The sequence below is a fragment of the Nevskia sp. genome (genome assembly GCF_051860985.1).
In the GTDB taxonomy this organism is placed as follows: domain Bacteria; phylum Pseudomonadota; class Gammaproteobacteria; order Nevskiales; family Nevskiaceae; genus Nevskia.
In genome coordinates, this window is the sequence record NZ_JBIMKV010000018.1 from 1 (window position 1) to 83,454 (window position 83,454).

The window sequence follows — 83,454 nt, forward strand, 5'->3', positions numbered from 1 at the left end:
TCGATCGACGGCGTCACCTGTGAGATGGACGATGGCACAGCTTCCGGCTCAGCCGTCACCACCGGCAGCAGCCGCGGTGACCCCGCCTGTCGCGCCAACCGGACGCTGGTGCCCTGATAGCGCCGAATCCACTTCCGCAACAGATTCGAATTCAACCCGTGGTCCAGCGCCAGACGCGACACCGACACACCAGGCGCAAGCGCCCGCTCGACCAGCGCACGCTTGTCCGACTCGCTGTACACCCGCCGGCCGTCCGCATCCGTCGAAGAAACCAGACCCGCTACCAGTACTCCTTCCGCTCCCTTCATCGGTGTCCACTCCCGAACCCAGTGGACACCATCTTTCTGACCTTCAGACCTCAGCGATAGCGGCCTTTACCGGACGCTTACGCATTCAGTGAGTCGATCGTCCAACAAAAAGCCCGGCGGATGCCGGGCTTTTTGTTGACCGCGACCGGCAAGCTCAGGCCACGGCTTCTTCGACCTCGATCGCCTTGCGGAGCTTCTTCATCGCGGCGACCTCGATCTGGCGGATGCGCTCGGCGGACACGCCGTACTCGTCACCCAGTTCCTGCAGGCCGGCTTTCGATTCGTCGGCCAGCCAGCGGCGCTGCAGGATGTCGCGCGAACGCGGATCCAGCGAGACCAGGGCCTGCTTCATGCGCTCCTCGCGGGCGTCCTGCCATTCGGCTTCCTCGATCGCCGCGAACTGGTCGCTGCGGTCGGCCAGATAGTCTTCCGGCACGAACGATTCCTCGCCGTCTTCCGGCGTCGCGCTGAACGACACGTCGGCGCCGCCGAGCCGCGATTCCATCTGCAGCACGTCTTCCGGCTTCACCTTCAGATCGCGGGCCACGGCCTCGACTTCCGACTGCGTCATCCAGCCGAGATGGGTCTTGGACTTGCGCAGGTTGAAGAACAGCTTGCGCTGCGCCTTGGTGGTGGCGATCTTCACGATCCGCCAGTTCTTCAGGATGTATTCGTGGATCTCGGCCTTGATCCAGTGCACGGCGAAGCTGATCAGCCGCACGCCGACACCCGGATCGAAGCGCTTCACGGCCTTCATCAGACCGATGTTGCCTTCCTGGATCAGGTCCGACAGCGGCAGGCCGTAGCCCTGATAGCCGCGGGCGATGTGGACGACGAAACGAAGGTTGGACAGCACCAGTTTCTGCGCCGAGGCGAGGTTGCCTTCGTCGTGCAGTTCATGGGCGAGCTTCTGTTCCGCCTCCGGCGTCAGCAACGGAATCTGGCTGACCGACCGGATGTAGGTATCGAGGCTGCCGGCCAGCGGCACCGGCAGCGCTGAAGAGCGTTGCGAAAGCGCAAGAGCAGTCATCGTGTATCCCCCGAAAAGTGGTCGAGATGTTAGCACTCGCATTTTTGGAGTGCTAAGCCGCCAAGAAGTTCAATCGACATTCGGTCTGTCGATAGTCTTTCTGCATCGCGGCGCGGGCCAGGATGGCCGTTTCCCATCCTGTATGCCTTGGGGCGCGAACCGCCGGATGCAAGGGCTCAGCGCGGCTCGATCGCGCCGAGGTGCCGGCTGACCGTCCACAGCGCCGCCAGCCAGCCGAGCGCGGCGCCGGCGCCGAACACGGCAAACACCGTGTCCGCGCCAAGCGTGCCTGCTCCCGTGCCGATGCCGTACAGCCCGGACAGCGTCTGGGCCGGCCCGGCCAGCGCCAGTCCCGCGCCGAACACCATCAGGCAGGCCAGCAGCGCGCCGCTCAGGCCGTACCAGAGGCCGGTGTACAGGAACGGCCGGCGGATGAAGGCGTCCGAGGCGCCGATCAGCTTCAGCACCAGGATTTCCTCGCGCCGCGAGGCGATGTCGAGGCGGATGGTGTTGGCGACCACCACCAGCACCGCCAGCGCCAGCGCCCCGGCGATCAGCAGGATCAGCCGCTCGATGACGGCCAGGATCGCGTACAGCCGCTCCAGCCATTCACGGTCCAGCCGTGCGCTGTCGACTTCCGGCAGCCGGGTCAGCGCGTCGAGCAGGGCCTCGGCCTGCGCCTTCGGCAGTGCTGCATCCGGCGTCGCCACGATGGTCGCCGGCAGCGGGTTGTCGCTGAGCATGTCGAGCGCTTCACCGAAGCCGGAGTGGGCCTTGAACTCGGCCAGCGCGGCATCGCGGGAGATGTATTTCGCTTCGCCGATCCCCGGCTTGCGCGCGATGGTGGCCTGCAGCTGGCGGCCGGCGGCCTCATCGACGGTGTCCTTCAGGAACAGCGACACGCGCAGCGAGCCCTTGAGGCCCGACGACGCTGCGTCGAGCCCGCCGAGCACGGCGTACAGCCCGGCCGGCAGCGCCAGGGTGATGCCGATCACCAGCGCCGTCAGCAAGGTGCCGAACGGACGGCGCACCAGCTGATCGAGGGTCGCGGAGATCGCCCGCGTGTGGTCGAGCAGCCAGCGCGAGCCGGCGGCCGGCGCGGTGCGGACCCGCTTGGCGCCGCTCACGACGCGCTCCCGGCATCGCCGTCGTCGTCGACCAGCTGGCCATCCTGCAGGCTCAGGATCCGGTACGGCAGGCGGCGGATCAGCCCCAGTGCATGGGTGGCCACCAGGACGCTGACGCCGACCTCGTTGAAGCGGCCGAACAGCTGCATGATCTCGGCGGCCATCGCCGGGTCGAGATTGCCGGTCGGTTCATCGGCGATCAGCAGCCGCGGCCGCGCGACGACCGCCCGGGCGATGCCGACCCGCTGCTGCTCGCCGCCGGACAGCGTCACCGGCCAGTCGCGTTCGCGGCCGCGCAGGCCGACCGCGTCGAGCGCGGCGCGCACGCGGCGGCCGATGTCGTCGCCGGAATGGCCGCGGATGATCAGCGGCATCGCCACGTTGTCGAACACGCTGCGATCCGGCAGCAGCGCGAAGTTCTGGAAAATCATGCCGAACTGCCGGCGATAGGCCGCAACCGCGCGCGGCCTCAACGCCGACAGCGTCTGCCCGTCGACGGTGATCTCGCCGCTGAACGGCCGCTCCAGCAGCGCGATCAGCTTCAGCACGGTCGACTTGCCGGCACCGCTCGGGCCTGTGAGGAAGGCCATCTCGCCGTGACCGAGCGTGAAGTCGGCGTCGCGCAGGATCTCGCGGCCGCCGTCGCGATAGCGATGGCTGACCTGCGCGAAGCGGATCAGCGCCTCGCTCAACGTCCGTCTCCGAGCGCGGCGCCGCCGACCAGCGCCTCGGCGTAGGCATCGGCGTCGAACACTTCGAGATCGTCGATCGCTTCGCCGAGGCCGACGAAGCGCACCGGCAGCGCCATCCGCTTGGCGATCGCCAGCAGCACGCCGCCCTTGGCGGTGCCATCGAGCTTGGTGATGGTCAGGCCGGTCAGGCCGATCGCCTCGTGGAACTGCACCGCCTGGTTCAGCGCATTGCCGCCGGCGGTGCCATCGACCACCAGCATCACCTCGTGCGGGGCGTAGGTGTCGAGCTTCTGGACCACGCGGCGGATCTTGCGCAGCTCGTCCATCAGGTGGCTCTGGGTGTGCAGGCGCCCGGCGGTATCGGCGATCACCACGTCGATGCCGCGCGCCTTGGCGGCCTGCACGGCGTCGAAGATCACCGAGGCCGAATCGGCCCCGGCGCCCTGCGACAGGATCGGCACGCCGGCGCGCTCCGACCAGGTGGTCAGCTGCTCGACGGCCGCCGCGCGGAAGGTGTCGCCCGCGGCCAGCAGCACGCTCTTGCCGTCCTTCTTGAACTTCGCCGCCATCTTGCCGATGGTCGTGGTCTTGCCGGCGCCATTGATGCCGGCGACGAAGATCACGTACGGCTTGATGTAGCTCGGCACCACCAGCGGTTTGGCGCAGGGGCCGATGATGTCGAGCAGCGCCTTCTTCAGCTCCTTGCGCAGCTGTGCCTCGGTCTTGATGCGGCCGGCCATCACCTCGTTGCGCAAGGTCTGGGTCAGCTGCATCGTCGCCTCGACGCCGGCATCGGCGATCAGCAGGCGCTCCTCGATGATCTCGATCGCGTCATCGTTGAGCTTGTCGTCGGTGAACAGGCGGCCGAGATCGTAGGTCAGCCACGAATCGCCCTTGTTGATCTTCTTCCGAAGCTTCGCGATGAAGCCGAGATTGTCTTCGCTCATGCCGCTTTCAGCTCCGCGAAGGCTTCGCGCGCGGCGGCGAGGGTCAGCTCGACTTCGCGCGGGCCGTGGGCTGCCGACACGAAGCCGGCCTCGTAGGCGCTCGGCGCGAGATAGATGCCGCGCGCCAGCATCGCGTGGAAGAAGCGCTTGAACTGCTCCAGGTTGCACTGCGTCACCTCGGCGAAGCTGGTGATCGCCGGCTTGTCGGTGAAGAACAGGCCGAACATCGAGCCGAGTTGCACGGTGGTGAACGGAATGCCGGCGGCCTTCGCTGCCGCGTTCAGGCCCGCCAGGATCGCGGCGGTGGTCGCTTCTAGCTTTGCGTAGATCGCGGCGTCGTCGAGCGTCTTCAGCAATGCGATGCCGGCGGCCATCGCCAGCGGATTGCCCGACAGCGTGCCGGCCTGATAGACCGGGCCGGCGGGCGAGAGCTTCTGCATGATCTCGCGCCGGCCGCCGAACGCTCCGACCGGCAGGCCGCCGCCGATGATCTTGCCGAGCGTGACCATGTCCGGCGTGATGCCGTAGACGCCGGCCGCGCCCTTCGGGCCGACCCGGAAGCCGGTCATCACTTCATCGAAGATCAGCACCGCACCGTCATCGCGGCAAAGCTTCTGGAGGCCTTCGAGAAAGCCCGGCTTCGGCAGGATGCAGTTCATGTTGCCGGCCACCGGCTCGACGATCACGCAGGCGATCTGACCGGCATTGGCCTTGAACAGCGCTTCGACCGAGGCGAGATCGTTGTAGTCGGCGGTCAGCGTGTGCTGGGCGAAATCGGCCGGCACGCCGGGCGACGTCGGCACGCCGAACGTCAGCGCGCCGGAGCCGGCCTTGACCAGCAGCGAGTCGGAATGGCCGTGGTAGCAGCCCTCGAACTTCAGGATCTTGTCGCGACCGGTGTAGCCGCGCGCCAGCCGTAGCGCGCTCATCGTCGCTTCGGTGCCCGACGAGCACAGCCGCACCTGTTCCAGTCCCGGCACCCGGGCGCAGAGCAGTTCGGCCATGGTGATTTCGGCTTCGGTCGGGGCGCCGTAGGACACGCCGATCTGCGCTTGGGCCACGATCGCATCGCGGACCGCCGGATGCTGGTGGCCGAGGATCATCGGGCCCCAGCTGCCGATGTAGTCGACGTAGGCGCGGCCGTCGGCATCGGTGATGTAGGCGCCGTTGGCCGAGGCGATGAAGCGCGGCGTGCCGCCGACCGCGCGAAATGCGCGCACCGGCGAATTGACGCCGCCGGGGATCGAGGCCTGGGCACGTTCGAACAGCGCTTCGGAGCGGGTCATGCGGTCGTTTCCAGTCCTGGTCGTGGATCAGCGGGGCGCTGCTGCGAACAGCGCGCAGTAGGCGCGGGCGCGGCGTTCGATGGCGGCCGGGTCGCCGGCCCCGAACAGGCCATCGACGGCGGCCAGCCAGTCGGCACCGGCAGCGAGCAGCAGCGCGCCATTATCCGGCGTCACGCCGCCGATTGCGCAGATCGGCGCGCCGATTCGCCGCCGCGCCGCGCCAAGCACGGCGGGATCGGCCGGTGGGGCGTCCGGCTTGGTGGTCGAGGCGAAGAAGCGGCCGAAGGCGACGTAGCTGGCGCCGGCGGCCAGCGCGTTGTCGGCATGGTCGAGATCGGAGGCGCAGCTGGCGCCGATCAGGGCCGCCGGCCCGAGACGGGCGCGCGCCGCTTCCAGCCTGCCATCGGACCGGCCCAGGTGGGCGCCATCGGCACCGATGGCGGCGGCCAGCGCCGCATCGTCATTGACGATGAAGCGCGCGCCGCCCGCGCGGCACAGCGCCAGCAGCGCCTCGGCATTGCGCTGCCGGCGGTCGGGGGCGCTGGCCTTGTCGCGGTACTGCAGCAGCCGCGCGCCGCCGGCGATGGCGGCGGCACAGGCCTCGAGCAGCCGCGCCGGATCGGCGGCGAGCGTGTCCGGCGTCACGGCATAGAGCAGGCGTTCGGTCATTGCGGAAGGCGTCCGGGAATACGGCGGCCCTGACCGAGGGCGACCGCGCGCGCCAGCGCCGCCTGGGTCCAGCGCTGGCCGGCAGCGATCGCCTCGTCCGCCGTGTCGCCCAGCGCCAGCCGGGCCACGATGGCGCTGGCCAGCGTGCAGCCGGCGCCGTGAAAGGTTTCCGGCAGGCGCGGCCAGTCGTGGACCCGCACGGGCGGAGTACCGCCGTAGGCGCGATTGACGACGGTCGGGGCGGCTTCGTCGCCGCCGGTGATCAGCACGCGCTGACAGCCATCGGCCAGCAGCGCCGCCGCGCAGGCGGCCAGATCACTGGCCACGTCCGGCACCAGCCGGCGCGCCTCGGCGGCGTTCGGCGTCAGCACCGTGACCTGCGGCAGCAGCAGCGCCCGCAGGGCGGCCGGGAACCCGGCGGCGACCAGATCGGTGCCGCCACCGGCGCGCAGCACCGGATCGCAGACCACCGGCACCGCGAGCCGGGCCAGGTGCCGGACGATCACCGGCAGCTGCGCCGGGTCGCCGAGCAGGCCGAGTTTGACGGCATCCGGCCGGACATCGGCCAGCAGCACGGTCAGCTGCTCGTCGAGCAGCGCGGGATCGGTGGCGATCACCCGGCGCACGTCGCGGCTGTCCTGCACGGTCAGCGCGGTGATCGCGCCGAGCGCATGAACGCCGTGCGCGGCCAGGGTTTCGATGTCGGCCTGCAGTCCGGCGCCACCACCCGGATCGTGGCCGGACAGGCACAGCACGGTGCGGGGGCGGCTCATCGGCGGCGGTCCGGAAAAGTGACGGTGAAAAAAGCTTGACAAGACGCGGTTCGCGACTGCGGCGGGCGGCAGTTATGCACATCGAAATGGCGATATCGCCGCAAAGCCCCGTAGCTGCGACACAAATCCGTCAAAAAGCCTGAAAAACTCATCAACACTTTGAATTCATTAAACAAAGTGGCATGGTCATAAATTAGCCGCAACGCGGAAAATCCATGTTGGGACCGTCACTTACGCGGCCTCCCCAAGGCTTGTTCACAAGCTTATCCACAGAAACTGTGTGTGAACTGATCTTTTCCATAGATTTCAGTGATTAAGCGCCGATTCTTGAGGTAACGACGAGTTCTGCCCTCAATCAGTGCATATCGTTCAGGTAACTGCTGCCAAGTGCGCCCATCTGGTTTTCGATGTGGCTGGCCCGGCCCAGCACGTAGGCCGATGGCCGATCCAGCCGGAGCCGCACCGGGTTCGGCAGCACGGCGGCCAGCAGGGCGCATTCGTGGCGCGTCAGCCGGGCGGCCGGCTTGCGGAAGTAGGTCTGCGCGGCCGCTTCCACGCCATAGACGCCGGGGCCGAACTGGGCGACGTTGAGATACACCTCCAGCACCCGCCGCTTCGGCCACAGCAGCTCGATCAGGACCGTGTAGCCGACTTCCAGGCCCTTGCGCAGATAGCTGCGCCCGGACCACAGGAACAGGTTCTTGGCGGTCTGCTGGCTGATGGTCGACGCGCCTCGGACCCGCCGCGAGCGCTTGTTGTGGTCGAGCGCCTTGTCGATCGCCTCGAAATCGAAGCCCCAATGCTCGGGAAACTTCTGGTCTTCGGCGGCCACCATCGCCAGCGCCGCCGCCGGCGCGATCCGTTCCCACGGCACCCAGTCGTAGCGGACCTCGGGCGCGTCGGAGGCCAGCATGAAGGCGCTGGTGAACGGCGGGACCACGCGCAGGATCAGCACCTGCAGCACCGCCAGCGCCGCGAACAGCAGCGGCGAAACGGCCAGCCAGAACAGCGGGCTGCGGCGGCGCAGGGACAGGCGGCGCATCAGTCCGGGCTCCGGTCGGCGGCGTCGGGCAGCGAATACACCGGCAGCGACCAGTTCCAGACGATCGCCGCGAAGCGGATCGCCGCCACGGCCAGCATGCCGGTCAGCGTTGCCGGCCAGCGGCTGATGCCGAGATCGAGCAGCAGCACGTAGACCGACGCGCCGACGATCACCGCCACCGCGTACAGCTGGCCCTTGCGCAGGATCATCGGGATCTCGTTGCAAAGCACGTCGCGCAGCAGGCCGCCGAAGGCCCCGGTGATGGTCGCCATGATCACCGCGATCAAGCCCGGATGGCCGGCGCCGAGCGCCACCTGGGCGCCGGCGATCGAGAAGAACGCCAGCCCCAGCGCGTCGGCGATCTGCAGGCTCTGCAGCGGCGGACGCCGCCAGCGGGTGTAGGGAATGGTGGCCAGCGCCGCCAGCACGATCACCACGACATAGGTCGGCTCGCCGATCCAGAACACCGGATTGCGGTCGAGCAGGATGTCGCGGATGGTGCCGCCGCCGGTCGCGGTGACCAGCGCGATCACCACCACGCCCAGCACGTCGAGGCTCTTGCGGCCGGCCGCCAGCGCGCCGCTGATCGCGAACACGGCGACGCCGGCATAGTCGAGAAGATGCAGGATCATGCGGCGCTGAGCTTAAGCCGATCGCGGCGGATCACGCTCGGCAACAGCGGCCCCGGGGCGGCGCTTCGGCCGATACCGCTCCGGCTGACCTCAGGCCGGCAGGCCGAGCTGCTTCCACAGCCGCAGCGTCGGTTCGACCTGGTTGAGCGTGTAGAAGTGGATGCCCGGCGCGCCGCCCTTCAGCACGGTCTCGCACAGGCGGCTGACGACATCCAGGCCGAAATCCTGCAGCGCCGCCTTGTCGTCCTGCAGCTGTTCCAGCCGCAGCCGGACCCAGCGCGGGATGTCCGCCCCGCAGGCGGCCGAGAAGCGCGTCAGCTGGGCGTGGTTGGTGATCGGCATGATGCCGGCGATCACCGGAATGGTGATGTGCGCTTTCGCGCAGCGTTCAAGGAAATCGAAGTAGGCGTCGGCGACGTAGAAATACTGCGTGATCGCAGCATCGGCGCCGGCGTCGACCTTGCGCCGGAAGGCTTCGAAATCGGCCTCCGGGCTGCGGGCCTGCGGATGCATTTCCGGGTAGGCGGCCACTTCCAGCTGGAAGCTGTCGCCGTGCGTCTGGCGGATGAACGACAGCAGCTCGCTGGCGTAGTGGAAATCGCCCGGCGCGCCGGTGCCGATGGCGGTGGCCGGCAGGTCACCGCGCAGCGCCACGATGCGCTTCACGCCGGCCGCCTTGTAGCGGTCGAGCAGGGCGGCGATCCGGGCCCGCGAGGAGCCGACGCAGGTCAGGTGCGGCGCCGCCTCGATGCCGGTGCTCTCGACGACCTTGACCACGGTGTCGTAGGTGCCGTCCTGGTCCGAGCCGCCGGCGCCGTAGGTGACCGAAAAATATTTCGGCTTCAGCGCCGCCAGCGCCGCCGCGATGCCGGGCAGCTTGGCTACACCTTCCGGCGTGCGTGGCGGGAACAGCTCAAACGAAAACTGTGCGGGATGTGCTGCCATGAAAAGCATCCTGTCGAGCTGCCGGCAGAGGCGGACAGCAAAAAGGGGCAGTCGCCCGCCCCCTGAAGGCTGACCGGCCCGGACCCGCGCGCCAAGGCCTGCGCGCGAATCCGGCCGGCGGGTTCCGGCGCCGCAGCGCCGGGCACCGCGCTCAGTAGCGGTAGTGGTCCGGCTTGTACGGACCGTCGACCGGCACGCCGAGGTAGTCGGCCTGGGCCGGCGTGAGCTTGGTCAGCTTGACGCCGATCTGCTCCAGATGCAGCGCCGCCACTTCCTCATCGAGCTTCTTCGGCAGGCGGTAGACCTGCTTGGCGTAGACGTCCTTGTTCTTCCAGAGGTCGATCGCCGCCAGCGTCTGGTTGGAGAACGAGTTCGACATCACGAACGCCGGGTGGCCGTGGGCGCAGCCGAGGTTGATCAGGCGGCCTTCGGCCAGGATGTAGATGCTGCGGCCGGTGTCGCTGAAGGTGTAGCGATCGACCTGCGGCTTGATCTGGTCGCGCGCAGCGCTCGCGTCCTGGTTCAGGCGATCCATCTGGATCTCGTTGTCGAAGTGGCCGATGTTGCAGACCAGCGCGTTGTTCTTCATCGCCTTCATGTGCTCAAGGCTGATGATGTCCTTGTTGCCGGTGGCCGAGACATAGATGTCGGCAAACGGCAGCACGTCTTCGATGGTCTTCACTTCGAAGCCTTCCATCGCGGCCTGCAGCGCATTGATCGGATCGACTTCCGAAACGATCACGCGGGCGCCCAGGCCCCGCAGGCTGTGCGCCGAGCCCTTGCCGACATCGCCATAGCCGGCGACGAAGGCGACCTTGCCGGCGATCATCAGATCGGTGGCGCGCTTGATGCCGTCGGCCAGCGATTCGCGGCAGCCGTAGAGGTTGTCGAACTTCGACTTGGTGACCGAGTCGTTGACGTTGATCGCCGGCACCAGCAGCTTGCCCGCTTCGAACATCTGGTACAGGCGGTGCACGCCGGTGGTGGTTTCTTCGGCGACACCGCGCCAGGCGGCGGCGACCTTGGTCCAGTAGCCCGGGCGCTCGGTCTTGGTCCGGCGCAGCAGGTCCTTGATCACCTGCTCCTCATGGTTGCCGGACAGCGTGTCGATCCAGTCCGAGCCGGCTTCCATCTCGACACCCTTGTGGATCAGCAAGGTCACGTCGCCGCCATCGTCGATGACCAGTTCCGGGCCGCCGAGCGAGCCGTCCGGCAGCACGTGGGTCACGCAGTCCAAGGTGCAGTCCCAGTATTCCTCCAGCGTCTCGCCCTTCCAGGCGAACACCGGCGTGCCGGCGGCGGCCACAGCCGCCGCAGCGTCATCCTGGGTCGAGAAGATGTTGCAGGACGCCCAGCGCACGTCGCCGCCGATCGCCTTCAGCGTCTCCAGCAGCACGGCGGTTTCCTTGGTCATGTGCAGCGAGCCGGTGACGCGAACCCCCTTCAGCGGCTGCAGCGGCGCGTACTTCTTGCGGATCGCCATCAGGCCGGGCATTTCTTCCTCGGCCATGCGGATGCGCTTGCGGCCGAATTCGGCCAGCGACAGGTCGCGGACCTTGAAGTCGGCGACGCCGTTCTTGTGCGGGGTGTTGACGGGGTTCAGTACAGCGCTCATGTCGTATCGCTCCAGTGTTGTGTTCGGTGGGACGCTTGTCCGACTGGGCGCCGTTGCTGCCAGCGGTCCGGTGAGCCTGGCCGTTCACGCAGGGTGACGGTCGCAGCGCCCCTCACCGGTCATGCGCCGAGTATATCCGCCTATGCGGATAAAGGGATACAAGCCGGCGAGCCGTCCGCGCTGCGGCGAATCGGCGTCCAGTGCCCGGTTCCGGCACTGCTCTTGCTGGAGATCCACGCATGGACGACCTCACTGCTGACGCACGCCCGGATTCCCGCACTGCCCGCAACGCCGCCGATGCGCCCCTGCGCGAGAACGTGCGCCGCATCGGTGCCACGGTCGGCGAAATGCTGGCCGAGCAGCAGGGGCCGGCGTTTCTCGATGGCGTCGAAACCGTGCGCACCACGGCGATCCGCCGCCGCGAAGGCAGCGCCAGCGCCGAGGAGCTGTCGCGGCTGCTGTCCGGCCTGCCGGTGGTGCAGGCCGAATGGCTGACGCGGGCGTTCTCCACCTACTTCCAGGGCGTCAACATCGCCGAGCGCGTGCACCGCATCCGCCGCCGTCGCGACTACGAACGCGCCGGGGCCGGCGCGCAGCCGGATTCGCTGCTCGATGCGCTGGGCCAGCTGAAGGCGGCCGGCGTCAGCGCCCGCGAGCTGCTGCTGTGGCTGAACCGGCTCGATGTCGAGCCGGTGTTCACGGCGCATCCGACTGAAGCGGTGCGCGGCTCGATCCTGGAAAAGGAGCAGCAGATCGTCCGCTGCCTGATCAACGAGTTCGACCCGAGCCTGACGCCGCCGGAACGCGCGGCCGACTGGGGCCGACTGCGGATGTCGCTGACCGCCAGCTGGCAGACCCGCGAAACCGCCGCCGCGCGGCCGACCGTGCAGGACGAATGCGATCACGTCGGCTTCTATCTGGGTGGCGCGATCTACAACATCGTGCCGGCCTTCTTCGAAGCCTTCGAGGATGCGATCCGCGCCGTCTACGGCACGGAAGTGGAGATGCCACGCATCCTGCGCTTCGGCAGCTGGGTCGGCGGCGACATGGACGGCAATCCGAACGTCGGCGCCGATACCATCGCCGACACCTTGAAGAGCCAGCGCGCCCGCATTCTCGAACGCTACGCAGCGGAAGTCGGCGAGCTGTCCGACACCCTGAGCCAGACGCTGGATCGGGTCGAAGTGGCCGGCGAACTGCTGCGCCGCACGGCGGCTTATCGCGAGCTGCTGCCGGACGCCGCTGCGGCGCTGAAGCCGCGCCACGCCGACATGCCGTACCGGCTGTTCCTGAGCCTGGTCCGCGCCCGGCTGCGGGCGACCAGTCGCGACGAGCCCGGTGGTTACGAAAACGCCGACGCGTTCCGCGCCGACATCGAGCTGGTGGCCGAAAGCCTGCTCGCCGGCAAGGGCCTGAACGCCGGCTGGTACGCCGTGCGCCGGCTGCTGTGGCGGGTGCGTACCTTCGGCTTTCATCTGGCGCGGCTCGACTGCCGGCAGGATTCGCGCGTCCACGCCAAAGCCGTCGCAGCGCTGACCGGCGATGCCGACTGGGCCGAGCGGGACGGCGCCACCCAGGCCGATCGCCTGCGCGCCTACGCCGGCGGCAGCACGGCGTTCGCCGCTTCCGACGACGCTGTCGCCGTGCGCTGCGCCGCCGTGTTCACCACCTTGGCCGCGTCGATCGCCCGCTACGGCGTCGAAGCCATCGGGCTTTACATCATCTCGATGGCGCAGCGCGCCGCCGACGTGCTGGCGGTGCTGGCGCTGGCCCGCCACGGCGGCATGGTTGATGTGGCTGGACAGGTGCCGCTCGACATCGCGCCGCTGTTCGAGACCGTCGACGACCTGAAGGCCGGCCCGGACACCTTGCGCGCGCTGTTCAGCGATCCGGTGTACCGCGCCCACCTCGCCGCGCGCGGCGATCGCCAGGCGGTGATGCTCGGCTATTCCGACAGCGGCAAGGACGGCGGCACGGTGGCTTCCCGATGGGGCCTGCAGCGCGCCCAGGTCGAACTGCTGGAAGCGGCACAGGCGTTCGGCATCAAGCTCAAGTTCTTCCACGGCCGCGGCGGCTCGGCCAGCCGAGGCGGCGGCAAGATCGTGCCGGCGCTGATGGCCAGCCCGCGAGGCTCGGTGGCCGGGTCCTTGCGCGTCACCGAGCAGGGCGAGGTCATCCACCGCAAGTACGGCATCCGCGCGCTGGCGCTGCGCAGCCTCGAACAGATGGTCGGCGCCACCCTGCGGGCGTCCTTGCGGCCGCGCGTGCCGGAAGCCCGCGAAGGCGCCTGGCGCGAAGCGATGACGGCGATCTCCGCGCACTCGCGCAGCGCCTATCGCGCCTTCGTCGATGCGCCGGAGTTCGTCGACTACTTCCGCACCGCCACGCCGATCGACGTGATCGAAAAGATGACGCTCGGCAGCCGGCCCAGCCGGCGCGGCACGATGGTCGGCGTCGAAAGCTTGCGCGCCATTCCCTGGGTGTTCGCGTGGACCCAGTGCCGTTCCGGCATCACCGCCTGGTACGGCCTGGGTGCCGGGCTGGAACGCGCCGCCCAGGAAATCGGCGAGGCGCGGCTGTTCGAGATGGCGCAAGACTGGGCGTTCTTCCGGGTGATGCTCGACGACACCGACATGGTGCTGGCCAAGTGTGACCTCGACATCGCCGAACGCTTCTCGCGGCTGTCCGGCGGTCTGCACGCCCGCTTCTTCCCGATGATCGCTGCCGAATTCGAACGCACCCGCCACTGGGTGCTGAAGCTCAGAGGCCAGGACACGCTGCTGGCCAAGGACGCCCGGCTCGCCGAATCGATCCGCGTCCGCAACCCGTACATCGACCCGATCAGCTTCCTGCAGGTGGATCTGCTCGCCCGCTGGCGCGCCTCGGGCTCGACGGATGAGGCGCTGATGAACGCGCTGGTGGCCACCGTCAACGGCGTCGCCCAAGGCCTGCAGAACACGGGGTGAAGCCTGACACGCTTGCGGCGCATGCGCCGCGTCGGGCTGAACGCCATTCCTGCCGGAGGCGGGAATGGCCGGGGTCTCTCCAGTTTGACGATCCTGATTCACACGCTTGCGGCGCATGCGCCGCGTCGGGCTGAACGCCATTCCTGCCGGAGGCGGGAATGGCCGGGGTCTTGCCAGTTTGACGATCCTGATTCACACGCTTGCGGCGCATGCGCCGCGTCGGGCTGAACGCCCTTTCCACCGGCAGGTGGAAAGGGCCGGGGTCTCGCCGGTTCGACGCCCCTGATTCACCAGCTTGCGGCGCATGCGCCGCGTCGGGCTGAACGCCATTCCTGCCGGAGGCGCGAATGGCCCGGCGGTGGAACCGGGGCCGCACTTGCGCCGTGCCGGCACGGCAAGCGGCAGCCGGCACCAGGAACGCTCGAGCTGTCGCCAACAAAAAGGGACGCCGAAGCGTCCCTTTCTTGTCGCAAGCCTTGCGGCTTACTTCAGCTTCTTCGCCGCATCCTTCAGCAGCTCGGCCTTGTCGGTCTTCTCCCACGAGAAGGCGGTGAAGGTTTCGCCGTTCAGCGTCACTTCGTAGGGCTTGCGGCCGAAGTGGCCGTAGCTGGCGGTGGCCTGGTACATCGGGTGGATCAGGTCGAGCATCTTGATGATGCCGCCCGGGCGCAGGTCGAAGTGGGTGCGGACCAGCTTTTCCAGCGCTTCGTCGCTGACCTTGCCGGTGCCGAAGCTGGTCACGAAGATCGAGGTCGGTTCGGCCACGCCGATGGCGTACGACACCTGCACTTCGACCTTCGAGGCGAGGCCGGCGGCGACCAGGTTCTTGGCGACGTAGCGGGCGGCGTAGGCGGCCGAGCGGTCGACCTTCGACGGGTCCTTGCCGGAGAACGCGCCGCCGCCATGACGGGCCCAGCCGCCGTAGCTGTCGACGATGATCTTGCGACCGGTCAGGCCGCAGTCGCCCACGGGTCCGCCGATCACGAAGTTGCCGGTCGGGTTGATGTGGAACTTGGTGGCCTTCGAGATCCACTTCTCCGGGATCACCGGCTTGATGATCGACTCCATGACCGCTTCACGCAGGTCCTTGAGCTTGATGTCCGGGCTGTGCTGGGTCGACAGCACCACGGCATCGACACCGACAGCGACGCCGTTCTCGTAGCGCAGCGTGACCTGCGACTTGGCGTCCGGGCGCAGCCAGGCGAGGCCGCCCTTCTTGGCCTTGCGGACCTTCGACTGCTGCTCGACCAGGCGATGGCTGTAGTAGATCGGCGCCGGCATCAGTTCCTTGGTTTCGTCGCAGGCGTAGCCGAACATCAGGCCCTGGTCGCCGGCGCCGATGTCTTCCGGAGCCTTTTCCTTCTTTTTGGTGCCGTCGACGCCCATCGCGATGTCGGGCGACTGCTTGCCGATGATGTTCAGGATGCCGCAGGTGGCGCCGTCGAAGCCGACGTCGGAGGAGTTGTAGCCGACATCGCTGATGACCTTGCGGACCAGCGCTTCGAGATCGACCCAGGCCGAGGTGGTGACTTCGCCGGCGACGATCGCGACGCCGGTCTTGACCAGCGTTTCGCAGGCGACGCGGGCGCGCTTGTCCTGCGCGAGGATGGCGTCAAGCACGGCATCCGAGATCTGGTCGGCCAGCTTGTCCGGGTGGCCTTCGGACACCGATTCGGAAGTGAAGAGATAGCTGCTCGTGGCTTGAGTCACTGCGGGTTCCTCGTGTGATCGGGTCATGCGGATAGGCAGATAGCGTAAAGCAAGCCCCAAGGGGCTGCACCTGACGGCCTGCGGGGGATCGCTGGCTACAATGCGGCGCGGTGGGCCGGGCTGCACGCCCCTGGCCGGCCGGCCCGCCTGCCTGAATCCGGAGAGTTCCGATGGTCCAGACCCCGTCGACGATGCTGCCGCTCGGTACCCGCGCTCCCGCGTTCGAGCTGCCGGACCCGGCCGCCGGCCTGCGGCGCTCGCTGTCGTCGCTGCGCGGTGGCAGCGGCACGGTGGTGATGTTCATCTGCAATCACTGCCCGTACGTGATCCATGTGAAGGCGGAACTGGCGCGGCTGGCGCAGGACTACCAGCCGCGGGGTTTCGGTTTCGTGGCGATCTCCAGCAACGACGTCGAGCACTACCCGCAGGATGCGCCGGCGCTGATGCGCGACTTCGCCGCCGCCGCCGGGTTCAGCTTCCCGTATCTGTATGACGAAACGCAGGACGTGGCCCGCGCCTACCAGGCTGCGTGCACGCCGGACTTCTTCGTCTTCGATGCCGACCTGCAGCTGGTCTATCGAGGCCAGCTCGACGATTCGCGGCCCGGCAATGGCAAGCCGGTGACCGGCCACGCGATGCGAGCGGCGTTCGACGCGCTGCTGGCCGGGCAGGCGATCGCCGCCGACCAGCAGCCGAGCGTCGGCTGCAATATCAAATGGAAGCGCGCCTGAAGCACGCCACCCGAAACGCCGCGATGCGCCCGAGGCGTGCCCGGCTTCGACTGCGCGATCTACGCCTTGACGCCGGTCGACGCGGTCACCGCCAAGACTGACGCCCCTACCCGCAGGAGCTGCCGATGACCGATACGACGCCGACCCTGCAATGCGACTACGCCGTGCTCGGCGGCGGCAGCGGCGGCATTGCCTCGGCGCGCCGCGCCGCCCAGTACGGCGCGAAGGTCGTGCTGATCGAGCCGGACCGCCTCGGCGGCACCTGCGTCAATGTCGGCTGCGTGCCGAAGAAGCTGATGTGGCATGCCGCGCAGATCGCCGGCGTGCTGGCCGACGCGGCGGGTTACGGCTTTTCGGTCGGGCCGCATCGCCACGACTGGGCGGCGCTGGTGGCGCGCCGCGAGGCCTACGTCCGCCGTCTCAACGGCATCTATCGCGACGGCCTGAACAAGGACGGCGTGCAGCTGCTGAACGGCTATGGCCGGCTGCTGCCGGATGGTCGCGTGGCCTGCGGCGACGTGCGGATCGCGGCCCGCCATGTGCTGATTGCCACCGGTGGCCGGCCGCGGGTGCCGACCGTGCCCGGCGCCGAGCTTGGCATCGACTCCAACGGCTTCTTCGCACTGAGCGAACGGCCGGCGTCGGTGGTGGTGGCCGGCGGCGGCTACATCGCGGTGGAACTGGCCGGCCTGCTCCAGGCGCTGGGCGCGGAGGTGACGCTGGTGGTGCGCGGAGAGCGTCTGCTGAATGCCTTCGACGCGATGCTGGGCGACGAGCTGCGGGCGGCCTGCAGCCACCACGGCATCACGCTGCGTTTCGGCCGCCAGGTCGCCTCGGTCACGAAGCCGGACGAGGCGCTGCGGATCGCGCTCGATGACGGCCAGGTGCTGCGCAGCGAGGCGCTGATCTGGGCCACCGGCCGCCAGGCCAATACCGAGGGGTTGGGGCTGGCCGAGGCTGGGGTCGCCGTCGACGCCACGGGGCATGTGATCGTCGACGAATGGCAGGACACCGGCCGGGCCGGGGTGCACGCGGTCGGCGATGTCTGTGGCCGGGTGCCGCTGACGCCGGTCGCGATCGCCGCCGGCCGGCGGCTGTCCGATCGCCTGTTCGGCGGCCAGAGCGATCGGCGCCTCGATTACCGCAACATCCCCAGCGTCGTGTTCAGCCATCCGCCGATCGGCACCGTCGGGCTCAGCGAGGCCGAGGCGATCGACTGTCACGGAACTGCAGCAGTCAAGGTTTACCGTACGCGATTCAAGGCCTTGTACTACGGTCTGCTCGAGGTGAAGCAGGACAGCGCGATGAAGCTGGTCTGCGTCGGCCCGGAAGAGCGGGTGGTGGGCGTCCACGTCATCGGTGTCGGCGCCGACGAGATGGTGCAGGGCTTCGCCGTCGCGGTCCGGATGGGGGCTACCAAGCGTGACTTCGACGACACGGTGGCGATCCATCCGAGCAGTGCGGAGGAGCTGGTGACGATGCGCTGAAGCGGGTCCGTCACCGCTGGCGGGGCCTTCGACGGGCCCGGTCAGAATGAAAAAAACTGACGTTAAACAAATGCTTCATGAGGGTTTGATGACCGGACGGGCTTGCTTGCTTATGGCGTCGGCACCTCAGTAGTATTCGCGCTTCCCCAGTTCGCCGCTCGCGTTGGTGCATCTTTTGCTGGCACCGCGCAGACGTTTCCGGCGTATCAGAAATCAATTTACGGAGTACCTCCCGTGGCAGCCAGTCTCATCAATTTTGCGGCCGAGGCCGCCGGTGCGATCAACCCGGCCGACCTGTCGATCATGACGCTCGTGTCGCACGCAGACCCGGTGGTCAAGGGCGTGCTGATCATCCTGGTGTTCTTCTCGTTCTGGTGCTGGACGGTGATGTTCGACAAGTTCATCGCCATGGCCAAGGCCAACGGCGCGATCGGCCGTCTCGAAGACAAGATCGAGACCGGCACGCTGGAAGACATCATCAATTACGAAGACGAGAAGAAGCACCCGCTGGCGCTGGTCGTCGAAGCCGGCAACAGCGAGTGGCGCGAAGGCTCGGGCGAGCACGCCCACGAAGCGCTGCACGAAGTGCGTGATCGCATCGAACACGCGATGCGCCTGGAGCTCTCCAACGAGATCCGCCGCCTGAACAAGGGCCTGCCGTTCCTGGCGACCGTGGGTTCGGCCGCGCCGTTCATCGGCTTGTTCGGCACCGTGTGGGGCATCATGAACACCTTCACCAGCATCGGCGCCAACCGCGACACCTCGCTGGCCACCGTTGCGCCGGGCATTGCCGAAGCGCTGATCGCCACCGGCATCGGTCTGGCGGCGGCGATCCCCGCGATCATGGCCTACAACAAGCTGTCGACCGACATGGGCCGCTACTCCGGCCGCGTCGGTACCGTCGTCGGCATCTATGCAGGCCGTCTCGCCAAGCGTTTCGCCCCGGCCGGCAAGGGCTGATCCCGTGGGCCTGAACGTCAAGGTCTCATCCGGGGACGGTGACGAAGGCGAAATGCCGCCTGTCGCGGAGATCAACATCACGCCGATGGTCGACGTGATGCTGGTGCTCCTGATCATCTTCATGGTCACCGCGCCGCTGATGCTGCCGCAATTGCCGATCACGCTGCCGAAGGCCTCTCTCGACGAGATGGGCAAGCCGCGTGATCCCCTCATCATCTCGATCGATACCGCGAGCGAGTACTTCATCAACAACGGCCCGCTGACCCAGCAGGTGCCCTACGAACAGCTTGGTCAGGCCTTGCGCGCGATTTCCGTGAAGCAGGCCGACAATCTCGTCTACATCCGCTCCGACAAGGGCGTGGAATACGGCAAGGTCGTCGAATTGATCAGTCTTGTCGGGGCATCCGGGTTCTACAAGGTCTCGTTGATGGCCGAAGCCCAGCAATAGGGCTGGAGCTATCCCCAGTGAGCAATCCGTCCAAGAAGGGCAAGAAATCGCTGAGCACGGCGATGGTCTTTTCGATCATCTTCCATGCGACGCTGATCCTGTACCTGATCAACCTAGTGCGCCCGACGGTGAACGTTGCGCCGACACCGAAGAAGCAGGTGATCGTCGAACTGGCACCGCCGCCTCCTCCGCCACCCCCACCACCGCCGCCTCCGCCCCCACCGGACAAGCCGCCTCCGCCGAAGCAGATCACGCCTCCGACGCCAACTCCGACGCCGCCGCCACCCGAGGTGGTGACGACGACGGCCGGGCCGGATACGCCGGTCACCGCGCCGCCGCCGGCACCGCCGGCGCCGCCAGCACCACCGGCTCCGCCGGCGCCCAGCGGTCCGAAGGTCGGCGTGCCGACCTCGTACTACAACACGCTGCAGGGCGTGATCCAGCAGAATGTGCAGTACCCGGCGAAGTCCCTGCGCAACGAGGAAGAAGGTGTCTGCAAGCTGCGGGTCCGGATCGACCGCGACGGCAACATCCTCGATGTCGTGCTCATCGACAAGTCGGGCTACACCGAGCTCGACAAGGAAGCACGGAACGTGTTCACCCGGATCGGCAAGTTCCCGCCGGTGCCGCCGTCGGTGAGCCCGGAGTACACCGAGTTCCTCGTCGAACTGCCGATCAACTTCACGCTTTCTGGCGGTTAAAAGCCGGCAGCTGTCGTCATTGGGTCCTAAAAAGCGGGGTTGGCGTCGCCAATCCCGCTTTTTGCGTGATCGGCCCCGGAGGCTGGCGGTAGAATGTCGAGATATCTCCCGGCCGAGAGTGCCGCGCCGGGCGGCCGATGCTCCGCTGTCCGCCCGGCAGTGCGTCGTCAACCCCAGCAAGGCGATCACCGACTCGAGAGGAAGATCATGGCTGTCAAAGTGGGTATCAACGGTTTTGGCCGCATTGGCCGCAACGTGCTGCGCGCTGCGGTGCAGAACTTCAGCGACATCGAAATCGTCGCGATCAACGATCTGCTCGAGCCGGACTACCTCGCCTACATGCTCCGCTACGACTCGGTGCACGGCCGCTTCAAGGGTGAAGTGTCGATCGATGGCGGCCACCTGGTCGTCAACGGCAAGAAGATCCGCCTGACCCAGGAACGCGATCCGGCCAACCTGAAGTGGAACGAAGTCGGCGCCGACGTCGTCATCGAGTCGACCGGCCTGTTCCTCGACAAGGTCACCGCCCAGAAGCACCTCGACGCCGGTGCGCCGAAGGTGGTGCTGTCGGCCCCGAGCAAGGACGACACGCCGATGTTCGTCTACGGCGTCAACCACAAGACCTACGCCGGCCAGGCGGTGATCTCCAACGCCTCGTGCACCACCAACTGCCTGGCGCCGCTGGCCAAGGTGATCAACGACAAGTGGGGCATCAAGCGCGGCCTGATGACCACGGTGCACGCGGCCACGGCGACCCAGAAGACGGTCGACGGTCCGAGCAACAAGGACTGGCGCGGTGGCCGCGGCATCCTGGAAAACATCATTCCGTCGTCGACCGGTGCGGCCAAGGCCGTCGGCGTGGTGATTCCGGAACTGAACAAGAAGCTGACCGGCATGGCCTTCCGCGTGCCGACTTCGGACGTTTCGGTCGTCGATCTGACCGCTGAACTCAGCACCCCGGCGACGATGGCCGAGATCTGTGCCGAACTGAAGGCGCAGAGCGAAGGCGCGCTGAAGGGCATCCTCGGCTACACCGAAGACAAGGTGGTGGCGACCGATTTCCGCGGTGACGCCCGCACCTCGATCTTCGACGCCGAGGCCAGCATCGCCCTCGACCCGACCTTCGTGAAGCTGGTCAGCTGGTACGACAACGAGTGGGGCTACTCCAACAAGTGCCTCGAAATGGCCCGCGTGGTCGCTGGCAAGTAAGCCAGCCCTCGCGCCCAGCACGGCAGGCCGAACGGGGAACCGGGAATCGTCACGCGATTTCCGGTTCCCTTTTCTTTTGCCCGACGATTCCTGCTTTCCCGCTGCTGAACCCCGGATTCCGATCATGAAATTCAAGAAGCTCGCCGATCTCGACCTCAAGAACCAGCGCGTGTTCATCCGCGCCGATCTCAACGTGCCGCAGGACGATGCCGGCAACATCACCGAGGACACCCGCGTCCGCGCGTCGATTCCCGGCATCCAGCTGGCGCTGGCCAAGGGCGCGGCGGTGATGGTCACCTCGCACCTGGGCCGTCCGACCGAAGGCGAATTCAAGCCGGCCGACACGCTGGCGCCGATCGCCGCGCGGATGGGCGAGCTGCTGGGCCAGCCGGTCAAGCTGGTGCAGAACTGGGTCGACGGCGGCTTCACCGTTGCCCCGGGCGAGGTCGTGCTGCTCGAGAACTGCCGCGTCAACAAGGGCGAGAAGAAGAACAGTGACGAGCTGGCCACCAAGATGGCCGCGCTCTGCGATGTCTATGTCAACGATGCCTTCGGCACCGCGCATCGCGCCGAAGCCACCACCCATGCGCTGGCGCTGAAGGCCAAGGTGGCCTGCGCCGGGCCGCTGGTGGCGGCGGAACTGGAAGCGCTCGGCGCCGCGCTCGGCAATCCGAAGCGGCCGCTGGTGGCGATCGTCGGCGGCTCCAAGGTGTCGACCAAACTGACCATCCTCGATGCGCTCGCCGACAAGGTCGACCAGCTGGTGGTCGGTGGCGGCATCGCCAACACCTTCATGCTGGCGGCCGGGCTGTCGATCGGCAAATCGCTGGCCGAAGCCGATCTGGTGCCGGAAGCCAAGCGGATCATCGACAAGCTGAAGGCGCGCGGCGCCTCGGTGCCGATTCCGACCGATGTGGTGACGGCCAAGGCGTTCTCGCCGACCGCCGAAGCCACGGTCAAGAAGGCGACCGAGGTGGCGGCCGATGACCTGATCCTGGACATCGGACCGGATACCGCCAAGCAGCTGGCCGACATCATGGTCAGCGCCGGCACCATCGTCTGGAACGGCCCGCTCGGCGTGTTCGAGTTCGACCAGTTCGCGAACGGCACGAAGCTGCTGTCGGAAGCGATCGCGAAGTCCTCGGCCCTGTCGATCGCCGGCGGCGGCGACACGGTGGCGGCGATCGCCAAGTTCGGCATCGGCGAGCAGGTCGGCTACATCTCGACCGCAGGCGGCGCCTTCCTCGAGTTCCTCGAAGGCAAGACCTTGCCGGCGGTGGCGGCGCTCGAAGCGCGCGCCGAGGGCTGAAGCCCCCGCGCAACGAATAGGCGGCGACCGGACATCCCGGTCGCCGCCTATTCGTTGTAGCCGGTGCTACTGCTTGTTGGTCGACGAGAACTTTGAATTGATCTCGGCGATGTAGGCATTGGCTTCGGCCACTGCCTTGTTGGCGGCCTCGGCGTGGGCGTTGGCGGCCGCCGTGTTGACGGTGACGTAGTTCTTCACGCAGGCCTGATAGTTGTTCAGCGCGGCGTTGAAGGCATCGGCTTCCTTCTGCGACGCGAAGGCCTTGGCCACCGGCGGTTGCACGCAGGCATGGGCCGGCGGCGCCGGGAACGGTTGCAGCTCGGTGAACGGGGTGAAAGTCACCAGGTTCGCCGGTGCCGAATCGGCCGGCTTCTCGCGCGGCTTGATGCGCGAGGCGCTGTCGCCGGACTGCGCGAAGGCAAGGGCAGGCGTCAGCAGCAGCGCGAACATCAGCTTGTTCATGTCGGGTTTCCTCAGCCGCAGCGCGGCTTGTCTGGGGGTCAGCCACGATCCTAGCAAAGCCTTCGTCGGGGCGGCCGCGCAGGTCGTTCGGCTAAACTTCCAACACACTTTTCCCTTATTCCGGATGGGCTTCCATGCGCTTCGAAGGTACGCAGGATTACGTTTCGACCGATGACCTGACGCTTGCCGTCAACGCCGCAGTGACGCTGCAGCGGCCGCTGCTGGTGAAGGGCGAGCCGGGCACCGGCAAGACCCGGCTGGCGATCGAGGTCGCGAAGTCGCTGGGCATGCCGTACTTCGAGTGGCATGTGAAATCGACCACCAAGGCCCAGCAGGGCCTGTACGAATACGACGCGGTGTCGCGCCTGCGCGATTCCCAGCTGGGCGATTCGCGGGTCAAGGACATCGCCAACTACATCGTCAAGGGCAAGCTCTGGGAGTGCTTCGAGTCCGAGACGACGCCGGTGCTGCTGATCGACGAGATCGACAAGGCCGACATCGAATTCCCGAACGACCTGCTCCGCGAGCTGGACCAGATGGAGTTCTACGTCTACGAGACCAAACAGCTCGTCAAGGCGAAGAACCGGCCGGTGATCATCATCACCTCGAACAACGAGAAGGAACTGCCGGACGCCTTCCTGCGCCGCTGCTTCTTCCACTACATCCGCTTCCCGGACAAGGACACGATGCAGAAGATCGTCGATGTCCATCACCCGGACATCAAGAAGAACCTGCTCAAGGAAGCGATGGAAGCCTTCTTCGGCCTGCGCGAGCTGCCGGGGCTGAAGAAGAAGCCGAGCACGTCCGAGCTGCTTGACTGGCTGAAGCTGCTGATGGCCGAGGACATCGACCCGGCCGCGCTGCGCGAGACCAGCGTCAAGAAGAGCCTGCCACCGCTGTATGGCGCGCTGCTGAAGAACGAGCAGGACGTGCACCTGTTCGAGCGCATCGCCTTCATGGCCCGGCGTTCCAGCTGAACAAGCCGACGGGGCGGCCTGAAGCTTCAGGCCGTTTCCGGCTCCAGCAGCTGTTCGAGCCGTAGCAGCGTCGGGCCGCGTACCACGTCGGCGACGCTGTATTTCTTCAGCCCGTCGATGAACGCGCGCTCGGCGCGGTCGAGCACGCCTTTCAGCAGGCAGGCGCCGTTCAGCGCGCAGGGGCCGCGTGCGCAGTCGGCCATGTGGCCGCTGCCTTCCATCGCTTCGACGATCTCGCCGATCGACAGCGACTCCGGCGGCCGCGCCAGACGCAGGCCGCCGCTGCGGCCGCTGATCGATTCGATGTAGCCGAACTTGCGCAGTCCTTGCGCCACCTTGTGCATGTGATGCATCGAGACCTCGTACTTCTTGGCGATGCTCGACACGCTGACCGGCTTGCCGTCGCGGGTGCCAGCGAGATAGACGAGCAGCCGCAGGGAGTAGTCGGTATAGAGAGAGAGTCTCACGCAAGGCTCCATTCGATTGCGGCGAAGCTTAGCGCCAAAGAAAGCGACGACAAGGGTGCTCCTGATTTCTCCTAAACATGGCATTTGATTTGCTATCTTTAAATCGAAAGTCGCCGCCAGGAGCTGCTCATGACCTCACGAAAACCGGCCGCGCGCATCGCCGTGATGCACGACGCTTCGAAGCCCCTGCAGGCGCTGACCGATGCGCTGCAGGCAGACGCCCATTGCGTGGTCGGCTGCCTGCCGATGAGCGACGAGGCGCCCGCTTCGCTGTCGATGCTGCGCCCGGATCTGGTGATGGTCTGCGTCGACGTGCCCACCGACGACACGCTGGCGGTGATCGGCCGCTCGCAGTGCGCGCACCCGCGGCCAATGGCGCTGATTGCCGAACGCAACGACCCACGCCTGACGCGCCGGGTGATCTGCAGCGGCGTCAGCGACTACGTGGTCGGCGCGCTCGACCGGGTCTCGCTCGGTGCCGTGTTCGAGGTCGCGGTCACCCGGTTCGAGTGGCAGCAGCAGTTGCAGAAATCCCTGCACGACGCCCGTACCCGGCTTGCCGACCAGCGCGACATCGGCCGCGCCAAGGGCCTGCTGATGAAGCGTCGCGAACTCGACGAGGAGCAGGCCTACCAGCTGCTGCGCTCGATGGCGATGCGGCGCAAGCAGCCGATCGGCGAGCTGTCGCGTCAGCTGCTCGAAGCGGCGCTGGCGATCTGAAGCGGCCGACCGGCGTGTCGACCGGCGGCTTGACTGGCTGCAGGGCGTCCCCAAATTCAGAAAATCGGCAGCTGATGCCGATCGCCCACGCGTCCGTCCAAGTCTCCGTCCACGTTTCCGGGAGAGCCGCATGCTGAACCGCCTTTCCGCACTGCTGATGATCGCCGCCACGCTGGTGCTGTCCGGCTGTGGCTACAACACGCTGCAATCGCAGGATGAGCAGATCAAGTCGGCCTGGGCCGAAGTGCTGAACCAGTACCAGCGACGCGCCGATCTGGTGCCCAACCTGGTGTCGACGGTGAAGGGCTTCGCCGCGCAGGAAAAGGATGTGCTGCTCGGCGTCACCGAGGCGCGCGCCAAGGTGGGCGGCATCAACGCGACGCCGGAACTGCTGAACGATCCGGCGGCGTTCCAGAAATTCACCCAGGCGCAGGGCGAACTGAGCGGCGCGCTGTCGCGACTGCTAGTGGTCACCGAGAACTATCCGCAGCTTAAGTCCGACGGTCTGTTCCGCGATCTTCAGGCGCAGCTCGAAGGCACCGAGAACCGCATCACCGTGGCCCGCAAGCGCTACATCGATGCGGTGGCCGCCTACAACATCACCGTGCGCAGCTTCCCGACCAACCTGACCGCGATGGCCACGGGAGCGAAGACCAAGCCGAGCTTCGAGGTCGAGAACGAGAAAGCGATTTCCAGCGCGCCGAAGGTTGATTTCGGCGCCAGCCCGGCGCCGGCGCCGGCACCCTGATCGGCGCGCTCGCCATCGCCAGCTGCGCGCTGCCGATGATCATCTGGACCGGGTGGAGGCCGCTGCTGGCCGCTGCGCTGCTGTTGGTCGGCGGCGCGGCGCGGGCCCAGGCTCCGGTGCCGCCGCTGACGGCGCGGGTCATCGACCAGACCGGCACCTTGGCGCCCGCCGATGCGGCGGCGCTGACGGCGAAGCTCGCCGCGCTTGAAGCGGAGAAGGGCAGCCAGATCGCCGTGCTGATCGTCGCCAGCACCGAGCCGGAGACCATCGAGCAGTACGGCATCCGCGTGGCCGAGGCCTGGAAGCTGGGCCGCAAGGGCGTCGATGACGGCGCCATCCTGATCGTTGCCAAGGACGACCGGAAGCTGCGCATCGAGGTCGGCTACGGGCTCGAAGGCGCACTGCCGGATGCCATCGCCAAGCGCATCGTCCGCGAGGACATCGCCCCGCAATTCCGCAGCGGCGACTACGCCGGCGGCATCAATGCCGGCATCGACCGGATGATCGCCGTGGTCAACGGCGAAGCGCTGCCGGCGCCGAAACCCGGCCGTGGCGCCTCGGGGTCATCAAAGCATCCGCCGCTGGAACTGCTGTTCGTCGCCTTCATCATCGTCTGGGGGCTGATGAGTGCGGTCCGTCGCGTGCTCGGCACTGGCATCGCCTCGTTGGGCGTCGGCGGCATCCTCGGCTTCATCGGCACGCTGGTGCTGGCCTCGCTGGCGGCCGGTGTGGTGATCGCCATCGTGGCCGCCATCTTCGCGGCCATCGCCTGGAGCAGTGGTGGCCGCCGCGGTGGTGGCGGTTTCTACGGCGGCGGCTTCGGGGGCGGCGGGGGCTTGGGCGGCGGTGGCGGTTTCAGCGGTGGTGGCGGCGGTTTCGGCGGCGGCGGTGCTTCGGGAGACTGGTGAGATGCCCTCTACATCCCATCCGCTGGTCCGCTGGTTCCGGCATCTGTCGACCGGCACGCTGACGGTGCGTCGCGCCTTCCCGCCGACGGTGATGGCGCGCATCACCGAGGCCGTCCGCAGCTGCGAACGTCGCCATGCCGGCGAGATCCGCTTCGTCATCGAGGCAGCGCTCGAACCGCGCGAGCTGTGGTCCGGCCTGACGCCGCGTGAACGGGCACTCGAGGTGTTCTCGCGCCTGCGGGTCTGGGACACCGAACACAACAACGGCGTGCTGATCTACCTGCTGTACGCCGACCACGCGGTCGAGATCGTCGCCGATCGCGGCGTCGGCGATGGCCGCGTCGATCCGGCCGAATGGCAGCTCGCCTGCCGGCGCATGCGCGAGCACTTCCGCGCCGGCCGCTACGCCGACGGCGCGATCGCCGGCATCGAAACGGTGGCCGACGTGCTGGCCCGCCACGAATCCGGCCGGCCGGACGCTGGCAACGAACTGCCGGATGCGCCGCTGATCCTGCGGTAGCGGCTACGGCACTACGACATCGGCCTCCAGCACCCGCCACAGATACCAGCTGCCGACCGAGCGATACGGCGCCCAGCAGGCGACGCGCGCCAGGGATTCGGCGTCGTCGAGCTTGGCTCCGCTGTTGTGCAGGCGGTTCAGGCCATTGCGCAGGCCGACATCGCCGAGCGAAAAGATGTCGAGCCGGTCGAGCGCGAAGATCAGGAACATCTCGGCCGTCCAGCGGCCGATGCCGGGCAGGGCGTCGAGCACCTCGATCGCCGCCTCGTCATCAAGCTTCTTCAGCGTCGCGAAATCGAGCCGCCCGTCGGACTTGGCTTCGGCCAGCGCCCGCAGCCATTTGGCCTTGGCGTTCGACAGCCCGCAGCTGCGCAGTGCGTCGTGATCGGCGGCCAGGAAGTGATCCGGCAGGAAGCGCTTGCCGGCGCCGGTCAGCGCCGCGACCCGGGCCTGGATGGTGTCGGCGGCCTTGATCGATAGCTGCTGGCCGATGATCGAGCTGCACAGCACGTGGAACGGATCGCGACGGCGACTGCCGATGGTGCATGGGCCGTGACGGTCGATCAGCCGGGCGAGGCGGGGATCGGCGGCGCGCAGATGCGCTTCGGCGGCGCGCATCGTGTCGGGTTTGATCATGGTGGCGGCAGGGCAGGCGAGTGGTGACGGTAGAATGCCGCAGAACCCTTTTCGCCCCGACTGCCATGCTTTTCGGATTCTTCCTGACCCTGCGTGCCGCCGGCCTCAAGCCGGGCCTCGGCGAGTTCCTGACCCTGCTCGAAGCGCTGAAGAAGCACGTCGTCGTCTATTCGATCGACGACTTCTACCTGTTGGCGCGGATGACGCTGGTCAAGGACGAAAGCCAGTACGACCGCTACGACCGTGCCTTCGCCGCCTACTTCAAGGGCGTGGAATCGATGTTCGACCTGCTCGGCGGCGCGATTCCGGACGAATGGCTGCGGCGCGAGATGGAAAAGCTGCTGAGCGACGAGGAGAAGGCCAAGATCGCCTCGCTCGGCGGTTTCGAGGAATTGATGGAAACGCTGAAGAAGCGGCTTGAGGAACAGAAGGAGCGCCACCAGGGCGGCAACAAGTGGATCGGTACCGGCGGGACCTCGCCGTTCGGCAATTCCGGCTTCAATCCGGAAGGTGTGCGGATCGGCGGCGAAGGCGGCCAGAAGCGCGCCGCCAAGGTTTGGGAGAAGCGCGAGTTCAAGAATCTCGACGATCAGGTCGAACTCGGCACCCGCAACATCAAGGTGGCGCTGCGCAAGCTGCGCAAGTTCGCGCGCCAGGGTTCGCCGGACGTGCTCGACATCGATGACACCATTTCCTCGACCGCCCGCAACGCCGGCTGGCTCGACATCAAGATGGTGCCGGAGCGCCACAATGCGGTGAAGGTGCTGCTGTTCCTCGACGTCGGCGGCTCGATGGACCCGCATGTGAAGGTCTGCGAGGAACTGTTCTCGGCCGCCAAGACCGAGTTCAAGCACCTGGAGTACTACTACTTCCACAACTTCATCTACGAATCGGTCTGGAAGGACAACCGCCGCCGCCACGCCGAGCGCATCCCGCTGTTCGACGTGCTGCGCAAGTACACGCCGGACTACAAGGTGATCTTCGTCGGCGACGCGACGATGAGCCCGTACGAGATTCTCTATCCGGGTGGCAGCGTCGAACACTGGAACGAGGAAGCTGGCGCGGTCTGGTTCAAGCGGCTGCTCGATGCCTATCCGCGCACCGTCTGGCTGAACCCCGAGCACGAGGAGCGCTGGCAGTACACGCCGTCGATCACCGCCGCGCTGGAACTGATGGGGCAGGACCGGATGTTCTCGCTGACGCTGTCTGGGCTCGACAAGGCGATCAAGCGGCTGAGCCATTGAGCGGTCGATCTGCTGCGCTGAAGATCGGCGGCCGAAATTCAACGGTTTCCGAGTCTTCCGTCGCCACCTATAGTCGCTGCTCGCTGCATCCTCGCAGCGCATAAAACGGGAGAACAAGAATGACCGTCTCAGTGCATGCATTGCTGCTGTTCACCGGCTGGGCCTTCCTGCTGGTGCTGACCGTGTTCGCCTACCGAGGCGTGGCGCTGCTGACCGGCACGCCGATCACTTCGTGGCCGCGCGGGTCGAAGAACCCGAATGATCCGGGCTTCATCCAGCGCGTTGCCGATGCTCATGCCAACACGCTGGAAAACCTGCCGATCTTCGCCGTGCTGGTGCTCGCTGCCGCTGCGGTCGGCAAGCCGGAGGCGACCGCTGGGCTCGCGATGTATGTCGTCTATGCCCGTGTCGGCCAGAGCCTGGTGCACATCCTCGGCGTCAACACGCCGCTGGTGCTGGCCCGCGCGACGTTCTGGGCCGTGCAGCTGGTCTGCTTCGGCCTGATGTTCTACGGGCTGCTGGCTTGAAGCTGAAGGCTTCCACGCGTCGACGCCTGCGCCGCGGCCTGATCTGGGTCGCGGCGCTGGCGGCCGGGCTGATGCTGTTGATCAACAACTGGGTGGTCAACAACTCCGAGGCCTACGTCTATTCGAACTGGTCGCTGCTGCCGGACAACGAGGTCGGCCTCGTGCTCGGCTGCAGCCCCTACGCCCGCAACGGCCGGCCGAACCCGCAGTTCTACGGTCGCATCGAGGCGGCGGTGCAGCTCTACCAGCTCGGAAAGATCAAGAAGATCATTGTCAGCGGCGCCAATCCGGATTCCACCTACAACGAGCCACGCCAGATGTGGCGCGAGCTGACCAAGGCCGGTATCCCGTCGCAGGCGATCACGATGGATTTCGCCGGCGTCCGCACCTTCGATTCGGTCAGCCGGGCACAGGCGGTGTTCAACCTGGAGCGGATGACCATCATCACCCAGGAGTACCACGCCTACCGCGCGGTGTTCATCGCCAAGAAGCTGGGCATCCGCGTGGTCGGGTACTCGGCCACCAGCGACAGCATCGGCGTGTTCAGCCGCACCTACCTGCGCGAGGTCTTCGCCCGCGTGAAGGCGGTGCTCGATCTCTACGTGCTGTCGACGGAACCCAAGTTCCTCGGCGGTCCGGAAGCCGTCAACGCCGTGCCGGACGAGCCGCCACCGCCGCTGCCCTGAACCGCCCACCGCGTCCGGTCTTGCAATAAAGGAAAGAGAGGTTCACGATTCTTTCCATGGAAACACGAGAACCTGCGCTTACCTACCGCGCTGCCGTACCGGCGCCGGAGGCGGCGGACGTGCTTTCGAAGGCCGTGGTCCGGGCCGCCGAGCGGCTCCGGCTGTCGCAGGCCCAGCTGGCGCGCACCCTGGGCCTGAGTCCGGCGACGGCGTCGCGGCTGCACGCCGGCAGCTGGCGCCTGAGCCCGGACACCAAGCCTTGGGAACTGGCAGCCCTGCTGGTCCGCGTCTATCGCTCGCTCGATGCGATCACCGGCGGCAAGACCGATGCGATGCAGGCCTGGCTGCATTCCGGCAACGCCGCGCTCGGCGGCGAGCCGGCCAAGCTGCTCGGCAACTGCGAGGGGCTGATCGATGTCCTCCACTACCTGGACGCCTCGCGCTCTCGCATCTGAGGCCACGGTCGCCGAACTGGCGCTGTGGCGGGCGGTGGAAGCGCAGCATGTGGTGGCCACCCGGGCGCTGGTCGATTCGAGTGCCGAGCAGGCGCTGCTCGAAGACCTGCTCGAAGCCGCCAAGCCGGCGATTCCGGAGGCCTGCCGCGCGCTCGACTACCTGCTGTTCACGCCGTTCCGCTATCCGTCCGGCCGCTATGGCTCGCGCTTCCGCGACCGCACCGATCCCGGTGTCTGGTACGGGGCCGACACGGTGGCGGCGGCCTGCGCCGAAGTCGGCTACTGGCGCTGCCGCTTCGTCGCCGACAGCGACGGGCTGCAGGCGCTGGCCGGCATTGCCCACACGCTGTTCCGCGCTGCCGCCAGCGGACTGGCGCTCGATCTCACCGCCGCGCCGCTGGCCGCCGACACGGCGCTCTGGATGCACCCGGACGACTACCAGCCGTGCCGCCAGCTGGCGCGCAGCGCGCGGGCCGCCGACATCCGCCTGATCCGGTATCGCTCGGTGCGCGACCCGGACCACGCGCCCTGCGCCGCCGTACTCGATTGCCGGGCCTTCGCCGCCGGTCGCGGCATCGGCACGCGGCAGACCTGGTTCCTCAGCGTCGACGCCCGGCGCGCCTCGTGGATCCGCGCCGGCAGCCGGCCTGGCCGGGCGGAAGCGCTGGAGTTCGACTACGCCTGACGGGCTGCGACCGGCGCGCCCGCCTCAGCCATCAGCGCCGCTACGGTCGCCCGCCAGCCGGGAGCATCGGGCACGATCAGGCTCAGCGGCATCCGGCGGCGCACCACGTCGTCCGGCCGGCGCGCCATCTCGTCGCGAACCGCCAGCACCACTTCGGCGCGCAGGTACGGAGCATCCGGGTGGATGCGCGCGCACCAGGCGGGGTTTTCATCGAGCAGCGCCTCGACCCTGCGGATGCCGGTGCCGTGGCGCAAGGTCAGGGCCTGGGCGGTGTCGACGTCGAGGCCGCGACGGGCGAGGCCGCTGATCGCTTCCTGCTGCCAGCCGGTGAAGTCGCCCAGCTCGCGGACCTCCTGCGGCGTGCCGGGCAGCGGCGTCCGATCGCTGCGCGATTCGACGGCTGCCAAGCCCAGGCTGTCGAACACCCGGTCGACGATCTCCACGGCGTCGCAGCGCGCCGTCGTGTACTTGCCACCGAGCGGCCAGACCAGCCCCGGACGTGGCGTCAGCACGGTGAATTCGCGGCTGACGGCGGCCAGGCTGTCGGCGTCCTCGGCCTGCAGGCTGCGCACGCCGGCGAAGCGGGCGATAACCTGGTCCGGCGTCCAGCCGAGACCCGGCATCAGCGCGTTGACGGCGTCGAGCAGATAGCGCGCCTCGGCGTCCTCGACCGCGATGCCGGTGGCGTCCTCGACCTGCGATTCGGTGGTGCCGACCAGCGTCCTGCCGTTCCACGGAATCACGAAGAACACTCGGCCGTCGCTGGGCGCGGTCAGCAGGAAGGCGTCTTCCAGGCCTGGAATCGCCGGCAGCACCAGATGCACGCCCTTGACCAGCTTGACGGCCGGCGGCGCGGCGCCGGGCAGCCGGTGCGCCCACGGCCCGCCGGCGTTGACCACGCAGGCCGCGCGCAGCGCGAAGCGCTCGCCGGTTTCGGTGTCGCGCAGCTGCGCGCCGACGCAGCGGTCGCGATCGAACAGCAGTTCGTCGGCGGCCACCGCATTGGCGCAGACCGCGCCGGCAGCCTGGGCGGCGGCGACCACGAACAGCGTCATCCGGGCGTCGTCCTCCTGGCAGTCGCCGTAGCGCAGGCCGCCTTTCAGGCCGGCTTCGTCCAGGTAGGGATGGGCGGCCAGCAACTTCTTGCGCGAGAACGACTTGAAGCGCGGCACCGGCTGCTTGCCGGTGGCCAGGAAGTCATACAGCGTCAGCCCGGCCAGCAGCTGCATGCGGCCGACGCGGGCGCCTTTCCAGACCGGCACCACGAAGTTCAGCGGCCGCACCAGGTGCGGCGCCAGCCGCGACAGCACGCGACGCTCGGCCAGCGCATGGCGGACCAGCGCGAATTCGTAGTGCTCCAGGTAGCGCAGGCCGCCGTGGATCAGCTTCGACGACGACTGCGAAGTGCCCGCGCCCCAGTCGTCGCGCTCGATCAGCGCCACCTTCAGGCCGCGCTGGGCGGCGTCGGCTGCGGTCCACGCGCCGTAGATGCCACCGCCGATCACCAGCAGGTCGAACGGGCCGTCCTGCAATGCGGTGAGGTTGCGGATCAGCGGAAAGGCGGCGCGAGTCGGGGCAGGCATGGCGGAACGTCGGGTTTTAGCGGGGCGGGTGAATCCGGCGCGCGGCCAGCAGCCAGTCCTGCAGCTGCCGGGCTTGCTGTTCGTCGATCAGGCCATCGCGCTGCGCGTCGCGGATCCGGGTCGGCAGATGCCGTGGTGGCCGGCTGGCGGCCTGCCGGGCCAGCTGCTCCTCGGCGCCGGCGGCGTCGGCCTGCAGCCGCAGCGCCTCGTCGATCAGCGGCCAGGCGCTGGCATCGGCCGGCAGGCCGACGCCTTCGGACAGGCGTTCACGCAGCCGGCTGTCGCCCTGCAGCTGCGCGGCGACGTTGCGCTGGGTGACTTCACGCGGCGCACGGCGGCTGGCGCCGAGCGGCATCACGATCAGCCGGGTCAGCGTCGCCAGCAGCGGCGATGACAGGTGGCGGATCAGCCGGTCCAGCGCTTCCTCGCAGGCGGCGAAGGCCTCGGTGCAGATCAGTTCCAGCACGGCGCGCTCGTCGGCATGCGCGCCGCCCTCGTCGAACTGGCGCAGCGCCGCGCTGGCCAGATAGAGCTGGGCCAGCGCGTCGCCGAGCCAGGTGGTCAGGCTGCGCCGGGAAGCCTCGCGCATCGCCCGCAGCGCCGTGTACGGCCGCCGCGAGCCCAGCTCGCGGGCCAGCAGGCTCAGCGCGACATCGGCGGCGAACGCCAGCGCCGCGCTGTAGCGGTTGATCCGGCGCAGATGCTGGGCTTCGGTGGTGCTGCTGCCGAACAGGCTGCTGCCGGCGGTCAGGCCGAGCGCGAAGGCCTGGGTGGCAGTACCGAACAGGTGGCCGACGTGGGTCCACAGCGCGTCGTCGAAGCGCGTCAGCGCCGTGGCCGGGTTCGGGTCCTGGGCGGCCGCCAGCGCCGCCATGAAGGCCGCGTGGCTGCGCAGCACGCAGGCGCTATAGACGTCCGGACGCGCCAGCAGCGTCGGCTCGCCGCCGTCGTCCGGCTCGGCGTCGACGTCCTCGACCCGGGGCGCGAGCAGCGTCCGGTCGATGCCGAGATCGCGCGCCGCCGCAGCGCATTCGCGCGCCTGCAGCAGGCCCAGGGTGCGGGCGAACGCGGCGGCGGCGTAGGGCTTTTCGCCGCGATCGACGGCGCGCGCCGTGGCGGTGGCCAGCGCCTGTGCGGACCAGGCGCGGGCGGCCAGCGTGGCCAGCGCTTCCTCGGCGATCACCCGGCTGCCCAGCGGTTCGCCGAACGGCAGGCGCAGGCGGGCGATGCTGCCGCTGGCCAGCGCCAGCGCGGTGGCGCAGCCGGCGTGGATCGCGACCGGCGCGACGGCATCGGCGACGGCGATGCTTTCCGCTGCATGGCGGGCGGCTGCGCCGATCCGCTCGCCGCCGCCGATCACCGCGTCGAAGCCGACCCGCAGTCGGTTCGGCGCCGCGCGCAGCGTGGCCGCGTCGATCAGCAGCCAGGTTGGGCCGATCGCGGCATCGCGGCCGAGCCGGCCGTCCGGATCGCGCAGGTCGACGCACAGGCCGACGATGTCGGCGTCCGCGTCGACCTCGATGTTCAGCTCCAGCTGCAGCAGCGGGCCGTCGGGGCCGGCTTCGACGCGCGCATCGCCGACCACGTCGCCGGCTTCGGCGGTCTGCAGGTGGGCGCCGGCCGCCAGCATCGGCAGCCACTGGCTTTGCTGGGCGGCGGTGCCATGTCGTTGCAGCGCGTCGATCCAGGCCAGCCGCGCGGTGGCGCCGACCCGCTGCGCCAGCCGCCGGCTGATGCTGGCGCTGAGGCGGGTCAGCGCGGCGGCGTGGGCCAGCGCCGACAGGCCGCGCCCGCCGTGCAGGCTGTCGATCGCCAGTCCGTGCAGGCCGTAGGCGCGCAGCCGCGCCTGGGTGGCCGGGCCGGCCTCGGGATCGCGGGTGTAGCGGCTGCAGAACTCGGCCAGCGGGCCGTCCAGCAGGCTGCGCTCGTCCGGCGTCAGCTGGGCGCTGTAGTGCTCGTGGAATCGGCTCCAGTCCGGCGTGCCGTTGAACAGCTGCGCTTCCCAGCCGCTGCCGGATGACGACAGCGCCGCCAGCTGGCGTTCGTCGAGACGCGACAGCATTCGCTTGAAGCGCAGGAACAGCGGCCGCGACAGCCATTCCTGGCGCAGCACCGGCAGGTTCAGCGGCAGCAGCACCACGACGCCGGCCAGCAGCATCAGCAGGAAGGCCAGCAGCGAATCGCCGAACACGCCGTAGAACAGCACCACGGCCGCCAGCACCGCGCTGGTGGTGCGGATGCCGGCGCGGGCGTAGGCCAGCGCCACGATGGCGATCAGGAAGAACAGCAGCCAGTAGGTCATGCGCGCAGCGGGCTCGGCGTCACGGGGTGCGTTCGCTCTTCAGTCGGGTGGCTTCGAATTCGTCGCCGGGCAGCCAGGCGATCGGCGTGCTGGCGCCGAGCGCCTGCCAACCCAGCGCCAGGCCGAAACGGGCGATCTCGGCGCTGGAAGTGAAATCCATGTCCGGGCGGTATTCGTCGCTCGGCTGATGGTAGTGCCGGGCGGTGTACTCGCGGGCCCGTTCCTGGCCCCATTCGCGGGTCTGGCCGGCGAACTTGTCGCCGAGGCTGACCGAGAACGCCGGCACCCCGACGCGCGCCATGCTGAAGTGATCGGAGCGGTAATAGCTGCCGGCCAGCGGCCGGGAATCCGCCTCGATCGCCAGCCGGAAGGCCTTGGCGGTCTTTTCCACGGCCGGGAAGAAGTTCAGCCGTTCGGAGCCGAGCAGCTTCACGCTTTCCGGCACGCCGAACGGCGCGAAGCTGTCGAAGTTCAGGTTCAGGCCGATCTGGCTGACCGGCAGTGGCGGGTGCTCGCCAAGGTACTTCGAGCCGAGCAGGCCCTTTTCCTCGGCGGTGACCGCCGCGAACAGCACCGGATGCGGCGGCAGCGTGCCGGTGCTGGCCTTCATCGAGGCATAGGCGCGCGCCAGCTCCAGCAGCACGGCGCAGCCGGTGGCGTTGTCGATCGCGCCGTTGTAGATGTTGTCGCCGGCCTGGTCCGGCACCATGCCCAGATGGTCGTAGTGGGCGCTGTACAGCAGCGCCTGGCGGCCCGCGCCCTTGTCGGCACCGGGCAGCATCGCGATGACATTGCTGGACTCGAAGCGGCGCACCCGGCTGTTGATCGTGGCGTTCATCCGCACCGGCAGCTCGAAGGCCTTGAAGTCGCGCGTGCCGGCCTGGCGGATCGCCTCGTCGAGGTCGCGGCCGGACAGCGACAGCAGCAGCCGCGCCACTTCCAGCTGCAGCCAGGCGGCGGCCTGCAGTTTCTGGCGCGGGTCGTCGGCCAGTGCCACCGACTCGTTGCTCCACGAGCTCTTGACCACCGACCACGGGTAGCTGGCCAGATCGTCGCGATGCACGATCACCGCGCCGATCGCGCCCTTGCGCGCCGCCTGTTCGAACTTGTAGGTCCAGCGGCCGTAGTAGGTCAGCGCCTCGCCCTTGAAGAACTTCGGATCGGTCGACGGCGGCTCGTTGACCACCACCAGCACCACCTTGCCGCGAACGTCGACGCCCTTGTAGTCGTCCCACTGGTACTCGGGCGCCTCGATGCCGTAGCCGACGAACACCAGCGGTGCGTCGATCCGGGCGGTCTCGGTCAGCGACTGGTTCGACACCACGTAGTCGTCCATCAGCTTCAGCGGCAGCGCCTCGCCGCCGCCGGGCACGAACGACAGGCTGGTGCTGTCGAGCGTCTGGCTGCCGGCGAAGCGGACCTTCTGCAGGAAGCTGCCGTCATCGCCGGCCGGCTTCAGGCCGGCCAGCGCGAACTGGGTGGCCAGGTATTCGGCGGCGATGTCGCCACCGCGGCTGCCGGTGCCGCGGCCTTCGAGCAGATCGTGCGACAGGAAGCGCACATGGCTGCGGATGCGTTCGGCATCGATGCCGGCGGCGGCGCTGGCGACGGCCGGTGGCAGGCCGGCGGCGGAGTACGAGGCGGCGGGAACCGGTTCGGCGAGTGCGGCAGTCGATACCAGCACCGCCAGCACCGGCGTCAGCCGGTCAAGCAGTGGAAATTTCATGGCGGGTTCCGAAAGAGGGGGTGGCCACGGAGGCGCACCAGAACCGGTGGCGAGTGGCGTATGACCCCCGCAGAATAGGAAAAACCTTGGAGCGCCACAAATGGCAACGACGTTACACACGGCAGCCGATGCCGACACCGGACGTGACTACACCCCCGCCGACCGCCTGCTGATGCAGGTCGGCAAGGGCCTGAAATGGTGGTTGCGCGGACCGCTGGCCGGCACCCGCAGCGATGCCGCTCCGCCGGCCCGCTATCCGGCCGAGCGGGTTGCCGAAGCCCCGCTCGATGATCGCGAGCGCCGCCATGCGGCGGGCCTGATGCGCGTCAACCATGCCGGCGAGGTCGCCGCCCAGGCGCTGTACCACGGTCAGGCCCTGGTGGCCCGCGACGGCGCCGTGCGCGAACACCTGCTGCGTGCCGCCAGCGAGGAGCGCAACCACCTGCAGTGGTGCGATGCCCGGCTGCGCGAACTCGGCGAGCAGCCGAGCGCGCTGAGCCCGCTGTGGTACGCCGGTTCGTTCGTGATCGGCGCGGCGGCCGGGCTGGTCGGCGACCGGGCCAGTCTCGGCTTCGTCGAGGAAACCGAGCGCCAGGTCGTCGAGCATCTCAACGAGCATCTCGGCAAGCTGCCGCGCCAGGATCGCCGCTCGCGGGCGATCGTCGAGGCGATGCGGGTCGACGAGGCACGCCACGGCGAGGAAGCGGCCGAAGCCGGCGCCAGTGCGGTGCCGGCGCCGGTCAAGGCGATCATGGCCGGCGTCTCGCAGGTGATGAAGTTCGGCGCCTACCGGCTGTGAACCGCTGCGGTCGCGCGCCGGCCTGAGATCAGCCGCCGGCGTCGCTGAGCCGGCGTTCCAGTGCGGCCAGCTGCGCTTCCAGCGTCAGCACCCGCGCTTCCAGCTGCGCCAGCCGTTCCATGCCGTTGCCGGACGGCGCGGCGGTGGCCGCACGCGGCGTCGGGGCAGTTGCGGCCGCGCTGTCGGCGGCCGGCAGTTCCGGCTTGCCGGAGAGCAGATGCGCGTAGCGGGCGGCGGCCTGACCGGGCAGGCGCGGCAGCAGCATCACCATCGGCTGGGCCCGGTCGGCGAGATCGTCTAGCGCGGCCTGCACGCCCTCGGCATCGGCCGGGCCGTTGAGCACGCTGGCATTGGCACGCAGCTCGGCCGGCGTCTGCGGGCCCCTGAGCATCAGGGTCACCAGCACGGCCATGGTCGGGGCTTTCAGCAGCAGCTGGTGCTGGAAGCGGTGCCGCCACTTCGGGACCCGGCCGGCGTGGTCGTCGCGTGTCGCGAATTTTTCCGTCTCGAGCTGGTTCAGCGCGGCGCCGGCCTCGCCCTCGGTCAGGTTCATGACCGGATGGCGCGAGTTCTTCTGGTTGGCCGCCATCATCACGGCGTTGACGGTCATCGGGTAGTACTGCGGCGTGGTGATCGATTTCTCGACCAGCACCGCGAGCACGCGGGCTTCATTCGGGGATAGCAGGATCGGAGCGCTCATGCCGGCATTATCGCCGGCTGTCGACGCATCGGCAGCCGCCGCCGCTCAAGCCGGGCGGTCGGCGGCCGATAGCCCGCAGGCTGGGCGGGGTCCTGCCATCGGGGCCGGACGCCGTGCCCGGCCTGCCGGAGCCGGGTGTGCGGATCGTCAGCCTGCCAACTGTCCTGCTGTCACCGCCGGCTGCGCCGTCGCCGGCCGGTGCGCTGGCGGCCGGCCTGCGCACGGCGAGTGTCGATCCAGCCGTGGTGCTGCAGGCGGCGGCGGTGGCCGCCGCCACGCCGTGGACGGCGCTCGATCACCTCGCGGCCGACCGCGCGCCGATGTCGGTGCCTTCGTCACCGATCGCGCCGCCGGCAGTCCCACCGCAGTCGCCGGTGGCGCCGGCCGCCGCTGCAGCGGCGGCGGCGCTGCTGGCTCCGTCGTTATCGGCAACAGCATCGGCAACCGGCGCAGTGCCGGTGGTCCCGGGTGCTGCGGGGCTGGCCGTGGGATGGAGCGCCGGATGGGGCGCGGCACGGCCGGCGGCGGATCGCCTGACCTTGTCGCCAGCGACCGTCGCCCTGCCGCCCGACCCGTTTGCAGCGGGCCGTCCGGCTGCCGCGCTGATGCTCGACCTGTTGGGCGGACTGACCGGCGAGCCGGCCAGTCGCCTGCATCTGCTGGCCGCCGGCGGGCCGGACCTGGCCGCTGCGGCCGCCGCCGCGATGCCGGCGGCGCGCGGTCCGGGCGAATGGCTGCAGGTGCTGGTGCGCGGCATCGTCCACGGCCTCGACGAGCGCCAGGTCGACGTCACGCTGGGCCTGAGCCTGCAGCGCCAGACCGGCCCGGTGCCGGTCGATGCGGCGCGGCTCGAGCTGATCCGGGCGACGCTGGAACAGCTGGCGCAGGCGACCATCGATCTCGATTATCCCGGCTCGGCGGCAGCGCTGGCCGGGCACAGCCTGCGCTTCCAGGCGGTGCTCGATCCGGCCGGGCTGTGGCCAATGCAGAGCTTCCTGCTGTCCGGGCTGCTGCTCCTCGGGCCGGCGCGCGAGGCTGCCGCGCCGACCGACGCGCCCGATGTCGCCGAGGCCTGCGACGCGGATGAAGGCAGCGATCACCAGGCGTCGGAGGACGACGAGGCGGCGGAACCGGAGGACCCGGCGCGCGATGAAGGGGCTCTGGCCGCGCCGGCGGCGTCTGAACTGCCGGCCGATGGCGGCCCGCCGCTGATCAGCGCCCGTCAGTGGCTGGATCTGGAACTGCGGCACTGGCGTCGCCAGCTGCGGTCCTGGATGCAGCTGCCGCTGGCGCCGCCGCTGGGATCGATGGCGCAGCGGGGCCGATAACGCAACAGGCCCGCACGTGGCGGGCCTGTTGGGACGCAGTGCTGCGCAGCGATCAGCGCGGCAGGTCGGAACTGCCCATCAGGAACTGATCGACCTCGCGGGCCGCCTGGCGGCCTTCGCGGATCGCCCAGACCACCAGCGACTGACCGCGACGCATGTCACCGGCGGCGAACACCTTGTCGACGTTGGTCTTGTAGCAGCCTTCACCGTCGGTGGTCGCCTTGGCGTTGCCGCGCGCGTCCTTCTCGACGCCGAAGGCCTCGACCACCGAGCCGACCGGCGACACGAAGCCCATCGCCAGCAGCACGAGATCGGCTTTCATCTCGAACTCGGAGCCGGGGATTTCCTGCATCTTGCCGTCCTTCCATTCGAGGCGGCAGGCGATCAGCTTCTCGACCTTGCCGCCCGTGCCCTCGAAGCGCTTGGTGGCGACCGACCAGTCACGCTTGCAGCCTTCCTCGTGGGACGAGGAGGTGCGCAGCTTGGTCGGCCAGTACGGCCACACCAGCGGCTTGTTCTCGGTTTCCGGCGGCTGCGGCAGCAGTTCGAACTGGGCCACGCTTTCCGCGCCGTGGCGGTTGGAGGTGCCGACGCAGTCGGAGCCGGTATCACCGCCGCCGATCACGACGACGTGCTTGCCATCGGCCCGCAGCTGGTTCTTGACCTTGTCGCCAGCGTCGACGCGGTTCTGCTGCGGCAGAAATTCCATCGCGAAGTGGATGCCCTTCAGCTCGCGGCCCGGCACCGGCAGATCGCGCGGCAGCTCGGAGCCGCCGGTCAGCAGCACGGCGTCGAACTGCGCCTTCAGCTCGTCCGGACTGATCGTGTCCTTGGCCAGATTGGTGACCGTGGTGCCCTTGGTGTTGGCGACACAGACGCCGGTGCGGAACTCGACACCTTCGGCCTTCAGCTGTTCCAGGCGGCGATCGACCACTTCCTTGTTCAGCTTGAAACCGGGGATGCCGTAGCGCAGCAGGCCGCCCGGGCGATCGTTCTTCTCGAACACGGTCACGTCATGGCCGGCGCGCGCCAGCTGCTGCGCGGCAGCAAGCCCGGCCGGACCGGAACCGACGATGGCGACCTTCTTGCCGGTCTTCACGGCAGCCGGCTGCGCGACGATCCAGCCGTTGGCCCAGCCCTTCTCGACGATGAAGTTCTCGATCGACTTGATGCCGACCGGATCGTTGTTGACGTTCAGGGTGCAGGCCGCTTCGCAGGGCGCCGGGCAAACGCGACCGGTGAACTCCGGGAAGTTGTTGGTGGAGTGCAGCGTGTCGAGCGCGTTCCGGTAGTCGGCCGTGTAAACGAGGTCGTTCCAGTCCGGAATGATGTTGTTGACCGGGCAGCCGGTCATGCAAAACGGCGTACCGCAGTTCATGCAGCGGGCGGACTGGGTCTTGGCTTTCTCGTCTTCGAGAACCAGGACGAATTCCTTGTAGTTCTTCACACGCTCGGGAACCGGGAGGTAGGCCTCCTTCTGGCGGGTGTACTCGATGAAGCCGGTGGTCTTGCCCATCTGTTGTTGCCTCGGTGAAAAGTGCGAATTCGGGTGTTTCGGGCGCCGTCGGCCGGCGTCAGTCGAAGCTCAGACTCTTGAACAGCGCCGCGATGCGGTCCTTCTCGGCGTCGTCGAGTGCGCCCTGGTAGTGGTTCAGCGCCACCTTGACGATGCGGTTGCGCTGGATCGCCACCAGCGAGCTTTCCTGCGTCACCTTGCCGCCGCCGTCGATCAGCGCGACGTACTGGAATACGTCGAGCCCGCCGACCTTGGCCTTGCTGACGGTTGCGATCTCGATGTCGACGTCTTCGCCGACCTCGATCTCTTCCGGCAGGCTGGCTTCGACCATCAGCTCGGCGAACTGCTTCTGCGCATCGGCGGTGTCGAGCCGCGCCAGGAAAGCCTTGTTGCCGCCCTTGGCGGCATCGCCGGTGCGCTCGGGCGAGTAGTCGATCTGCACCTGCACCGGCGTCTTGCAGTCATGACAGCGCAGGATCAGCGCGCCATCCTGGCCTGGCTGCAGGTCCCAGCCCTCGGCATCGATCGAGTACAGCCCCGGTCGTTTGTAGATCTCGGCCGCCACGGCGCTGCCCGCCGTGGTGACGGCGAGCAGGCTTGAGATCAGTACGGCCTTGAGCGGTCGGTTCATGTGGCGTGCGTTTCCGTGAGGTGGCGCCGCCCGGTGGCGGCAGCGCAGCCTGCCACGACCGGGCACCGCCGTTCACGTCGTTCAGGCGGGCAGGGCGTCCTTCTTCGCCGCCGGTGCTGCCGACATCTCGCCGAGCGCGCGCTTGTACTCGTGCGGGAACACCTTCACGAAGGCGCGGCGGGCGTTCTGCCAGTCGTCCAGCAGGTTGCGGGCGCGGGTCGAGCCGGTGTGCTTGAAGTGCCGCTCCAGCAGGTAGCGGACGATCGCTTCATCGGTCTGCTTCTTGCCGTTGCGCTCCAGGCTGTGCCACAGCGCGCGGTCGACATTGGCTTCCTGCTCGCTCTTCACCATCAGCGGCTCGATGGCGACCATCGCCATGTTGCACTTGGTGTTGAAGCTGCCGTCCGGGTCGTAGACATAGGCGATGCCGCCGGACATGCCGGCGCCGAAGTTGCGGCCGGTCGCACCCAGTACCAATACCGTGCCGCCGGTCATGTATTCGCAGCCGTGGTCGCCGGTGCCTTCGATGACCGCCACCGCGCCGGAGTTGCGCACCGCGAAGCGCTCGCCGGCCACGCCGTTGATGAAGGCTTCGCCGGCGATTGCGCCATACAGCACGGTGTTGCCGACGATGATGTTGTCGACCGCCCAGCCGCGGAACTCGGTGTTCGGACGCACGATGATGCGGCCGCCCGACAAGCCCTTGCCGACGTAGTCGTTGCCGGCACCGACCAGATCCAGCGTGATGCCGTGCGCCAGGAAGGCGCCGCAGGACTGACCCGCCGTGCCCTGCAGCTGGATGTGGATGGTGTTGTCCGGCAGGCCCTCGTGGCCGTAGCGGCGCGCCACTTCAGCCGACAGCATGGTGCCGACCGTACGGTTCAGGTTCTTCACCGGCGAGATGAACTGCACCTGCTCGCCGCTGTCCAGCGCCGCCTTGGCCTTCTCGATCAGCTTGACGTCGAGCGCCTTGTCGAGGCCGTGGTCCTGCTCCATCACATGGAACACCGGCTCGCTGCTCGGCGCCTGGTAGAACAGCCGGCTGAAGTCCAGCCCCTGCGCCTTCCAGTGGCTGATCGCCTTGGACTTGTCGAGCAGGTCGCTGCGGCCGATCAGTTCGTCGAACGTGCGGATGCCGAGCTGCGCCATGATCTGGCGGACTTCTTCGGCGACGAAGAAGAAGTAGTTGACGACGTATTCCGGCTTGCCAGCGAACTTCTTGCGCAGCACCGGGTCCTGCGTCGCGACACCGACCGAGCAGGTGTTCAGGTGGCACTTGCGCAGCATGATGCAGCCTTCGACGACCAGCGGCGCGGTCGCGAAGCCGACTTCGTCGGCGCCGAGCATCGCGGCGATCGCGACGTCGCGGCCGGTCTTCATCTGGCCATCGGCCTGCACGCGGATGCGTGAACGCAGGCCGTTCAGCACCAGCGTCTGCTGGGTTTCGGCCATGCCGAGTTCCCACGGCGCACCGGCATGCTTCACCGACGACAGCGGCGAAGCGCCGGTGCCGCCGTCATGGCCGGCGATCACCAGGTGATCAGCCTTGGCCTTGGTGACACCCGCCGACACGGTACCGACGCCGCTTTCGGCCACCAGCTTCACCGAGATCGACGCCCGGTTGTTGGCGTTCTTCAGGTCGTGGATCAGCTGGGCCAGATCCTCGATCGAATAGATGTCGTGATGCGGCGGCGGCGAAATCAGGCCGACGCCCGGCACCGAGAAGCGCAGGCGGGCGATGTACTCGCTGACCTTGCCGCCCGGCAGCTGGCCGCCTTCGCCGGGCTTGGCACCCTGCGCCATCTTGATCTGGATCTGGTCGGCCGAATTCAGGTATTCGGCGGTCACGCCGAAGCGGCCTGCCGCGACCTGCTTGATCTTCGAACGCAGCGAATCTCCTTCCTGAAGCTTGATGTCGGCTTCGACCTGGTCCTCGCCGATCACCGAGGCCATCGTCGCGCCTTCTTTGATGACGATGCCCTGCTTTTCCAGCCGGTAGCGGACGGGATCTTCGCCGCCTTCGCCGGTGTTCGACTTGCCGCCGATGCGGTTCATCGCCACTGCCAGCGTGGCGTGGGCTTCGGTGGAGATCGAGCCGAGCGACATCGCACCGGTGGCGAAGCGCTTGACGATTTCCTTGGCCGGCTCGACTTCGTCGATCGAGATCGCCTTGGCCGGGTCGACCTTGAACTCGAACAGGCCGCGAAGCGTCATGTGGCGCTTCGACTGGTCGTTGATGATCTGGGCGTATTCCTTGTACGTCGAGAAGCTGTTGGCCTTGGTCGCGTGCTGCAGCTTGGCGATCGCGTCCGGCGTCCACATGTGCTCTTCGCCGCGCACGCGGAAGGCGTACTCGCCGCCGGCGTCGAGCGCGTTGGCCAGCACCTTGTCGTTGCCGAAGGCGAGCTTGTGCAGGCGCACGGCTTCCTCGGCGACCTCGAAGATGCCGATGCCTTCGATCGACGACGCGGTACCGGTGAAGTACTTGTCGATCAGCGCGCGGTTCAGGCCGATGGCCTCGAAGATCTGCGCGCCGCAGTAGGACATCCAGGTGGAGATGCCCATCTTCGACATGACCTTCATCAGGCCCTTCGACACCGCCTTCTTGTAGTTGTAGATCGCCTTGTCCGGGCTCAGCTCGCCGGGCAGGCCCTGCGACATCGCAGCCAGCGTTTCCATCGCCAGATACGGATGGATCGCTTCGGCGCCGTAGCCGCCGAGCAGCGCGAAGTGGTGCACCTCACGCGCCGAGCCAGTTTCGACGACCAGGCCGGTCGAGGTGCGCAGGCCCTTGTTGACCAGGTGCAGATGGATCGTCGAGGTGGCCAGCAGCGCCGGGATCGCGACGTGATCGGCGTCCATCTTGCGGTCCGTCAGGATCAGGATGTTGTAGCCATCCTTCACGGCATCGACCGCGTTCGCGCACAGGCTGGCCAGACGCGCTTCCACGCCCTCCTTGCCCCAGGCGACCGGATAGCAGATGTCGATCTCGAAGCTCTTGAACTTGCCGCGCGTGTGGGCGGCGATGTCGCGCAGCTTGGCCATGTCGGCCACGTCGAGCACCGGCTGCGTCACTTCCAGACGCATCTGCGGGTTCAGGTTCGCGGTGTCGAGCAGGTTCGGCTTAGGGCCGATGAACGACACCAGCGACATCACCATCGCTTCGCGGATCGGGTCGATCGGCGGGTTGGTGACCTGCGCGAACAGCTGCTTGAAGTAGCTGTACAGCGGCTTGAGCTTGTTCGACATCACCGGCAGCGGCGAGTCGTTGCCCATCGAGCCGGTGGCTTCCTCGGCCTGCACGGCCATCGGCGACATCAGCACGCGGATGTCTTCCTGCGTGTAGCCGAAGGCCTGCTGGCGGTCGAGCAGCGAAGCCGGCGGTTCCGGCAGTGCCACTTCGCGGCCGGCGAGCGGCTTCAGTTCATCGAGCTTGATGCGGATGCGGTTGATCCAGGCCTTGTACGGCTCGGCCGAGGCGTAGGTGTCCTTGATTTCCTCGTCGTCGATGATCCGGCCTTCTTCGAGGTCGATCAGGAACATGCGGCCCGGCTGCAGGCGCCACTTCTTGGTGATCCGCGATTCCTCGATCGGCAGTACGCCGGATTCCGAGGCCATGACCACCAGATCGTCGTCGGTCTCGATGAAGCGGCACGGCCGCAGGCCGTTGCGGTCGAGCGTGCCGCCGATGTAGCGGCCGTCGGTGAAGCAGATCGCCGCCGGGCCATCCCAGGGCTCCATCATCGCCGCGTGGTACTCGTAGAACGCACGGCGGTCGTCGTCCATCAGCGTGTGGTTCTCCCACGCCTCCGGAATCATCATCATCACCGCCTGGGCGATCGGGTAGCCGGCCATCACCAGCAGCTCGAGCGCGTTGTCGAAGCAGGCGGTGTCGGACTGGCCCTCGTAGATCAGCGGATACAGCTTCTTCAGGTCATCGCCGAGTTCGGCGGACTTCATCACGCCCTCGCGGGCGCGCATCCAGTTGAAGTTGCCCTTGACCGTGTTGATCTCGCCGTTGTGCGCGACCAGCCGGTACGGGTGGGCCAGCGGCCATTCCGGGAAGGTGTTGGTCGAGAAGCGCTGGTGGACCAGCGCCAGCGCGGAGACGCAGCGCTCGTCCTGGAGGTCGAGGTAATAGACGCCGACCTGGTCAGCCAGCAGCAGGCCCTTGTAGACCACGGTCTTGGCCGACATCGACGGCACGAAGAACTCCTTGCCGTGGATCAGGTTCAGCGCGCGGATCGCATGTCCCGAGGACTTGCGGATCACGTACAGCTTGCGTTCCAGCGCGTCGGTCACGGTGATGTCGGCGCCGCGGCCGATGAAGATCTGCCGGATTACCGGCTCCTTGGCGCGCACGGTCGGCGACATCGGCATGGTCAGATCGACCGGCACGTCGCGCCAGCCGAGCACCACCTGGCCTTCGTCGACGACGGCGCGCTCGATTTCCTGCTCGCAGGCGATCCGCGACGCGGTTTCCTTGGGCAGGAACACCATGCCGACGCCGTACTCGCCGAGTGGCGGCAGTTCGATGCCCTGCTTGGCCATTTCCTCGCGATACAGCTGGTCCGGCATCTGGATCATGATGCCGGCGCCGTCGCCCATCAGCGGATCGGCACCGACCGCGCCGCGATGCTCGAGGTTCTTCAGGATCAACAGGCCCTGCTCGACGATCGAGTGCGCCTTCTCGCCCTTGATGTTGGCGATGAAGCCGATGCCGCAGGCGTCATGCTCGTTGGATTGGCGGTACAGGCCGTGGGTTTCGGCGTGCTGGCGTTCGGCGGCGGATGCTGGCTCGTGCGACATGGCTAACCTTTCACAGGTCTTCGGGGAACGGGAGCGTACTGCGCCGCAACATCAATGCCAAGCCACTTCCCACCAAAATAATTGGGGTCAGATACACATTAAGGCACGCCCCATTCTGGTCTGCTAAAAATTGGGGACAGAACAAAAACGGACGCAAGCATGCGATTGGCTTGAGGATTCTCGGTCAATCAACGCTGCGGATCGGCCGATTTTCGCGAGATGGGCCGCCCGGGACGGGCGCGCGCCGTCCGACGACCGGCCTTTGTTTCCAGTTCGCCGAGAAAGTCGCCGTCGCCCAGCGCCCAGCCTTTCAGCGTGGCATCGGTCAGCGCCCGCTGCTGGTCGACGGCGATGCCCTGCTGCACCAGATCGGCATAGGCGGCCTCGCGGGCGAACGGGGTGTTGCCGAGCCCCCAGCACAGCGGATGCGGCGTCACCAGGCGGTCCTGGGTCTGTCCGATGTAGTGCCGATGGCTCGACCAGCGGTAATCGGCCGGCCGCTGCACCATTCCGGCGCGCACCGGATTGAGATCGATGTAGGCCATGCAGGCAAGCAGATAGCGGTCGGTCTGCACCAGGGTTGCGCGGTAGCGGCCTTCCCAGAGCGTGCCGGTGCGCTGGTGGCGGCGATTGAACAGCTGCACGTAACGGCGTCCGAGTGCCTGCATCATCTGCGGCAGGCCGCGGTCGGTGGTCGGCGTGGCCAGCAGATGGAAATGGTTGTCCATCAGCACCCAGGCGTGGATCGCCACCTTGTGCCGCGCCGCCGACTCGGCCATCAGTCCGAGCAGCGTTTCGCGGTCTTCGTCGTCGACGACCACCGGCTGCCGGTTGTTGCCCCGCTGGATGACGTGGTGCGGATAGTCCGGAACCGTGAGGCGCGGCAGGCGGGCCATGGGCGTGGCCGTTCAGCGCGGTTGCTGAAGGTTGTGGAGGCGAGCGTGTTCGTCTGCCGCGTGCCGGTGGCGGCGAGAACCCGGGAGCGGGACCCGCGCGCTGTTTGCGGGTGCGACCGAGGCGAGTCGACGACCGACCGCAATTGCCAGGCGAGCACGTGTACTCATCGCAGTTGCCGCAGGTCGTAAAGCCGCGCGTGCTCGTCGGCGGCGTAGCGGTCGGTCATGCCGGCGATGTAGTCGGCGACGACCCGGGCGCGACCGGCATCGCCGTCGGCCTTCAGGGCGGCGGCCTGGAACTCCGGCGGCAGCAGCCGAAGATCGCCGAACAGCGCCTCGAACAGCTCGCGCACGATGCGGCGCGCCTTGTACATCACCCGGTAGACGGCGTGGTGCTTGTACAGGTGCTCGAACAGAAAGCGCTTCAGCTCGCGGTTGTCGCGCTCCATGCCCTCGCTGAACGACACCAGCGTGTCCGGCCAGGCGCGCACGGCGTCGACGTCCGGCAGCTTGGCCGAGGCCAGTCGCCGCGCCGTCTCGCCGTGCAGGTCGATGACCAGGGCATTGATCATCCGGCGGATCGTCTCGTGCCGCAGCTGGCGCGGCGTCAGTGCCGTGTAGCGGGCGGTGACTTCGCCGTGGAAGCGCGCGAACAGCGGCACGTCGAGCAGTTGCTCGATGCGCAGGATGCCGGCGCGCAGGCCGTCGTCGACGTCGTGGTTGTTGTAGGCGATCTGGTCGGCGATGTTGGTCAGCTGCGCTTCAAGGCTTGGCTGCTGGCGGCGCAGGAAGCGTTCGCCGACATCGCCGAGCGTCGCCGCCCGGGTCAGCGAGCAGTGCTTGAGGATGCCTTCGCGGGTTTCGAAGCTCAGGTTCAGGCCGGTGAACTCGGCGTACTTGTCTTCCAGTTCGTCGACCACGCGCAGGCTCTGCGCGTTGTGCTCGAAGCCGCCGTAGGGCTTCATGCAGTCGTCCAGCGCGTCCTGCCCGGCATGGCCGAACGGCGTGTGGCCGAGGTCATGGGCCAGCGCGATCGCTTCGCTCAGGTCTTCGTTCAGCGCCAGGCCGCGCGCCAGGCTGCGAACGATCTGCGCGACTTCCAGCGAATGGGTCAGCCGGTTGCGGTACAGGTCGCCTTCGTGGCTGACGAAGACCTGGGTCTTGTATTCCAGCCGACGGAACGCCGAGGAATGGACGATGCGGTCGCGGTCGCGCTGGAACTCGCTGCGTCCCTGCGGCGGCGCTTCCGGATGGCGCCGGCCGCGCGAACGGTCTTCCCGTGCGGCGTACGGCGCGAGCGTCATGCGACCGGCAAGGCGGCGGCGCAGAAATGATCGAGCGTGGCGTCGAGCGCTGTGGCGTCGAAATCGGCGGTCGTCACCGCTTCGCCGAGCGAGCGCATCAGCACCAGCCGCAGCTTGCCGGCGGCCACTTTCTTGTCGCGCGCCATCAGGCTGCGGAAGTCGTCCGGCGTCATGCCGGCCGGCGGCCGGATCGGCAACCGCGCGCGTTCGACCAGACGGATGCAGCGCTCGGCGTCGTCGGCCTTCAACCAGCCGAGGCGCATCGACAGATCGGCCGCCATTGCCAGCCCCAGGCCGACGGCTTCGCCGTGCAGCCAGGTTTCGTACTTCGTGTAGGTCTCCACCGCATGCCCGAAGGTGTGGCCAAGATTCAGCAGGGTGCGCGGGCCGCCGGCCAGCGACTCGCGTTCGTCGAGCGCGACGATCCGCGCTTTCAGCGCGCAGCAGCGTTCGATGGCTTCGGCGAGTGCGACGGCATCAAGCGCCAGCAGCGCGTCGATGTCGCGTTCCAGCCGCGCGAACAGGCCGGCATCGCCGAGCATCGCGCACTTGATCACCTCGGCCAGCCCGGCTGACAGCTCGCGCGGCGGCAGGCTGTTGAGCGTGTCGGTGTCGGCGAACACCGCGATCGGCTGGTGGAACGCGCCGATCAGGTTCTTGCCGCGGGCGTGGTTGACGCCGGTCTTGCCGCCGACGCTGGAATCGACCTGGCTCAGCAGCGTGGTCGGCATCTGCACGAAGGCGATGCCGCGCTGGTAGATCGAGGCGACGAAGCCGGTCAGATCGCCGATCACGCCGCCACCGAGCGCGATCAGCACGCCGTCGCGGGCGATGCGCTGCGCCAGCAGCCAGTCGAGCACTTCCTCTGCATTGGCCCAGGTCTTCTGCAGTTCTCCCGCCGGCAGCACGCAGGCGTGCTCGCGGGTCAGTCCGAGCGCGTCGAGCACCGGGTCCAGATAGCAGGCGGCGACATTGACGTCGGTGACCACGCGCAAGGTGCGGCCGCGCAGTTCGGCGTAGGAGGCCGGGTCGGACAGCAGGCCGGCGCCGATGTTGAGGTCGTAGCTGCGCTCTCCCAGCTCAACCCGCAGCCGCCGGCGCGTGGCCTCAGGATGCCGGCGTGGCGACCGGACGGACGAAGTGGTCTTCGATCTCGCGGGCGAGAGCTCGGGCATTGCGTCCATCGGTGTGGACGACGAGGTCGGCGATTTCACGATAAAGAGGATCGCGGAGCGTGAAGAGGCGGAGGAGGGTGTCACGGCGATCCCCGACCTGCAACAGCGGCCGGTTGTCGGTGCGTTCGGTGCGCGCCAGCTGGTGATCGACGCTGGCGTGCAGGTAGACGACGAAGCCGTGGGCCGCCAGCAGGGCGCGGGAATCGGGATCCATCACGGCGCCGCCGCCGGTCGACAGCACCACGCCTTCGCGCTGTACCAGCTCGGCGATCGCGGCCCGCTCGCGTCGGCGGAAGCCGGCCTCGCCTTCCTTCTCGAAGATGAAGGCGATGTTGACGCCGGTGCGCGCCTCGACTTCCAGATCGGAGTCGATGAACTCCATGCGCCGCGCTTCGGCCAGCCGCCGGCCGACCGTGGTCTTGCCGGCGCCCATCGGGCCGACGAGGTAGATGTTGCGCTTGTTGCTCACCGGCCCGGACACCACGCCATGAGGGATGTCGGGGCTCGGGCGAGCCCCGACGGGGCGCTCAGTTTACCTTCAGGCCTTCGCTGAGGATTTTCGGCGTGATGAAGATCAGCAGCTCGGTCTTGTTCTGCACCTTGCTCTTGGTACGGAACAGCGCGCCGAGCAGCGGCACATCGCCCAGCAGCGGCACCTTGGTGACGCTGTCGTTCGAGGTCTGCTCGTAGATGCCGCCCAGGACCACGGTCTGGCCGTTGTCGACCAGCACCTGGGTCGTCACCTTGCGGGTGTCGATCGCCGGGGCACTCCCGGTTCCGACGTTGACGTTGCTGCCTTGAGAATCGTTGGTCACCGCCAGGTCCATGATCACCCGGTTGTCCGGGGTGATCTGCGGCGTGACGTTCAGGCTCAGCACCGCTTTCTTGAACTGCACGGCGGTGGCACCGGACGACGTCGCGTTCTGGAACGGAATCTCGCGGCCCTGCTCGATCGCCGCCTGCTTGCCATTGGCGGTGATCACCCTCGGTGAGGAAATCACTTCGCCCTTGCCTTCCGACTGCAGCGCGGAGAGTTCGAGATCGACCAGCGAATTGCGGCCGAGGATGGCCAGCGCGATCGATCCGGCCGGGTTCAGCACCGGCAGGTTGACGTTGTAGCGGTCGCCGATCGCGCCCGCCGTGACCGGCAGGCCGCCGGCGCCGCCGATGGTCGGCTGCCCGCTGCCCGAGCCGCCAGTGCCCGGCAAGGTGGCATTGGTGCCTTCGCCCGAGCCGCCAACGGAGATCAGCCCGCCGTTGCCGCCGTCGCGGCTGCGCACGCCGTTGACGCCGAGACGGGCGCCGAAGTCGCGCTGGAAATTCGAGCGGGCGACGACGATGCGCGATTCGATCAGCACCTGCCGCACCGGAATGTCGAGCCGCTGCACCAGCGCCCGGATCTCGGCCAGCTTCTCGCGGGTTTCCAGCACCAGCAGCGTGTTGGTGCGCTCGTCGACGGTGACGCTGCCGCGCTCCGACAGCACCGAGTTGTCCTTCGACTTGACCAGCGTCGCCAGCTCGCTGGCCTTGGCGTAGTTGACCTGGATGATCTCCGAGCGCAGCGCGGTCAGCTGCACCTTCTGCTTCTCGTTCTCCAGCTCGGCCTTCTCGCGCTGGGCCAGTTCGTCGAGCGGGGCGACCAGGATCACGTTGCCGCTGGTGCGGCTGCCCAGGCCCTTGGTGCGCAGGATGATGTCCAGCGCCTGGTCCCAGGGCACGTTCTGCAGCCGCATCGCGATCTGGCCGGTGACCGAATCCGACACCACCATGTTGGTCTGGGCGACGTCGGCGATGATCTGAAGAAGCGAGCGGATGTCGATGCTCTGGAAGCTCAGGGAAATGCGTTCGCCGGTGTACTTCGGCTCCTGCCGGCGCCGTTCTTCGAGCTTTTCCGGCGCCACCGGCTGCAGTTCCAGCGTGAACACGTTGGCCGACTGGTAGGCGACCTGCTCGAAGTCGCCGGCGGCGATCGGCGTGACGGTGATCAGGCTGCCGATGCCGTCGCGGGCGGCGTCGATGAACTTCACCGGGGTGGCGAAGTCGAGCACGTCGAGACGGCGGGCCAGCCGCTCCGGCAGCGAGGTGTCCTTGAAGCGGACCAGGATCTTGCCGCCTTCCTCGCGGACATCCACGGCGTTACGAGCGTCGGCGAGGGTGATCAGCACCCGGCCTTCGCCTTTTTCGCCCCGGCGGAAATCGATGTCGGAAATCAGCCCCTGGCGCGGCGGCGCCACCGGCGCCACGGCAGCGGCCGCCGCCGGGGCCGGCGTGGCCGCCACTGGGCCAGCGGCCAGCGAGGCGCCCTGGCCGGCCAGTTCGATGAACACCTTGTTGCCGTCAACCCGCACCCGATGCGCGGTCAGCGCCGCCATCTCGACCACCACCCGCGAGCGGCCGCGCGCCTCGGCGGCCGAGATCGAGCGAACCTGGCCGATGTTGACCTTGCGGTAGCGCTCGGCCAGCGACAGCGCGGTGTCCGGCAGGTCGATCGACAGCCGGGCCGGCTTGTCGATGCTGAACACCACCGGCTCCGGCGATGGTGCCGACAGGGTCAGGGTCAGCAGCACGCGGTCGCCGTCGAGTGCGACGAAATCCATGGTCTGCAGCGCACGCACCGGCTCGGCCCGCGCCGGCAGCGCGGCAACCGCCAACAACAGCAGCGCGACCAGCCAGCCGGCGACAGCCAGCAGCCCGCGCCGGCCCGGCAGTCCGGCATTCGGCTGCGGTCCCCGGCCCGCGACGGTTCGAGTCGACATCGTAGTGCTCCAGGGCAACGCGCTTCGGAAGAAGAGGGCGGGACGGCAGGTCATGACAGGTTCATTCCGTTGTGGCCAGCGCCGCCGGGCGCTCGAGATAGCCGCCGAACCCGTCGGGAATGATCTCGGTAAGCCGGACTTCGGCTTCGCTGACCTTGTTGATCCGGCCGTAGTTCTGGCCCAGGTGATCGCCGATGGTGACCCGGTGGATCACCGAATCCGGGGCGCGGACCATCGCGTAGGTGCGGGCATTGAAGGTGACGACGCCGACCAGCCGCAGCGCGTCAAGCGGAAATTCCTCGAGCGGCTCGCGGCTGCGGTTCAGGTCCGGACGCAGTGCCGTCAGCTCGCCGGCGGCATTCGGCCGGCCTTCGCCGGACGAGGCCGCGAAGGGGTCACGGCGGTTCTCGCCGACGTAGGCGTAGGCCTCGTACGGTTTCATCTGCGGAATCGGGTCGATCTGCGTGCTCTTGCGCGCCTTGACTTCGGCGACCCAGGTTTCCAGATCGCGCATGTCGCGGCTGCAGCCGGACAGCAGCAAGGCCAGGCCCGCTGCGGCGAATGGCAGCCGCCGGCGGATCATGGCCGGCCCCGGCTGCGCGAGGCGCTGCGGCGCACCGGCTTGCCGTCCGCGCCGACCGCCGGCTGGGCGGCGATCTCGCTGTCGTCGAGGTAGCGATAGGTCTTGGCCAGCGCGCTCATCCGCAGGCTGCCGCGCGGCAGGCCCTGGCTGCCCTGGCCGGTCGCCGGCCGGATCTCCACCTCGTCGATGGTGACGATGCGCGGCAGCGCCGCGACACCACCGGCGAACGCGCCCATCTCGTGATAGCTGCCGGTGACGACGATCCGGTTCGGCACCTCCGCATAGAACTCGCGCGGAATCTCCGCCAGCGGCTGGAACAGCTCTTCTTCAAGACTGGAGGCGACGCGGGTCTGGGAGATGTCGTTGAGCAGGTTCTCGACTTCGGTCTTCGACGGCAGCTGGCGCAGCATCGCGCCGAAGTCTCGCTCCATGGTGTCCAGCTGCGCCTTGTAGGCGTCGAGCGCGGCGACCTTCTTCTGCTTGTTCTCGAACTCGCCGCGCAGCGTGGTTTCCCGGCCTTCCGCAGCTTGCAGGCTGTCGTACTCCGGCACGACCAGCGTCCAGATGCCGAGGCCGAGCAGCAGCAGGAAAGCGAGCACCGAGGCCGCCACGTGCACCCAGCGCGGCCAGGCGCCCGGATTCTTGGCATCCAGCGATTGCAGCTCCGCATAGGCCTGCGCCAGCGTCATGGCGCACCTCCGGCACTGCCGCCGTCACCGTCGGCCGTGGCCTTGGTCAGGTTGGTGACCTGCAGCGTGAACTCGCTGTTGCGCTGCTTGTTCTTTTCGCCGGTCTTGATCACCACCAGCTTCGGGTTGCGGAACCACGGGCTGGCATCGAGATTCTTGATGTAGGCGGAAATGCGGCCGGAGGATTCCGCCGTGCCCTCGATGGTGACGTTCTGGCCACTCTGCTTGATCGATTCGAGGTTCACGCCATCCGGCAGCGTGTTGACGATCTCGTCGAAGAAATGGACGGTCGCCGAGCGGCTTTCCTGCAACTGCTGGATCACGTTCATCCGCGACACGAGGTTCGCCTTGACCTTCTCCAGCTCCTCGATTTCCTTGATCTGCTTGTCCAGATCGCGGATCTGCGCCGTCAGGTAGGCGTTGCGCTGGTTCTGGTGGTCGACCGCGCCGGTCATCGTCACGTAGCCGAGGCCCAGCAGCGCCACGCCGGCGCCGATGCCGAGGCCGAGCATGGTCAGGAATTCCTTGCGCCGGCGCGCGCGCCGGGCGGCGCGCCAGTCGAGCAGGTTGATCCGGGTTGCCATTGGCGTGCGGCCCTAGTTGTCGAGATCGAAGGCGCGCAGCGCCAGGCCAGCGGCAATCAGCATCGACGCCTGGTCCTGCCCGAGCTGTGCCGGCTTGGCGCGGGCACCGATGCTCATCTTCGCGAACGGCTGGGCGATCACGCAGGGAATCTGCAGGCGCTTCTGCATCGCCACGTCGATGCCCGGAATGTGCGCGCAGCCGCCGCCGAGGATCAGCTGGTCGATCACGTTGTGGCGCGAAGCGGCGGCGAAGAAGAACTGCAGCGAGCGGTCGATCTGCTGCGCCATGTCGGCGATGAAATGGCTCAGCACCTCGGTTTCGTAGTTCGGCGGCAGGTTGCCGAGCCGCTTGGCCTTGCCGGCTTCCTCGTAGCTCATGCCGTAGAACCGCATGATGTCCTCGGTCAGCTGCCGGCCACCGTAGGCCTGGTCGCGGGTGTAGACGCTCTGCAGGTCGTGCAGCACCAGCAGCGAAGTGGTCGAGGCGCCGACGTCGACCACCGCCACTGTCTTGCCGACGCCGTTGGCCGGCATCTGGTGGGTCAGCAGCTCGCAGGCGTTTTCCAGCGCATAGGCCTCGATGTCGACCACCTTCGGCGTCAGCCCGGCGATTTCCAGCGCGGCGATCCGCGATTCCACCTGCTCCTTGCGGCAGGCGGCCAGCAGCACCTCGACGTTGTCGCGGTCGCGCGCCGCCGGGCCCAGCACCTGGAAATCGAGGTTCACTTCGTCGATCGGATACGGGATGTACTGATCGGCCTCGGCCTTGATCTGTTCCTCCCGGTCGTTGTCGCTCAGCGCCGCCGGCATGGCGATCACCTTGGTGATTACCGAGGAGCCGGCGACGGCGACCGCCGCCTGCCGGTTGCGGGTGCCGGCCCGGCTGACCGCGCGGCTGATCACTTCGCCGACCGCACGGGGATCGGTGATCTGGCGATCGGTCACGGCACCGTGCGGCAGCGCTTCGACGGCAAACGATTCGACGCTGTAGCGATCGCCGCGACGGGCAAGCTCCAGCAGCTTGACGGCGCTGGACGAGATGTCGAGGCCGATCAGTTCGCGGCTGGCACCCCCGAACAGCGCCTGTTTGATCGACATGAGCCGCGTCCCCCGGTGATTCCTTGCTGAACAGCCCTTATCGGCGTGGCCTTGTCTTGCTTTAACCGTGTCGCGAGCCGGCTGGATGACGGCATCCGGGGCAGGACTTAATATAGCCCACGTGGTGTACGGCGCAACGACAGCAACCGTCTCTAAGTGTCTGATCGAAGTCCTAAAGCAGGCGATGAACGGCGGCTGGCAACGCCCGGCGCCGAAGCCTGCAAGGCCTGTCCCGCAGCCTGCGCCGACGCGCGATCGCGTTCGCGCTCCGGCCTTCCAACCGAGACTCCCGATTGAATCCTGAAACCCGCAGTCGCGGCAGCCTGCTTGGCCGGATCGCGCTGATCGGCGCGGCCCTCGTGGTGGTCCTGTCGATCGGCGGCTTCTTCGCCATCAAGGCCTGGGTGACGCCGCAGCTGCCGTCGGTGGAAAGCCTGCACGAGATCCGCCTCGGCGTGCCGCTGCGGGTCTACACTCGGGACGGCAAGCTGATTGGCGAATTCGGCGCCGAACGGCGCGAACCGCTGCGCTACGACCAGCTGCCGAAGCCGCTGGTGCAGGCCTTCCTGGCGGCCGAGGACGACCGCTTCTTCGAGCATTCCGGCGTCGATGTCGCCGGCCTGGCCCGCGCGGCGGTGATCCTGGCGTCGACCGGCGAGAAGCGGCAGGGCGGCTCGACCATCACCATGCAGCTGGCCCGCAACGTGTTCCTGAGCAACGAGCGGAGCTTCTCGCGCAAGTTCAAGGAAATCTTCCTGGCCCAGAAGATCGAGGCCGAGCTGACGAAGGAAGCAATCCTCGAGCTGTACCTGAACCGCATCTTCCTCGGCAATCGCGCCTATGGCGTCGGTGCGGCGGCGTCCGTCTACTACGGGCGCGAGGTCGCCAAGCTCAGCCTGGGCGAGATGGCGCTGATCGCCGGCCTGCCGAAGGCGCCGTCGCGCGACAACCCGCTGAGCAACCCGGTACGCGCCAAGAACCGCCGCGACTATGTGCTGCGACGGATGCACGATCTCGGCTACATCGACGACGGTGCCTGGAAGACGGCGGTCGCCGAGCCGATCACCGCGTTCGAGCATGCCACCCAGGTCGACGTCGAAGGCCGCTACGTGGCCGAGATGGTGCGCGCGGAGCTGTTCGCCAAGCATGGCGAGGCGACCTACACCGACGGCTTCGTGGTCACCACCACGCTCGACAGCGTTCGCCAGCAGGCGGCGACGGCAGCGCTCAGGGGCGGCCTGCTGGCCTACGAGGAACGCCACGGCTACAACGGCGCGGAGGCAAAGCTGCCGGATGCGGTCCGCGCGCGGCTTGCGGGCAATCCGGCGGCGCCGGACGTGCTGGCCCAGCTGGCCGCGCGGCCACCGGTGGCCGGGCTGCTGCCGGGTGCGGTGCTCGGCTACACGCCGGAACTGCTGCGGGTGATCACCGAGAACGGCATCGTCGAACTGCCGAAGAAGGCGTTTGCCTGGGCCGGCTTCAGCGACAAGCGCCAGCCCGCGGTCGGCGACATCGTCCGTGTCGCCAAGATCGGCAGCGACTGGCGGCTCACCCAGGTGCCGGCCGTGCAGGGCGCGCTGGTGGCGCTCGATCCGCGTGACGGCAGCGTGCAGTCGCTGGTCGGCGGGTATGACTTCTTCCTCGGCAACTTCAACCGCGTGACCCAGGCGCGCCGCCAGGTCGGCTCCGGTTTCAAGCCGTTCCTGTATACCGCCGCGCTGTCGAAGGGCTTCACGCCGGCCTCGGTGTTCCTTGACGCGCCGGTGGTGTTCACCTCCAGCGTCAATCCGGACGATGACTGGCGACCCGGCAATTACGAAGGCAAGTTCCGCGGCCCGATGCGGCTGCGCGAAGCGCTGGCGCTGTCGCGCAATCTGGTGTCGGTGCGCGTCGCGCAGGCCGTCGGCATCGAATACACGCGGCAGTTCGCGACCCGCTTCGGCTTCGAGAAATCGCGGCTGCCGGCCGATCTGACGGTGGCGCTCGGCAGTGCGTCGATGACGCCGATGGAGCAGGCACGCGCCTACGCGGTGCTGGCCAATGGCGGCTTCCTGGTCGACCCGTACTTCATCGACGTGATCCGCGACGGCAGCGGCCGGGAGATTTTCCGCGCCCGTCCGAAGCGCGCCTGCCCGGCCTGCGACGCCCCGCCGCCGGCCGCGCCGGAGCCGCTGAGCGATCCTGCGACGGGCGCCGTGATCGCGGCTGCGCCGGCGCCGGCACCATCGGCAGAGCCGCCCGAACCGCTGGTGCCGGAGGAAGACCGCGCGCCGCGCGTGCTGTCGGCCGATCTCGACTACCTGATTACCAGCATGCTGCATGACGTGGTCACGCGCGGCACGGCGCCGCAGGTGAAAGCGCTCGGCCGTGACGACCTGGCCGGCAAGACCGGCACCTCCAACGACGAGACCGACGCCTGGTTCAACGGCTATTCGGCCTCGCTGGTCGGCGTCGCCTGGGTCGGCTTCGACCAGCCGAAGCCGCTCGGCAAGGGCGAGGTCGGCGGCCGTGCGGCGGTGCCGATGTGGATCGATTACATGCGGACGGCGCTCAAGGGCGTGCCGCAGGAAAAGCAGCCGAAGCCGCCCGGCCTGACCGAGATCGCGATCAATCCGGCCACCGGCAAGCTGGTGTCCGGCGACACCCCGGGCGCCCTGTACGAAGTGGTGCAGAGCGATCACGTGCCGCCGGCGGATGACGGCGTCAATCCGTATGGCAATGCCGACGATGCCAGCGGCGACATCTTCTGATGAAGGCCCGCAGCGGTGGCGGTAGCAGCGGCGAGGCGAGCCGCGAGCTGATCGCGGAGTGCGCGCGCATCGTCTGCGAGGAAGATGTGCTCGACTACCGCGCCGCCAAGCACAAGGCGATGCAGCGGCTGGGGCTGTCGCCGCGCAGCGCGATGCCGGACAACGCCAGCATCCAGGCGGCCGTGATCGAGTACCAGCGCATCTTCGGCGGCAGCGACTACGCCGAGCGGCTGATCGCGTTGCGCCGTACCGCCGTGCAGGCGATGAAGCTGCTGCAGCCGTTTGATCCGCGCATGGTCGGCGCGGCGGTCAGCGGTGCGATCACCGCCGCCCACCGCGTGCAGATCCACGGCTTCGCCGATCGCCCGGAAGCGCTCGACCTGTTCCTGGCCGAACGCAACATTCCGTTCGAGCAGGACGAGCGCGACTACCGCTACCCCGATGGCCGCGAGGACGCCGTGCCGCTGGCACGCTTCGAGGCCGGCGAGATCGGCGTCGACGTCGCCATGTTCGGTCTCGATGACCTGCGCCGCACGCCGCTGTCGCCGAGCGACGGCCTGCCGATGAAGCGGCTGAAGCTCGCCGAGGCCGAAGCGCTGGCGGCGCTCGACGCAACGGCGATCCTCGGCCACGGCTGAACTGCAGCCGGCTTGGATCGGTGAAGCGGGCTCAGAAGTCGAACGTGTACTTCAGGCCCAGATAGACCTTCGGATCATCGTCGCGGCCGTTTTGCAGATCGGCCGCGCCGAGCGTGGTGTCGACGGCGGTCAGCGAGAACACCAGCCCCGGCAGGATGGTCTTGGCAATCGACAGGCTGTAGTCGACGTACTGGTCGCCGAAGGCCAGCGCCGCGCCACGGCCGTGGGTGTAGCCGGCCTGTGCGGTGATCGCCACGGTCGGCGTCAGCGCGTGGGTGTAGGCGGCCGAGTAGTAGTAGCTCGGCTTGCCGGTGGCGACGAAGTCCGGCGAGTAATAGAACTGCGCCTTGACCGGGCCGGCGAGCAGCGTGGTGCCGAACTCGGCGGTGTCGAGATCGCGGGTGTCCGGCGCGAACGGCGGGTTTTCCTGATCTTCCGGCAGCACGTAGTACAGCGCGAACACGTCGACCGACACGGTGTCGCTGAAGCGGTGCAGGTAGCCGGCGTAGACATCCAGCTCGGAGCCGCCGAACAGCGCCGTGTTGCTGGCCCAGATGCCGGCCAGCGCGCCGCTGTCGTGGAAGTAGTCGATGCCGCCCTGCACGGCCGCGCCGCCCTCGGCGGCCACGCCGCGGAACACGTATTCGCTGAAGGCGCCGACATTGCCGCGGAACGCGGCTTCCGCTGGCGCGCTGAAGGCACCGAGGCCAAGCAGCGCACACAGCGCCGCAGCTGCCACCGGATGGGCATTTTTCTGGATCACGTCAGTCTCTCTCCCTGCTGGCCGCGCTCGCGCCGCCGATGGCGGCTGCGGCAGACGGCTCGTCTGTTGTGGATGGTCTCGATCAAGGGCGGCGAACCGCCGGCGAAGCCTCGCAAGCAGGCGATGGCCCGGTCAATCGGCGAAGACGCTGCGGGCCTTTCGTATCATCCGCCGCCATGAGCCTGACGCCCCCGCCTGCCGGCACGCCGCCCGCGTTCGCTGGCCATGCCCTGCTGCCGCTGCCCGACCGCGCGCTGCTCTGGCCGGCCGCGCGCACGCTGATCGTCGCCGACGTGCACCTGGGCAAGGGGGCCGCGTTCCGGCGCGCCGGCGTGCCGGTGCCGAGCGGCGCCACGTCCGATGATCTGGCCCGTCTCGATGCGCTGATCGCCGCGCACCGGCCCGATCGGCTGCTGGTGCTCGGTGACCTGTTCCACACGCGGCTGTCGCAGGACGAGCCGGCGATGGCCGCGATCGACGCTTTTCGCGTCCGTCACGCCGCGCTGCACTGGCTGGCGATTCGCGGCAACCATGACCGGCAGGTCGAGCGCCTGCCGGCAGACTGGCGCATCGACTGGGTCAGCGGTGCGCTGCACCAGCCGCCGTTCGTGTTCGCGCACGAGCCGCAGGCCGATCCGCGCGGGCTGGTGCTGGCCGGGCACCTGCACCCGGTGCTGCTGCTGAAATCGCGGCGCGACGCCGCGCGGCTGCCGGTGTTCTGGTTCCGTCACGCGCAGCGAATCGGCGTGCTGCCGTCGTTCGGCAGCTTCACCGGCGGCTACCCGGTGCAGCCTGAAGCGGCGGACGCGGTGATCGCCGTGACGCCGGACGGACTGGTTCCGATACAGTCCGGCAAACCTTTCGAACCCTCTGTGCCATGCATGTCCTGATCACCGGCGGTACCGGATTCATCGGTCGCGAACTGGCCGCCAGCCTGCTGGCCGATGGCCATGCCGTGACGGTGCTGACCCGCGAGATCACCTCGTCCGGCAACCGGGTGCCGAACGGCGCCAAGGCGATCCGCGACCTGGCCCGCGCCGATGCCGTCGACGCCGTGGTCAATCTGGCCGGCGCCAACCTCGGCGGCACGCGCTGGAATCCGGTCACCAAGATGGGCTTCCGCACTTCGCGGATCGACACCACGCGGCGGCTGGTCGACTGGATGAGCCGGCTGGGCACGCGGCCGAAGGTGCTGGTATCCGGCTCGGCGATCGGCTGGTACGGCCCGCAGGGCGACGAGGTGCTGACCGAAAGCGCGCCGGCCGGCGGCGATTTCTCCGCCACGCTGTGCCGTGACTGGGAAGCCGAGGCGCTGAAGGCGGCGGCACTCGGCGTGCGCGTCTGCACCGTGCGCACCGGCATCGTGCTCGGGCCGAGCGGCCCGGCCGGCGGCGGCGCGCTGGCGCAGATGCTGCCGGCGTTCCGGTTGGGCGGCGGCGGCCCGATGGGCTCCGGCCGGCAGTGGATGAGCTGGGTCCATCGCGCCGATCTGGTGGCGCTGATCCGCTTCCTGATCGAGCGCGAGACCGCGTCCGGCCCGTTCAATGGCACCGCGCCGGAACCGGTCACCAACGCCGAATTCGCGAAGACGCTGGGCCGGGTGCTGAAGCGGCCGGCGATCCTGCCGATGCCGGGCTTCGCGCTGAAGCTGATCGTCGGCGAGATGGCCGAGATCCTGCTGAGCGGCCAGCGGGTGGTGCCGCAGGCGGCGCTCGATCAGGGCTTCCGATTCCGCTTCCCGACGCTGGAAGCGGCGCTGCGCGACGTGCTCGGCGGCTGAAGTCGCGCGGTTCCGCCGTCAGCGCTGCCGCAACTGGCGGGCTGCGGCCAGCCCGAGCAGTGCCAGCGCGATGATCGTGAATGGAATGGTGCTGGCGCCGATCAGGTAGCCGGCGACGCCGGCGAGGTCGGCTTCGCCCAGCCGGGTGCTGCCGGCCGACAGCGCGCGGTTGCTGGAGGCGTTGGCCAGATGGAAGAACACCGTGTTGCCCCAGCCGGTCCAGACCAGTCCGCCGACGATCCAGCGCTGCGCGGTGGGGCCGGGCGCGGTCGGCACCAGCGCCAGCCCGCCGAGCATCATCAGCATGCCGTTGAGCACGCCGGCCACGTGGGCGACGCGCCAGCCGTGTTCGCTGCCGGGCACCGGCAGCGTGATCGGCAGGGTCACCGGCCAGACGTGCCAGGCGTCGAGGATCGCGAACACCAGCCCGAAGCCGGAGACCAGGCCGATCACGCCGATCGCCGCGCCGTGCATCAGCAGCGTCAGCCGGCCGCGCTCGGTGCGACTGGGCGGGCTGCTCATGTGGACCGGGGCTCCGGCCGCAGCGAACGCCAGGCGATCAGCGCCAGGATCGCCATCACCACCAGGATGCCGACGTAGAACAGGCCGAAGGCGATGTTGTTCGTCAGCACCGCGTTGGCGGCGAGGCCTCGGCTGTCCGGGAACAGCGCGTCGCACATCGAGCCGGCGACCAGCGTCCAGCCGGTGAAGATGATCCCCCAGGTGATGCGCCGCAGGCCGGTGACAGTGAACGGCAGCTGCGGCAGCAGGGCGGCGATCAGCCAGATGATCGAGCCGTTCAGCAGCGCTTCCAGATGCGACATGCGCCAGGCCTTGTAGCTGCCGGGCATCTGGAATTCGATGACGCCAGGGAACGGCCACAGCTTGATCGCGCCGATCAGATGGAATAGGAAGCCGAAGCCGATCACGCCGCCGGTGAAGATCAGCAGGGCGCCGTGGCCGATCAGCAGGCGGCGCAGCGGCCGAAGTGGGTCGGTCGGCGTCATGCAGGCAGACCAGCTGGCGCGGCTGCGGAGGCGGGCGCGAACGGCACCGGAATGTCCGGGTGCTGGGTGTCGAGCAGCGGTGGTTCGTCCTGCGCGGCGGTGGCGTGGCCAGCGATCCAGTCATCGACCCAGCGCGGATTGGTTTCCTGCCGGGGGTCATGTCCGGGCAGCATCGCCCGCAGCAGGTAGGGGCCGACGTGGCGGACGAAGCTGCCGAGGCGACGCGCCAGCCGCAGCCGCGACGACAGCCGATACCACAGGCCTTCCTTCTTCAGGATCGCGCGATAGCCGCGCATCGAGTACCACATGACGTCCAGCGAACCGTGCAGCACGCCGGCGGCGCGGACCAGGTAGTTGACCAGGCCGCCGCCGTACAGCGCGTGGTAGACATCGTGCGCCACGCACTTGTGTTCGCATTCCTCGACGAAGTGCCAGAGGATGAACGAGGCCACGCGGCTGTCGGCGCCGCCGAACAGCGGCTGCCGGTAGTCGACCAGCCAGCGGGTGACGCCGAGCGTCATCGCCTCGAAACCGGCCGTGTAGGCCATCCGCGTGCGCAGCGAGCGCCGGGACAGCCGCGCGTACGACGCTGTCATGTCGGCCTCGATCTGCGCCAGCTCCGGATAGCGGCTGCGCTTCAGCAGCTCGTTGAACCGGCGGTGCGCCTGGTAGTGGTGCTGCTCCTGGGTGTTGAAGGCGCGCCCGCTGTCCGCGACGGCCGGGTCCGCCACCTGCGGCAGCGCCTCGCGGATCGTGCGGATCAGGAACGGTTCCAGGTACGGCATCACCAGCGAGGCGCCGTTGACCATCGCGGTGAATTCCGGATCACCCGGCTTCCACTGCGGATTCAGGTCATCGGGGAACGCGAACGGGATGCGCCGGGGAATCGGGATCATCACCGGCAGCGACGTGGGTTGCGACATGGCGTATCTCCTCGGAAGCAGTGGTGCGCCGTGATGCCGGCGTCTCGTCGAAATGTTCCAGCCCGGCGCGCAGGCAGCGGATCAGCGTCGGCACCAGCGCCGGCAGGTCCCGGCCCATCACGAACTGGCCAGCCACCTGCAGCGACACCAGCCCGTGGGCACCGATCCAGAACAGGTGGGCGGCGGTCAGCGGGTCGACCCGATCCGGCAGGTGGCCGCTGGCCTGGCCGGCCGCGATCACGCGCCGGCAGACGTCCAGCGCGTCGCGACGCGCGGCCTTCAGCTCGATCGAGCGACGTGCCACGTCGGTGTCGTCGAGCTTGAAGAACATCAGGGCGTAGCGGTCCGGCCGTTCGATGCCGCTGCGGATGTAGGCCGCTGCCAGCGCTTCCAGCTGCGCCTCCGGATCGTCGAGCCCGGCGATCGCCGTGAGCATGGCCTGCTCGATCCAGCGGAACGCCCGCGCCCGCAGCGCGTTGACCAGTTCGTCCTTGCTCGCGAAGTAGCGGTACGGCGCCGAATAGCTCAGCTCCATCTCGGTCGCCAGCCGCCGGAAGCTCAGCGCTTCAAGCCCGCCGTGCTTCTCGAACACCGCCATGGCGGCTTCCAGGATGTCATCGCGCTTCTTCGCGCGAACGTCGTCGGGTTGTCGGTTACGAGCCATGGACGACATGCTGCCGCCATTAACGTAACAGTGTCAACACTAAAAGCCGACCCGCGGTTGGCCGTCGTCGTGCGTCGCTGCTCGCCGCCGTCAGGCTTGCGGTGCCGGGCGGTCGGCGGCCAGGCGCGCGCGCAGCAGCGCGGCCTCGTCACGGATCGCCTCGAGCGCCGCCGGCTTCATCCTGTCCAGGTTGCGCAGCTGCATCACCAGCCGCGGATGGCCGGCGAAGCGTTGCCGGTGGCGGTCGAGAAAATCCCAGTACAGGGTCGTGAACGGGCAGGCCTTCGGGCCGGTGCTCTGGCCCGGATCGAAGCGGCAGCCACGGCAGTAGTTGCTCATCTTGTCGATGTACTTGCCGCTGGCGATATACGGCTTGGAGCCCATCAGGCCGCCGTCGGCGAACTGGCTCATGCCGATGGTGTTCGGCACCTCCACCCATTCCACCGCGTCGACATAGACCGCCAGGTACCAGGCATGCACCTCGCGCGGCCGCACGCCGAGCAGCAGCGCGAACAGGCCGGTCACCATCAGCCGCTGGATGTGGTGTGCATAGCCGTGGCGCAGCGTGTCGCCGACAGCGCTGCTGAGGCAGCGCATCTCGGTTTTGCCGGTCCAGTAGAACGCCGGCAGCGGCTGATCGGCGCCCAGCGCGTTGTCGTCCAGATAGGCCGGCATGTGCCAGAAGTACAGGCCGCGCACGTATTCGCGCCAGCCGATGATCTGGCGCACGAAGCCTTCGACACTGGCGATCGGCGCCCGCTTCGCGCGATAGGCGGCGATCGCCGCGTCGATCACCTCGCGCGGGTTCAGCAGCTTCAGGTTCATCGCCGCCGACAGGCGCGAGTGGTACAGCAGCGGCTCGCTGTCCCAGATCGCGTCCTCGAACGGCCCGAAGGCCGCCAGCCGGTGTTCGATGAAATCGTCGAGCGCCAGCAGCGCATCGGCGCGCGTCACCGGCCAGTCGAAGTGCTGCAGCTCCCCCGGATGATCGGCGTAGCGCGTCCCGACCATCGCGATCACCTCGGCGGTGATGGCATCGGGCAGGAAGCGGCGTGGCTTCGGCACGAAGCCCGGGCCGGCCTTGCCGAAGGCCTCGCGGTTGTCGTGGTCGTAATTCCATTCGCCGCCTTCGGGCTGGCCGTCGGCGTCCATCAGCACGCCGGTGCGGCTGCGCACGGCGCGATAGAAATGCTCCATGCGCGGCTGCTTGCGGGCGCCCATCCAGCTGCGGAACTCGGCGACCGTGGTGATGAAATGGCGATCGACGCGGATGTCCAGCGGCACCCCGGCCGCCGCGCAGACCTGTTCGATGTCCCGCGCCAGCCGCCATTCGCCCGGCTCGACGACGATCAGCCGGGCCGGCTTCAGCGAGGCGAGCGAGGCCGCCAGCGCTGCGGCCAGCGTGGCGTGCGGGTGGGCGTCGGTCGCGAGGTAGGTGACGGGCCAGCCCCGGGCGTCCAGCGTGGCGTGGAAATGCCGCATCGCCGACAGGAAGATCGCGATCCGGGTCTTGTGGCTCCAGACGTAGTTCGCCTCGGCCGGGGCCTCGCACATCCAGACCCGGTCCTGCGCCGGGTCGAAGCCGTCAAGGGCTGCGGAATGTTCGTCCAGTTGATCGCCGAGCACGGCGATGAGATTGCGCATGGGAAAGGTTCATGTGGGAAGGGAATTCAGGGCCGGCGCGGCGTCCCGGCCGGTACCCGCAGCCCTGGCGTCGGCGAGGCCGACGCGGCGCTGGACCCGGCTGCGGCACCTGCCGACGACCGTCGGCTGCGGCAGGCATCGGAGCAGTAGCGCACCTCGTCCCAGACCTTCTCCCACTTCTTCCGCCAGGCGAATGGACGCTGGCAGACGGCGCAGGTCTTCTCGGGCAGATGGGGCTTGCGGTGGGGCACGGGTGCGGCTTTCGGCGGCGTGATGGCCGGATTGTGCACGAGGTCTGGCGCGCGCTTGGCAAGGCCTGGCAGCGCTCGGCGACAAGGCCGGGCGGAGGGTTGTTGCGCTCCGGAGCGCGCGCCCGAAGCCTTCAGGCCGTGGCGGTGGCCGAGGGCAGGGCCTGCCCGATGCGGCGTGACCGGATATCGTCCAGCGTCCGGCCGATCGCCGACTGCAGCCGCACCATTTCCAGCTGCTGCCAGGTGGCGCGTTCGCCGCTGCGGATCAGCGCCAGCACTTCGGCTTCGCTGCGCAGGCGCATCAGCTTGCGGGGATCGACCAGGCGGTAGTCGGGGAAGATGTTGATGTCGCCGGTATAGCGCTGGTTGATCACCGAGCGGGTCATCGTGACCCAGCGTTCGAGCGCCGGATGGCGCTGCGCCGGGCCTTGCAGCGCGGCGAGGTTGGCGTCGACCACTTCCAGGGTGATCCGCCGCAGCGCCTTGCGGTAGCGGCCCAGCGCGCCGCTGCCGCCGCCGGTGGCGGCACGCAGGAACGGCAGCACCAGCGGATTGGTCTGGCTGACGACGAAGTGGTTGACCGCGTAGAGCCGGCCGATGCGCTTGGTCGGCAGGTCGTCGCTGACCGAGCCGTCGACCCAGCGGCGGCTTTCCAGGTACGGCAGCCGTTCGCCCTGCGGGCCCTTGGCCATCAGCATCACCGGCGGCAGGATGCCGGGCACGGCCATGGTCGCCAGCAGCGCCTCGCGCAGGCAGACCGATGGCGAGGCGATGGCGTTCAGCAGCCGCGAGGTCTGGTGGCGCTCGGCCGGGGCGATGGAGATATTGATGCGCCGGCCGGTCAGGGCCTGCGCCTGCTGGAAGCTCAGGTCGGGCACCAGGCGTTCGACCATGTCGCGAACGCCGGCGGGGGAAATCGACGACGGCCGCAGCGCCGACATCCGCTGCCACAGGCTGGTTTCGCGGCGTACTTCGGCCAGCAGGAAGCCGGGCTCGAACATCCGCACCAGTTCGTCGTCGGTATGGGTGCCGGCGATCGACGCCACCAGCGCGCCACCGCTGGAACCGCACATGACGTTCGGCAGCAGCTGCTGTTCCCACAGCGCCTTGACCACGCCGACATGGAAGTAGAACAGCGAGCCGGAGCCGCTGAGCATCAGCGCCGAGCGGCCGTAGCAGGCGCTGGCGCGCTCGAAGAAATCGTGGCGGACCGGCCACGGCAGGTCGTCCGCCGCCGGGCTGGCCAGATGCTCCAGCACCGCGATCACTTCGGCGACGTAGTCGTGGATCAGCTGCTTGGTGCCGTAGCGGGCTCGCCGGTACAGCGCCGAATTGCCCATGCCGTCAAGGTTGCCGTGCACGCCTTCGTTCAGCGTGTACAGCAGGCCGGCGTTGTCGCCGGCTTCGCGCAGCGCGCGCAGCTGGGTCAGGCGCTTGCGGACCGAGCGGAAGTCATAGCGGGCGGAGGCGTCGCGCTGCTGCCAGCCGGCGGCGCCGGAGTGGCGGTCGTGGGCTTCGGCTGCTTCGCGCCATTCGGCGTGGCTGCAGGCCTGGGCCATCTGCTGCTCGTAGCGGGCAAGGCGGGTCAGCGGGGGCATGGTCAGGCATCGAACGGAGGCGGGTGCCGGCGCCGGAGCGGCATCGGTCTGAAACCCGCAGGCTGCGCAGGATAACGGGGGCGACGGGCCGTCGGCACCTCGAACCGGCGGCGGGCCGCTGCCTGCCTGGCAACGGTGGCGGCGGGACGGCGATGAACCTTCATCGCCGCCCCGCCGCTGGCCGGGGCTCAGGCCAGCTCGAAGCCGGCGTAGCCCTTGCGCTGTACCTCGCTGCAGGCCTCGCGATACGCCGGCAGGCCGCCGATGTAGCTCAGCAGGCGGCTCGGCTTGCCTTCGATGTTGGCCCCCGTGTACCAGGAGCGGGTCTTGGCGACCAGCGTCTGCGCGGCCAGTTCGTCGTGGTGGGCCAGCCAGCTGGCTTCGGTTTCGGCCGCCGGCTCCATGCGCGTGCGGCCTTCCTTGACCAGATGCTCGATGCATTCGGTGATCCACTGCACCTGGTGCTGCAGGCAGGTCGGCGCGTTGCAGAACGCGGCCGCCGGCGCGTACGGCGCGCTGGTGGTGAACAGGTTCGGATAGCCGTGGATCTGCAGGCCCATCGTGGTGCGGACCTCGCCTTTCCACTCGCTGCGCAGGCTGCGGCCGCCGGTGCCGCGGATGTCGATGGCGGTGAGGCCGCCGGTGCCGGCGTCGAAGCCGGTGGCCAGGATGATCACGTCCAGCGCGATCTCGCCGGCGGAGGTGCGGATGCCGGTTTCGGTGATCTCGACGATCGGCGTTTCGCGCAGGTCGACCAGCGACACGTTGTCGCGGTTGTAGACATCGAAATAGCCGTTCTCCAGCGGTACCCGGCGCGTGCCGAAGCCGTGGTCGGCCGGCACCAGCTTGGCGGCGAGCTTCGGATCGCGGATGCGGGCGCGGATCTTCTCGCGCACGAATTCGGAGATTTCCTCGCTGACGGCGGCATCGGTCAGCAGTTCCATGAAGCCGGCCACCCAGATGCGCAGCGAGCCGTCGGCCCACAGCCGTTCCAGCGTGGCGCGGCGCTGTTCGGGCGTCAGGCTGAAGTACGGGCTGCTTTCGGCCGCTTCGTCGAAGCCGACGAAGGTGGTCCAGATCGCTTCGCGGGTCTGCGGATAGCGGGCGCGCATCGCGGCGCGCTCGGCTTCGCCGTAGGTCGGGTTGATCATCGGTACCGCGTAGTTGGCGGTGCGCTGGAACACCGTGAGGCTTGCGACTTCTGGGGCGATCGTCTGGATCACCTGGATGCCGGTGGCGCCGGTGCCGATCACGCCGACCCGCTTGCCCTTCAGGTCCACGCCTTCGCGCGGCCAGCGGGCGGTGTGCACCAGCCGGCCCTTGAAGCGGTCATGGCCCTTGAACGGCGGCACCACCGGCGCCGACAGCGGCCCGAGGGCGGTGATCAGGAAGCGCGCGGCAATGGTTTCGCCGGTGCTGGTCGTCACCTGCCAGCGGCGTGCCGACTCGTCCCAGCGGGCGCTGTCAACCCGGCTGTTGAAGGTGATGTCGCGACGCAGGTCGAAGCGGTCGGCCACGTGGCGGAAGTACGCCGACGACTCGGTGTGGTCGACATAGCGCTGCTTCCAGTCCCAGTCCGCCAGCAGCTCGTCGGAGAACCAGTACTGGTAGATGTGCGACGGCGAATCGGTACGGGCGCCGGGATAGCAGTTCCAGTACCAGGTACCGCCGACGTCCGATGCGGCGTCGACCACCCGCACGTTGAGCCCCAGCTTGCGCAGGGACCAGAGCTGGTAGAGGCCGGTGAAGCCGGCGCCGATGATCAGGGCATCGACGGTGGCACTGCGGTTGACTGCGGGGCTGCCGTGGCCTGGGGCTGTGGCCGGAACTGCGCTCATGCTGATCTCCTCCTCGTGGGTGCGGACCGGTGGTCCTTCGCGTCTGCCGGCATCGGCGGTGCAGCCGCAATGCAGGGACAGCCGGATCATGCGCCGCCCGGCCGTCATCCAGTTGGCAGAACGCGCAACACTGTTGGCATCATGCGCAAGCCCGGTCCCCGTCTGGTTCGCCCTAGGTCATGCCCGGTTACCTGATTCGCAGCGTGATTCTTGAAGGCGCCGATGCGCTCTTGCGCAGCCACGGCCAGCGACCGGCCGTGCTGGCCCGCCGCGCCGGCCTGCCGCCGGCGGCGCTCGGCGATCCCGACCAGCGGGTGCCTGCGGCGGCGGTGCTCCGCTTCTTCGCGCTGGCCTCGGATGCCGCCGGCCTGCCGGATTTCGGCTTGCGGCTGGCCCGCAACGCGCGGCTGGCGGCGCTGATCGGCCCGCTCTGGGTGCTGCTGCGCAACGCCCGCAACGTGCGCCAGCTGTGCGACGAGCTGGTCGACAACTTCGATCTCTACAGCGATGCCGCGCTGGTCGGCCTGACGCCGCTGCCCGGTGGCCGCGCCGCGCTGCTGTCCTGGTCCACCACCCAGGGTCAGGAACTGCAGGAACTGCAAATGGCCGAGTTCTCGCTGGCCGTGCTGGCGGCCGAACTGCGCGTGCGCCTCGGCCGCGACTGGCAACCGCAGGCCGTGCTGTTCCGCCACGCCCGGCCCGCAGGCACGCTGCACCTGCACCGCGCGGTGTTCGGCGACGACCTGCGCTTCAACCAGGACGTCAACGCGCTGCTGCTCGATGGCGACACCCTCGACACCCCGCTGACCCCGCGCAGCGCCGCCGCCCGCGCGCTGGCCAGCCGGCTGGTGCGGATCGAGGAACAGCGCGAGAGCCCGCACGCCGTCGCCCACAACGCCGAGGCCGTGATCCGCGCGCTGATGCCGTATGCGCCGTGCACGCTCGCCGCCGTCGCCGAGGCGCTCGGCGTCGCCCCGCGCACCTTGCAGCTGCACCTGCAGCGCGAGGGCACCGCCTTCGCGCGCCTGCGCGACGCCGTACGCGCCGACCTGGCCGGCAAGTTCCTGCACGACTCCCGGCTCGGCGCAGCGGAAATCGGCGAAATCCTCGGCTACGCCGACCCCACCTCGTTCAGCCGCGCCTTCCGCCGCTGGAACGGCAATGCCCTGCGGCGAATGCGCCGCCCCGGCACAAAACCCTGACACCGTTCACCGCTTTCCGGCGCGCACCTGCGTGCTAAACTTCCACCCGTCGCGCTCGTAGCTCAGCTGGATAGAGTGCTTCCCTCCGAAGGAAGAAGTCAGAGGTTCGAATCCTCTCGAGCGCACCAAATTCAGGAACTTGAAGGCCTGTCGCCCGAACCGCGACAGGCCTTTTTGCTATGCGCCGCTGCAAGCCGTGCAAGCGCTGCACCGGCGTCCGCACGATGGCAGACGTTCGTCGCGCGGCCCGGACGCGCTGTTCCGCAGGCCGCCCACATTGCCAAGCGCATCGGCGCACAGCTGCGCGCATGCCGGGCATCTTCAGGGCATCGTCATCGCAGCAACGGCCGTGGTAAAGGTCCGTTCGAGATAACTGCAGCAGTGCGGCGGAGCTGAAAAATGGACTTGCCAGCGTCATCCGATTTGAAATCGATCCTGCATTCCAGCCGGGCCAACATCTACTACCTGCAGCACTGTCGGGTGCTCGTCAACGGCGGCCGGGTGGAGTATGTGACCGACGAGGGACGACAGTCCCGCTACTGGAACATTCCGATCGCCAATACGACGACGGTGCTGCTCGGTACGGGAACCTCGGTCACCCAGGCCGCCATGCGGGAGTTGGCTAAAGCCGGGGTGCTGGTGGGCTTCTGCGGTGGCGGAGGAACGCCGCTGTACTCCGCGAACGAGGTGGATATCGACGTCGCCTGGTTTTCGCCGCAGAGCGAGTATCGACCGACGGAGTACTTGCAACGTTGGATGCGATTCTGGTTCGACGATGCACGGCGGCTGGCTGCTGCCCGGGCGTTCCAGAAAGCGCGGCTGGAGAGGATTGGACAGGCGTGGTCGAGCCGTCCGTTGGTCGAGGCCGGGTTCGAGGTGGATGTCGATAGTCTCCAGCGTGCGATCCAGGCATCCAAGGCTCATCTGGATGCGGCCCCTGACACCGTCTGTTTGCTGACCGAGGAAGCCCGCCTGAGCAAGCAGTTGTACCTGTTCGCGGCGCGTGCGAGCCGTTACGGCGAATTCACTCGTGCCAAACGGGGCAGTGGCACCGATCCGGCCAATCGCTTCCTCGATCACGGCAACTACCTCGCTTATGGCCTCGCAGCGACCGCCACCTGGGTGCTCGGTCTGCCACACGGCTTGGCGGTCTTGCACGGCAAGACTCGCCGGGGCGGGCTGGTGTTCGATGTCGCCGATCTGGTCAAGGATGCGGCGATCCTGCCGCAGGCGTTCCTGTCTGCGGTTCGTGGTGATGACGAGCAGGAGTTCCGTAGCGGCTGCATCGACAGCCTGACGCGCAGCGAATCGCTTGATTTCATGATCGACACGGTCAAGGCCGTGGCGGACGAGATCGGAGCCGAACCAGCGTGAACGTGCTGCTGGTCTGCCAGTGCGACAAGCGTGCGTTGGTTGAGTCGCGCCGGATCCTCGACCAGTTCGCCGAGCGGCGCGGCACTCGAACCTGGCAGACGCCCATCACCCAGGCCGGGCTCGATACCTTGCGACGGCTGCTGCGCAAGACCGCGCGCAAGAACACAGCGGTGGCCTGCCATTGGCTGCGCGGTCGCGACCAGAGCGAGTTGCTGTGGATCGTCGGCGATGCCCGGCGATTCAATGCGGAAGGTGCGGTGCCCACCAACACAACGACGCGGGACGTGTTGCGCAGCCGTGATGAGAACGACTGGCACAGCCTGCGGCTCATCCACCTGCTGGCGGCGCTTGCCGCTCTGCTCCACGACCTCGGCAAGGCCAGCCGGGCGTTTCAGGAACGACTGGCCGGCAAACGCGTGGAGCGCAACGAGTATCGGCACGAATGGACTTCGTTGCGCCTGTTCCAGGCCTTTGTCGGCCCCGATGCGACGGATGAAGGCTGGCTCAAGCGGCTGATCGAACCGTCTGCCGACGATGACCGGACCTGGACCGAACGTCTGCAGTGCGATGGTCTGGACGCGGTTGTCGACAAGCCGCTGGCCAGCCTGCCGCCGCTGGCCCGGGTCGTGGGCTGGCTGGTGGTCACGCACCATCGGTTGCCCATGAAGCCAGCGAGCGATTCCACCGGCAAGGCGTTGTGGCTCGGTGCGCGTGATGCCAGCTTCCGGGCCGGCCAGCTCGACGACCTGCTACGCAAGATCGCAGCGGACTGGAATGAGCGGCCTGCGGGCGACGACCGCAAGCGGGTCGAGGCCTACTGGCATTTTCCGAAGGGCTTGCCGGTGACCTCGGCACCGTGGCGCAAGCGCGCCGCCCGGGTGGCCCAGCGACTACTGCCGCTGGCCAGCCGAGCGGACACCGAAAACTGGCTCGACGATCCGTATCTCATGCACCTGTCGCGCCTGAGCCTGATGCTCGCAGATCATCACTACTCCGGGCTGACCGCGCCGGCGGAACGCGAGAAGGGCGAAGAGGGCCATGCGTTGTACGCCAATACCGATCGCAGCACGGGCCAGTACAACCAGCCGCTGGATGAACACCTGATCGGCGTCGAGAAGCATGCCGGCATCGTCGTCCATGCCTTGCCGGGCTTCGAGCGCGAGTTGCCGCGCCTGGCGCGGCACAAGGGCCTGCGCAAGCGGAGCCTGGACGAGCGCTTCCGCTGGCAGGATCGTGCCAGCGACACCGCCGCAGCGATTCGAGAACGCGCCGCCCGGCAGGGCGCATTCATCGTCAACATGGCCTCCACCGGTTGCGGCAAGACCCTGGCCAATGCCCGGATCATGTACGCGCTCGCCGACCCGGATCACGGCCTGCGCTGCGCCTTCGCGCTCGGTCTGCGCACCCTGACCCTGCAGACCGGTCAGGCCTTTCGGGCGCTGCTGCAAGCCTCCGAAGACGAGCTGGCGATTCGCGTCGGTGGTGCTGCAGGGCGCGAACTGTTCGAGCATTTCGAGTCCCTGGCCGAACGTTCCGGCTCGGCTTCGTCCCAGGCCCTGCTGCCGGAGGACGGTCGGGTGCTCTATGAGGGCAACCTCGACCAGCCGCTACTGCAGCGGGCGATGAAGGACCCGCAGGTGCGCGCGCTGCTGGCGGCGCCGATGCTGGTTTGTACCGTCGACCATCTGGTGCCGGCCACCGAGAATACGCGCGGCGGCCGGCAGATCGCGCCGATGCTGCGGTTGATGAGCAGCGATCTGGTGCTCGACGAGCTGGATGATTTCGATCTCGACGACCTGCCGGCGCTGACCCGTCTGGTCTACTGGTCCGGCCTGCTGGGCACGCGGGTGCTGGTGTCCTCGGCAACGCTGCCACCGTCACTGGTCAAGGGCATGTACGAGGCCTATCGCGCCGGGCGCGCGATCTACCAGCGGCATCGCGGCGAACCGTACGGCGCGCCGGTCGACATCTGCTGCGCCTGGTTCGACGAATTCCACCAGCAGGCGCAGGACTGCGCTGATGACGCTGTATTCGAAGCGGCTCACCTCGCGTTCGCGGAGAAGCGTCATGCCCGCCTGGGGCAGGATCTTGTCCGTCGTCGCGCGCGACTGGAAGCGCTCGACCTGGCTGGCCTGAAGAAGGAAGCGATGCGCGAGCAGCTGGCGCTGAAGGCGCGCGACGCTGCGCTGGCGCTGCACGTCGCGCATCACACAGTCGATCCGGGGAGTGGCAAACGGGTCAGCTTCGGACTGATCCGCATGGCCAACATCAGCCCGCTGGTCGATGTCGCGCTGGCGCTGTACCGGCTCGGCGTGCCGGCAGGCTTTCGCATACACCTGTGCGTCTATCACTCGCAGTTCCCGCTGCTGATGCGCTCGGCGATCGAGCGGCGTCTGGATCAGGCGCTCGACCGCCGCAAACCCGATGCGGTATTCGCACTGCCGGATATTCGCTCCAGGCTCGACGCGGCAGCAGAAGCCGACCAGCTGTTCATCGTGCTCGGCTCGCCGGTGACCGAAGTCGGTCGGGACCACGACTACGACTGGGCGGTGGTCGAACCCTCGTCGATGCGCTCGCTGATCCAGCTCGCGGGTCGCGTGCGCCGCCATCGACTGTCGGCCTGCGACACACCGAATCTGGCGATCTTCGATCACAACCTGAAGTGCTTCGAGGACACGGGGAAAGCGGCGTACTGCCAGCCGGGCTTCGAGGGCGATGAGGAATTCAGACTCAGCACGCACAGCCTGCAGACCCTCCTGCGTGAAGACGAGCGCGACGTGATCGACGCTCGGCCGCGCATCGTCGAGCGGCCCGAGGCCGAGCGTCGTCGCTACAACGCCAAGCTGGTCGATCTGGAACACGAGCGCCTTCGCCGGGCGATGCAGCGACAGCAGGCATGGCTCAATGCCAGCAGCTTCTGGGCGCAGCCGTTACTGCACCTGACCGGCGTGGCCGCGCAGCAGCAACCGTTCCGCCAGCAGACTCTTCAGCAGGTCGAGGTGTGCCTGCTGCCGAACGACGATGAGGACGACTGCCTGCTGCATCGGCTGCACGAGGAGAAGGACCGGCGCGATGATCTCTGGGTCGATGTCGACGAGGCGCGGCATCATCGCGTTGCAGACCATCGCGTGCGTGGCATCGGCATCGATGCCTGGGCGGGCACCGATTACCTCACGGAACTGGCGCAGCTAGCTGAAGTGATGGAAATGCCGCTACTTGCCTGCGCCGAACGCTATGGCGGCGTGACACTACCCAGGTCCGATGAAGGTTGGTGGTTTCACCCGGCGCTAGGGTTTTCAAGAAAGCGCTGACGCCCGATCAGTTCTGGATCGCGATCAACTGCGCGCGCAGTTTCGGCAACTTGTCGAGCACCGTATCCCAGACCATCTGCAGGTTGATCTCGAAGTAACCATGCGCAACGGATTGCGCATGCCCTTCATCCCGGTCCAGGGCACATCGGGATGCGCCGCGACGAACTCGGCTTCAACACTCATCAATCGGCTTGCCGCTTCGCCGACGATGATCAGATTCATCAACACCGCCTGCTGCGTGCGCTTGTCATCGAGGAAATCCTCGAAGGCCATGCCTTCGGTGTAGCTCGAAGCCAGACCGATGCCTTCGATCATCTGCGCCAGCAGGGTTCCGATCCGGTCCACGCTCAGATCGGGCGTGCTTCCGCCAGCACCTGATCCCGGAATGCTGGCGGCAGGTCGCCCGGCGTCAGCAGATCCACTTTCACACCGAGCAGCGCTTCCAGTTCGACCTAAAGTGCCCCGAGATCCAGCAGCGTGGCCCCGGGCAAGGCGTCGACCAGCAGATCCAGATCGCTGTGCTCGGTGGCGCGACCGGTGGCGGTCGAACCGAACACCCTCGGATTCGTCGTCCTGTGAAGATTCGCAAGCCTTTGAATCGTTTGGCTATGCAGCTCGAGTGCGGATGATGGGTTCACGGGATTCCGACCCTGTTGGAACTGCTTTTCTGCCTACGCGGCAGTGAAAAGTCGCTTCAGCCGCCAGCAACTATTTCTGAGCTGCCTCTACGGCAGTGATTGCAAAAACCCCTTCGAGGTGTAGATTCGGCATCGCGGCATAGTTTCGTCGCTTCAACTGGCAGTAACTAGGAAAAAAACTCTAAAGCTTCCGGACGAGACTGGCATCTCATCCGGAACAGCAACGTCGAGCTTGTGAGGCCGACCCCTAACCCCGAGGGACTGTCGCGGTATGGAGGATAGAGATATGGCTGACCATCACATGACGAGAAGATAAGGATCGTCATCGGTGCTTTTGTCATATCCCCGGAGCAACGTTGCTCTGGGGATTCTAAGCAGTTTCATATGTGTCTGAAACGGAGTTCCTGTCATGAACGACATGACCGGGGACCGTCGCTCAGCTTTCTACTCGGCTATCCAGCGCTTTCTGCAAGAACGCCGCGACGCCAAACTCGAAAAGCTGACGCCTGACGATCCCAAGCGTGATGAACTGATCGCGCAATTCATCCCTGAAACCTGGCTCGACGATGCCGCCCGGCGCGTCGGCCAGATCCAGGCGGTGACCCACTCGCTGAAAGCCATCCATCCGGATGCGCGCGGTACCAGTCTTTACAGGCCGCCGGATCAGTTGCCAGTTCGGGACGAAATCGGCAGCCACTCGCTAGGGCCGGATTTCGCCGGTGACGTGGTCGGCAACGCGGCGGCGCTCGACGTCTACAAGTTCCTGCGGGTGACGGTCGATGGCCGCAGCCTGCTGGACTGGATGCTGGCCGGTGATGCCGATCTGAAAGCGGCCATGAGCTCGAAGCCAGCGCTGGCCGAGGGCTGGATCGAGGCATTCATTGGCCTGGTCCAGCCGCGCGGTGTGGCGGCCTCCCACACGCGGGCCAAGCAACTGTTCTGGCTGACCGGCAGCGATGCGGCCGACGATGCGGATTACCACCTCCTGGCGCCGCTGTATGCCAGCTCATTGGCGCAAGCGGTCTACTTCAGCATCCAGGAAAGCCGGTTCAGCGAAGCCGCAAAGACGGCCCGCCAGGCCAAACGCGAGCAGCGCCAGCACGATAGTGGCTACGCCGACTACCCGAACCTTGCCATCCAGAAGCTCGGCGGCACCAAGCCGCAGAACATCAGCCAGCTGAACAGCGAGCGGCGCGGCGACAACTACCTGTTGGCGTCCTTGCCACCGCACTGGAAGTCGGAGCCGGTCAAGGCTCCGTTTGGGGTCGAATCGGCATTTCCTCTATTTGCCCGGCGCAAACTCGTGCGGCAGTCAGTGCGGGCCTTGAAGCGCTTCCTCGAAAGCGATCCCGATCCGACGATGGAAACCCGCGATCGCGTTGAGGACTTGCTTACCGAGATCATCGACGAACTGGTGGGCTTCGCCGCCGAGCTTCATCAAGCGTTGGAACCGGGCTGGAGCGCCGACCACCGCTGCGAGCTGACGGAGGAAGAACAGCTCTGGCTCGATCCCGATCGCGCCGAAACCGATACTGATTTCGCTGCTGACTGGCAACGGATGGATTGGCCTGCTCGGCTGGGCAAGCGCTTCGGCAATTGGCTGAACGGTGCGCTGGAAGGGAAATTGCCGGTCGGCAGCATCGAACAACGGCATTGGGCGAAGGAACTGCTGCTCGATGCGCAATGGGCGGGCAAGCTTTACGAGCAGCGAACCCGGCTGGAGGCGCCGCACTACATCCCGACGCGAGGTGCGTCGTGAGCCGGCTTCCCGACAGCAGCGGCCTGCTGATCCTGCCGCGCCTGCGTATCCAGAACGCCAACGCGATCTCCAGCCCGCTCACCCACGGCTTCCCGGCGATGTCCGCGTTCGTCGGCCTGATGTGGGCCTTGCAGCGCAAATTGACACCGGTCCTCGGGCCCAGGCTGCGTCTGAGCAGTGTCGGCGTGATCTGCCATGACCATGACGAGCAGGTGACGGAAGACGGCTACACGCGCGCGTTTCGCCTGACGCGCAATCCGGTCGACAAGGACGGCAGCACGGCGGCGATTGTCGAGGAAGGCCGAATCCATCTCGACATCACGCTGGTGTTCGGCGTCGACGGCGGGCTCGTCGACGAGGGTGATGCCGAGCGGGCTGCCGTCGCCAGGCAGATCGCCGACATCCTGTCGCAGATGCGGGTGGCCGGCGGCACGGTGCTGCCGGCGGCACGGACGTGGCGCTGGTCTCAGCCTCAGCTGTTGCCGATCCCGGAAGACCCGTCCGATCGCGGTCCATGGTTCCGATCGCTGCGTCGCCGTTGGCTGCCCGGCTTTGCACTGGTCAGCCGTGACGACCTGCTGGCAGAGGCGGTGGCCGGTAGCACCCTGCCGGGCAGCGCAATCGAAGCCTGGCTGAAGTTGTCACGCCTGAACTGGTCGCCACCAGCCGAAGCGGACCCGCAGTCTGGCCGGCACGAATGGCAGCACGACCGTACACGCGGCTGGATCGTGCCGATCCCGGTCGGCTACGGCGTGCTCGTCGAGCATCCGGCGGACGCCGTCGCCAACGCCCGTGACCCGACCGTGCCGTTCCGCTTCGTCGAAAGCCTGTATTCGATCGGCCAGTGGATCGGCCCGCACCGCCTGCAGTCCTGGCACGAGCTGCTCTGGTACCCCGAACACGATCCTGCATCCGGCCTTTACCGCGTACGCAACGGCTATGCCGTCGCCACTTCCTTCAACTGAATTCTGGAGTCATTCCATGTCTGACAACACGCTCAAGACTGCTTCCGTGCTGGCGTTCGAACGCAAGCTGGATCCTTCCGATGCTCTTTTCTTCTCCGGCAACTGGAGCGAACGCGCCGGTGACCACGCATGGCCCGGCGTGACGCTGCGTGAAAAGTCCGTGCGCGGCACGATTTCCAATCGTCTCAAGACCAAGGATCAGGATTCGGCGAAGCTGGATGCCGCGATCGAAAATCCCAACCTGCAAAAGGTCCATGTGGCCGCGCTTCCAGCCGAGGCCGATACGCTGAAGGTGCGCTTCACCTTGCGGGTGCTGGCCGGCACCGGCACCCCTTCGGCGTGCAACGATGCGGCGTACCGGCACAAGCTGGTCGCCACTGCAGCGAGCTACGTGAAGACGCACGGCTTCACCGAACTGGCGCGGCGTTATGCCATCAATCTCGCCAATGGCCGCTTCCTGTGGCGCAACCGCATCGGCGCCGAGCAGGTGGAAGTGCAGATTGCGCAACGGGTCGACGGCAAGGCCGCCCGGACCTGGACTTTCGACGCACTGGCCCTGTCGCTGCGTGGGTTCACCGTCGAAGCTGCGGCCGCCACCGGGCTGAACGAGCTTGCCGCGCTGATCGCCGGCGCGCTGGCGGGCGAGCATCACCTATTGCTGGAGATTTCTGCTTTCGTCCGCGTGGGTGCGGGTCAGGAAGTGTTCCCATCGCAGGAATTGATCCTTGATCGCGGCCGCAGCGACAGGAGCAGGACGCTCTACGACATCAATGGCGTGGCGGGTATCCACTCACAGAAGCTCGGCAACGCCATTCGCACCATCGACACCTGGTATCCGGAGGCCGAAGAGCTGGGGCCGATCGCCGTCGAGCCTTACGGTTCGGTGACCACGCTGGGCAAGGCCTACCGGCAGCCGAAGGCCAAGGTGGATTTCTACACGCTGCTCGACAACTGGATGCTCAAGGACAAGGTGCCGGATGAAGGCAACCAGCACTACGTGATGGCGGTACTGGTACGCGGTGGCGTATTCGGCGATGCAGGCTGAGCCATGGATCACTACCTCGACCTGCGGCTCCGGGCGGATCCGGAGCTTCCCCCTCACCAGCTGATGGATGCCCTGTTTGCGCGGCTGCATCGGGCGCTGGTGCACGGCAGCCATCGTGACATCGGCCTGAGTTTTCCCGATGCCCGGCAAGGCCCGCGCGTCAGCCTGGGCAGCCGGCTGCGGCTTCACGGAACAGCAACGGCACTGGCACGGCTGGATCCGCCGTCCTGGCTGGTCGGCATGAAGGACCACGTCGACGCCGCCGGGGCGCTCGCCGTGCCCGAAGCAGCCAGCGCCATCGCTGTCCGGCGCGTTCAAGCCAAGAGCAATGTCGACCGCCTGCGCCGCCGGCAGATGAAGCGCAAGGGCTGGACGTCCGCCGAAGCCACCGCCGCGATTCCGGACTCGGCCGCCGAAAACCTCGACCTGCCGTTCCTGACCGTCCGCAGCCAAAGCACCGGCCAGACCTTCCGCCTGTTCGTTCGGCAATACCCGATGCCATCGGTCGCCACAGGGGAGTTCAACGGCTATGGCCTGAGCACCGAAGCGACGCTGCCCCTTTTCTGACCCAAATTCCGGAACGGGTAGGCAAGCCAATGAATTCAAAGGCTTGGCGACCCGTTCCGGCAAAGGGTCAGACGAAGGCTTGCGATGACTTCGGTTTGTAGATCAAAACGTTAGGTATGCAATGCTGTAGTTCACTGCCGCGTAGGCAGCTCAGAAATCAGCGCCATCAGGCGCGCTTGGGGCCTTGGCGTTCACTGCCGCGTAGGCAGCTCAGAAAAAGAACCTGAGCCGTCGCAGATGGCGCACGACGTTCACTGCCGCGTAGGCAGCTCAGAAAGTCGTGCGCAGCATTGACGTGCGCGCCGCTGCGTTCACTGCCGCGTAGGCAGCTCAGAAAACGGCGCGGCCCACGGCGGGCGTGGGTGGCGAGTTCACTGCCGCGTAGGCAGCTCAGAAATGCACGATTACGCGCGCCAGCCGGTAGCGCCCGTTCACTGCCGCGTAGGCAGCTCAGAAAAACCGCTGGCTGCACGACTACTGCGGAATGCCGTTCACTGCCGCGTAGGCAGCTCAGAAAGATGAAGACCTATCTGTTTTCCTACCCGTATGGTTCACTGCCGCGTAGGCAGCTCAGAAAGCCAGGTGCTGGCGGATGCGCAGCGGTCTCCGTGTTCACTGCCGCGTAGGCAGCTCAGAAAATCGAGGGCGCGCAACCGGCGCTGCGCCGCTCGTTCACTGCCGCGTAGGCAGCTCAGAAAGCTGAACGAATCGGCCTCCGGGGAGCGAATCGGTTCACTGCCGCGTAGGCAGCTCAGAAAAGGACTCGCCGAGGCCGGTCAGACCGGTGGCGGTTCACTGCCGCGTAGGCAGCTCAGAAAGTCACAGACGGCGGCGAGGTTCGACGGCAAGGGTTCACTGCCGCGTAGGCAGCTCAGAAACGTGTCCGAGTCCCCAAAGCCAGCGTATCCGCGTTCACTGCCGCGTAGGCAGCTCAGAAAATGCCGCCGAGCTGGCCGAGGTTCGCGAGCGGTGTTCACTGCCGCGTAGGCAGCTCAGAAAAGTGACGCCGCGCGTAACAGATGGCATCGCGCGTTCACTGCCGCGTAGGCAGCTCAGAAACCTCGGAAAACCAATTACCGTTCGTCGGATTTGTTCACTGCCGCGTAGGCAGCTCAGAAAGTGAAGCGCGTCGAGGCCTGGTGGAGGGACCGGTTCGCTGCCGCGTAGGCAGCTCAGAAAGAGCGTGACCGCGCCGACCGCCGCAAACTCTGGTTCACTGCCGCGTAGGCAGCTCAGAAAGTGGCCGGCTTCGATCCCGCCACTGCCACCGCGTTCACTGCCGCGTAGGCAGCTCAGAAATTCGGGGCAAGCGTTAATCGGAGTAGTTCAATGTTCACTGCCGCGTAGGCAGCTCAGAAAAGCCGCGAGGGTTGTTTCGCCGCCCTTCTCGTGTTCACTGCCGCGTAGGCAGCTCAGAAAATCACGCCACGGGTGACGCCAACAACGTGCATGTTCACTGCCGCGTAGGCAGCTCAGAAAAGCGAAAATAAGTATCAAACCAGCACGCCGGGGTTCACTGCCGCGTAGGCAGCTCAGAAACGGACGGACACCTCCGCGCGCCATGCTTCAGCGTTCACTGCCGCGTAGGCAGCTCAGAAAGAGCGGTAGCAGCGAACGAGCCAATACGAAATGTTCACTGCCGCGTAGGCAGCTCAGAAATGTAACAACCCGAACAAAGTCCGATATTCCGGGTTCACTGCCGCGTAGGCAGCTCAGAAAAGCGTCGAGGGCATCCGGCAGCGACACGAACCGTTCACTGCCGCGTAGGCAGCTCAGAAAAAAGTGGCAGGCGGTCACCTCAAGGTGTCGACGTTCACTGCCGCGTAGGCAGCTCAGAAATTGCCGGCGCTGGTGATGTCGCTGCCCAGCTTGTTCACTGCCGCGTAGGCAGCTCAGAAAGGTCACGTCCGGCACCGGCATCACTTTCGTGAGTTCACTGCCGCGTAGGCAGCTCAGAAAACGGCATCGCCGTACACGGCTGCGAACGTGGTGTTCACTGCCGCGTAGGCAGCTCAGAAAGGCCGCGCCGGAGCTGTACGTGCAGAAGTATCGTTCACTGCCGCGTAGGCAGCTCAGAAAACTGGGCCGATGTAGCGGCCCCGGCCCTCGAAGTTCACTGCCGCGTAGGCAGCTCAGAAAACGGTGCCGCTGCCGGTGCCGATGTCCAGAAAGTTCACTGCCGCGTAGGCAGCTCAGAAAGGGTACTTCTGAACGTACTGCAAATAGCCAACCAGCTGCGCATCCATTGCCAGCCAAACTGCGCACCGCTGCCATAGATGCTGATCACCTGCTGCCAGCAAGTTGAGCAATTGAGTTAAGGCACATCGATCGGAGCAGCGGACGAAAGCCCGGTTCGGGATTCTGCGATTAGTCGCACCGTGATCGAACACGATCTGGGTGACCTCGGTACCCATCTGCGGCAGCGTTCTCGTCGAAGCGGAAATGAAGATGTCCGTCGCTCATCCGTAGCCCGTTCACAGCCTTCGGATCACTGACTATCCGGCGCTCGTCCGCCGCGCGAAGGCGTAAGGAGCAGAAAGCCGCTCGGCAAAGCGATCTTAAGGATTCTCTGATTAACCCCCCTTGTTTGGTAAAATTTGGATATCGGAAACAGCAAGGGAATCAACGCCATGAAG

72 protein-coding genes, 1 tRNA gene, 2 pseudogenes, 1 CRISPR repeat array and 1 riboswitch are annotated in these 83,454 nt (G+C 67.6%); of the genes and pseudogenes, 32 read left to right on the forward strand and 43 right to left on the reverse strand.

From position 1 onward, the window contains the following. The 12 genes from ACTIGJ_RS16105 to ahcY all read right to left on the reverse strand — a co-directional run. A partial coding sequence (locus tag ACTIGJ_RS16105; protein ID WP_439641339.1) for a transposase occupies positions 1–308 on the reverse strand: 308 nt, incomplete at its 3' end. A gap of 154 nt (positions 309–462) precedes the next feature. After that, entirely contained in the window at positions 463–1,338 is an 876-nt protein-coding gene (gene rpoH, locus ACTIGJ_RS16110; protein ID WP_439641340.1) for an RNA polymerase sigma factor RpoH, read from the reverse strand. Between the two features lie 176 nt (positions 1,339–1,514). After that, complete coding sequence (ftsX, locus tag ACTIGJ_RS16115; RefSeq protein ID WP_439641341.1) at positions 1,515–2,465, reverse strand: permease-like cell division protein FtsX; 951 nt, start codon at positions 2,463–2,465, stop codon at positions 1,515–1,517. Then, a complete protein-coding gene (locus ACTIGJ_RS16120; RefSeq protein ID WP_439641410.1) occupies positions 2,462–3,145 on the reverse strand; it encodes a cell division ATP-binding protein FtsE in 684 nt (227 codons plus the stop codon). The genes ftsX and ACTIGJ_RS16120 overlap by 4 nt, the downstream gene beginning before the upstream one ends. Positions 3,146–3,153: 8 nt before the next feature. After that, positions 3,154–4,104, reverse strand: coding sequence for a signal recognition particle-docking protein FtsY (gene ftsY, locus ACTIGJ_RS16125; protein ID WP_439641342.1), 951 nt, complete (start codon positions 4,102–4,104; stop codon positions 3,154–3,156). Then, positions 4,101–5,390, reverse strand: a complete 1,290-nt coding sequence (gene hemL, locus ACTIGJ_RS16130; protein WP_439641343.1) for a glutamate-1-semialdehyde 2,1-aminomutase — start codon at positions 5,388–5,390, stop codon at positions 4,101–4,103. Before hemL ends, ftsY begins: the two co-directional genes overlap by 4 nt. 27 nt (positions 5,391–5,417) lie before the next feature. Next, the gene (thiE, locus tag ACTIGJ_RS16135) at positions 5,418–6,059 is read right to left on the reverse strand and encodes a thiamine phosphate synthase (protein WP_439641344.1); all 642 of its coding nucleotides are present in this window, start codon (positions 6,057–6,059) and stop codon (positions 5,418–5,420) included. Continuing rightward, positions 6,056–6,832: a bifunctional hydroxymethylpyrimidine kinase/phosphomethylpyrimidine kinase gene (thiD, locus tag ACTIGJ_RS16140; RefSeq protein WP_439641345.1), complete on the reverse strand. Its 777-nt coding sequence runs from the start codon at positions 6,830–6,832 to the stop codon at positions 6,056–6,058. The genes thiE and thiD overlap by 4 nt, the downstream gene beginning before the upstream one ends. 355 nt (positions 6,833–7,187) lie before the next feature. Then, positions 7,188–7,874, reverse strand: a complete 687-nt coding sequence (mtgA, locus tag ACTIGJ_RS16145) for a monofunctional biosynthetic peptidoglycan transglycosylase (RefSeq protein WP_439641346.1) — start codon at positions 7,872–7,874, stop codon at positions 7,188–7,190. Then, positions 7,874–8,506: a trimeric intracellular cation channel family protein gene (locus tag ACTIGJ_RS16150; RefSeq protein ID WP_439641347.1), complete on the reverse strand. Its 633-nt coding sequence runs from the start codon at positions 8,504–8,506 to the stop codon at positions 7,874–7,876. Before ACTIGJ_RS16150 ends, mtgA begins: the two co-directional genes overlap by 1 nt. Positions 8,507–8,596: 90 nt before the next feature. Further along, positions 8,597–9,451 carry a methylenetetrahydrofolate reductase [NAD(P)H] gene (gene metF, locus ACTIGJ_RS16155; protein WP_439641348.1) on the reverse strand — a complete coding sequence of 285 codons (855 nt, stop codon included), beginning with the start codon at positions 9,449–9,451 and terminating at the stop codon, positions 8,597–8,599. A gap of 151 nt (positions 9,452–9,602) precedes the next feature. After that, positions 9,603–11,066 (reverse strand): adenosylhomocysteinase, encoded by a 1,464-nt coding sequence (gene ahcY / locus ACTIGJ_RS16160; protein ID WP_439641349.1) that lies wholly within the window; start codon positions 11,064–11,066, stop codon positions 9,603–9,605. Positions 11,067–11,104: 38 nt separating this feature from the next. Continuing rightward, positions 11,105–11,186, reverse strand: a riboswitch (S-adenosyl-L-homocysteine riboswitch). A gap of 119 nt (positions 11,187–11,305) precedes the next feature. Between ahcY and ppc the strand changes: the two genes are divergently transcribed. Beyond that, positions 11,306–14,032 carry a phosphoenolpyruvate carboxylase gene (gene ppc, locus ACTIGJ_RS16165; protein WP_439641350.1) on the forward strand — a complete coding sequence of 909 codons (2,727 nt, stop codon included), beginning with the start codon at positions 11,306–11,308 and terminating at the stop codon, positions 14,030–14,032. A gap of 483 nt (positions 14,033–14,515) precedes the next feature. On the opposite strand, the gene metK is transcribed toward ppc, so the two are convergent. Then, positions 14,516–15,742, reverse strand: a complete 1,227-nt coding sequence (gene metK, locus ACTIGJ_RS16170; protein ID WP_439641351.1) for a methionine adenosyltransferase — start codon at positions 15,740–15,742, stop codon at positions 14,516–14,518. Positions 15,743–15,912: 170 nt separating this feature from the next. On the opposite strand from metK, the gene ACTIGJ_RS16175 reads away from it, so the two are divergent. The 7 genes from ACTIGJ_RS16175 (at position 15,913) to ACTIGJ_RS16205 (ending at position 22,587) form a co-directional block, all read left to right on the forward strand. Beyond that, positions 15,913–16,473 carry a thioredoxin family protein gene (locus ACTIGJ_RS16175; RefSeq protein WP_439641352.1) on the forward strand — a complete coding sequence of 187 codons (561 nt, stop codon included), beginning with the start codon at positions 15,913–15,915 and terminating at the stop codon, positions 16,471–16,473. A gap of 125 nt (positions 16,474–16,598) precedes the next feature. Then, on the forward strand, positions 16,599–17,960 hold the full coding sequence (gorA, locus tag ACTIGJ_RS16180; RefSeq protein ID WP_439641353.1) for a glutathione-disulfide reductase: 1,362 nt from the start codon (positions 16,599–16,601) through the stop codon (positions 17,958–17,960). Between the two features lie 234 nt (positions 17,961–18,194). Further along, positions 18,195–18,920, forward strand: coding sequence for a MotA/TolQ/ExbB proton channel family protein (locus tag ACTIGJ_RS16185; protein ID WP_439641354.1), 726 nt, complete (start codon positions 18,195–18,197; stop codon positions 18,918–18,920). A 4-nt stretch (positions 18,921–18,924) separates the two neighbouring features. Further along, on the forward strand, positions 18,925–19,368 hold the full coding sequence (locus ACTIGJ_RS16190; RefSeq protein WP_439641355.1) for an ExbD/TolR family protein: 444 nt from the start codon (positions 18,925–18,927) through the stop codon (positions 19,366–19,368). Positions 19,369–19,385: 17 nt separating this feature from the next. Next, complete coding sequence (locus ACTIGJ_RS16195; protein ID WP_439641356.1) at positions 19,386–20,069, forward strand: energy transducer TonB; 684 nt, start codon at positions 19,386–19,388, stop codon at positions 20,067–20,069. A gap of 207 nt (positions 20,070–20,276) precedes the next feature. Next, a complete protein-coding gene (gap, locus tag ACTIGJ_RS16200) occupies positions 20,277–21,278 on the forward strand; it encodes a type I glyceraldehyde-3-phosphate dehydrogenase (RefSeq protein ID WP_439641357.1) in 1,002 nt (333 codons plus the stop codon). Positions 21,279–21,402: 124 nt separating this feature from the next. Continuing rightward, entirely contained in the window at positions 21,403–22,587 is a 1,185-nt protein-coding gene (locus ACTIGJ_RS16205) for a phosphoglycerate kinase (RefSeq protein ID WP_439641358.1), read from the forward strand. A 66-nt stretch (positions 22,588–22,653) separates the two neighbouring features. On the opposite strand, the gene ACTIGJ_RS16210 is transcribed toward ACTIGJ_RS16205, so the two are convergent. After that, positions 22,654–23,049: a hypothetical protein gene (locus ACTIGJ_RS16210; protein WP_439641359.1), complete on the reverse strand. Its 396-nt coding sequence runs from the start codon at positions 23,047–23,049 to the stop codon at positions 22,654–22,656. A gap of 134 nt (positions 23,050–23,183) precedes the next feature. On the opposite strand from ACTIGJ_RS16210, the gene ACTIGJ_RS16215 reads away from it, so the two are divergent. Further along, the gene (locus ACTIGJ_RS16215; RefSeq protein ID WP_439641360.1) at positions 23,184–24,026 is read left to right on the forward strand and encodes an AAA family ATPase; all 843 of its coding nucleotides are present in this window, start codon (positions 23,184–23,186) and stop codon (positions 24,024–24,026) included. A 26-nt stretch (positions 24,027–24,052) separates the two neighbouring features. Here ACTIGJ_RS16215 and ACTIGJ_RS16220 read toward each other — a convergent pair whose 3' ends face one another. Next, entirely contained in the window at positions 24,053–24,493 is a 441-nt protein-coding gene (locus ACTIGJ_RS16220; RefSeq protein WP_439641361.1) for an RrF2 family transcriptional regulator, read from the reverse strand. 129 nt (positions 24,494–24,622) lie between these two features. Here ACTIGJ_RS16220 and ACTIGJ_RS16225 point away from each other — a divergent pair, with 129 nt between their 5' ends. From ACTIGJ_RS16225 to ACTIGJ_RS16240, 4 genes are all read left to right on the forward strand, one after another. Continuing rightward, positions 24,623–25,213, forward strand: a complete 591-nt coding sequence (locus tag ACTIGJ_RS16225; RefSeq protein WP_439641362.1) for an ANTAR domain-containing response regulator — start codon at positions 24,623–24,625, stop codon at positions 25,211–25,213. A 130-nt stretch (positions 25,214–25,343) separates the two neighbouring features. After that, positions 25,344–25,961, forward strand: coding sequence for a LemA family protein (locus ACTIGJ_RS16230; RefSeq protein WP_439641363.1), 618 nt, complete (start codon positions 25,344–25,346; stop codon positions 25,959–25,961). Between the two features lie 35 nt (positions 25,962–25,996). Beyond that, a complete protein-coding gene (locus tag ACTIGJ_RS16235) occupies positions 25,997–26,869 on the forward strand; it encodes a TPM domain-containing protein (RefSeq protein ID WP_439641364.1) in 873 nt (290 codons plus the stop codon). A gap of 1 nt (position 26,870) precedes the next feature. Beyond that, positions 26,871–27,389, forward strand: coding sequence for a TPM domain-containing protein (locus ACTIGJ_RS16240; RefSeq protein ID WP_439641365.1), 519 nt, complete (start codon positions 26,871–26,873; stop codon positions 27,387–27,389). 3 nt (positions 27,390–27,392) lie between these two features. Here the strand turns inward: ACTIGJ_RS16240 and ACTIGJ_RS16245 are convergent, their stop codons facing one another. Further along, positions 27,393–28,025, reverse strand: coding sequence for a DNA-3-methyladenine glycosylase family protein (locus ACTIGJ_RS16245; RefSeq protein ID WP_439641366.1), 633 nt, complete (start codon positions 28,023–28,025; stop codon positions 27,393–27,395). Between the two features lie 65 nt (positions 28,026–28,090). Between ACTIGJ_RS16245 and ACTIGJ_RS16250 the strand changes: the two genes are divergently transcribed. From ACTIGJ_RS16250 to ACTIGJ_RS16270, 5 genes are all read left to right on the forward strand, one after another. Next, the gene (locus ACTIGJ_RS16250; RefSeq protein ID WP_439641367.1) at positions 28,091–29,269 is read left to right on the forward strand and encodes a vWA domain-containing protein; all 1,179 of its coding nucleotides are present in this window, start codon (positions 28,091–28,093) and stop codon (positions 29,267–29,269) included. A gap of 119 nt (positions 29,270–29,388) precedes the next feature. Beyond that, positions 29,389–29,796, forward strand: a complete 408-nt coding sequence (locus tag ACTIGJ_RS16255; protein WP_439641368.1) for an MAPEG family protein — start codon at positions 29,389–29,391, stop codon at positions 29,794–29,796. After that, on the forward strand, positions 29,793–30,482 hold the full coding sequence (locus ACTIGJ_RS16260) for a SanA/YdcF family protein (RefSeq protein WP_439641369.1): 690 nt from the start codon (positions 29,793–29,795) through the stop codon (positions 30,480–30,482). The genes ACTIGJ_RS16255 and ACTIGJ_RS16260 overlap by 4 nt, the downstream gene beginning before the upstream one ends. Before the next feature lie 119 nt (positions 30,483–30,601). After that, a complete protein-coding gene (locus tag ACTIGJ_RS16265; RefSeq protein ID WP_439641370.1) occupies positions 30,602–30,937 on the forward strand; it encodes an antitoxin Xre-like helix-turn-helix domain-containing protein in 336 nt (111 codons plus the stop codon). After that, positions 30,897–31,622, forward strand: coding sequence for an RES family NAD+ phosphorylase (locus tag ACTIGJ_RS16270; RefSeq protein WP_439641371.1), 726 nt, complete (start codon positions 30,897–30,899; stop codon positions 31,620–31,622). The genes ACTIGJ_RS16265 and ACTIGJ_RS16270 overlap by 41 nt, the downstream gene beginning before the upstream one ends. On the opposite strand, the gene ACTIGJ_RS16275 is transcribed toward ACTIGJ_RS16270, so the two are convergent. Genes ACTIGJ_RS16275 through ACTIGJ_RS16285 form a run of 3 tightly spaced genes read right to left on the reverse strand, consistent with a single transcriptional unit; the run spans position 31,613 to position 37,233 of the window. Further along, on the reverse strand, positions 31,613–33,205 hold the full coding sequence (locus ACTIGJ_RS16275) for an FAD-dependent oxidoreductase (protein WP_439641372.1): 1,593 nt from the start codon (positions 33,203–33,205) through the stop codon (positions 31,613–31,615). The two genes, ACTIGJ_RS16270 and ACTIGJ_RS16275, sit on opposite strands and share 10 nt — an antisense overlap. Positions 33,206–33,221: 16 nt before the next feature. Beyond that, positions 33,222–35,507, reverse strand: a complete 2,286-nt coding sequence (locus ACTIGJ_RS16280) for an acyl-CoA dehydrogenase domain-containing protein (RefSeq protein ID WP_439641373.1) — start codon at positions 35,505–35,507, stop codon at positions 33,222–33,224. A gap of 19 nt (positions 35,508–35,526) precedes the next feature. Continuing rightward, on the reverse strand, positions 35,527–37,233 hold the full coding sequence (locus ACTIGJ_RS16285; protein ID WP_439641374.1) for a M28 family peptidase: 1,707 nt from the start codon (positions 37,231–37,233) through the stop codon (positions 35,527–35,529). Positions 37,234–37,333: 100 nt separating this feature from the next. Here ACTIGJ_RS16285 and coq7 point away from each other — a divergent pair, with 100 nt between their 5' ends. Beyond that, the gene (gene coq7 / locus ACTIGJ_RS16290; RefSeq protein ID WP_439641375.1) at positions 37,334–38,032 is read left to right on the forward strand and encodes a 2-polyprenyl-3-methyl-6-methoxy-1,4-benzoquinone monooxygenase; all 699 of its coding nucleotides are present in this window, start codon (positions 37,334–37,336) and stop codon (positions 38,030–38,032) included. 28 nt (positions 38,033–38,060) lie between these two features. Here coq7 and ACTIGJ_RS16295 read toward each other — a convergent pair whose 3' ends face one another. Continuing rightward, a complete protein-coding gene (locus tag ACTIGJ_RS16295; protein WP_439641376.1) occupies positions 38,061–38,732 on the reverse strand; it encodes a YceH family protein in 672 nt (223 codons plus the stop codon). 113 nt (positions 38,733–38,845) lie between these two features. Between ACTIGJ_RS16295 and ACTIGJ_RS16300 the strand changes: the two genes are divergently transcribed. Beyond that, positions 38,846–40,060 (forward strand): hypothetical protein, encoded by a 1,215-nt coding sequence (locus ACTIGJ_RS16300; RefSeq protein WP_439641377.1) that lies wholly within the window; start codon positions 38,846–38,848, stop codon positions 40,058–40,060. A 52-nt stretch (positions 40,061–40,112) separates the two neighbouring features. On the opposite strand, the gene ACTIGJ_RS16305 is transcribed toward ACTIGJ_RS16300, so the two are convergent. The 12 genes from ACTIGJ_RS16305 to ACTIGJ_RS16360 all read right to left on the reverse strand — a co-directional run bounded on the left by ACTIGJ_RS16305 (position 40,113) and on the right by ACTIGJ_RS16360 (position 56,101). Beyond that, positions 40,113–41,576, reverse strand: a complete 1,464-nt coding sequence (locus ACTIGJ_RS16305; protein ID WP_439641378.1) for a glutamate synthase subunit beta — start codon at positions 41,574–41,576, stop codon at positions 40,113–40,115. A gap of 58 nt (positions 41,577–41,634) precedes the next feature. Further along, positions 41,635–42,207 carry a hypothetical protein gene (locus tag ACTIGJ_RS16310; RefSeq protein ID WP_439641379.1) on the reverse strand — a complete coding sequence of 191 codons (573 nt, stop codon included), beginning with the start codon at positions 42,205–42,207 and terminating at the stop codon, positions 41,635–41,637. Between the two features lie 81 nt (positions 42,208–42,288). Continuing rightward, on the reverse strand, positions 42,289–47,016 hold the full coding sequence (locus tag ACTIGJ_RS16315; RefSeq protein ID WP_439641380.1) for a glutamate synthase-related protein: 4,728 nt from the start codon (positions 47,014–47,016) through the stop codon (positions 42,289–42,291). 188 nt (positions 47,017–47,204) lie between these two features. After that, positions 47,205–47,912 (reverse strand): REP-associated tyrosine transposase, encoded by a 708-nt coding sequence (locus tag ACTIGJ_RS16320; RefSeq protein ID WP_439641381.1) that lies wholly within the window; start codon positions 47,910–47,912, stop codon positions 47,205–47,207. A 164-nt stretch (positions 47,913–48,076) separates the two neighbouring features. Next, positions 48,077–49,216 (reverse strand): deoxyguanosinetriphosphate triphosphohydrolase, encoded by a 1,140-nt coding sequence (locus ACTIGJ_RS16325; protein WP_439641382.1) that lies wholly within the window; start codon positions 49,214–49,216, stop codon positions 48,077–48,079. Then, a complete protein-coding gene (gene aroB, locus ACTIGJ_RS16330; protein ID WP_439641383.1) occupies positions 49,213–50,391 on the reverse strand; it encodes a 3-dehydroquinate synthase in 1,179 nt (392 codons plus the stop codon). Before aroB ends, ACTIGJ_RS16325 begins: the two co-directional genes overlap by 4 nt. Then, positions 50,324–50,860, reverse strand: a complete 537-nt coding sequence (aroK, locus tag ACTIGJ_RS16335; protein WP_439641384.1) for a shikimate kinase AroK — start codon at positions 50,858–50,860, stop codon at positions 50,324–50,326. The genes aroB and aroK overlap by 68 nt, the downstream gene beginning before the upstream one ends. A 58-nt stretch (positions 50,861–50,918) precedes the next feature. Next, a complete protein-coding gene (pilQ, locus tag ACTIGJ_RS16340; RefSeq protein WP_439641385.1) occupies positions 50,919–53,147 on the reverse strand; it encodes a type IV pilus secretin PilQ in 2,229 nt (742 codons plus the stop codon). Between the two features lie 61 nt (positions 53,148–53,208). Further along, positions 53,209–53,730 carry a pilus assembly protein PilP gene (locus ACTIGJ_RS16345; protein WP_439641386.1) on the reverse strand — a complete coding sequence of 174 codons (522 nt, stop codon included), beginning with the start codon at positions 53,728–53,730 and terminating at the stop codon, positions 53,209–53,211. Further along, positions 53,727–54,419 carry a type 4a pilus biogenesis protein PilO gene (locus ACTIGJ_RS16350; protein ID WP_439641387.1) on the reverse strand — a complete coding sequence of 231 codons (693 nt, stop codon included), beginning with the start codon at positions 54,417–54,419 and terminating at the stop codon, positions 53,727–53,729. The genes ACTIGJ_RS16345 and ACTIGJ_RS16350 overlap by 4 nt, the downstream gene beginning before the upstream one ends. Further along, on the reverse strand, positions 54,416–55,003 hold the full coding sequence (locus tag ACTIGJ_RS16355; protein WP_439641388.1) for a PilN domain-containing protein: 588 nt from the start codon (positions 55,001–55,003) through the stop codon (positions 54,416–54,418). The genes ACTIGJ_RS16350 and ACTIGJ_RS16355 overlap by 4 nt, the downstream gene beginning before the upstream one ends. Positions 55,004–55,015: 12 nt before the next feature. Beyond that, complete coding sequence (locus ACTIGJ_RS16360) at positions 55,016–56,101, reverse strand: pilus assembly protein PilM (RefSeq protein WP_439641389.1); 1,086 nt, start codon at positions 56,099–56,101, stop codon at positions 55,016–55,018. A 293-nt stretch (positions 56,102–56,394) separates the two neighbouring features. Between ACTIGJ_RS16360 and ACTIGJ_RS16365 the strand changes: the two genes are divergently transcribed. Beyond that, the gene (locus ACTIGJ_RS16365; protein ID WP_439641390.1) at positions 56,395–58,851 is read left to right on the forward strand and encodes a penicillin-binding protein 1A; all 2,457 of its coding nucleotides are present in this window, start codon (positions 56,395–56,397) and stop codon (positions 58,849–58,851) included. Continuing rightward, on the forward strand, positions 58,851–59,489 hold the full coding sequence (locus ACTIGJ_RS16370; RefSeq protein ID WP_439641391.1) for a hypothetical protein: 639 nt from the start codon (positions 58,851–58,853) through the stop codon (positions 59,487–59,489). Before ACTIGJ_RS16365 ends, ACTIGJ_RS16370 begins: the two co-directional genes overlap by 1 nt. Positions 59,490–59,520: 31 nt before the next feature. On the opposite strand, the gene ACTIGJ_RS16375 is transcribed toward ACTIGJ_RS16370, so the two are convergent. Continuing rightward, positions 59,521–60,252 (reverse strand): TorF family putative porin, encoded by a 732-nt coding sequence (locus ACTIGJ_RS16375; RefSeq protein WP_439641392.1) that lies wholly within the window; start codon positions 60,250–60,252, stop codon positions 59,521–59,523. 176 nt (positions 60,253–60,428) lie between these two features. On the opposite strand from ACTIGJ_RS16375, the gene pdeM reads away from it, so the two are divergent. After that, entirely contained in the window at positions 60,429–61,142 is a 714-nt protein-coding gene (pdeM, locus tag ACTIGJ_RS16380; RefSeq protein ID WP_439641393.1) for a ligase-associated DNA damage response endonuclease PdeM, read from the forward strand. Then, the gene (locus ACTIGJ_RS16385) at positions 61,130–62,032 is read left to right on the forward strand and encodes a TIGR01777 family oxidoreductase (RefSeq protein WP_439641394.1); all 903 of its coding nucleotides are present in this window, start codon (positions 61,130–61,132) and stop codon (positions 62,030–62,032) included. Before pdeM ends, ACTIGJ_RS16385 begins: the two co-directional genes overlap by 13 nt. A gap of 18 nt (positions 62,033–62,050) precedes the next feature. Here ACTIGJ_RS16385 and ACTIGJ_RS16390 read toward each other — a convergent pair whose 3' ends face one another. From ACTIGJ_RS16390 to ACTIGJ_RS16425, 8 genes are all read right to left on the reverse strand, one after another. Next, positions 62,051–62,554, reverse strand: coding sequence for a hypothetical protein (locus ACTIGJ_RS16390; RefSeq protein ID WP_439641395.1), 504 nt, complete (start codon positions 62,552–62,554; stop codon positions 62,051–62,053). After that, the gene (locus tag ACTIGJ_RS16395) at positions 62,551–63,039 is read right to left on the reverse strand and encodes a hypothetical protein (protein WP_439641396.1); all 489 of its coding nucleotides are present in this window, start codon (positions 63,037–63,039) and stop codon (positions 62,551–62,553) included. The genes ACTIGJ_RS16390 and ACTIGJ_RS16395 overlap by 4 nt, the downstream gene beginning before the upstream one ends. Next, positions 63,036–63,962: a metal-dependent hydrolase gene (locus ACTIGJ_RS16400; RefSeq protein ID WP_439641397.1), complete on the reverse strand. Its 927-nt coding sequence runs from the start codon at positions 63,960–63,962 to the stop codon at positions 63,036–63,038. Before ACTIGJ_RS16400 ends, ACTIGJ_RS16395 begins: the two co-directional genes overlap by 4 nt. Further along, positions 63,892–64,626: a TetR/AcrR family transcriptional regulator gene (locus ACTIGJ_RS16405; RefSeq protein ID WP_439641398.1), complete on the reverse strand. Its 735-nt coding sequence runs from the start codon at positions 64,624–64,626 to the stop codon at positions 63,892–63,894. Before ACTIGJ_RS16405 ends, ACTIGJ_RS16400 begins: the two co-directional genes overlap by 71 nt. 90 nt (positions 64,627–64,716) lie before the next feature. After that, the gene (locus ACTIGJ_RS16410) at positions 64,717–66,270 is read right to left on the reverse strand and encodes a cryptochrome/photolyase family protein (RefSeq protein ID WP_439641399.1); all 1,554 of its coding nucleotides are present in this window, start codon (positions 66,268–66,270) and stop codon (positions 64,717–64,719) included. A 26-nt stretch (positions 66,271–66,296) separates the two neighbouring features. Further along, complete coding sequence (locus tag ACTIGJ_RS16415) at positions 66,297–66,560, reverse strand: DUF2256 domain-containing protein (protein ID WP_439641400.1); 264 nt, start codon at positions 66,558–66,560, stop codon at positions 66,297–66,299. A gap of 92 nt (positions 66,561–66,652) precedes the next feature. Then, complete coding sequence (locus ACTIGJ_RS16420) at positions 66,653–68,119, reverse strand: DUF3336 domain-containing protein (RefSeq protein WP_439641401.1); 1,467 nt, start codon at positions 68,117–68,119, stop codon at positions 66,653–66,655. Between the two features lie 188 nt (positions 68,120–68,307). After that, positions 68,308–69,957, reverse strand: a complete 1,650-nt coding sequence (locus tag ACTIGJ_RS16425) for a flavin-containing monooxygenase (RefSeq protein ID WP_439641402.1) — start codon at positions 69,955–69,957, stop codon at positions 68,308–68,310. Between the two features lie 179 nt (positions 69,958–70,136). Between ACTIGJ_RS16425 and ACTIGJ_RS16430 the strand changes: the two genes are divergently transcribed. From ACTIGJ_RS16430 to cas3f, 4 genes are all read left to right on the forward strand, one after another. Continuing rightward, positions 70,137–71,159 carry an AraC family transcriptional regulator ligand-binding domain-containing protein gene (locus ACTIGJ_RS16430; RefSeq protein WP_439641403.1) on the forward strand — a complete coding sequence of 341 codons (1,023 nt, stop codon included), beginning with the start codon at positions 70,137–70,139 and terminating at the stop codon, positions 71,157–71,159. Between the two features lie 51 nt (positions 71,160–71,210). Beyond that, positions 71,211–71,287: transfer RNA gene (locus ACTIGJ_RS16435), tRNA-Arg, on the forward strand. Between the two features lie 271 nt (positions 71,288–71,558). Next, a complete protein-coding gene (gene cas1f / locus ACTIGJ_RS16440; RefSeq protein WP_439641404.1) occupies positions 71,559–72,533 on the forward strand; it encodes a type I-F CRISPR-associated endonuclease Cas1f in 975 nt (324 codons plus the stop codon). Beyond that, positions 72,530–75,844, forward strand: a complete 3,315-nt coding sequence (gene cas3f / locus ACTIGJ_RS16445) for a type I-F CRISPR-associated helicase Cas3f (protein ID WP_439641405.1) — start codon at positions 72,530–72,532, stop codon at positions 75,842–75,844. Before cas1f ends, cas3f begins: the two co-directional genes overlap by 4 nt. A gap of 7 nt (positions 75,845–75,851) precedes the next feature. Here cas3f and ACTIGJ_RS16450 read toward each other — a convergent pair. Next, positions 75,852–76,159 (reverse strand): annotated as a pseudogene (locus ACTIGJ_RS16450) (HepT-like ribonuclease domain-containing protein). Between the two features lie 32 nt (positions 76,160–76,191). After that, positions 76,192–76,482 (reverse strand): annotated as a pseudogene (locus ACTIGJ_RS16455) (nucleotidyltransferase family protein). A gap of 409 nt (positions 76,483–76,891) precedes the next feature. On the opposite strand from ACTIGJ_RS16455, the gene csy1 reads away from it, so the two are divergent. From csy1 to cas6f, 4 genes are read left to right on the forward strand one after another with little or no spacing between them, the layout of a single operon-like run. Then, positions 76,892–78,241 carry a type I-F CRISPR-associated protein Csy1 gene (gene csy1, locus ACTIGJ_RS16460; RefSeq protein ID WP_439641406.1) on the forward strand — a complete coding sequence of 450 codons (1,350 nt, stop codon included), beginning with the start codon at positions 76,892–76,894 and terminating at the stop codon, positions 78,239–78,241. After that, entirely contained in the window at positions 78,238–79,206 is a 969-nt protein-coding gene (gene csy2, locus ACTIGJ_RS16465) for a type I-F CRISPR-associated protein Csy2 (protein WP_439641407.1), read from the forward strand. Before csy1 ends, csy2 begins: the two co-directional genes overlap by 4 nt. A gap of 16 nt (positions 79,207–79,222) precedes the next feature. Next, complete coding sequence (csy3, locus tag ACTIGJ_RS16470) at positions 79,223–80,251, forward strand: type I-F CRISPR-associated protein Csy3 (protein ID WP_439641408.1); 1,029 nt, start codon at positions 79,223–79,225, stop codon at positions 80,249–80,251. Positions 80,252–80,254: 3 nt separating this feature from the next. Further along, positions 80,255–80,818: a type I-F CRISPR-associated endoribonuclease Cas6/Csy4 gene (gene cas6f / locus ACTIGJ_RS16475; protein WP_439641409.1), complete on the forward strand. Its 564-nt coding sequence runs from the start codon at positions 80,255–80,257 to the stop codon at positions 80,816–80,818. A gap of 129 nt (positions 80,819–80,947) precedes the next feature. Next, a CRISPR array of direct repeats spans positions 80,948–83,017; the repeat unit is 28 nt; unit sequence GTTCACTGCCGCGTAGGCAGCTCAGAAA. Positions 83,018–83,454 lie beyond the last annotated feature (437 nt).

Coding starts and splice junctions, on each gene's coding strand:
- rpoH (WP_439641340.1), bottom strand. CDS start 1,338: ATGACTGCTCTTGCGCTTTCGCAACGCTCTTCAGCGCTGCCGGTGCCG.
- ftsY (WP_439641342.1), bottom strand. CDS start 4,104: ATGAGCGAAGACAATCTCGGCTTCATCGCGAAGCTTCGGAAGAAGATC.
- hemL (WP_439641343.1), bottom strand. CDS start 5,390: ATGACCCGCTCCGAAGCGCTGTTCGAACGTGCCCAGGCCTCGATCCCC.
- thiE (WP_439641344.1), bottom strand. CDS start 6,059: ATGACCGAACGCCTGCTCTATGCCGTGACGCCGGACACGCTCGCCGCC.
- thiD (WP_439641345.1), bottom strand. CDS start 6,832: ATGAGCCGCCCCCGCACCGTGCTGTGCCTGTCCGGCCACGATCCGGGT.
- mtgA (WP_439641346.1), bottom strand. CDS start 7,874: ATGCGCCGCCTGTCCCTGCGCCGCCGCAGCCCGCTGTTCTGGCTGGCC.
- ACTIGJ_RS16150 (WP_439641347.1), bottom strand. CDS start 8,506: ATGATCCTGCATCTTCTCGACTATGCCGGCGTCGCCGTGTTCGCGATC.
- metF (WP_439641348.1), bottom strand. CDS start 9,451: ATGGCAGCACATCCCGCACAGTTTTCGTTTGAGCTGTTCCCGCCACGC.
- ahcY (WP_439641349.1), bottom strand. CDS start 11,066: ATGAGCGCTGTACTGAACCCCGTCAACACCCCGCACAAGAACGGCGTC.
- ppc (WP_439641350.1), top strand. CDS start 11,306: ATGGACGACCTCACTGCTGACGCACGCCCGGATTCCCGCACTGCCCGC.
- ACTIGJ_RS16175 (WP_439641352.1), top strand. CDS start 15,913: ATGGTCCAGACCCCGTCGACGATGCTGCCGCTCGGTACCCGCGCTCCC.
- gorA (WP_439641353.1), top strand. CDS start 16,599: ATGACCGATACGACGCCGACCCTGCAATGCGACTACGCCGTGCTCGGC.
- gap (WP_439641357.1), top strand. CDS start 20,277: ATGGCTGTCAAAGTGGGTATCAACGGTTTTGGCCGCATTGGCCGCAAC.
- ACTIGJ_RS16205 (WP_439641358.1), top strand. CDS start 21,403: ATGAAATTCAAGAAGCTCGCCGATCTCGACCTCAAGAACCAGCGCGTG.
- ACTIGJ_RS16210 (WP_439641359.1), bottom strand. CDS start 23,049: ATGAACAAGCTGATGTTCGCGCTGCTGCTGACGCCTGCCCTTGCCTTC.
- ACTIGJ_RS16215 (WP_439641360.1), top strand. CDS start 23,184: ATGCGCTTCGAAGGTACGCAGGATTACGTTTCGACCGATGACCTGACG.
- ACTIGJ_RS16225 (WP_439641362.1), top strand. CDS start 24,623: ATGACCTCACGAAAACCGGCCGCGCGCATCGCCGTGATGCACGACGCT.
- ACTIGJ_RS16230 (WP_439641363.1), top strand. CDS start 25,344: ATGCTGAACCGCCTTTCCGCACTGCTGATGATCGCCGCCACGCTGGTG.
- ACTIGJ_RS16235 (WP_439641364.1), top strand. CDS start 25,997: ATGATCATCTGGACCGGGTGGAGGCCGCTGCTGGCCGCTGCGCTGCTG.
- ACTIGJ_RS16240 (WP_439641365.1), top strand. CDS start 26,871: ATGCCCTCTACATCCCATCCGCTGGTCCGCTGGTTCCGGCATCTGTCG.
- ACTIGJ_RS16245 (WP_439641366.1), bottom strand. CDS start 28,025: ATGATCAAACCCGACACGATGCGCGCCGCCGAAGCGCATCTGCGCGCC.
- ACTIGJ_RS16250 (WP_439641367.1), top strand. CDS start 28,091: ATGCTTTTCGGATTCTTCCTGACCCTGCGTGCCGCCGGCCTCAAGCCG.
- ACTIGJ_RS16255 (WP_439641368.1), top strand. CDS start 29,389: ATGACCGTCTCAGTGCATGCATTGCTGCTGTTCACCGGCTGGGCCTTC.
- ACTIGJ_RS16270 (WP_439641371.1), top strand. CDS start 30,897: ATGTCCTCCACTACCTGGACGCCTCGCGCTCTCGCATCTGAGGCCACG.
- ACTIGJ_RS16275 (WP_439641372.1), bottom strand. CDS start 33,205: ATGCCTGCCCCGACTCGCGCCGCCTTTCCGCTGATCCGCAACCTCACC.
- ACTIGJ_RS16280 (WP_439641373.1), bottom strand. CDS start 35,507: ATGACCTACTGGCTGCTGTTCTTCCTGATCGCCATCGTGGCGCTGGCC.
- ACTIGJ_RS16285 (WP_439641374.1), bottom strand. CDS start 37,233: ATGAAATTTCCACTGCTTGACCGGCTGACGCCGGTGCTGGCGGTGCTG.
- coq7 (WP_439641375.1), top strand. CDS start 37,334: ATGGCAACGACGTTACACACGGCAGCCGATGCCGACACCGGACGTGAC.
- ACTIGJ_RS16295 (WP_439641376.1), bottom strand. CDS start 38,732: ATGAGCGCTCCGATCCTGCTATCCCCGAATGAAGCCCGCGTGCTCGCG.
- ACTIGJ_RS16305 (WP_439641378.1), bottom strand. CDS start 41,576: ATGGGCAAGACCACCGGCTTCATCGAGTACACCCGCCAGAAGGAGGCC.
- ACTIGJ_RS16310 (WP_439641379.1), bottom strand. CDS start 42,207: ATGAACCGACCGCTCAAGGCCGTACTGATCTCAAGCCTGCTCGCCGTC.
- ACTIGJ_RS16315 (WP_439641380.1), bottom strand. CDS start 47,016: ATGTCGCACGAGCCAGCATCCGCCGCCGAACGCCAGCACGCCGAAACC.
- ACTIGJ_RS16320 (WP_439641381.1), bottom strand. CDS start 47,912: ATGGCCCGCCTGCCGCGCCTCACGGTTCCGGACTATCCGCACCACGTC.
- ACTIGJ_RS16325 (WP_439641382.1), bottom strand. CDS start 49,216: ATGACGCTCGCGCCGTACGCCGCACGGGAAGACCGTTCGCGCGGCCGG.
- aroB (WP_439641383.1), bottom strand. CDS start 50,391: ATGCCCGAGCTCTCGCCCGCGAGATCGAAGACCACTTCGTCCGTCCGG.
- pilQ (WP_439641385.1), bottom strand. CDS start 53,147: ATGTCGACTCGAACCGTCGCGGGCCGGGGACCGCAGCCGAATGCCGGA.
- ACTIGJ_RS16345 (WP_439641386.1), bottom strand. CDS start 53,730: ATGATCCGCCGGCGGCTGCCATTCGCCGCAGCGGGCCTGGCCTTGCTG.
- ACTIGJ_RS16350 (WP_439641387.1), bottom strand. CDS start 54,419: ATGACGCTGGCGCAGGCCTATGCGGAGCTGCAATCGCTGGATGCCAAG.
- ACTIGJ_RS16355 (WP_439641388.1), bottom strand. CDS start 55,003: ATGGCAACCCGGATCAACCTGCTCGACTGGCGCGCCGCCCGGCGCGCG.
- ACTIGJ_RS16360 (WP_439641389.1), bottom strand. CDS start 56,101: ATGTCGATCAAACAGGCGCTGTTCGGGGGTGCCAGCCGCGAACTGATC.
- ACTIGJ_RS16370 (WP_439641391.1), top strand. CDS start 58,851: ATGAAGGCCCGCAGCGGTGGCGGTAGCAGCGGCGAGGCGAGCCGCGAG.
- pdeM (WP_439641393.1), top strand. CDS start 60,429: ATGAGCCTGACGCCCCCGCCTGCCGGCACGCCGCCCGCGTTCGCTGGC.
- ACTIGJ_RS16385 (WP_439641394.1), top strand. CDS start 61,130: ATGCATGTCCTGATCACCGGCGGTACCGGATTCATCGGTCGCGAACTG.
- ACTIGJ_RS16390 (WP_439641395.1), bottom strand. CDS start 62,554: ATGAGCAGCCCGCCCAGTCGCACCGAGCGCGGCCGGCTGACGCTGCTG.
- ACTIGJ_RS16395 (WP_439641396.1), bottom strand. CDS start 63,039: ATGACGCCGACCGACCCACTTCGGCCGCTGCGCCGCCTGCTGATCGGC.
- ACTIGJ_RS16400 (WP_439641397.1), bottom strand. CDS start 63,962: ATGTCGCAACCCACGTCGCTGCCGGTGATGATCCCGATTCCCCGGCGC.
- ACTIGJ_RS16405 (WP_439641398.1), bottom strand. CDS start 64,626: ATGGCTCGTAACCGACAACCCGACGACGTTCGCGCGAAGAAGCGCGAT.
- ACTIGJ_RS16410 (WP_439641399.1), bottom strand. CDS start 66,270: ATGCGCAATCTCATCGCCGTGCTCGGCGATCAACTGGACGAACATTCC.
- ACTIGJ_RS16420 (WP_439641401.1), bottom strand. CDS start 68,119: ATGCCCCCGCTGACCCGCCTTGCCCGCTACGAGCAGCAGATGGCCCAG.
- ACTIGJ_RS16425 (WP_439641402.1), bottom strand. CDS start 69,957: ATGAGCGCAGTTCCGGCCACAGCCCCAGGCCACGGCAGCCCCGCAGTC.
- ACTIGJ_RS16430 (WP_439641403.1), top strand. CDS start 70,137: ATGCCCGGTTACCTGATTCGCAGCGTGATTCTTGAAGGCGCCGATGCG.
- cas1f (WP_439641404.1), top strand. CDS start 71,559: ATGGACTTGCCAGCGTCATCCGATTTGAAATCGATCCTGCATTCCAGC.
- csy1 (WP_439641406.1), top strand. CDS start 76,892: ATGAACGACATGACCGGGGACCGTCGCTCAGCTTTCTACTCGGCTATC.
- csy3 (WP_439641408.1), top strand. CDS start 79,223: ATGTCTGACAACACGCTCAAGACTGCTTCCGTGCTGGCGTTCGAACGC.
- cas6f (WP_439641409.1), top strand. CDS start 80,255: ATGGATCACTACCTCGACCTGCGGCTCCGGGCGGATCCGGAGCTTCCC.